Source organism: Tenacibaculum sp. M1.3A, assembly GCF_057732375.1.
The window spans coordinates 1-115,343 of record NZ_JBYJEF010000005.1 but is presented as its reverse complement, the minus strand read 5'-3'; the positions used below and the strand labels follow the sequence as shown (position 1 = coordinate 115,343).

Sequence of the window (115,343 nt, the reverse complement as noted above, 5' to 3'; positions counted from 1 at the left end):
ATATCAATGAGTTATTTTAAAAAAAACAATATCTAAATAATTAAACTCATATTAAACGAGTTGTTACTACTCTAGACAACAAACATAAAAACCACTCTAATAATTAGAATCTAAAGATATCACAAAATACAATTAATTTAAGAGTGTAATTTAAAATTAATAGTCACCTAGCTAAAACCCACAAGCTCAATAAAAAAATCTATTAAACCAAAAAAAACTTACCTAGAGACAATCCAAAAACAACACTTTTACGCAACATAATTAACCTATTAAAAACTCCAAATTTATTACGTAATAACTGCCCAATATATCCTTGATGAGAAGCAAAAATTTAATTTATTTAAACCAATCTTTAGAATAAGTAAAGCCATTTTTTTTTAAAAAACCAATTACAAAACAACACCTAATACTTATATTATTACAACCTTCGTTCATAATAAATATGAACTCATTCCAAAACAGTAAATTCTCTAAACCAACAAGGAAACATAATAAAACCTCATCAATAAAAACCTATGACAAGCTATAAAACAACTTTCCAAATTATAATTACTAAAAAAGTATAAAAAAACAAAACTATAAAAGATATGCATACCAGTTAAACCTCCAAAAATCTAATAAATAAAATATAGATAATATTTTTTTATTATTAACCAATAAATAAATTTAAGATTAACAATTAACGCATAAATTAAAAACCCATCTATTACTTTATTATCACCTCAAAAGGCAACTCATTGTCAAATATTAAGTTTTTTTTATTTTTTTATGTTAAAAAAGTTGTTGATTTAATATAAAATTAAGAATTTAGCCATTAATTAATTCAAATAATTATACAATGAAAACAAAGTTTAATGGAATTTTAACGCTATTGCTAGCGTTGGTCGTGCAAATTTCGTTTGCACAAGACAAAACAATTTCAGGTACAGTTACTGACGAGTCAGGACCTCTTCCTGGGGTTACTATTTTAAAAAAGGGTACCACTCAAGGTGCAGAAACTGATTTTGACGGAAAATACTCTATTAAAGCTAAAGCTGGAGATGTTTTAGTATTTAGTTTTGTGGGTATGAAAACGGAATCAAAAACTGTTGGTGCTTTAAACACAATCAATTTATCAATGTCTAATGATAACATATTAGATGAAGTAGTAGTTACTGCCCTTGGAATTAAAAGAGCGGAAAAAGCTTTAGGTTATTCTACGCAAAGTGTAGATGCTAAAGAGTTAACAACTGTTCGTGATGCGAATATAGTGAACTCTTTAAGTGGTAAAATTGCAGGTGTTAATGTAACCTCTTCTTCTGGTGCTGTTGGTGCTCAATCTAGAATTGTAATTAGAGGTATCTCTACTATTAGTGGTAGTGCTCAACCTTTAATTGTAGTTGATGGTATTGTTATGGACAACGGTTCTTATACTTCAGGTGGAAATGGAGGTGGAAATGGTACTCCTAATGGATTAGCTGATTTAAATCAAGATGACATTGAATCTATAAACGTTCTTAAAGGTGGGGCGGCGACTTCATTATATGGAATGAGAGGTTCTAATGGTGTACTTGTTGTTACTACAAAAAAAGGTAAAAAATCAGATAAATTAGGAATAGAGATATCAAGTAGTATTACTTTTGAAAACCCTTTTATTTTACCTGATTACCAAAACTCATACGGGCAAGGTAACTCTTCTCAATTCTTTGAGTATGTTGACGGTGTTACTGGAGATGGTGGTGTAGATGAAAGTTGGGGACCTGCTTTAGATGCTGGTTTAGAATTTATTCAATGGAATTCTAACGGGCAACCAGCTCCTTGGGTATCTAAACCTAACAACGTAAAAGATTTTTACGAAACAGGTTTAACGACAAACAACAACATTTCTTTTTCTAAAGGTGGTGATGGTTATACTGCTAGATTATCTTTAGGTTTAACAGATCAGGATGGTATTATTTATAATACTGATTTAACAAAATATAACTTTAGTACAAATGCTAACTTTGATTTATCAGACAAATGGACTGCTGGATATAGTGTAAACTATGTAAAAACAGAAAGTGACAACTTACCTTCTGTTGGTTATGGTGATGCAAATAATCAAGTAGCTCAATTGGTATGGTCTGCAAGAAATGTAGATATCAATGCTTTAAAAGATTGGAGAAATATACCAACAGGTTTTGCTTCTGGTGCAGATGTTGCTACTCCTATTAACTGGAATTTAGCATACAACAATAACCCTTTTTGGGCATTAGATACTAACACTAACTCTTTTGATAGAGATAGAATTTTAGGTAATATTACTTTAGGTTATAAGATTAATGATAATTTCAGTATATCAGGTCAAACTGGTATCGATTACTTTTCTTCTTTAGATACTAAACGTCGTGCTTTTGGTACTTATACAAATGTTAGAGGTTTTTACTCAGAAACTCAACGTACTAGATATGAAATCAATACTCAACTTTTATTAAACTATAATACAAGTATTGGTGAAGATTTTGATATTACTGCTAGTATTGGTAATAATATGATGACAAATAACTATCATAGATTGTATTTAGAAGCTCCAGAACTTCAAACTCCTGGTCTTTTTAATATTTCAAATGTTAAAGATGGAGTGAATCCTGTTTTAGCTCAACAGCAAACTAACAGAAAGATTAATAGTGTTTTTGGTTTTATTAACTTAGCTTATAAAGATTACTTATTTTTAGATATTACAGGAAGAAATGACTGGGCATCTGTATTACCTACCGATAATAATAGTTTTTTCTACCCAAGTGTAACAGGTACTGCTATTCTTAGTGATATTTTTGATATAAAAGGTCGTACAGTATCTTATTTAAAATTAAGAGGTGGTTGGTCTAAAGTAGGTAGTGCAGGTCCACTAGCGCCATATTCTATTGAACCTACATTTGCATTTGCTGATAAATGGGGAACTACGCCTGCCGGAATTTACCCAGGTACTTTATGGAACCCAAATATTAAAAATGAAGATACTCAAGAAAAAGAAATTGGTTTAGAGGCTCGTTTATTTAAAAGTAGATTACGTTTAGATTTAACTTATTACGATAAATTAACTTCTGATGTAATTATGCTTAAAGATATTGACCCTGCAAGTGGTAATACTGGGTATTGGGATAACGCAGCTGACATTTCTAACAAAGGAATCGAATTAGCATTATCTGCTGATATTATTAGATCTGAAGATTTTAATTTAGCAATGAACATAAACTTTGCTAAAAATAAAAATGAAGCTAGTAGAATTGATGATGATAACGAAACTAACAACGGACAAGTTGTTCTTGGTGGATTATGGAATGTTGACATTGTAGCTAAAGAAGGTGAAGCTGTTGGTTCTATAGTTGGTCCTGGATTTTTAAGAAATGATGAAGGTTCTATTATTTATAGTAACGGTCTTCCTCAAAGAGATGCTACAGCTAAAGTTTTAGGAAACATTAACCCTGATTGGACAGGAGGATTAGGTTTAAACATGACTTATAAAAACTTTTCATTAAGTACATTATTTGATGTTAAAATGGGAGGTGAAGTTTATTCTCAAACAAATACTTGGGGTAAATTAGCAGGTGTATTAGAAGAAACAATACAAGGTCGTGAGACTGGTGTTGTTGGAGAAGGAGTTATGTCTGATGGAGCTGGTGGTTATGTACCAAACAATGTAGTTACTACGGCACAGAGCTTTTATTCGACTACTTATTCTCAAAACATAGCAGAATCATCTGTATATGATGCTTCATTTGTTAAATGGAGACAATTAGCAATTACTTACTCGCTACCTAGTAAATTACTTTCAAGCACTGGTATAGATCAGGTTTCAATAGGAGCGACTGTTAGAAATTTAGCTATTTTGTATAAAAAAGTACCACACATTGATCCAGAAACAGGATTTAGTAGTGCTACTGGTCAACAAGGTTTAGAATACGCTCAAATTCCTTCTACTAGAAGTTTCGGTTTTAACCTTAATGTTAAATTTTAAAAAATTAAATAATGAAATTAAATAAAATAATATTATCAGTATTAGTTATAGCACAAGTATTTGTTATGACTAGTTGTGATGAGGGGTTTGAAGAACTTAACAAAGACCCTAACAACCCTACTTCACTTCCTGCTGACTTGTTGTTAGCAAGTACATTGTACAATACGGCTAATCAAACCCAAAGTCCTTTTTTAGCTGGTGAAGCTGGTTCTTGTTGGGTACAGCACTTAGGTAAACCTGTATATAACACAAATGAATTATACGTTCCTAGACAAGCTTCTATTGAAACGTTATGGACAATTTTATATTCAAGAGTTTTAAAAGATGCTGATGTAATGCAAAATCTTGCTGCTGTAGAAGGTAATTCAGATCTTCAAGGTGTTGCTTTAGTTATTAAAGCAAATGCTTTTCATATTTTAACTGACGCATATGGAGATATTCCAATGTTAGAAGCCTTAAAAGGTGATCAAGGAAATACAACTCCTGTATATGATGACAGTGAAACTGTAGTATATCCTGAAATAATTAGAATGTTAGATCAAGCCATGTCTTTATTAGATGGTTCAGGAGTAATCAATCCTTCTCAAGATTTAATGTATGCTGGTGATTCTGGTATGTGGAAAAAGTATGCAGCTTCTTTAAAATTTAAAGTTTTAATGCGTGCTTCTGCTTCAGGAACTACCGCTTTAGGTAATATTTCATCTCAGTTACAAGCACTTGTTTCTTCTGGAAACTTATTTGCTAGTAATAGTGAGGAAGCTAAATTAACATACCTTGCAGCTGACCCTAGTGCTAATCCATATTTCGAATCTTTAGTTGATGGAGGTAGAACTACAGAATGGTGTTTAGGAGAAGAATTAGTAACTTATATGACTAATACTGGTGATACTAGATTACCTGTATATGCGCAAGAAGTTGGTGGTGATGGTTCTGGTAACGGTTATGTAGGTAAACCTGCAGGTATTCAAGACATTGGTAACTCTGTATTTGGAGATTCTAACAACGTTTCTTTAATTGGTACTAAGTATTTAGAAGCAACTCAACCAGGTTACTTCTTAACTTATGCTCAACTTAAATTATTAATGGCTGAAGCTTCTGCTAAAGGTTATATTGGTGCTGTATCTGATGCAGGTACTCACTTAAATGAAGCTATTGCTGCATCTTGTCTTAACAACGGTGTTGCTCCATTTACAATTACTTATAGTGGTGGTGCTGCTGGTTTAGATCAAATTGCAGGACAAGTATGGGTATCATTATACATGCAAGGATTTGAAGCATTTGCTGAATGGAACAGAACTAAGTTTCCGAACTTACCTTTAGCTATAGATGCTCAAGAATCATCTATCCCATCAAGATATAATTACCCATTATCTCAACAATCTGTTAATGGTTTAAATTATACAGATGCTGTATCTAATCAAGGTGCAGATAAGTTAACTACATCATTATGGTGGCAGAATTAATTTTTAAAAATAAAAAACACTTAAAATGAAAAAAATAATATATATATTCTTAGCTATGGTTAGTTTTGTAACCATAACATCATGTGATACTGATGCAGATACTGTAGCAGAAGTTAAAGATGAAGCTGGTTTTTTAATTAACTTTTCTGCAACATCTGGTACCTCTATATTAGGTTCTCCTGAAGCAGGGGTTGATTTAGCCGATGCTACTGTTACTATATCTACAGCTTATTTAAACATGACTATTTCTAAAGTATCTGGTAGTACAGAAGGTTTAGAAAAAATAGAAATTGTAAAATCATACAATGGTGGTGAAGAAATTGCAGTAGGTGAATCTACTACACTTCCTTTTAACTTAGTTGTTGATAACTTAACAAAAATTTTAAGTGGTACAGGAGTAACTCCTACCGCTTTAAGAATTGGAGATAAAGTAACTTTTAGAGCTAAAATTACTCAAAAAGATGGTGATGTTTATTATTACAACGCTAGTATGGGTGATTTTAATGTAGTGGTAAATTGTTCAGCAGATTTAACAGGAACGTATTTAGTTACTAACAGTTCTTGCGCACCTTCTTTTACAACTACTATATCAAAAAATGCTGATGGTACTTGGCTTATAGGAAGTGCTGATGGTGGTTGGTTACACCAATGTACTGGTAACTCTACTTTACTAAACTCTGGAAGCATTTCTGTTGTTTGTGGAGATGTATTACCTACAGGTAACTTAGATTTTGGTTCTGATGGTGGTACATACGATATTGGTGATATAACAGGCGGATCATGGGATGCTAATGCAGGTGTACTTACTATGACTCACCTTCAAACACTTTGGTCTACTAGAGATGGTACTTGGACATCTACTTATACAAGACAATAATAAAATTAATAGATAATTAAATAATGGATTTATGTCGAATGATGCAGATGGTTCTCAAGCAATTCTTGCAGAACTTGAAGTTAAAGACGGTTATATGTATACTGTAACTCCTAAATAAATTTATTCTTTTAAATATTTAAAACCACCTCTAACGAGGTGGTTTTTTTATACAATAAATTCTAGTACATTTGCAGCATGGAAGAAAACACTACTATTTTTGGTATTAGAGCAATTATTGAAGCTATTGAAAGTGATGCATCAATTAACAAAGTATATTTACAAAAAGGACTTAGAGGCGAGTTATTTTTTGAATTAGATAAGTTATTAAGAAAAAACAAAGTATCAACTAGTGTTGTTCCTACAGAAAAACTTGATAGATTATCTAAGCACAGTAATCATCAAGGAGCTGTTGCTAAAATTTCTCCTGTAGATTTTCATGATTTAGAAACATTAATTGAAACTACTTTAGAGTCTGATAAAATGCCTTTATTCTTATTGTTAGATCAGGTATCTGATGTACGTAATTTTGGTGCTATTATAAGAACTGCTGAATGTACGGGTGTTAACGGAATTATCATTCAAAAAAGTGGTAGTGCTCCTGTAAATGCAGAAACTATAAAAACATCAGCTGGTGCAGCTTTTAAAATTCCTATTTGTAAAGTAGATCATATTAAAGATGCTATGTTTCAATTACAAGCGGCAGATATAAAAATGGTTGCTGCTAGCGAAAAAACAGAAGATTCTGTTTTTGATGTTGATTTAAATCAACCTATAGCAATTGTAATGGGTTCTGAGCACAAAGGTGTAAGTACTTCTGTTTTAAAAATGGTAGATTACAAAGCCAAATTGCCTTTACTTGGTGAAATTGAATCTTTAAATGTTTCAGTTGCCTGTGGCGTATTTTTGTATGAAACACTAAGACAAAGACAATAATATAAATAAAAAACCTGCTTTAAAGCAGGTTTTTTTTATTCTTCTTCTTTATAAAAATATTTATAATCTATTTCTGGTAGTATAGTTAATTCAACCTCTTCATTAATTTCAGGTGGCATATAATTACCTTCTTCATCAAACATATCGTCAAAATCAGTTTTAGAAAACTGATGTTTTTCTTTTACGACGCCAATCTTTCTATAAAAAACAGCTAAAATAAAGCCAGATATCAACCCAGAAAGGTGTCCTTCCCAAGACATACCTTCTTTAATTGGTAATACATACCAAATCATACTTCCGTAGAGAAAAATTATAATTAACGAAACAGCTACCAATCGATAATGTTTTATTATTATTCCACTAAAAAAAACAAAACTGAATAATAAGTATACAATACCACTCGCGCCAATATGGTAGGAACTAGAGGCTATAATCCAAGTTAAAAAACCTGTTAATAAAGCTCCTAAAGTTAAAACTTTTAGTGCTACCTTATTATAAAAATAAAAAAGGCAAATAGAAAGCACAAATAAAGGAGCCGAATTATTAAAAAGGTGACTCGTATCACTATGTATAAATGGAGACACTAAAACGCCTCTTAAACCATAAACTTTTCTGGGTGCTACACCATATTTATTAAAATTTAATCCAAAAGTAATTTCTACCCAATAAATAAACCATATTAGGAAAACAAAAATAAACGGAATAAGAAAAACGCTGTTCGAAAATTTTAATTGAGTATCTGTTTTCATCAGTATGAAAATAACAAAAATAAATCCAAACAACTATTTCGGAACATCTGTCATAAATCTTTTATATTTTTACATCATGAATGAACCTTTGGCAGAAAGAATACGTCCACAAAAATTATCAGATTATATTAGTCAACAACACTTGGTTGGCGAAAGCGGAATTTTAACAAATCATATTAAACAAGGTATCATTCCTTCTTTAATTCTTTGGGGACCTCCTGGTATCGGAAAAACAACTTTGGCTAATATTATTGCTAATGAATCCGGCCGTCCTTTTTATACTCTAAGTGCAATAAGTTCGGGCGTAAAAGATGTTAGAGAGGTAATAGAGAAAGCAAAGAAAAGCGGTGGATTGTTTACTCATAAAAATCCTATTTTATTTATTGATGAAATTCATCGTTTTAGTAAATCTCAACAAGATTCACTCTTAGCTGCGGTAGAAAAAGGATGGGTTACCCTGGTCGGCGCCACAACTGAAAACCCTAGTTTTGAAGTCATACCTGCCCTACTCTCTCGTTGCCAAGTATATATTTTAAATTCTTTTGATAAAAATGATTTAATAGCTCTTTTAAACAGAGCTATGAAAGAAGACAACCTTGTATCACAAAAAAAGATAACTTTAAAAGAAACTGATGCCTTATTACAAGTATCAGGTGGAGATGCTCGTAAATTATTAAACATTTTTGAATTATTAGTAGCGGCTGATGAGGAGATTGAAATTACTAATGAATTAGTTTTATCTAAAATTCAGAAAAACACCGTTCGTTATGATAAAACTGGCGAGCAACATTACGATATTGTTTCAGCTTTTATAAAATCGATAAGAGGTAGCGATCCTAACGGTGCTGTGTATTGGTTGGCTAGAATGATTGAAGGTGGTGAAGATGTAAAATTTATTGCTCGTAGGCTTCTTATTGCAGCTTCAGAAGATATTGGTAATGCAAACCCTACTGCTTTTATAATGGCTAATAACACGTTTCAGGCTGTGTCAGTAATTGGTTATCCTGAATCGAGAATTATACTTAGTCAATGCGCTATTTACTTAGCTAATTCTGCAAAAAGTAATGCATCTTATATGGCTATTGGCGAAGCTCAGAACTTAGTAAGAACAACAGGAGATTTATCAATTCCGTTGCACTTAAGAAATGCTCCTACAAAACTAATGAAAGATTTAGATTATGGTAAAGATTACCAATACTCACATAATTATGCTGGTAACTTTGTGAATCAAGAATTTTTACCTGACGAAATAAAAAACACAAAGCTATATGAGCCAGGTAATAATGCTCGAGAAAATCAGTTTAGAGAATTATTAAAACAACGCTGGAAGGATAAATATAATTATTAAAAAAGAGCGCTAAAATAGCGCCCTTTTTTAATGTAAATTTAAATAGAAATTAAAACTTAACTTCGTATTTCTCTATAACTTTTATACTTTCTTTATAATATTCTGCAATCCAAATACCATTATTTTTGTATAAAACTCCGTTTTTACCCTTCAGTATATAAACATCTTTAACATTTGTTTTTAATATTTGAAAAATAACTTCTGGTTTTGTATTTACTAATTGAAATCCGCTAGGAATTGATTGTGCATATAAACTTATTGCTTTTGTTTCATTAACATCGTTCTCTACATCTATTTTAGACTCTATAACCTTAATATTATTGATATTAGTATCTACAATAGGTTCGTGAATTTTTACACTTTTAAGAGGAACATAATTATACTTTAAAGTCTGAACTGATTTGAAAGCTTTACGAATTGCTTCATGATAAGCTTTTTTATATTCTTTCTGTTTACTTTTTCCAAGAGAAGAAATAAATACAACATTATTGAAACAATCCTGCAACTCAAGAATTGTTTTGGTTGAAAACATACTTGATTCATCCTTAATAACTACTGTTAAAGCCAAACATCTATCTTTAGCTAAATCTATTGGTAATTTTTCATCTGATAAAACAGCTCTGAAACCATATTTATTAAATAAAAACTTAGTTAATGAACTTGTTTGATATTGATCATCTTTTGTAACAAAATCAAATTTCTTAGGCACAATTATATACTTATAATTGTTAATGTTTTTTTGAGCAAAGATTGATGCTGATAGCATCAAAAAAATAAAAAGTAATTTATTCATGTTTATTGTAATTTATAAATATTGTTTTAATTGTATTAGTGATTGAATACTTATCACTCCAGCCTTTGGCTTTATTTCATTTGTAAAATGAATTGCTAACATACCACAATTTAAAGCACCTAAAATATCTGCTTCATAACTATCACCAATCATTATAGCATCTTCTGCTGTTGCTTTTGCTTTCATTAAAGCAAACTCAAAAACTTTAGGATTTGGCTTTTTAACACCCACACTTTCCGAGGTAATAACTTCTTTAAAATATGTATTTATTCCTGCTTTTTGCATCTTTAAACTTTGAATTTCTTCGAAACCATTCGTTATTATATGCAATTCATATTTTTGTTTTAAATACTCTAAAACCTCAACTGTTCCTTCAAATAAATGATTATAATTAGGTAAGTATTTAATATAGTCTTCAGAAATTGTAGTAATTAAATCGTCTGATATTTTATAGTTTAAAGCATCAAAAGTTTCTTTTAACCGGCCGTATCTTAAAGTTGTTTTCGATACTTTTTCTTCTCTATATAATTTCCAATACTTTAAATTAATCGGTAAGTAGATGTTTAAAAAATCATCTACATTTATTTTAATGCTCTGCTCTTCTATAATTTGTTTAAAGGTTAGTTTTGAGTTTTTATCAAAATCCCAAAGTGTGTGATCTAAATCAAAAAAAATGTGTTTTATATTCATCCTAGTATACTATTCTAAAAGGTTTTAATTAATTTCTAACTATTTTAAGCATCGAACTATATACGCGTCTCCAACCTTTCCATCGTTGATAATTACTTAAGCTTTCATTGTGAAAAATGGTAATAAAAAGTCCGTTTACTGCTTTTACTTCGTTTTTAAGGTCTCTAATTTTACCTAATGATTGTTTCGGCGTCAACTTCAAGTAATCATTTAAAGTTGTATCAATTAAAGCAAACGGAAATACTTTTAAAGGAGTTTGAATTTCAAATTCTAGATCATAAAAATAAAAAGGAGTACAGGTTCCTGCTCTAAAACCGGTATGACTTGCATATCCCATCGAATAATCTTCCTCTATCTCAAAATCGATTAAATTCTGATATGTTTCAGGTAAAGATAATCGTAAATAATGCTGTCGTGAGCGACGTATTGGCATATTAATAATATTTTCTAACCGTTCTTTTTCTTTCTTTAACATATCACTATTATTCATAGTATAATAAGAAGGATGCAAACCTACTCGAGCATAATCTACCGTGTCTTTTATTAAAAGTTTAAATTTTCTTTTTGATGCTGAAACATTGGTATCAAAAGTAGTATAATCGCCTATTAAAAAGAAAAAAATAGTTCGAACTTCATATATGTTTTTTAATTCTATTATTGCTTTAAAAGTATTAAAAGGATCTCTTTTTATATTAAACAAAACCGCGAGGCGATCCCAAATTGTAAATATTTTAAATTGAGATACATCTTTTAAAAAGCCTCCTACAATTCGTACAAAGCTTTTGTACTTATACGCAAAAGCATTGTCTACATCAATAGTTGAAATGTATTGGTATTTTCTGGTTGGATGCTCATAATCGGGGAACTTAATTTTTAAAATTTCTAAAAATTTATATGCCCAAATATCTACTACAGGCTTCTCTAAAAAACCATGTTTAAAAGCAATGCTTTGTTTTGCTGTAAATCGTCCGTGTTCATCTTTTACTTGTGGTAAATACTCTTCATATCTAGACACTAAATAAAAGCTTGCCGCAAAAATATCAAAAGGTATTTCTGATTGCTCATCTGTTGGGAAAAAGCAAGGAATATCATCCCATTTTTTAAAAATTATTTCAAAATCTTTAACTCCTTGTTGAAACAATAATTCGTTACTTTTTACAAAAAATTCTTTTCCTAAAGCTACATTTGTATATGAAAATTTAGGCCCATTGTACGCTACAAACTCTTCTACTTTACCTGTAAAATTAATAGGAATTTGTAATATACGTGTAAAAATATGTTTAAAAACATACCGAACACGAGGCGTAATTTTATGGGTATAAATAAGTATCATAGTCTTAAAAATATGTGCAAACGACTATAGTATACCTTCGTCTGCAAAGCTAAAATACGTTTTTTCAGTAATTATTAAATGGTCTAAGAGTTTTATATCTAAAGTAGCACCTGCTTCTTTAATTTTATTGGTAAGTTCGATATCTGATTTACTAGGACTTAGTTTTCCTGACGGATGATTATGAGACACAATAATACCAACTGCAGATAATTTTAATGCCTTTTGATATAATAACCTTAAATCTACCAAAGTTGCCGTAAAACCTCCTTTACTTAATTGATGTTTTGCCAATACTTTATTTGAATTATTTAAATACAACACCCAAAACTCTTCATGTTCTAAATCGCCTAAAAACGGTTGTAATATAGTAGCGGCATCTAAAGAACTTTTTATTTTTAACACCGTATTACTTTCTTTAAACTGTCTTCTTTTTCCGAACTCTAAGGCTGTTATTATTGAAATTGCCTTTGCCTCCCCTATTCCTTTAAATTCAATTAACTCTTCTATAGACAATTTTGCTAAAGCGTTTAAATCATGATTTACGGAAGCTAATATTTTTTGAGACAACGCAACAGCACTCTCTTCTCTATTACCTGAGCCTATTAAAATAGCAACCAACTCTGCATCCGACAAAACCGACTTGCCTTTTAGCATTAATTTTTCACGAGGCCTATCATCTAAAGCCCAAGATTTAATTGATATCTTTTTCATCTATTACAGTATCAGAATTCTACATAAATATAATCCATTTTTTGCACAACCCAAAGAAGCACAGTATCTTTGCCCCCTATCATTTTTCAAACGTACTTATGAAAATTATAATAGCCGGAGCAGGAAGCGTAGGTTTTCACTTGGCTAAACTCCTTTCTTACGAATCTCAAGATACTTTCGTGATTGATTTTGACGGCGAAAAGCTGAATTATATCAATAACCATTTAGATGTAATTACCAAAAAAGGAGATGCAACTTCTATTAAATTATTAAAAGAAATTGGTATTGATTCTGCCGATTTATTATTGGCCGTTACCGAAAGTCAAAACACCAATTTTGCCATATCTGTTATTGGTAAGGCATTAGGTGTAAAAAAGACAATTGCGAGAATAAACAATCCAGAGTTTTTAAAAAATGACAGTATAAATTTTAAAGATTTCGGAGTAGATTTCATGATTTCTCCCGAAGCTTTAGCTGCTGAAGAAATAAAACTACTTCTAAACCAATCTTCTTTTAACGATACTGTTGCCTTTGAAAATGGTGTTTTTAATATCATGGGAACTGCTCTTGGTTATAAATCAAAAATATTAGATTTAACAGTTAAAGAAGCTAAAGAAAAATTTAGTTTAGTCGATTTTATTACCATAGCAATAAAGCGTGAAGGAATAGCACAAACTATTATTCCTCGTGGTGATACTACTTATAAAATGAACGATCAAGTTTATTTTTCAGTACCAAATTATAGTATCTCAAAACTATATCCTATTATTGGTAAAGAACATATTAATATTAAAAATGTTATGATTCTTGGTGGTAGTAGTATTGGTAGAAAAACGGCGAGAAGTCTTTGTAAAGATAATTTTAAAGTAAAGTTAATAGAGCGTAGAAAAGAAAAGGCTTTAAGTCTTGCTGAAGATTTAATGGATACGTTGGTTGTTCATGGTGATGGTAGAAACATAGAACTTTTAGAAGGTGAAAACATTCGAGAAATGGATGCTTTTGTTGCCGTTACTGGAGATTCTGAAACCAATATTATGTCTTGTTTAGTTGCAAAATCTAAAGGTGTTAAAAAAACGGTCGCTTTAGTTGAGAATATGGATTATATAAACATATCGCAAACTATTGGCATAGATACGCTTATCAACAAAAAATTAATTGCTGCTAGTAGCATTTTTCGTCATATCCGTAAAGGAGATATCTTAGCTTTAGCCAACTTACATAATATTGATGCTGAAGTTTTTGAATTTGAAGTACCTCCTAATGCTAAAGTAACCGAAAAACCAATTAAAGATTTACGCTTCCCTAGAGAAGCAGTTTTTGGAGGTGTAATTAGAGACGGTAAACCTCACATGTCTTTTGGAGATTTTCAATTACAAGGAGGAGATAAAGCTATCGTTTTTTGTTTACCAGAGGCTATATCAGCTGTAGAAGATTTATTTAAATAATGGAGAATCTAAATCTAAAATTAATTTACCGTTTCTTAGGTATAACCGCTATTCTTAACGGTTTATTTATGTGGCTTTCATTACCTTTTAGTTTTTATTATGATGAAACTTCTAAATGGGGTATTTTAAATGCAGGTGTAATTACTATTGCAACAGGTTTAGTCCTCTACTTCTTTAACAAACCCGATAATAAAAAAATTCAAAAAAAAGAAGGGTATCTTATAGTTACCTTTGGATGGCTTACGCTGTCTATTACAGGCATGCTACCTTATTTATTGTCTGGCAGTATTCCTAGTATTACAAATGCTTTTTTTGAAACAATATCTGGCTATTCAACAACTGGTTCATCTATCTTAACAGATATAGAATCTATGCCTAAAGGAATTCTTTTTTGGCGTAGTGCTACACATTGGATTGGTGGTATGGGAATTATTGTACTTACCATTGCAATATTGCCTTTATTAGGTATTGGTGGAATGCAATTATTTATGGCGGAAGCTCCAGGACCTTCGGCAGATAAATTACACCCACGTATTACAGACACTGCTAAGCGATTATGGCAAATATATGTACTACTTACTATTGTTGAACTCTTACTTTTAAAAGTAGCAGGAATGAATTGGTTTGATGCCATTAACCATGCCATGGCAACGGTTAGTACTGGCGGATTCTCAACTAAAAACGCAAGTGTTGCTCACTGGAATGGTTCTCCTTTAATTCAATATATCATTATATTTTTCATGTTTATAGCAGGTACCAATTTTGTACTAACTTATTTTGCTTTAAAAGGAAAATTCAGAAAAGTAATTCAGAGTGAAGAGTTTAAATATTATTTATTTGGTACATTAACCATATCTGCAATTATTGCGGTTATGATTATTTTTTATCAAGACCCAGCTTTACAAACTTCTATCGATCACCCAATGGTTTTCGGAAAAGTAGAAAGTGCTGTTAGACATGCGTTATTTTCTGTAATTTCGGTTGTAACTACAACCGGATTTGTAACTGCCGATTTTACAATGTGGAGCTTTTTTGTAACAGCAATGTTTTTCTCGTTATTCTTCTTAGGTGGATCAGCAGGATCTACTTCTGGTGGTGTAAAAATTGTTCGACATATTGTAATGCTTAAAAATAGCTTTTTAGAATTTAAAAAATCATTACATCCTAATGCTATTATCCCTGTTCGTTATGATGGTAAAGCCGTAAAACAAACCATTGTATTTAACATACTTTCGTTCTTTGTTGTGTACATGCTTATTTTTATATCAGGTACGGTAATATTAGCTTTTTTTGGTTTAGATTTTTATTCTGCCTTAGGTGCATGTGCATCATCTTTAGGTAATATAGGACCTGCAATAGGAAGTGTAAGCCCCGTAGATAATTTTAATCATTTATCTATCGGAGCAAAATGGTTCTGCTCTTTCCTAATGTTAATTGGTCGTTTAGAGCTTTTTACAGTATTAATACTACTAACTCCATTCTTCTGGCGTAAAAGTTAAATTCACATACTAGTATTTTTCTTTTAAAATATTTTCTTCCAAGAAAACATTTCTTTCTATACCTTTTATCTTATTCTTTATGCCTTTAATTTATACGCTTAAAGAACTTCTTACCATTTTCCCTAGCTCTATTCCTAAATTTGAGTATAGAAGACACGTACACTCCATATTCTTTTTTACTTTAAGAATAGAGAAATTTACACCAATGTCTTTATAGAAAACAAATATTAACAAACTAAATTTTACACATTATGAAACTAAAAATTAAATTTCTAGGGCTACTATTTATTTGCTTACTTTCAACTACAACAAGTAATGCACAAGAAGTAATGCTAGGTGAAGTTAAAATATTTGCTGGGAATTTTGCCCCTAGAGGATGGGCTTTTTGTGATGGACAACTGTTATCTATCTCTCAAAATGATGCTTTATTTTCTCTATTAGGAACTACTTATGGTGGTGATGGAAGAACAACTTTTGGTCTACCAGATTTACGTGGTAGAGTTGCTATAGGACCTAGAACAGGACCTGGTCTATCTACTTATAGATGGGGGCAGAAAGGAGGACGAGAAACAACTATTTTAAATACAACTCAGTTACCTTCGCACAATCATCTTGTTATTATTAATAACAATGGTACTGTAAGTATTCCTGTAAATGCTGAAGCTGGAAATGAAGATGAAGCAAATCCTGGTGCAGGGGTATTAGCTAATACAGGCGGAGATAATTTTTCATCTGAAGCAACAGCAGCAGCAAAATATTCTGGAAGCCCAATACCTATTCAAGGTATTACTGCTAGCACAACAAACACGGGAGCTAATCAACCTATAGAAAACAGACAACCCTATTTAGCTATCAATTATATTATTGCTACTCAAGGTATCTATCCTAGTAGAAATTAATAATCAAACTTTATTAAGTTATGAAATTAAAAACTAAATATATCGTACTTTTCTTAATTTGTCTTTTGTTTGCTATTAAAAGTAATGCTCAAGAAGGGTTAACTGGAGAGATTAAATTATTCGCAGGAAATTTTGCTCCTAGAGGATGGGCTTTTTGTGATGGGCAAATAATGTCTATCTCACAAAATACTGCCTTATTTTCAATTATAGGAACCATATACGGTGGAGACGGAAGAACTACTTATGCATTACCTGATTTAAGAGGTAGAGCTCCTATTGGTCCTAGAACAGGATCAGGTTTATCAAACTATAGACAAGGAACAAAAGGAGGAAAAGAATTAAACATTCTAAATTCAATACAACTACCTTCTCACAATCACAATGTTATTATTAATAATAATGGTACCGTAAGTATCCCTGTGAATACTGAGGCAGGAAATGAAGATGAACTAAATCCTGGTGCAGGAGTATTAGCGAATACAGGAAAAGATAATTTTTCATCTGAAGCAACAGCAGTAACGCAATATTCTGGAAGCCCAATAGCTATTCAAGGTATTACCGCTAGTACAACCAATACAGGATCGAATCTCTCTATTGATAATAGCCAACCATATTTAGCTTCAAACTATATTATATGTCTTTTTGGTACCTATCCTAGTAGGCAATAAATTATTTATGCTACAAATTAAATTTCAATAAAGTTCCTAATTATTTTTAGAGAACTTTATTGAAATTACTTATATTTACCTAAAAACCAGACAGATGAGAAAAAAAACTACTCTAACAATAATAAAGATATTTAGTCTTTGTTTATTGTTTTTAACCGTAAATACCATACATGCTCAGCAAGGAGACAATGGTACAATTGATGTTCCTGGCGATATTGCTATAATTGCTTTTAACAAAGTTTCCCCACCAACATCAAAATCAGATTATGCCTTTTTACTATTGGATGATTGTACTAATGGTACTACCATTGTTTTTGATGACGATGAATGGACAGGAAGTGCTTTTGATTCGCCTATAGGAGAGGGTGCTAATACTTGGATAAATGATACGGGTAGTACAATACCAAAAGGAACCGTTATTCAAATAAGTAGTGGAAATGATCTACCAACAGCATCTATAGGTTCTGTTACTGAATCAGATTCAGGTTTTAATTTAGCCGCTGGAGATCAAATATATGCCTATTTTGGCACAAGAGCTGCTCCAACTACATTTTTAGCGTTTTATGGAGAACTAGCACCTACTAATGGAGAAATAGCTGTTTTGGCAGGAACTGGTCTTGTAGCGGGTAGTACTGCTGTATCATCTAGTAATTTAGGCTATTATTCTGGATCTACAGTATGTAACGGAAGTACAGCTGATTGCTTAAACGCAATTAGCAATCCTCCAGCAGGATGGACAACGGGTGAGTTTAATTTCCCAACAGGGGTTCCTTCTACTTTTACAGGTAGTACTTTTGCAGCACCCAATACTGCCCCAGTAATAGCAGGTACTTCAGCAGGTCAAGCAGTAAATGATAATGCTACAGTATCACCTTTTTCTGCAATAACAACTACTGATGCTGATGGAGATAATTTATCTGCAACTATTACTTTAGATGTTAATGCAAAAGGTGTTTTGTCTGGAACAGGTTTAACTGGTGCAGGGCCTTATGCTATTTCTAGTACAACTCCTGCTGATTTACAAGCAAAATTAAGAGCTTTATCTTATAACCCTACAGACAACAGAACGAGTACTTCAGAAACTACAACATTTACTTTAGTTATAGATGACGGTAAAGATACTGATACTGACAATCTAACTACAGTTGTATCTAATGCTGTAGCTCCAACAGTTAGTAATGTAACTGTACCATCTAATGCTACCTACGTAGCTGGACAAAATTTAGATTTCACTGTTAACTTTAACGAAAACATAACTGTAGTTACTACAGGCGGAAATCCTCAAATAACAATTACGGTTGGCGCCATTGTTCGCCAAGCTACTTATATAAGTGGTAGCGGGTCTAGTGCTTTATTATTTAGATATACCGTGCAAAATGGTGATTTAGATACAGATGGGATTACTGTTGGTACTTTAGCTACCAATGGTGGAACTTTAGCTGATTCAGGTAATGCTAATGCTAACACAACCTTAAATAGTATTGGGGCAACTACTAATGTTTTAGTAGATGCTGCTGGACCAACGGTGACAAATGTTTCAATACCTAATTCTCCTGCTAATGTTGACGATGCTATAACGGTAATAATAGTTACAGATGAATCAGGATTAACTTTAAATACAGGACAAGTAAATGGTGTAAATGTAACTGGCTTTACAAATATTGCTGGTAATACATATAGTGCTACATATACCGTAGCTGAAGGAAATACTGATAGAGCTGCTGGTGATAATATACCTGTAAACTTTATACTAACAGATGCTTTAGGCAATAATAGTGCTGCTTTTACAACAGCTATCAGTCAAGCTTCTGATCCTATTGATGCTAATAGTCCTTCAGTAATTAGTACTTCTATTCCTGATACTTCAGCTAAAGTTGGTGACGCTATTACCGTAAGCCTTACCGCTAGTGAAGCTGGATTGAGTTTAAATACTGGTCAAGTAAATGGTGTAAATGTAACTGGATTTTCTGACGATGGTGGTGGTAGTTATTCTGCTACTTATACCGTAGCTGAAGGAAATACTGACAGAGCAGCAGGTGATAATATTCCTGTTAACTTTATATTAAGTGATGCGGCTGGAAATAATAGTGCTTCTTTTACAACAGCTATCAGCCAAGCTTCTGATCCTATTGATGCTAATACACCTACCGTTTCTAGTGTTACTGTACCCGCTAATGCTACTTATATAGCTGGACAAAATTTAGATTTCACAGTTAACTTTAATGAAAACATAACTGTTGTTACTGCGGGAGGAACGCCACAAATTGCTATTACTATTGGTGCTACTGTTCGTCAAGCTAATTATATCGCTGGTAGCGGATCTAGTGCCGTTTTATTTAGATATACAGTGCAAAATGGTGACTTAGACACCGATGGTATTGCTGTTGGTGCTTTAGCTACCAATGGTGGAACTTTAAGAGATAATGCTAACAACAATGCTAACATAACCTTAAATAGTGTTGGTTCCACTGCAAATGTTTTTGTAGGTAATCCTACCCTAACATGGACAGGTATTACAAATAATGATTGGAATACAGCTAGTAACTGGAATACAAATTCTGTTCCTACTAGTACTGCTAATGTAACTATTCCCTCAGGATTAACTAATTACCCGACAATTTCTTCGGCTGTAACTGTAAATTCTATAAATATCGCTTCTGCTGCTTCATTAATTGCTAATGCTACAGTAACAGCACCGGTAACATACAAAAGAAACTTACCTACTACTAATTGGTATTTGGTAGCCGCACCTGTTAATGGTGAAACGCAACAAGACGTTATTGCAAACCATACTTTTGCAACCGGAACAGGAAGTAATATTGGTCTTGGATCATACTTAAACAATGCTGGGCCTAGCTGGATGTATTCTACCAATGCTTCTACTGGAGCTATTCCTTCAGGAGTTGGAATCTCTATGAAGTTAGCAGCACCTGGTGATGTATCTATCACAGGTAGTATAAACACATCTAATGTTAGCTTTCCTGTTAACCAAGGAACTAGAGATAACTTTAACTTATTAGGTAATCCATATACTGCTTATATAAATTCAGCTACTTTTACTAGTACAAATACAGCAACCCTTACTGAAGAAACAATTTGGCTATGGAATGGTACACAATATGTAACATACAATGCAGTAAGCCCAATTAATTTAGCTCCTGGACAAGGTTTTTTTGTAGAAGCAAGTGGTTCTGGAAACGTTACTTATTCAACAGCTAATCAGAGTCATCAAAATAGTGATACTTTTATGAGACAAGCTCCAAAAACTTCTTTTGAGTTATTCGTTGAAAATGATGGAAATAAAAAATCTACTAAAGTATTTTATGTGGCTAACAAAACTACAGGTTTTGACAACGGATATGATTCTAAAATGTTTAGTGGAGTAAAAGAAGATTTTAGTATATATACTGAGTTGTTAGAAAATAACCAAGGAAAAAAACTAGCTATTCAAACCTTACCAAATACTAATTTAGAAACATTGGTAATACCTGTTGGAGTTACTATTGAAGCTGGAAAGGAATTAACATTTTCTGTTAGTTCTAAAAATCTTCCTGATGGAATGGAGGTATATTTAGAAGATAGGAAGGCAAAGACATTTACGAATCTTTCTCATAATACTTATAAAGTAATTATAAAAAACACTACTAAATCAACTGGTCAGTTTTATATTCATATTAGTTCTAAAAAATTAGAAAATATACCTACCAAACAAGAGTTACAAAATGTAAGCATTTATAGATCTACGAATAATACCTTAACTGTTGCTGGTTTACAAACTGATAACGCATCGTTAAACATTTACTCTATTTTGGGTAAAAAAATAATTAGTACACAGTTTAAATCTACAGGAACTCATGTAATTCAATTACCGGAAATATCTAAGGGAGTTTACATTGTAGAATTAAAATCAGATTTAGGTAAAATTAGTAAGAAAATTATTTTAGAATAATATATAGCATCATGAAAAAACAGATTAAAAAAAACAGTGAAGACATCTCTAGAAAAGAGGCTCTAAGAAAAATAGGTGGTTATGGTAAGTATGCAGCTTTAACTGCTTTAGGAACTTATCTTATTTTAAGTCCACAAAAAGCACAAGCGCAAAGCCCTGGATCTCCTGGATCTCCAGGAGATGGCTTTTAATATCTTTTTTATTTTTTTAACAATAAAACCCCGATTGTTTCGGGGTTTTATTATTTTTATAACCTATGATTTTACAACGAACATTAGAGAATAAAACTATCTTATGGCTTCAAAACAGCAACCAATACTTAATAATAGAACCTATTGTTGCTGAAATTATTTCTCTTTTAAACAATCAAGTTACTAAAGAAGAAATCATAACTGTTTTATCTGATGAAAGCAGCACCAAAAACCATAAATTATCTGTTATTATAGATGATATTTCTAAATTATTAACTTCACCGTCAAAAGAAAAACCTAATAATTATTTAGTTAAAAAACCTCAACTATTTCAATATCAATCTTATTATAAAATTAATGACATCGTTATTCATGTTCACTATTCTACCGAGTATGAACGATTTTTAGTACATCCAAAATTTGCCCACTTAGAGACTAGTAAACCTGAAGGTAAAACACATTCATTTCATGTATATAGTAACGACCAACATATTTCTTTTTCTATAAATAACGAAGTTATAGAAACTTGGTTATTAAAAGATGTTCACTTTTTTCAGGGGAAATTCTCAATGAAAATAGTAGAATACATGCATCAAAAAACAGAAGATAAGTGGCTTGGTGTTTTTCATGCATCTGCAATTAGCAACGGTACATCTTCAATGCTTTTTTTAGGCGATTCTGGCAATGGTAAAAGCACTTCTTTAGCACTACTGCAAGCAAACGGCTTTACTTGCTTAGCAGACGATTTTGTTCCTATTGCTGCTAAAAACAACCATATATATAGTTTTCCTTCTGCTATTTCAATTAAAAAAAATAGCTTACAAACACTATTACCAATATACCCTGAATTAAAAAATTCTGCTGAATATCATTTTAAAAGATTAAATAAAATTGTCCGCTACATTTTGCCTAACAACAATGATTATAAGCAAAACTTACCATGCAAGGCTTTGGTTTTTATTAAATATAAAAAAGATAGTGATATAACTATTTCTAAAATTTCTAACCTAAATGCTTTAGAACAATTAGTACCAGATTCATGGCTTTCACCTAAGATAGAAAATGCAAGTATTTTTTTAGATTGGTTTTTAAAAATTCCTTGCTATCAACTTACTTATTCTGATAATACGAAAATGATAAATACAGTTACTAAAATTTTTAATGATGACTTATAAAGAAACATTATTATTTGTTGGTAAATGCCTTACAATTACACATGAAAAACACAATCGTGAATTAGTTGAACAATTACTAAAAATAGGAAATGTAAATTGGGATAATGTGGTAAAATTAAGCACATCTCATTATGTTTTTCCTGCCTTATATTGTAATCTAAAACGGGCTGATTTTCTACATTACTTACCTAATGATTTAGTTGCTTATATGCAGCATATAACAGATTTAAACCGCACTAGAAATTCTGAAATTATAGCGGAAGCCAAAGAAATAAATGAGTTACTTCATAAAACCAATATCACTCCTATATTTTTAAAAGGAACAGGAAACTTACTTGATAACCTATACGAAGATATTGCAGAGCGCATGGTTGGGGATATTGATTTTTTGGTTAAAAAGATGAAGTGTGATATTGCGTTTAAAATTCTTCAAGAAAATGGTTACAATAATAAAGTTTCAGAACTTTTTAATGACCATAGACATTTACCAAGAATAACGCACCCTAAAAAAATTTCAGCTGTTGAAATTCACAAAGAAATGTTGCGCAAAGGAAAATCAGAATTCTTTAATTATAAAACAGTAAAAAAATCGTTAAAAAACATTAATAATATAACTGTTTTATCTTTAAAAAATCAGATTAAATTAACTATTTTTTCTAAACTCATTAATGACAATAGCTATGAGTTAAAGACTATAAATTTAAGAGCTGCTTACGATGTTTTTTTATTAGGAAATAAGTTACAATTAAAAACTAATATTGAAGACACATACTTATCTAAAGAATTAATTGCTGGTTTAGAATTATATAATTATATAATTCCTTTTTCGAAAAACATTAAATTTAAATCAACTATACAAAGTAAATTATATTTAAAAAAATACTTAAAAACCCTAAACAACAGCAGTCAAAATAAGGCTAGAATTACGTTTATTAAACACTATATACTTTATAAAGCTAGAATAGTCATAATCCTTAAAGCTTTATATAAAAAATCTTATTTTACATTTATCTTTTCTAAAATAACAGATTATAACTGGTATAAGAGAAAAATTGGCTTTTAAACCAACCTTTTAACTTCCTCAAAATCTAAGCCTCCATAATTACCAGAACTCATTAGTAATAAGGCGATGTTTTCTAAGTTCTGATTGAATAAAAATTCTTTAAACTCAGCAGGATTCGTATAGATGATTAAATCATCACGTTTAAAAGCATCCGAAATTTGTTGTTTTGTAACTTCTTCTAATTGTTTAATTTTTACTGCGTGTGGTGAATAAAACACCACTGCTTTGTCCGCTTTATCTAAAGCACCTTTATATTCTGCTAAAAACTCAGCATTTAAACTAGAGTATGTATGCAACTCTAAACACGCTAATACTGTTCTTTCTGAATATTGTTTTTTTACAGCTGTAGTTGTTGCCGCTACTTTACTCGGGCTGTGTGCAAAATCTTTAAAAACTACTGATGTTTTACTTTCTGCAATTTTCTCTAATCGCTTACTTGCTCCTTTAAAACTAGCAATTGCTTCATAAAAATCATCCTCATCAATTCCCATGTGTTGGCAAATCCACTTTGCCCCTGCCAAATTTTGTAAATTATGATCTCCAAAAATTTCTAAAGGTAAATCTCCGTCAGGAGTATCTAAATACGTAATTCCGTTATCAATAAAACAAGTAGGTGTTTTGTATGGATATTTTTTTATCGGATGGTTCGAATTCTCTACAACCTCTTTTAAAATAGTATCCTCTTCATTGTATACCATTATTCCGCCATTAGTAAGCGAATCTGTAAATATTTTAAACTGCGCTACATAATTATCAAACGTAGGAAATACATTAATATGATCCCAAGCAATTCCTGTTAACAATGCAATATTTGGCTTGTATAAATGAAACTTCGGACGCATATCTATCGGAGAACTTAAATACTCATCTCCCTCTAAAACAATAAATTCATTTTCTTCAGTTAAATGCACCATGGTATCAAAGCCCTCTAACTGTGCTCCTACCATATAATCAACTTCTCTTTCATGATAATTCAACACATGCAAAATCATTGAAGTAATGGTGGTTTTTCCATGAGAACCACCAATTACTACGCGTGTTTTATCTTTAGATTGCTCGTATAAAAACTCCGGATACGAATATATTTTAACACCTAACTCCTGTGCTTTTAGCAACTCAACATTATCTTTCTTGGCATGCATTCCTAAAATTATAGCATCTAAATCAGTATTGATTTTTTCTGGAAACCAACCAAACTCTTCTGGTAATAATCCGCGTTTTGCTAAACGAGATTTAGAAGGGTCGTGAATTGTATCATCGCTTCCTGTAATTTGGTATCCTTTTTCGTGTAAGGCAATTGCTAAATTGTGCATTGCACTTCCTCCGATCGCTATAAAATGTACTATCATCTAAATCTACTAAATTTTCAGTAAAGATAACGAAGTATAACAGCATAGAAAAAAGACAGATCATCGTTTTTAAAAATTAGTACTTTTTATCTTCCTAATTTGTTGATTTTTATGTTGCTTTGTCTTTTAAAAACAGCTATAAATAATTGCTCTTATGCAAAAGAAGATTTTTTTTTATTTACTTTTACTTTTACTCCCTTTTAACAATCTTTTTTCTCAATGTGCAGGTGCAGATAGTTCTGTTGTTATTTGTAATAAAGAATCTGACGCCAACTATCAAACATATAATCTTTTTAATCAATTAGGAGGTACTCCATCAATAGGAGGAAAATGGTCTGGTAATCCTATTAATAATTTTGCTTTAAATACTACTACTGGTGAAGTAAATTTATGGGCTATTAATCGATTTGGTGAACATCAATTTACATATACCAATACAGCTTGTGGAGAAAGTGCAACTATAACTGTTTTTTTAGGTGGGTATCCTGGAGAAGATAATATAGATGGCGGTGCAAATGCTTGTAGTGATAATCCTAATGTTAATTTATATACCTTTTTAGACAATGATTTAACCAATTTAAATGCAGACATAAATGGAACTTGGCAAGGTCTTTTTGTAACTAATGAATTTTTTAATGCTGAACAAGCAGGGCCAGGAACTTATACTTTTACATATACAATAGACGCAGTAGAAACCTGCACCTCTGAAATTGCAACTGTAGTATTAGAAGTACACAGAGCTGCAGAACCTGGTGATGCTACAGATATTATTATTTGTGAAACAGATGATCTTTCAGATTTTAAAACTATTAATTTATTTGATTATCTTATAGGTGAAGATTCTGATGGTATATGGAGTGATCTTAATGGTACTAATCAAATTACAAGTATTACCGATTCTGTAATCGATATTGAAGATTTATATAAAATGAATGGCCCAGGTAATTATAGTTTTCAATATAATGTTTTTCGTAAGCATGGTGTCTGTAACGATGAAAATTCTATCGTTACTGTTCGTATTCCTAATATTACAGCAGAATTTAATGTGCGAAATATATGTAGAGGAAACCCATTAAATATAACTATTGATTATGTAAGCACAGATGAGATTCCTTTCACTCATAATTTAGAATATGAAATTAGAAATGTAATTACAGATGATTTAGTATATACTGGAAATGTAAATGATATCAATGTAAAACCTACTTCAATGGTAGTTCCTACAAATAAACCTATGTATGCTTTTAATTTTACGATTAATCCAAACCCTATATTAACTCCAGGAGAATATTATATAACAGTTAAAAATATCAGTGATGTAAAAGGTTTAATATGTAATACTCTTAGTATAGCAGATGCTAAATTTGTGATGAATGACATAGCTTATTCAATAAATAAAAAATGTTTTGATGGTTCTGATGCTATTTTAAATATTACTAATTTCTTTGACATTAGTGGAAATTTATCTAATGATACTATAGACATAAACTACACGGTTCAAGATCTTACGAACGGAGGTAGTATTCAAATAGAAAATCAACCTATAACTTTCACGAATGGTGCTGCTGAATTACCTGTTGATATTTCTTCATTTCCTAAAGACACAAAAGATTACAATATTCAAATTACTAGCCCAGAAAATACTGGTTTAGATTGCGCAAATACTAATTTTGAAGCTTCTTTAATTCCAGAAGACATTACACTAGATGTTATTATCGATAATTCATGTGACGCTTCTAAGGTTGAAGCAGTTATTAATGCACCTACTCTTGGTGATGGTAATTACACCATCACTTACCAAGTTAAAAATATTGTTGGCTCAGCTATATTAATTGATAATTCATTTACCACTACAAATATAACCTCTAACTTAAATGTAAATATTTCTACATTAGTTGAAGGTACTTATGAAATAATTTTAAAAAGTATTCAAAACGATACAAGCCCTTGTAGAGCTCAATTTGAATTTGAAGTAAAAAAAATGTTCTCAATAGGTGGCATACCAAACACTCCTGTTTTAAATGCTACTCAAACCTTTTGCTTATCTGATTTTCAACCTAATCAACCTACTTTAGCAGATATTATAGTTACTGAGGGTGATAATTTAACATGGTACGAAGACATAACAACTACTGCCGTTTTGCCTTTAACGACTCCTTTAGTAGATGGTTTAACTTATTTTGTAACTGCTAGCGACCCTATAAATAGTTGTGAAAGTTCAAGTAGAGCTATTGTTACTGTAAGATTAATTGCTACTTCAATTATAACATCTAGTAACACGAATCCTACTTTTTGTAATATTACCCCAATTACTTTAGCTAGTTTTAATGCTACAGTTAATTCAGGAAATTTAGTTTGGTATGATGCTGCAACCGGAGGAAACATACTCCCTTTAACTACATTAATTGAAGATGGAAAAAGTTATTTTGCCGTTGAAAGTATTGAGGGCTGTGAGCATAATATTCGTCTTGAATTTAAAGCAACTATTATTACTCCTCCAAACCTAATTGTAAATCCGAATCAAACTTTTTGTTTATCTGATTTTCAACCTAATCAACCTACCATTGCAGATATTGTAATAGATGAAGGAACAAACTTAACTTGGTACATAGATACAACTTCTACCACTCCTTTAAATACCAATACTGTTTTGGTCGATGGAACAAATTATTATGTAACAACTAACGACCTTACAAATACTTGTGAAAGCATAAGAGCTATCGTTACCACAAAAGTAATAGCAACTTCTATGGTAACCTCAAGTAATACCAATCCTATCTTTTGTAATTTAACCAACCTAACTTTAGTTGATTTTGATGCAACAGTTAGTTCGGGAGATATAGTGTGGTATGATGTTGCTGATTTAGGAACTGTTTTACCTTTAAATACTCCCATTCAAAATGCAACTAGTTATTTCGCTGTAGAAAACATTGAAGGTTGTGAGCATCATATTCGACTTGAATTTAGGGCTACTCTTGTTAATCCTCCAAAGCCAGAATATACTGGTAATACATCATTCTGTAAATTAGATAATTTAACCTTATTTGATTTAGAAACAGACATAACTCTTATCAGTACTTTTGATTTACTATGGTTTGACGCTTTAACAGAAGGAAATGAATTAAGTAATGGAGATTTAATAGAAGAAAACACTACTTATTATGCGGCTTATGTAGATGATACTACAGGCTGCGAAGGAGATAGAACTGCTATTTCTTTCAACCTATCTGAATGTGATCCAAATAATTTCGACTTTTTTATTCCTGATGGTTTCTCTCCTAATAATGACGATACTAATGATCTATATTTCATTCCGAATATAGAATATTTTTATCCTAATTATGAATATGAAATTTTTAATAGATATGGTCAATCTATATTTAGAGGAAATATTAGTAAATCTAAATGGAACGGAAAAAACTCTTCTGGAAGTGAAGCAACTAGCGGTGTCTATTTTTATATTCTTAGATATAATAAAGATGATTTAAAACCTAAACAAGGTAGAATTTATCTAAGTAAATAATTAAAATTCATGAAAAAAGTATTATTCTTAATCTATATAAGTACAGTTTTTACTGTATTAGGGCAACAAGATCCTCAATATACACAATATATGTACAATCAAAATATTGTAAACCCAGCTTATACTACTAACAATTTAGGGATTATAAACTTTGGTGCAATACACAGAACACAATGGTCATCTGCTGTAGGAGCTCCTAAAACTTACAACTTTTTTGTGCACGCTCCTTTAAGTAATAAAATTGAAGTTGGAATTTCGTTAGTTAATGATAATATTGGTGACGGTGTGCTAAAAGAAAATAACATTTATACAGACTTTGCTTATATTTTAAAGTTAGCTGAAGGTCATAAATTGTCTTTAGGTTTAAAGGCAGGTATTACCAACTTTACAACCAATTTTACTAATTTTAGATTTCCTGATGAAGATATTACTACTGGTTTTATACCAAATGATTTAGCTTTTGAAAATCAGAATAAAACATTACCAAATTTTGGTACTGGTTTATTTTATTTTACAGACACTTATTATTTAGGAGTTGCAATACCCAACCTTTTACGTTCTAAACATTTCGAAGAACGAAACGGATTAAATAGTATTGGAGGAGAAGAAATTCATTTATTTGTAAACGGTGGATATGTTTTTAAACTTAATAATTTTATAAAACTAAAGCCTTCATTTATGATGAAAACAGTAAAAGGCTCTCCTATTACCTTAGATACCTCTTTAAATATATTGTTTAATAATCGACTTGAAGGTGGATTATCATATCGTTTTAATGACTCTTTTAGTGCAATGTTTAATGTAAAAGCTTTCGATTCAATAAGAATTGGATATGCGTTTGATTATACAACGTCTAATTTAAGTGACTTTAACTCAGGCACACATGAAGTAATGCTTTTATTTGACTTTGATACCTTAGGTTTAAAAAAGGGATACGATAAATCTCCAAGATTCTTCTAAAAAACGAATTATGAAAAAAGTTACCATCGTATTATTTACACTGTTTACCATTTTTACAATAAAAGCTCAAAATCAACATTTAAAAAGAGCCAATAAATATTTTGAAAGAACCTTTTATGCAGAGGCAATTCCTTTATATGAAAAGGCAATAAATGAAAACAAAGATTTTGAAACGACAAAAAAACTAGCAGACTCCTATTATTATCTAAATAAGATGAAAAAAGCTTCTGTTAACTATAAGTATGTCTTTAAAAATTACAGAAAACTTATAGACGAAACATATTACATAAAATATGCCAACACACTTAAAGCATTAGGAGAATATAATAACGCTAACAATTTACTGCGTAATTACTACGAGAAAAGAAACGGAAAGAAACTATCTAACTTATTAAAAGAAATTCAATATTTAGAAAACATTCAAGCTATTGGACAACGTTTCGTTATTAAAAATTTAGGTATCAATACATCAGAATCAGAATTTGGTGCTATACAAAAAGGCAACACCATTTTTTTTGCTGCTCCTAGAAAGAAAACCTCAGGAAAACATTTTGGTTGGAATGGTCAGAATTATTTAGATATATACAAAACTAATATTAATAAAATATATTTAGGCGATAGCGTAGCTTTACCTTTTTCGACTAAAATTAATTCTAAGCTACATGAATCGAATATTATTTTTACCAAGGACGGAAAAACAGCCTACTTTACGAGAAATAATTTAGTAAAAGGAAAAAGAAAAACTGGTAAAAAGAAAATAACTCATGTTCAATTATATAAAGCCGAATTATTAAATGAAGAATGGCAAAACATTAACGCTCTTCCTTTTAATTCTGATGATTATTCTACAGAACACCCAGCATTAAGTACAGATGAAAAAACATTATATTTTGCTTCTGATATGCCAAACGGATTTGGATCTTTTGATTTATATTCTGTAGCAATTAATAATGATGGTAGTTTTGATACACCAAAAAACTTAGGAGGAACTGTTAATACAGAAAAAAGAGAGCAATTTCCGTTTATAAGTTCAGACAATAAATTATATTTTTCTTCAGATGGTCATCCAAATTTTGGTTCTTTAGATGTTTTTGTATGTAAAATCATGAAAAATAGTTTTTCGAAACCAGATAATATTGGTTTTCCTGTAAACTCTGGTTACGATGATTTTTCTTTCAATATAAACTCCGACACAAAAGAAGGCTTTTTTGCTTCCAATAGAATTGGAGGAAAAGGAAATGATGACATTTATAAAGTCATAGAAGAGAAACCCTTAATTATAGAAAATTGCAAGCAATTTATTTCAGGTATAATTACTGATATTGATACGAAGAAACCCTTATCTAATTCACTAATTTTAATAAAAGCAAGTAATACCGAATTTAAAAAAGCATATACAGATATTAATGGCGCTTTTCGTTTTACTGCTATTTGCGAAACCTCATATACAATTATAGCTTCTAAAAAAGGATATCTAAAAAAAGAAAAAATTGTTATTACAACTAAAGAAAGAAATAAAGACAATGATGCGTCTTTAGCTTTAAAATCAATTACTGAAATTGAAAAGGAAAACAGAATTGCTATTCTAGTAAATGCAAAAAAAGAACAAGAATTAAAAATTGCATCCGACAATAAACTAAAGCTACAAAAAAAAGCTAAAATTGAGCAAATTATTGCTGAAGAAAAAAGCATAGAAAAAGATAACGATAGAATTGTAGTTAAAACCGCAGATATAAACTTTGATTATAATCTTTGGTATTTACGCCGAGATACTAAGGTAATTATTTATAAAGTTATTACTCTGATGAAAAAGTACCCCGATATGATTATAGAGATAGGTACACATTCAGATATAAGAGGTAAAGATAATTACAATTTAAAATTATCACAAAAGCGAGCAACCTCTACAAGAATGTATTTCATGGAAAAAGGTATTGAACCTGATCGTATTTTTGCTATTGGTTACGGAGAAACAAAACCGATTGTAAAATGTAAAACTGAAGACTCATGCACAGAAGAACAGCATGAGTTAAATAGAAGATGTGAATTTATAATCAAAAAAATATATTAATTTAATAAGAACGAGCCAGTTGGCTCGTTCTTTGTTTTATAGACAATCTAAATAATTAAAACAAAACTGTTACATTATTAATTATCTTTATAGCTAAACTCAGTCAAAAAGCAATTTTACCACTTAAAACTAGTTGTTTACTAATTATTGATTGCTTTTAATATTAATTTACGAGTGCTTTGAAGGCATCAAAACATACGTTATGAAAAAAATTACGATACTATTATTAATGATCATACTTTTCTCTACCACATTAAAAGCCCAAGAAAATTATCAAAGTCATTGGGAAGAGGTACATAAATTTGAAAAAGAGAACCTACCAAAATCTGCCTTAAAAATTGTAAATATTATTTACGCTAAAGCGGAATCTGCAAAGAATTCGCCACAAATTATTAAAGCATTATTTTATAAAAGTAAGTTTTCGTTAACTTTAGAAGAAGACGCACAATTAAAAATAATCAATCAATTTAAAGATCAGATTGATAAAAGTAGTTTTCCTACAAAAAACGTATTAGAAAATGTTTTAGCTAATTTATATTGGCAATACTTTAATCAAAACAGATGGAATTTTTATCAACGTACCAAAACATCAGAAAAAATTGATGAAAATGATTTTAGAACTTGGGATTTAGATACACTGTTTGCCGAAATTCACAGCTACTATCAGAAATCATTAACTAACGGATTGTTATTACAACAAACTGATGTTTCTGAATTTAGTGAGATTTTACATATCGCTAAAGGTTCTAAAGAATATCGACCTACATTATTCGATTTCTTAGCACACAATGCACTAAAATTTTATAAAACATCTGAAACAAATATTACAAAACCTGCGTATCAATTTAAAATTGACAATCCTAAATTGATAAATGATGCTCTTAACTTTTCTACTATAAACTTTACTTCAAAAGATACTGTTTCACTTCAACTAAATGCGTTGAAAATTTATCAAGAACTCATAAATTTTCATTTAAAAAGCAACAATTTAAAAGCTTTAGCTACGGTAGATTTAGAACGATTAAATTTTGTGAATCAACATGCTACTTTTAAGGATAAAGAACTGTTGTTTTTACAAACATTAAAATCAACTGAAAACAACTATAAAAAACAAGAAATAGCGGGATTATATAGTTATAAAATTGCTGAAATTTACAAACAACAAGCAAACAATTACAAAGCCACCAAGAAAGAGGCTTTACGCTTTAAAAATAAAGAAGCGCTTGCCATTTGTAATCGTGTAATTACACTGTTTCCTAAAAGTGATGGCGCAAAAAAATGTGAAGCTTTAAAACAGCAAATAAAAACGAAAACACTTTCGCTTTTATCCGAGAAATTCAGCCCTATAAATACTGCTTCTCGTTTATTAATAACCTACAATAATATTGATCATTTATACTTTACAACATACAAAATCAGTAGAAATCAAGTTGAAAAACTAAATAATATTTATAAGGAAGAAGAGCGCATCAATTTTATAAAAAAGCTAACCACAGCAACATCGTGGAATACTAAGTTAAGAAACAAATCTGATTATTTATCGCACTCAACCGAGGTTATCGTTCCAAAACTTACACAAGGAAATTATTTAATTGTTGCCCATGAAAACGAGATTTTAAATACGACTGACTTGTTTGCTACAGCTAATATTCAGGTAAGTAATTTGGCTTTAATTGAAAGTGCAGATAACAATATAAAAACATATCAAGTAGTTGATAGAAATACAGGTAAACCAATTAAAAATGCTCAATTATTATTAAAAAACAAAGAACACAGAAATACGAAAAGTATCAATGAAAAATTAATTACTGATAAAAATGGCTTTGCAACTTATAAAAGTAACCAGACGTTTTACAACGTATATATAACTGTTAGCACCGATAATGACAGTGCGGTTTTTGGCAATTACTATTTATACAAACATCAAAAACCTACTTTAAATACACAGAATGAGAGCATCAAAATAAAACCGTTTATTTTTACTGATAGAAGTATTTATCGACCAGGACAAACAGTTTATTTTAAAACTATTTTCATTCAAAAAAAGAAGGATAAATCTACTCCTTTCACAAATGAATATGTTGAAATTACTTTAAATGATGTAAACGGACAAGAAGTTAAAAAGCTAGATTTAAAATTAAATGAATTCGGATCTGCTTCAGGAGAAATCGTATTACCTAATAACGGTTTAACTGGCGAATATTCTTTTGACATTGATGAAAGTGATAAAAAAGAAAGTACTTTTTACGATACTGTCGATTTCGACTTTGAAAGAGATGATTACATTACTACTATTTCGGTAGAAGAATACAAGCGACCGAAATTTGAAACCGATTTTAAATCAGTTACCGAAACTTTTAAACTGAATGATAGCATTACCGTAAACGGATTTGCCAAAGCTTTTTCTGGAGCAAATATAACCAATGCTAAAGTTGTATATCGTGTTCATAGAAAAGTACAATATCCTAATTGGTGGTATTGGCGCAGACCAAATTCATCGCCCGAAGCACAAGAAATTATACACGGAGAAAGCATTACCAATGCTGCAGGTAATTTTGCTATCAAATTTAAAGCACTTCCTGATGAGAGTATTTCAAAAGAAGGTTTGCCTATTTTTAATTATGAAATTACGGCTGATGTTACCGATATTAATGGTGAAACAAGAAGCGCTACTACAATCGTAAAAGTAGGTTATCATGCATTAACGGCTTCTTTACAAATAAATCCAATTGTTAATAAAGAAGATAAGCAACATCAAATAAAAATTTACACTAAAAACTTAAATAACGAGTTTGTGGCTGCTAACGGAACCGTAAAAATTTACAAGTTGCAAGCTCCTAAAAATCCGTTACGAAAAAGGCCTTGGAGCGCTCCTGATTATCAAGATATTTCAGAACATGAGTTTAGAAAATTATTTCCACATGATGCTTATACCAAGGAAGAACAAAATGAAACTTCTTGGAACAAAGGGAAATTGGTTTTTGAGAAAGAATTTGATACTAAAAAATCGAAAGAACTTATTTTTAAAAACATTAAAAGTTGGACTTCAGGTAAATATATTGCCGTTTTAACTACGCAAGATAAATTTAAACAGCAAGTAACCGACAAAGCTCATTTTACCATTATTAGTACCCGTGATAAAAAAATTGCTGACAATAATTTATTTTTTATAAGCACCGATAAAACTAATTATTCGGTAAACGATATGGTTTGTTTAGAACTTGCTTCTGCATCAAAAGATATTACCGTGATTGTGATGGTTGAAAAAAATCACAAAACTATAGATACACACTTAATTCATTTAAATGATAACGTAAAATCTATCGAAATTCCTGTAAAAAAAGAAGATATTGGCGGCTTTGCTGTTAAATACTACTTTGTAAATTATAATTCTTTTAGTAGTGGAGTTCTTGCTGTTTCGGTTCCTAAAAAAGATGAACTTATTACTATTGAAACCACTACTTTTAGAGATAAGTTACAACCGGGCGTACAAGAAAAATGGAGTTTCACCATTAAAAATGATCAAAAAAACAAAGTAACTGCCGAAGTTTTGGCAAGTATGTACGATGCTTCTTTAGATGAGTTTAAACCGCATAATTGGCAATTTAATCCTATAACAACCTCTAGTTATTATTCGTACGGAAATACCGCTAACGCACAACATAGTTTTGGGTACGAGAATTTTAGAATTTATAACCGAAGTTACTCGAATAACAATTATCAAAATCAACAATATAATCAATTAAATTGGTTTGGGTTTAGTTTTGGTAATAATTATAGACGAACCTTATTTAATAGAAAAAATAAAAACGGAGTTCCACCTCCATCTGCTCCTGAAAGAATAGAAATCGTTGAAGATGAAATGGAAGTTGAAGAAACTGTTATGGCATTTACCGAAGGTGATTCTTTAGAGGAAGTTGTAGTAACTGATTTAGATAATAAAAATCAAATAAAAGAAAAACAAGAAAAAACATCCTTAAAAGGAATTCAAATTCGTAAAAACTTACAAGAAACAGCTTTCTTTTATCCGCATTTAACAACCGATAAAAACGGAGATATTACCTTTAGTTTTACTACTCCCGAAGCGTTAACCAAATGGAAATTACAATTATTAGCACATACTAAAGAAGCACAATCGGCTATAAAAACGCTAACAACGGTAACTCAAAAAGAGTTGATGGTTATACCAAATGCTCCGCGATTTTTAAGAGAAGGCGATAAAATAACATTGAGTGCTAAAATTTCGAATCTGTCAAATAAAAACCTGCAAGGGATATCTCAATTAATTTTAACGGATGCTATTACAGGTAAAGAGATTAATCTATTAGAAAACGTAGCAAAAAATCAATCTTTTAAAGTTGATACAAACGGAAATACAAATGTTTCTTGGAATTTAACCATTCCAGAAACTGTACAAGCCGTTCAATATAAAATTATAGCCAAAGCTGGCGATTTTTCTGACGGAGAACAAAATGTTTTACCGGTTTTATCTAATCGAATGTTAGTTACTGAAACACTGCCAATGTGGGTACATTCTAATCAAACAAAAACATTTACGTTAGCTAAACTAAAAAACAACACTTCAACAAGTTTAAAACATCACAAACTAACGTTAGAAGTTACTTCTAATCCGGCTTGGTATGCTGTACAAGCGTTACCATATTTAATGGAGTATCCGTACGAATGTAGCGAACAAACTTTTGCTCGTTATTACGCAAATATATTGGCGAGTCATATTGCAAATTCAAACCCAAGAATTCAGGAAGTTTTTAAACAATGGAAATCTTCGGATGCTTTAATAAGTAATTTAGAAAAAAATCAGGAATTAAAATCATTGATTATTCAAGAAACTCCTTGGCTGCGAGATGCTCAATCTGAAAGCGAACAAAAAAAACGTATTGCTTTATTATTCGATTTGAATAAGATGAAGAACGAGCAACAAAAAAACATCAATAAGCTTAAAAATATGCAAATGAGCACTGGTGGTTTCCCTTGGTTTAAAGGAAGTGATTACGCCAATGCATATATTACGCAACATATTGTTAGTGGTTTTGGTCATTTAAAAAAATTAGGTGTTAAAAATTTAGATGCTTCAACTACTAAAATGCTTCAGAAAGCTATTCTCTTTTTAGATAAAGAAATAGAAGAACAATACACTAATTTATTAAAGCAAGCCAATAAGATAAAAGAAACAAAAGGCGTTGTTAAATATGAAGAATATCTAAGTAAAAATCATTTAAGTTATTTTACGATTCAGTATTTATACATGCGTAGTTTTTATCCTGAAATTACATTTTCAAACACAACTAAAAGCGCAATTACATATTATAAAAATCAAACTGCTGCTTATTGGAATACTTATAAATTATATGCCAAAGGTCAGATTGCTTTAATTCAATTTAGAGAAGGGAATAAAACTATTTCATCTAAAATTCTTAAATCATTAAAAGAAAATAGTATTACTTCTGATGAATTAGGTATGTACTGGAAAACAAACGTTGCAGGATATTATAATTACGAAGCACCTATTGAAACACAATCTTTATTAATAGAAGCTTTTTCTGAAATTGAAAATGATACTAAAACTATTGATAACTTAAAAATTTGGTTATTAAAAAACAAGCAAACCAATCGTTGGCAAACAACCAAAGCAACCACAGAAGCTGTTTACGCCTTGTTATTACAAGGAAGTGATTGGCTTTCAATTACTGATATGATTGCTATTAAAATCGGAAATCAAAAAATTGACCCTGCTAAACTAGAAAGCGTAAAGATTGAAGCCGGAGCAGGTTATTTTAAAACCTCATGGAATGAAAATGAAATAAAACCAACTATGGCAGAAGTAACCATTTCTAAAAAAGGAAAAGGAATTGCTTGGGGAGGATTGTATTGGCAATATTTTGAAGATTTAGACAAAATTACAAGTACTGAAACTCCACTAAAATTAAAGAAAAAACTATTTAAAAAGATAAATACAGGTACAGGTAAAGAACTTATTGAAATTACTGATAAAACGGTTTTAAAAGTTGGTGATTTAATTACCGTAAGAATTGAGCTTCGCTCTGATAGAGATATGGAGTTTATCCACATGAAAGATATGAGAGCATCTGGTGTAGAACCAATAAATGTGCTTTCGCAATACAAATGGCAAGATGGCTTAGGTTATTATCAAGCAACAAAAGATGCTGCAACAAATTTCTTTTTTGATCGTTTACCTAAAGGGGTTTATATTTTCGAATATGATGTGCGCGTAAATAACACAGGGAACTTTAGTAACGGAATTACAACAATACAAAGTATGTATGCGCCTGAATTTAGTAGCCATTCAAAAGGAAAACGTTTAGTTATTCAGTAACTTTGCCCCCAACTTATAATAAACTACTTTTAACAATAATTAAAACTTAAAATTATGAAAAAAACATTTTTTATTATCGCCTTATTATTTATCGGTGTGTTTTCTGCAAATGCTCAAGACATTTCTAAGAATGCTATTGGTGTTCGTTTTGGAGGAAATAATGGTTTTGGAGGTGAGATTTCTTACCAAAGAGCTCTAGGAAGCAACAATAGATTAGAAATTGATTTAGGTTTAAGAAAAGGTGACGCTTTTAAAGCTACAGGATTATACCAATGGGTATGGGCTTTAGAAAATCAGTTTAATTGGTATGCTGGTTTTGGTGGTGGAATTGCTTCTGCAAATAGTAATAGTGCTATTTTCGGAGCTGGTGTTATTGGTATTGAATATAACTTTGATATTCCTTTAATGATTTCTTTAGATTTTAGACCAGAAGTAGGTTTTAGTGATTATTACGACGGTTTTCAGTCTGATTTCGGATTAGGTATACGTTACCAATTTTAATCAACTTTTTAATACATAAAAAAACCTCCTTAATTGGAGGTTTTTCTGTTTACAATACTATTTTTTAGGCGGATAATTTATTAATATTTTTTCAATGGTTTTTTTATAATGAATTAATCTTTCTTCTGGCGTTGTTCGTTCTTTTATTGCGCCGTTTGATATTCCTTGCCACAACAATTCATCGTTTTCGCTCTTTACAAAATCAATAATTAATTTTTGATTTATTTTTTTGTTTCCAATAGGTATTCCGCCTGAGATTCCAAAACCTACATTTCGTCCACCTCCCATACCAATACCAATGGTACTTCTATCAATTTTTTCACTTTCTTTTGATAAAATATTTATGTACATATCTGGATCTTCGGATAACTTCATCCCTTTTTGCTGTAATCCGCTGGTTAATTCGTTCGTAATTCTCTTAACATCTAATTCATTTAAACCCTCACCAGCATCTTCAAAAAAATTAAATGTTTTATATACTTTAAAATCAGTTTTACTATCATAATCATATACTACATTGGTAGAAGAACATCCAACGATAAAGATTAAAAAAAGATATTTTAATTGTCTCATAATATTACTATTTCAATAATCAGGTTTTTATAAAAATACAAAAAACCTCGAATATTCGAGGTTTTTCTTAGGTAAGTTAGTTGATTTTTTTATTGAACAGCTTTTAAGGCATCAATATTTCCGTATCCGTATTCTGAATGTTTATTTGGATAAAAATCTGCTGATTCTTTCATTTTTTGTAATACTTGTTCACGAGACCAAGATGGATTTTTAGACCATACCAAAGATGCGATTCCTGCTGTTGTTGCTGTCGCAACTGATGAACCACCAATGTAATTAGCTTGTCCGTCATAATAACTTAATACTGGTATTTTATTATCTGTACCGTTAGTTCTTTGCATTTGAATAGTAAAATCGATTTTAGAACCTGTATGGCAAACATCACATTTATCATACTCACCTTCTTTAACTCCGGTAACTGCTACTGTTTCTGACATACTTGCCGGAAAAATAACACCATACCAAGTTGTAAATGACGTTGAAGTACCACCAGCTGCTAAAATCATTTTTCCTTTACTATGTGCATATTTAATTGCATCAGAAACGTTACCTATATTAAAAGGAGACCCTATAGACATTGAAATTACTTTTACATCACTTCTGTTAGCCAAGGCAGTTAAAGCCTCTACAACACCTCTTTTTTCGTGATAATCGTTAATAATAACATTCTCTACAGCTCTATATGTTACTAAATTTGAGTTGTATGCTACACCTACTGGTAAATTATCATTATTTCTTGGTGCTGTTGCTACAGCTGCCATTTTAGTTCCATGCCCACATTTATCGTTAACACCATCATAACTATTAGACCATGCCCACCAAGAATCTACAAATGTTCCATACTTTTGAACTGTTCTCCCTGAAGAATCTCCATCATTAAAATATTGATTCATCCATTTTTGTTGAGGCGACAAACCTGAATCGATAATAGCAACCGTTACTCCTGCACCTGTACTATAATTCCATGCAGCAGGAATATTATGCGCATCAAAAGACCAAGGCACTCTTGCTCCTGGCGATACTGTACGGTAATCATTGGTACTTAATGTTGTACTTCCATATCCACAACCTGAACCGCCTTCTGATCGAGCTTGGTTATCTGAATCTAAGAAATTATATCCACCAGGCTCTACGTAGCGTACTCTACTATCTTTTAATAAAGTTTCGATAGTTTCTTTATTTGTTACTCTAATATCAATAACATTAATAATCTCATCAACATGTAATTCACTAGCTCCTTTTGCAGATGTTTTTTCTAAGCTATGAACAAGTTGAATTAAATCATTTTTAATATTATTTGTTTCTGAGCTTCTTGCAAATTGATTTTTTGAATTCCCATAACCGATGGTTAAAATATTCTCACCATGTTTTACAGCACTCCAAATTGTATGAGCGCTTTGTGTTGTCCAATTAAAATCGCCAGTAGTTTGCAGTGAGGTATTAATAATTGAATTAATTTCTTTTTTTGAAAGCAGTTCATTTTGCTCTTCTTGCATCTCTAATGTTTCGTTGTTAGAACAAGAAAACATTGCTAAAACAATAGCCAAACTTAATATTCTTTTTTTCATCTTAATTTGAAGGGTTTAGATTAAATCGTTGCGAATATAATAAAATTTTAATAATATTTTAACACAAAACACAACTATAAGGGTATTAAATAGGGTTTTTATAATTTTTAGTTTTTCGTAAAATAAGAAAAGAGCCTTTAAAATAGGCTCTTTTCTTATTTTATTTGGTTAAAAATTATTTTTCAAGAACTACTCTTGTAGGGGTATCTTTACCATTTATAATACTTTCTGTTCCTTTTGCTACAGCTTGTATAGTTTGTGTAATTACCGTAATATTTAAAGTTTCTGCTTCATCAGAAACTTTATGATAATCTTTATCTACATCAATTGGTGTGGTAGAAAACGTATGTGAAGGCACTCCTAAACGAGCCAAAGAAGCATTGTCTGATCTAAAAAATAGATTGAATTTCTTGTATGGATCTGGAAATAATTGGTATCCTGTACCTACTAAGTTTTTCTGAATAATCTTACCAAAATCAGAGCGTTCAAAACCTGTTAACCAAGCTGTGTTTGGTCCAAAACTTGGTGTTTTCCCTATCATTTCTAAATTAATTCCTGCTACAAATTTACTCGCATCAATTCCTTTACCAAAATGTGTAGAACCTATTAAACCCATTTCTTCTGCTGTAAAAGCAACAAAAATGATTGTTCTTTCGTTTTGTCCTTTATTTTTAAAATATTTTGCCAAGGCTAAAACTCCTGTTACACCTGATGCATCATCATTTGCTCCATTAAAAATTAAATCTCCCTCTCCTGTTTTTTTTGTTCCTAAATGATCATAATGTGCAGAAACGACCACATATTCATTCTTTTTACTCTTTCCTTCTAAAACTCCAATTACGTTGAACATTTTAATTCCTTTATATTCAAAGCTCTGACGAAAAGTTGGTAGTGAATTGTATTTTTTTAATCCGATTTTTCCGAATTCATTCTCTATATATTTTGCTGCTTTTTCAATACCTTCTGTACCTGGTTTTCTACCTGCCATTTCATCAGAAGCCAATGTATATAAATGCTTTTTAACAAGAGATGAATCAATATTAATTACACTTTTTTCAGTTTTTGATGAAATTACTGATTTAGTATCTGTTGATTTTTTACTATCATTTTGTACTGTTTTACATGATAACATAGATAATGTTACCAATGTAGACATATATATTATTTTTCTCATCTGATTATTTAATTCTATTTGTTATTTAATTTGAAAGGCTAAATATAGCCTATTTAATTTTTGAGCCCTTTCAGGTCTAAAATAAATAATTTATAGGCACAATCTTTGATAAATAAAGTTGTTATAACATTACCTATGAAACAACTTTATTTTCTTTTTCTCTTAACCTTTTCGTCATTATCTGCTCAATATTTCCCTTCTGTTGATGACAAAATAAGAACGTATCCTAAAATAATTACAGCAGATAAATTAGCAAATAAAATTACTGCTGATTTTAATTCTGATCAAGAAAAAGTGAGAGCTATATTTTCGTGGCTAGCATTTAACATTCGGTATGATTTAGAAGAGTTTTATAATCCTAGTCAAAAAAAAATTGGCTTTAGATACAGAACTGAAGATGAAAAACAAGCCAAAATTAAAGCTATAAAAGAAACTATTGTAAATAAAACACTTTCTAGTAGAAGTGCAGTTTGCGAAGGTTATGCGCAAACATTTAGCAAGATTTGTTCTCTTTTAAATATTGAAAATGAAGTTATAAAAGGGCATGTAAGAAACTCCTCTAGCGATATCGGCAAAGTTAACAACCGTACAAATCATGCTTGGAATGCTGTAAAGCTAAATAACAAATGGATCTATATTGATGCTACTTGGGCAGCAGGATCGGTGACTTACGGAAAATGGCAACGCAATTTTAATAATTATTACTACAACATACCGAAAGAAAAATATTTCTTCACTCACTTTCCTGAAGATGTACTATGGCAACTACGTGTAAAACGAATGAGCTTAAAAGAGTATTTTAATCAACCTATATATTCTTCTTACTTTCTTAAAAACGAATATGAAATAGTTACACCAACGTCAGGTATCGTATATCGAAAACCTAATGAACCTGTTAGTTTCACACTTAAAAATGTAAAACTCAATAAATCTATTTATTGCGGTTTTAGAAATTCTAAATACGCTAAAAAGCCTAAAGTTACCTTTAATAAAAACACAGCAACTATTAGTATTATACCTCCAGCTAACAGTAACGAAATTTATTTAATTATTGATAAAGAAGTCGTGTTAGAGTACTTGTTAAAATAATTCACAATAACCTTCTATTATAAGCCTCTAATAAAACACAAACTAATATTTCTTCATTAATATCTTCTACTCGGTAATACCGAAGAGATTTTACTACTTTTCTTTTCTCTGACACTAAAAATTTATTGTGTTTTTTAAGATTTGTTTTAGCATAAAACCCCACATCAACAAATCCTTTTTTAGTTGCATTAAAATAACACAAAGGCTTATTTTTAAAATAATAAAAAGGAAGTTTCCATTTATATAACAACTCTGTTTCAGTGAAATTTACCTCAATTAAAACCTGAAGATGTAATAAAATTGACCGAAATGGTTCTTCTTGTTTTAATATATATTGCTCAGCTGGTTTCATGCTATAAAAATAAATTAAATATTTTACTTGCCAATGAAATATAAAAACCATTACTTTGTATTTCAAAGTTCTTTAGAAATGAATTCACAAGATTATTTAAAAGACATATCAGAAATTAAAAACTTAATGAATAAATCATCTCGGTTTATTTCTTTAAGTGGTCTTTCTGGCATTATGGCTGGTATATACGCACTTATTGGTGCTGCTTTTGCTTATTGGTTGGTAAACAATTATTCGTGTGGTAAATTATTATTAGACGGCTGGGTTTTTAGAGTTGCTTTATTAGATTTACTCTTAGTATTAATTGCAAGTGTTGGAACTGCTGTTTTTTTAACCACCAAAAAGGCAAAAAAAAATAAGGTTAAAATCTGGGATGCAACAACAAAACGTTTATTAGTAAGCTTTGTTATGCCTTTAATTACTGGTGGTATTTATATAATCATTATTTTAAGTCAAGGTCGTTATGGACAAACTGGTGGATTAATGTTGCTTTTTTATGGATTAGCATTGATAAATGCCTCTAAACACACCTACGGAGACATTAAATACTTAGGCTATACAGAAATAATATTAGGATTACTATCATCGTACTTTATTGGCTACGGATTTTGGTTTTGGATTGCTGGTTTTGGACTTATGCATATTGCTTATGGTACTTTAATGTATTTTAAATACGATAAAAAATAATTTTGAAAAATATTATTTTACATATTAACAAAGCTTTTGACCATAGAATACGGCTCGGTATCATGTCTATTCTTATGGTAAACGAATATGCTGAATTTACCACTTTAAAAGAATTATTGGGTGCTACAGATGGTAATTTAGCTAGCCACACCAAAGCTTTAGAAAAAGTTGAATTTATTAGAATAGAAAAACAATTTATTGGACGAAAACCTAATACGCGATATTATGCAACTGATACAGGTAAACAAGAATTTAAGAAACACATAGAAGCTCTAGAAAAGCTCATTAAAAATAAATAATATTTTTTTACATATCAACTTTGAAATTCAAAGTTCTTTTAAATAATAAAAACAAGAGTTATGGAAACATCAAACAAACAAAACGGAAAATTTGGAAAATGGGTTAAAACGTCAATCACTGCCAGAATGCTTATGGTTGGTTTTTTAATATTGATTTTATTAATTCCGCTATCATTCATAGAAAGTTTAATTTATGAACGCATGAATCGCCAACAAGAAGTTGTTCAAGAAATAAATAAAAAATGGGGAAAAGAAGTACTTTTATATGGTCCCATTTTAAAGATTCCTTACAAAACATATCATAAAAAATCGATTGTAAATCAAAAAACAAAAGAAGTACAAACCGAAATGGCTGAAGAGATAAAATATGGATATTTTTTTCCTAAAACATTAGACATCAATTCAACCATAAATCCCGAAGAAAAGAAACGAGGTATTTATAAAACGGCGGTTTACAAAAGCAACATCAATATTACAGGAAGCTTTACACAGCCCGATTTTAGTGAAATGGATATAAAAGAAGAAGCTATTTTATGGGATAAAGCACGACTGATTATAGAAACATCAAACTTAAAAGGAGTTAATAGTTTAGTTGCCATTAAACTACATAAAAACACATATTCTTTTACTTCAAAATATAAAAACAGAAATTCTGACAGAAATTATAATAACACTGTTAATTTACATAAACTTGAAAGTAAATTTATAAAAAAAGAAGATGTTCCATCTATAAATGATGTTGATTTTAGCTTAAATGTAACGGTAAATGGTAGCAAACAAATTCGATTTATCCCTATCGGAAAAGAGACCAATGTGACGATAAACTCTAATTGGAAAACTGCAAATTTCTTAGGCGAATACTTACCTTATAATTCTGATAAAATTTCTGAAGAAGGTTTTGATGCTAAATGGAAGATATTAGATATTAACAGGCCTTTTCCACAACAATCATTTAATGGTATTCCGAATTTAAAAAAGTATGCTTTTGGTGTGAATTTTATGATTCCGGTTGATGAATACCAAAAAAGTGAGCGCTCAACAAAATATGGTTTTTTAGTGATTGGATTAACATTTTTAGTTTTCTTTTTGATTCAAACAATGAGTAAAATTTCAATTCATCCATTTCAATATTTAATGATTGGGGTTGCCTTAACAATGTTTTATGCCTTGCTTATTTCAATATCTGAGCATAGTAGTTTCTTAAAGGCCTATATAATTGCAGGCATTGCTGTTATTGGCTTGATATCACTTTATTCAAAATCTATTTTAAAAGAAATAAAATTTCCGTTTTTTATAGCGCTCTCTTTAACTGCATTATATGCTTTTATCTTTATAATAATTCAATTAGAAAATTATGCTTTATTAGTAGGAAGCGTTGGTTTATTTACAATTTTAGCATCAGTAATGTATGCTTCTAGAAAAATTGATTGGCAAAACGGATAACTCATTTTCTTTAATTTAAAGAGTAAAACTTCTATAAGAAAGAGGTTTTACTCTTTAAAAACTATACCTATGAAATTCAATTTAAAAAGTTTTAAAATCTTTATATTATTATTTTTAACAGAAGTTATTATTGCGCAAACATCAGGTTTTATCCGTCATACTGTTGGCGATTTCCTAGTCGTAATTTTACTTTATTTTTTAGTGAAATCATTTTTTGATATTTCATCTAAAAAGTTGGCGTTATCAATTTTAGTCTTCTCTTTTACGATTGAAATACTGCAAAACTTTAATTTAGTAAAAACACTTGGCTTAGAACATAATAAAATAGCAAGTATTATTATAGGGAATACCTTTAGCTATGGTGATTTGACAGCTTATGCTTTAGGAATAATAACGGTATTAATTATTGAGAAAAAAGTGATAACTAGAAAATTAAAAATTTGCTTTTATCTTTTTAAGAATATCTTCTAAACCGTTTAACTGTAATTCATAAACCAATCCCATCATTTTACCCAACTTACCTTCAGGAAAACCTTTGTTTTTGTACCACACTAAATAATACTCAGGAATATCTACTAAATAAACTCCTTTATACTTACCAAAAGGCATTCGCATTTTTGCAGTATCTATTAAAAATTGTTGATCTGGTATCATTTAATATTATTAAAAATATATTGATGAAAATTTAATTATCAATCTTAAAACCTGGTTTTACATATCCTTTAGGCACGTTTTCTGGCGGAACAGTTAATACGTTTCCATCTCTAACAGCATTGTAATGCGGGGATAATATTTCGATACCTGCTTTGTGTAACTCTTTTTTAATACTTTCATGTAAATAAGAATATATTACAGCTGCTTTTTCTGGGTTTTTGGTATGACAATTAATTTCATAATTGATATAAAAATCATCTAAACTTTTCACTAACACAAAAGGCACAGGCTTCTCTAAAATCATAGAAGTATTTTTTGCTCCTTCAACTAAAGCCTTTATCACCTCTCCACTAGACACATCGTAACCAATAGTTACAGAAGTATGCAAAATAACCCCAACTTCTTCTGTGGCATTTTTACTAAAATTGATGATATGATTCCCTAAAATTGATGAATTAGGAATCGTAACATCAATATTTTTAATTGTTTTAACTCTTGTAACCAGTAAACTTCTTTCGGTAACATCACCAATAGTTGTTCCTATTTCTACACGATCACCAACTTTAAAAGGACGCATATAAGTAATTACAATACCTGCCACGATATTAGATATTGCCGCTGTTGAACCTAGCGAAAATAATACTCCAAAAAAGATAGAAACACCTTTAAATCCGTCAGACTGAGAACCTGGTATGTAAGGCCAACAAATTATTACTGCAAAAGCAATTATAACCACTCTTAATAAATTAAACGTAGGTTTGGCCCAATCAGCATGAAAACCATCTAATGTTACAGCCTCTCGTTCTAATTCACTCGTTAAGTACTTTAAAAACTTTAAAAGATATTTAGTTACATAAAAAATTACAATTATAAAGAACAAGCCTGGTATAAAATCTAAAACTCCTTCTATTATAAAGTAAACAGGCTTTAGTATATATTCAAAAACTTTTTTTGCAGACGCTTCTGTTTCTGGTATAAAACTAAAAACAAGCGGTAAATAAAATATTAAGAACAAAATACTTATTGCATATCTTAAGGTTTTTGTTACAAATTTTAAGATATGTTTTTCTCTTCTTGGCGTTATAAACTTAAAGAAATTAACTAATTCTATTTTTCGAAAAAAGAAATTCCGATCTAGCTTATCTAATTTAGATTGAAACCAATTGAAGAGTTTTTTTAGTAAATAAAAAAATAGAAAAAATCCTAAAATAGACACTCCAAAATATGTATAGCTTAAAATCATGTTATTAAAAATATATTTTAAAATGAAATTATTTTTTTGGTAATGATGTAATTTCAAAAGCAGCAGAACCTACTTCAATTTTCCCGTTAGAGTCTTTTATTGCTGATAATATTTTATCGAATAAAATAGATTTAGTACCTCTTCTAGATTTATAATCGACCACATATCTTAAGGTAAAAGTAATCCAGTTCTCATCAAAAGCCATTGAGACCATAGGCTCTAAACGTGCATTTTCAACATTATAAGTTCCAATCATTTTGTCCCATGAAACTTGTGATGTTTTTGCAAAATCACCTACTTCAGTTTCTAAAATATTTATAAAAACTTCTTTTGCATATTTATAATCTCCTTCGGTTTTTATTGGAATGGTGATTTCATCCCACAAAAAAGGAAAATCACCTGAATAGTTATAAACAGGCTCTTTAAAAACAAAACTATTAGCTACTCTGACCATTTTACCATTGTATAAATCGCCATTTACCCAATCACCTATTTCCATTAAAGTAGTTCTTAACAAACCAATATCTATAACATCTCCTTTTGTACCACCTAATTTTACCCTATCACCTACCTTATAAAAATTACTTGTAAAAACAGTTACATAACCTGCAATACTAACAATTACTTCTTGTAAAGCAAATGCAATACCTGCTCCAGCAACTCCTAATGCAGTTCCTATTCCTGATAGTTTTGCATTAAAAATATAAGAAATACCAAAGACAAATAGAACATAGCCTAAAAAATTAATCATTTTTTTAAACCTATATTTCGAACTATTGTCTTTCGCTATTTTAAACGTAGCTTTCTGTAAAACTTTTACAACAGTATACACGATTATAAAAAGCAAAAATATTGATGCCGTTTTTATGAAAACTGGATTATTAAAGATTTTATTTATTTCCATCTCACTAAATTTATTTATTTTCATGAACAAAAATACATTTTTAAAAAATTGATTTTAGAGTTTTACTAAAAGCTAAAAACTTGATTAAGATTAAATGTTAATTATGAATTTCATCTTACTTATTTTGTATCCTTATTCTTAAAACATTAGACAATTTAACACAACAACTTATAAACTAAAAAACCCCGCCCTTAGCGGGGTTTTTTAGTTATTATTTTCCGTCTACGTAGTCTTGTAAATACGAATACCGCTCTGCTAATTCCCCTTTGCTAGTTGTCATTTGTGCTCTTGCCAAAACACCCTCTTTATCATTATTAAAAAACGACGGAATAACATATTTTAAAAACATCTCACCAAAACCTTCACTGGCATCTTTAGGCAATTCACAAGGTAAATTATCTACCGCCATTACCGTTATAGCATTTTCATCCTTAAAATTCACTTCTGATTCTGTTTGCGGATCATAACCGTAAATAGGATCGGCAATTGTAGATGCTTTTATTGTCGATGCAACTGGCCCATCAACATCACACGAAATATCTGCTACGTATTTTATTTTAAAATCTGTTGATTTAGCATCTTCCCTTGTATATAAATAAGGTGCTTCGTTTCCGTAAAAATGACCAGCAATAAAGAAATCTGTTTCCTTTGCGTATGGCATAAAATTACTTTCATAACCTGTAGGATCTTTATAAAAAGCTGCCTTACTTCCTACTTTACCATCTTTGCGCTTTGCATATTCCATAACATCTGCCATGCAATATACCGGTTCTGTAAATTTTGTTGTTAAATACAAAGCGTCAGAAACTTGCTTTATACCCAAATAATCTAAAATTTCTTTAGCTCCGTATGCAACTTTACCTGTTCCTGTTAGTAATATTTTAAAATTCGGAAGTTTAATTTTATCTAACGCATCTTTTACAGCGTTTAAATCGGCCAATGTTTCTACCTTAGGCAAGGTAAACGTATTTTCTCGTAAACCAATTGCTCTAAATCCGTTATAAGCACCAACTAAACCTGCGTAACGACCAAAACCTATTAAACGCGCTCCGCTTTCTTTAACAATCGTTTCGTGATCATACATTTCAATGTTTTTTGCTAACATTTCTTTTAACAACTTGCGATTGTAAGGTTGTTTTTTGATAGTATGACTAAAATAAAAATACTTTTTATTTGGAATAAGATCCTCTAAAGGAACTTCCTTTACACCTAACAAAACATCACAATCTGAAACATCTTTTACCACTTCAAAACCTGCTTTCTGGTACTCCTCATCAGTAAAAATTCTAATATCAGAACTTTCTACAACTATTTCAGCTTGTGGAAATTGTTGTTTAAATTCTTTTAATTTTTCTGGTGAGAATACCACACGTCTATCTGGTGGATTTTTACGTTCTTTTATGATTGCAAATTTCATACTTATATTTTATTTTTTTGAAGCCCTGCGAATTTACTCTTTTTTATAGGTTTGTACAACCTTGTTTTTATTATCTTTGCCGACCGCGTTAGGGATTGAAGCATTTGTTGAAGCTCCTTGAAAAGAGCGACTGCGAAAAGCCCGCCCGAACGCCCTAATAATTGGTATAGTTTTTGACTAATTATTTGACATAATGGGGACGACTGGTTTTGACAGCGAGGCCAGTGATCATGTAAGCATACCGAGGAGCGAAGAGATACACTCGTTAAACTTTTTTTCAACTTTTTAAACGGCGAGAATAACTACGCTTTAGCTGCTTAATCCGAATCACAGTAGGATTGGCCTAGGCACACAAGGTGTGCAAGCTTTATGTCCACGGATAGCCTTGATTTACGGCGCTTCACTTTTGGATATCGTAAAAGTAAATATAGAAAACTTGCTGCTTCGACAGGTTTTTGAAACTAAAGAAGATAAGCTTTTAACAGATTGTTCTTAATCAGTTATTAGTCGAAAATTAAGAAAGAAATAAGTATGTAGAAAGCATTTGAACTGCTTGTTTGGACCCGGGTTCGATTCCCGGCGTCTCCACAATTACACCCTGTAAGCATTATGTTTACAGGGTTTTTATTTTAAGGTGTCAGTTTTGGTGACAATTTTGATTGTAACTTTACTATTAATTACCTAAACTTTTAAGTACTTCAATATAGGTAAAACATCGAATAAAAATTTGTAATCTTTTAAACAGAACATCCCTTTATAGGCTTAACAAATTATTTTAATAGATCGTAATAACAACATCCATTTGATAAATGTATCTTTTTTTTTCTTAAAAATAATTCTTTTGGAGAAAGAACGAACAGATTTAATTCTTAGCTTCTCTATACTTTCTGAAAGTATTTTTATTTTTGTAATAAGGTAAGACCTTATTTTAAATGAAGTAATCAATTTTACATTAGTAATATTTAATTATCATTACATTTTAACTTTCAATTTGATTTATAAATCTGTTATATAAATAGTTTTTTCTACGACTTAGGTTAAAAAAATATTATTACTAAAAATTATTTTCTCAACAGACTAAAATTACCTTTCTTTCTTATAATATTTCCTTTAGGGTCTGTAAGTTCTGCATAAAACCAGTAATCATTAGTTGGCAACTTTTCCCCATTATAAAAACCGTTCCATCCTGTATCATTTATAGATAATGTTTTTACAACTTTTCCAAAACGGTCATAAATTGTTACTACTCCTGATATATAAAAACTACTTCCTATTCCTAAAATATGCCAAGTATCATTAATACCATCATTGTTGGGAGTGAAAAACTTTGGATAATTAATAATAGAAATCTCAAAAAACTGAATACCACAACCATTTATATCTTTGATAAGTATGTTATATACCCCTCCCTTTAAATTATCAAAAAAGGGTGTTTCTTGATAATCATAAAGAATGTTAGAATCAGCATCTAATAAACTAAATTCATAATTACCTAAACCAATATTTTGTATATTAATACCTATACTATTATTTACTGAATCATCTACAACCTCTATATCTTCAATAGAAACAGAAGATATATTTGATTCTTCTATTTCAATACTTTTTATATCGGATTCACATCCAAATATCGAAATTGCTTTAACAAAATATATTCCTCCTTTAGATATGTTTGCCACAATATCATTACTTATTAAATCTCCATTTTCATCTTTCCATTCATAAAAGTAATTTCCTGAGGGATTTTGAACGGTTATACCTAATGAAGAATTGTTTGTAACACAAATAATAGCTGCTTCTTCTAACTCAAAATCAGGTTTTTCTCTTACTGTAAAGTCAATGGTAGTTTCATCAAAGCAAATAGCATATTGGGGGTTTTCTACTCTTACAGTTATTGTTTGTGAGGCTGCAGTAAAAGGATTTGGTAAAGGACTTGGTAAGGGATTATTATTCTCATCAAAGTACTTTACTTTCATTCCTGTTTGAGTTCCTAAAATCGTATTTTCAATATCTGAAGTATCAAAATCTGCAATTCCATCGAAATCATCATCGCATTGTTCTTGTGGAAAAACGGGATTAGCAATAGGCACAGAATTTACTACAAAATCTATTGTAGTTTCATTATAACATTGTCCTTTTGGATCTTGTGAGATTGCATTTACAATTCTAGCTTTTATAGTTTGAGAACCAGTAATAAAAGGATTTGGTAATGGGCTTGGTAATGGATTATTGTATTCATCAAAGTAACTTACTACTACATCCGTTTGACTTCCAATAATCGTGCTTTGGATATTAGAGGTATCAAAATCAAAAACACCATCTCTATCATTATCACATTCTGGGTTTACAGTTACAGGATTAGCAATAGGTACTTTTTCTACATTTAAAGTGATGTGATGTCCTAGACCTAAGCAATCATTATCCAATTCACTGTCTACACGGATATAAATATCTTGCTGATTTGGATAACCAATATTTTGATAATTTTCAATATCAGTAATTGTATTGAGTTCTGCTAAGGCGTCGGCTTCATTCCTGTAATAGTTAATAATATGCTGTTGATTAGCAGGAAATAAATCTTTTACCTCCTGCGTAACTGAACTAAAGTTAAAAGTTGCAATCCCATCCTTGGTGTCAGTACCATTATCGCATTTATTAAATACTTTTGAAAATGTTCCTGGAATCTGAGTAGTAGACACAATTAAATTAACCTCACTTATTCTAAAACATCCATTACTATTCTCTACTCTTGCCCAAACTTTATCATTACTGACTGTTTGATTAATGTATGCTGTAGGGTTGGGTATTGGATTTGTATTACTTTCTGCGTGATTTTTTTCTTCAAAAAACGTAATTCTAAAATTTTGAGAGTTTAAAACTATTTTATCCTTAGCTTCATATAAATTAATGGAACTAAATCCGTTAATATCTGCGTTATCACATTGTTTTAGAGATACTGAAGCGTTTAGAATAGGCAACTCAAACACTTCTAATAAAAAAGAGGTTTTAGCAAAACAGTTAGCGTTTTGCTTATTTTCTACTTTAATATAAATTCTTTGAGTATCGTTGTTATTTGTATAGTTTGTAGGGTTATTTATTAATTGAGTAAGGTTTTCATCCTCATAATAAGTTATCAAAAAATCGTTTCCTGACTGTCCGTTTAAAATGGCTGTTTCTCTGTCTTTTAAATTGAATAATATTGCCCCATCAGTTTCAGTTCCTACAGAAGTATTATCACAATCAGAAAGATTTGGAATTTCAGTACTTATTTTTGGAGTTGGAGATTCAAAAACATTAATTTTAAAAGAAGTGATTACTTCACAATCTGAGTTTTGTTTATTTCTAACTCTTGCTGTTATTCTTTGCTCTTGATAGGAAGTCGTGTTTTGGTAACTTACGTAATCAGAAATTTTAGTATCATTAGTATAATCTGCCATACTAGCGTAATAGTCTACTTCAAATTCAGTTGTACTTTGTCCGTTTAGGATAAGAGCTGTCTGTGTTGCTAAATTAAAATTGTAAAAGCCATCATTATCATCATCACAAACTACCATGTCTTTAGGTTGTGTAGCTGAAGGTGTTTTGTAAATTGTAACTTCTTGAACTTCTACAGAAACATTTGTTCCAGATGTTACCGATAATGTTACTGTATATATCCCATCTTGATTATACGTATGTGTTGGGTTTTCTTCATTTGACGTATTTCCATCTCCAAAATCCCATAAAATAGTATCATAAGTTTCAGTAATATTTGCAGTAAATTGAGTACTATCTCCATCGCAGAGGTTTTCTACTGAAAAACCTACAAAAAAATATGATTGAATAAATTGAGGAAACCCTTTACCACTTCTACCTCCGTCAAGGTAAAAACCGCCAGTAGGATTATAAATAGAATGATAAGTATTATATCCAGAACCGAAACCTATGTTATTAGGAGTTTCATAATAATCTAATCTAGCACTACCGCTTTTTGCAATATAAATTCTACCATCTGGAGCTAGTTGTAAAGAGAAATAATCATGTACAGTAGTTTCCCTAACCGTATATTTAGAATCAATAATGTCTGATATACTTCCAGCATCTACATTAAATTGATATAAACCATTTTGTTGACCAGAAACGTAAAGGAGCTTTCCATTAGGGGAAAATTCAACACCATAAATATTTTTGTTTTCATCATTATCAATAATAGTATTTGGATTGGATATTTTACCTGTAATAAAATCGAAATCAAAAAGCTGCAAATCATTCATCTTTCCTCCATTAACTATGGCTAATCTTTTTCCATTAGGTGACAATTTAAGTTGACCTTGAGCATTGGTAACATTACCACCAATAAAACTTCCAATAGTATACTCTAAAGGAGAAGTATCAATACCGCTTGAAGTAACTTTATAAACTAAAAATTTATCACTATTCCATTTATGAGCTATAACCCAATACCCATTGAAACTAGCACTCTTTATAGCTGTTATTTTCTCAGTCACTGGTGTTGCTAATAAAATAGATTTATTAACAGTAACATCCCCTAAACCACCATTTAACCGCATATCTACTTCTGAATATCGAAGTCCTTCATTTCCTGCTAAGGAAGTAGTTGTAAAAATATAATATAAGTTGGAATCACCTGGCTTTGGAACTATAATAGCAGGCTGTGTACTTGATTCATCTCCTCCTAAAAACGCACCATTTGGCATCAAAAAATGGTTTTTGTTATAAACAAAATACCCGTTGGTATAAAATAATAATTCTCCCGTTGCTGTTGAAATAGAAGCACTACCACCTCCTACAAAAGTATGATTACTGTCTCTTAAAGCAACGGCTTCACCAGAATTAAAATCTATACCAGCACCTAAACCAAAATACCAAATATTAGCTTCTTTTTGAGAAAACAATAATTGTGCACTCATGAAAAAAACTAATAATATAAGCTTATTAATTTTTATCATTTTTATTTTGAATTCTTATTAATATCAAAAATAATTTTCCTAATTAGTTCTTTATTTTCAATAGTTTTTTTTCGAGTTTTCTTATTTCCTTCTTTTGTAGTTAACCATTTTAAATACTTTGGGTGTTCTTGTTTAAGAAAAGATTCAAAATCTTTTGCATTCTTAAAAAGGTTAAACACCTGCTTTTTTCGATCGTAAATAATTGGCTTTAATCTCCTAGCTGCACTACCACCAATTAGTCCACCAAAAATAGCCGCACTTTTACTAGTAAAGTAATCTTCAAAATATACATACCTTTTTCCTACTTGTATGGCTTTTACACAATAATTACCGTCGTCTTTTAGTTGGCTTCTATCTTCTTTAGGAAAACGTTTTACCATCTGTTTAATATTTACATATAAATTTTCCATTGCATAAAAAGCAAATTCTTTTTTTAAACGCTTATTATCATACAAGCTGTAAAACCGATGTGAAATTACATTTTTACCAGTTCTCTTTCTAAATTTAGTAATAGTATCTGAAGGTATTATATTTTTAAAATCGGTATACTCTTTATAAATACCAATTCTATAATTTTCGTTTTGAGCAAAAGTATGAATACTCATTAATAACATAAATGCTAAAAAGCATACCTTTTTTAAAATAATATTTCTTTTCATTTTATTAAACTTTCTATATAAACCTATTTTACTCAAATGCTGTTTTACTTTTTTAACATTCTTAACTCAAATTATACTTGTACAATCACGAGCAAAATACTCGTGCTAGCAGGGCGGAGGCAAAGTAGGAATCTATTTCTTCTTTTTAAAGAAATTTTTTATTGCTAAATAAAAATCATAAATACTTAACAGAAAATCTAGCATACTTTTACTAACCTTGACCATTTACTAAACGTTTTACCAATTTAACTTTAAAAATTTATCTTCTTTTAAATCTTTAACTTGTAAGGTGTCAACCCAATAGAAAGGCGCAAGGCTAATATCGTTGTAAAAGCGAATGCTATACTCGCCTTTTTCATCTGCTTTAAAACTAATAAAGCCTTTATCGTCTGTTCTTAGAGTATGGAGTAAAACAAAATTTCTCATTGAAAACATAGGGTTTCTCACCTTTAAGACTTCAACTTTTATGTTTTTTCTTGGCTGATTTTTTGTGGTGTCTATTGCTTGAATTTTCACTTCTATCGCTTCTTGTTTTGATACACATGATATAAAAAAGAAACTTAACAAGACAAAAACTAACAATATATTTTTATTTTTCATAATCTAGAAATTGTGAAATGGATTATTTAAACTGTGCCTTATAATATTCAAGTGTGTTACTGTTTTCAATCCAGTATAGTTTACGTTATGAACTCCTCCATTAATAGAGCTTCCCGCATATGGGTTATTCCCCCACCAACCTAGTATTCCACCAGTTCTTGTATTCCTTTGATAAAAATTAAGAGCTTCACCAACTCTATGCTTTAAGTTAAATGTACCACCCCATAAATGATGTGGATCAAAAGTAACTAATTTACTGACATAAATCCCTGCATCTCCCAAACTATTAGCTATGCTAACAGCCGCATTTCCACCTCGACTGTAACCATAAATTTCTATACTTTTACCCTTATGATTATTTTTTATATGATCCAAAGCTTTTCCTTCTTCATAAAACTCAAACATTTCACCTCCTTTATTTTCAACTAGTTTTTTTAATGTACTACCATCACCACTTCCTTCTCCTCCTGCTCCATAAATTCCAACAACTAATCTTTTTGCTTTTTGAACAGCATTTTTAACCATATGCACTACATGATTTAAAGCAGAAGAAATAGCTCCATTTCTAAAACCATCCCAAAACTTACCTCCAGCAATTACACTACCAACTCCACCAGATAATGACCCTGCAGCTACGGTACCTGCTGCTCTCCAAAAATCAGAAGTATTAGCATTAAACGCTTCCCCCATTCCTGAAGCCGCTAGGGAACCTATCGCTCCAGAAGCAAACCCATGAAAATAATTACCACCCATAGCTGCCGACATCATTCCTCCAAGATGACCATGCATAAAAGCTTGCACACCTACTTTTAAGAACCCAGATAGCCCATTTACTACTCCTCCAATTCCTAATGCGGCTACTCCTCCAATCGCTCCTGTAAGAGCAGCTAAACCAGCCCCTTGAAAGAAAGGTCTCCCTTCTATTGAGTTAATTATCCCATTAGTTGTAACGCTTATTAACGCTCCTATTAAAGCTGCTGCTAAAAAACCAAGTTCTCCACTCGGGTCCGTAAATTTAAGTGGATTATTCCAGACATACCCAAAACGGTTAAAGCTCTGAGTACTAAATGGTTCTTGAATATAATTATCTGGTGAAAGGAAACGCCCTAACTTGGCGTCATACATACGTCCATTCATATGTATTAGAGCCACTCCTATAAAATGTTCATGTCCAGTATATCCTCGGCTTAACAGCGTAGAATCATTTTTAAAATCAATCTCGCTATTTAAGCTCTTAAATTTATTAATCTCACCCCAAGCGCCAAACTGGCGCTGCTCTTTCACTGTGCCTGCACTGTCAGTTATCGCTAAAATACTCCCTAAATAATCTCTATGTAAATAATGGTAGCCATTAGCACTACCAGAAGCTGTTTGTTTTATATGAGTAATTGGTGCAGAATATGCATCGCCACCGATATAGGTAATAATTTTAGTATTCCCTTGTTTATCAACTTCTATTTCAACTGGAGTAACTGCAGAATAGTGTTTTTGATATCTACGATCTAGTTTATTATCTTCGTTACCTCCATAATACGCATGGCTTCTACCTTGTAAAACACCATATTCAAAATCAACCTTAGCTTTATCTTTTACAGTTATAGAAACTGGTTTTTTATAAGCATTATATTTTATTTTTTGTAATGGCTGATTTTGATAATATAAATCTCCTTTGGTATTTAAATCAACTTCTTGTAAACGGTATGAATTCGCACTGCCATAATTATACGTTCCTATTTCTGAATTAGAAGTTATACGACCTCTTCCATCGTATTGTTGAGAGCGACTTGTAGAGCCTGTTATATTTGTTAAACGATCTAAATTATCATAGGTAAAAGATTCATTCCATCCTAAATTATTATTTTTTCTACTATTTAAATTTCCTCTTTGGGTATTAAAACTATACTCAAGATTCAAGGCTACTTTAGCAGAGGTACCTGTAGTTTGATCTAAAATTTTTGTTAGAAACCCGAATTGATCATAGGTTCTTTTTTTAATCATTCCATTCCCTAAATGGACTTCTTTGGCTTGACCACGCTCGTTTACTTCTTTAATTTTCCATAAAGAAGTGCCTGCGTTAAAATCTTGTATTTCTGTTAGTATCCCTGAATTTACTTCATAAACGTTTCGAACCTTTACTGTGCTACTAATGTTATTGCCTGAGTTTTTACTAATATAAGTCTCGGCATTTACTCTACCATAAGTATCTCTACTTACTTGATGTTCAAAATAAGCCTTCCCATTTTGTTCTTTTGTAATAGAAGGTCTTTTTTGGCTATCATACAAATAAGTATATGTATAATTTTCATTTGTACGTGCATTATTACCTTGAATAGACGTTAATAATTTTGTAGTTGAATTATACGTATAATTCAAACTCAAATTAGTCTCTTCTCCACTAATTTTTTTGGTTGTTGTTTTTCCATAGGCATCATAGGTATATAAAGTTGCTCCTTTAGGAGTGGTTTCCTCTAATACTTCACCTAAATTGTTATATCGGTAAGTATAAACACCTGCTGAAGGATCTGTTAACTTTGTTTTTCTTCCCCAGCCATCTATTTCAGTACTTACAACATGGCTGCCATAATTGGCTATTTTCATGGTTCCATTACCAAAATAAGTGTAATTTATAACACCTCCTGGGTCTTCCACCTTTACAATATTGCCTCCTCCGTCTTTTGTTGTTTTTACAGTTTTTGTTCCATCATCAACTGTAGCTACTAAACCACTAAAACTCATATTAGCGACTAATCCGTTAAAACTGGTTCGAGCAATTTCTCTACCATAAGTATCGTAAGCAATAGTATTCCATTGATTTGGGTAACTAAAATACGGCTCACTTTCTTTAACTTTTCTACCAGCTACATCATATTCAAAGCTCTTTTGAGTCCATTTATTATTAATTCCAAGCGCTCTTTTTTTAATTACCCAACCTAAAGCATTGTACTCAACTATTTCATCAGCCCCTTGCGGATAATTTGTAGTTTTTCGTAATCCACCACCACTAATATTAGCATACGAAAAAGCAGTTATCTTACCTAAGTAATTCTTTTCTGACAATAAACGGTTCCAACCATCATAAACAAACGTAGTTTTTTGATTGTATGGGTTTGTTGTTGTCAAAGGATTACCAAACGTATCATACGTAAACCTTGTTTTTAACCCTTCAATATCAGTAGATTCAGTTAAAAAACGACCACTAGCATCGTACTTAAAACTTTCTGTTCTTGCACTAACTCCACTAGGTGTTAATGTTTTTCTTGTTACATTACCAAAAGCATCGTAAATAAAGCTCTCAGTATTCCATGCAGTTCCATTACCCTTTACTTTTTGTTGAGTCAATAAATTATTGTTATAACTATATTGCCCTTCTGTTGTAAAAGCGTTACCTCCAATAGTATTTGTTTCTATTTTTTTAGTAATTCTACCGATATGGTAATATTGATTGTTAACAGAAATATTATTACTATAAGTGTATGTGCTATTTTCACTACCTCCGTTATAAACAGTATTTTCTGTTAGAGGGTTTTTATAGGAGTCGTAGGTAATATTCTTTGTGGTAGTAACTCCATTTAAAGCATTATGTTGTACTACTTTCGTTGGAACGTTTGTAAATACTTTATTACTAGCTAAATTTGTACTATAAGTATTGGTGGTTTTAGATATGTAATTACTTCCTTCGTAAGAAGATGTAGAAACCCATTGTTCGGTTGGAGCGCCTTTTTTGGTAACATCATATTTTGAGATACTCCATAAGGTACCTACTCCATCTCCATACCAATTGCTTCGTTTTGTTTTTAAAAAACCTTGAAAACCGATGTTAATGTTAGAAACCGCTCCGTGATACCTAAAATCTTGGTATCGTTTTATCCCTGCACCTTCTTCAGTTAGTTTTTTAACCAATCGAAAAGAAGGTGCTCTATTAATATTTATATAGGGATATATTTGACTATAATCTGAAGTATGGATAACAGGGTCATATTGATTCTCTGGCAACCCCAATCGTTCGTATTCTATCGTTGTTTTCACTCCATTATTGGTAACACTTTTTAAAGTGGCATCTTTTTTATGGTCTTTAGCAAATTCATACATAAATATGTTATTTACACTTAAATACCCATATTCTAAATTACCATTAGTACGATTAGATTCTAAAAATATTGGTGCTCCATACTTACCTACTTTTCCACTAGTATCTGTATAGCCAGTTTCGTACGAAAACCCAGAGGTAATTGAAACACTTTGGTTATTCTTGTAAACACTAATATATTCAACAGATTTATTAAGCTCTGTATAAGAAGCTATTACATTATGCATAATCAAATCTGTTTTCCCATCACCGTTTACATCTTGTGCTATATAGCGGTATTCGTAATATGGATTAACTATACGGACACCGTTCACATTAACACCAAAAGGATATCGCTTTAATTCATCTTTATAATACGCAAAAGGAAGGGTTTTGGTTTCTACTTTAAAATTGATTCCTTTAGAAATAAAATAAATCCAATTTTTAGATTTATTCCCTGTTGGAACTAAAAAATCTGTTTTTCCATCTCCATTATAATCCCCCATCAAAATAGGTTCATATAGTTTTAAGGAAGAATTAGCTACATCAACAAGGGATATTAAATTATTGTTAGAATCTAATGTATAAATATTAATGTTTCCATTTTCCTGAAAATGATAAATATCTTGTTTTCCATCTCCATTATGATCACCAACCTTTATAACATCATTAGCGCCAATTCCATTTTTAAAATATCCTGCTGTTTTTGAAAAATTTGATATCAAGGTTCTTTTTAAATCAATGAAATGAACTTTTGTATTATACTTATTTGTTGAGTAAGAACTACAATCACAACACTCTTCTTCTATAGGCCTAGCTAAAGTTTTTTCTTTACTTTTATCTGATTCTTTTTCTTTTGAAGTTTTAAGTTCCAATAAATCTCTTGGACCACCACCACCACCACCACAATCTCTTGGAAGACAATTTCTTGCTGTATATTGTTTTTCTATTGCAAAAATATCCGTTAAACCATCACCATTAAAATCTCCTGAAATGTATTTTTTAGGGATTGATCTATAGCTTGTACTTCCGCAATAATTATCTGTCCTATACTTAGGTGCATTCCATACTTTATCAAATTGAGTATAAACTCCATAAGGTAATTTTATATAATTTCTAAATCGTACCGAAGAATTTGTAGAACTAGAAGAAGAAGTTTCTTTGACTGTTGTAATAGTTTGTTGGTTTGAAATACCTCCAATATCATTTAAATTAGTACTAGCAAAAACATCTGAAAAACCACCTGTTGTTATTTCTTCTGCTGAACTAATTTGATCATACAACCTATCATGAAGATAAATTTTGTTCTTTTGGGTCTTATCATAAAAAATAAAATCTGTTCTACCGTCTCCATCATAATCTCCAGCTATTAAATTACTGTTCTTATAACTAAACCCTGGGTATAAATCTGCTGATTCGACTCTATCTTTAATCCAAGAAGTTGTATTTTCATAATCAAATGTGATAGGTCTTAATGCTTTATTTAGAGCATTATATTCTTTAACAGAAGATAAACGCTGATAACTTAAAGATGTCGTATTATGAGTAAGTTCGTATTTCCTGTATTGAGAACCACTTGCAGCAACTTGAATGTTTTTTAATAGGTTGGTTCTTTTAAAATTAAACTCTCCTACATATACACTTTCAGGTCTGGTTCTTGAAGCATATGTAAAAGTAATTTTATTCATATGTGATGCTGAATCTGTTTTCCCTCCATAGCTTATAGTTTTTACACTTAGTAAACCGTTATCATTTTGATAGGTGTAATGTACAGGTATACCTTGTGGGTCTTCCCATTTATATATAGCCCATTCTAATCTACTTCGTGAATTACCCGCATTACCATACCAAGCCCTCGTTCCGTTAGGATAGTACACAATAAAATATGAAGGTCCATAAGTGCTACCATACGGCGAAGTCCCATATGCAATTACTTTTACATTAGAGTAATTTTCAGTTTGATACACAGAGCCCGTTGCTCCATAGCTTCCTGACTTAAGTATTAATCGTTGCCCATCAATAGAAAAACGGTCGTCTTTAAAATTAATACCATCGTGCTTATTATCATAATACTTAGTAGCTGGTATTCGACTGATGGTAGACAACCCAGAAACATTCCATCCCCAACCTGCTAAACCATTTGCTCCTTGACTGGTATAACTTATACCTATATTTGGTGCTACATCTTTAATACCAGGAGGTAGCATTATAGGCACAGAATAACTTGCAGCTCCTGTTAAAGAAACAGATAAACTTCCTGCCGTGCTTCCTACTTCTACAGTTGTTGTGCTACCTGAACCACCTCCTCCACCAGGATCTATATCTTCTATACACTTTCCTGTTCTAGGATCTCTAAGAGCACAATCTGGGTCAATAATATCTATAGGTTCTAATGGACGTTGCTCTCTATTTTGATATACATTAGCTTCATTAAGTGTCCTTTTAGTTTTTATTTTAATTTGGTTCGAACTCACTTTAACAGCTCCTTTTCTTAATATGAGATTCGGATCTTGTGCATGAGAAAACTGTAAGCCAACAAATAATAAAAATATTACGAGGGTATATAAATTTCTTTTCATTTTTTCTAGCTTTTTACTTTTTTATAATTTTTTTAGTGATGCCCTTCCCTTTATTTACATGAATATGTATAAAATAGATACCTGTCGGCATTTTAGTAAGATCTAATTGAATATTATTACTATTAGGTTTAATATTTTGAAGTAATACAGAGTTTGTACTATATAAATTTATAGAATGTATATTCTTTAATAGGTTATCTCCTAAAGTTAAAGTAACATAATCAGAAGTTGGGTTTGGATATACATGTAAATGATCGTCTAAAATTTCATTTTCTAAATGTTCTTCCTCTTCTTCAGAACCATCATCTTTAGCTGTATCAGAAACAACAATATCGTCTTCCTCTTCTTTTTCTTCTTTTCTAGCTGCTGGTGGTGAACAATAAGAAGGATCACCACAATAAAAGCTTTGTGTTTGGTTTCCAGCAATATCATAAGATAATATCAATTTAGAGTCGTTATTTATTCTTAACAATTCTTGAATACTTGGTTCATTACCATTTATTTTATCAATTCTAGGTTCATAAAAATACTGTCTATCTAAAACATTAGTGTCATAATATAAGTAAGAACGATGCCTAAGTGAAGTAACTGTACTTTTGAGTTTGTAATCTGTAATTGTTCTAATTTTCTCTCCAGTAGTACCATCATAAATACCTCCTGTATTAGATGTTCCTGTATGACTACTTTTATGAACATACCCAACTAACAGGTACCATCTATTTAATTTTGGTAAATCACCTGCCCAAAAATAGGGATTGCTATAATAGGTATCATTAAGTCCTAATGAGCCACTACTATTAGCATAAAACCCAAAGTATGTAGTCCCGTAATTAGAATTTGTCTTTTTTATCCATACGCTGAAACGGTATGAACTAGAATTTATAGCAGAATGCCACCCACTTTTCCAACCGCCATCTGCATTACTGGAAGCATCTGGTGCTGCTTTCCATAACACAACTTCTTCCCCTATATGATTTCTTCCTAATTCTCTACTATTTTCTGAAGTAGCTCCATTTTGAGAAAACCCAGAAGCGTTTCCTGTTCCAATTGTCCAAGTAGAAGTATCTAGCAAATTAGTAGAGTCACCATTATTTAATCCTAATAATTCTTCAACAGCAGGTTCATTTCCATCTACCAACTCCATTCTTGGTTTACAAAAATATTGCCTATCTGAAGTATTAGTATCGTAATATAAGTAGGTTCTATGTCTTAAAACAGTAGCTGTATTTTTAAGTTTATAATCAGTAATTCCTCTTACTTTTTCTCCTGTAGCACCATCATAAATACCTCCATAACTGATTGTAGAACTATATGTACTACCATGTACATATCCCACTAACATATACCATTTATTTAACTGAGGTAAATCACCTGCCCAAAAATAAGGGTTGTTATTTACTGTGCCGTTAAGAGTTAAACCATTATTAGAATTACTATTAAATCCAAAATAAGAACTCCCGTTATTAGAATTTGTTTTTTTTAACCATATTACAAAACGATAGGTTTTTGTATGGTCGATATTAGAATAGGAAGAATTCCAGCCACCATCTGCATTACTAATTGCATCTGGAGCTGCTTTCCATAATAATTCTGAAGTTCCTTTTGGACCAGAACCATATTCTCGACTATTTTCAGAAGTAACTCCATTTTGCGCATACCCCGCAACAGAACCCGAACTGACAGTCCATGAGTTTGTATTTAATAGATTTTGTCCAACAACATGAATTGTAACCATATAAAATATGGCTACATAAAGTAGTTTTGTTTTCATAGCATTTTACTTTAATTTTTTCAAGTACAATACTACAAAATTTTATACATTTAACAAGTAAGTAATAAATTTATTCACCTAAAGCTCTCAAAAACAAGTTTAACTGCATTAATTTTAGCATCGTTATTTATTTAACGGTACATATTAAAAATTTTAATATACTTATAGCCACTTATACTCATAATCATTTTATCAGCTACACCTTTATTTCTCCTTTTAAAAATCCTGCTGATGGTATTCGTTCAAATACACTCATAAAAATTATTTAGCCCCAACCAATTATTAAACGTAACTTCTTTCATAATTTATTTAATACAATAGTTTTCTTTTTGATTAGACAAAAAGGGAAACTGATAGTTATATTTTTCTGTTAATTGAGAGTTTTTTATAATTATAAAGATTTTCTTATATAATTAATTGCATTTTTCATAAAATGAAATTAATTCAAACCATAACAAGACAGTTAAATTTACATTACTTTATTTTTGCGTTAATTACGCAAAACGCAACGCAAAAACGCAAATCATACTAAAAACCTGATTAAAAAAAATCACTTTGTAATGAAAGTCACCCAGACTTACGGCAATTAGAACCTGTAGTAGCTGGGTGACTTTTTTTATTCAATTTGCGTAACTAACGCAAAACGCAATTAACACAAAGCACAACACCAATAAACTCAATCCACTAAAAAAAAGCGAATTACCCATACCTATATTATACTTTGCGTTAAAAATGAAAAACGCAATACAGTCTCGATATATAAAAAACATTATCAATGTATAATAGAGTCACTCAGACTTACAACTATTAAGACATATAATAACTAAATCACTTATTCTTTCAAATTATATAACTAAACACTTCCTATTAAAAATACAATAATTAATTTTACGTTGCTTTGTTGAATAACAAGGTTAATAAATTAACAAACAACAAATTAAACCATCAACAAAGAATCAACAATCTCTCAACAGTAAAATCTAAATAAAATTTGTTGACAAACTGTTGAACTACTGTTACCAACAAAAACCTTTTATATATTAGCTTAATGCTATTACCTGTCAACATTCAACGACATTTCCATAAAATCACTTTTTAAAAACTCATAATACCTTCCCTTTTTAGTTTCAGAATCTACTATTGTTTTTTGTGATGTATTTAAAGAAACAAAATATCTTTGATAACTTCCGTTTAAAGGCTCTAACTTATAATCATCCTTTAGACTTTTAGTAATTTTGAAACGAGTTGTCTTTAAACCTTTACTTAATTTATCAAGTAAATCTGTTGCTGTGTATTTTAAAACATCAACTTCAAAAGCGATGAAATCATCTATCAAGACCTCTTTAATTTCCTGACTTAAATACGTTTTATTTCCTTTTACAACTTTATCTAAAGCAGGAGTATAAATTTGTTGCTTTGTAAACCACATTCTTGTTTTTCTTTCTGATATAATTTTTCGATTATTTAGAAAATATAAAAAATGCGGAATTTCATTACCCAATTTTTTTAGCATATCGACATCCTCTTCCTTAAAAGAATTTACCTTGATTACCCAATAGCGAATCTCTTTATCATCTATCTGAATAAAATTTTCTTCATTATTAGAACATAATATAAACTTACCGAAAAAATTAGTTTCAACTTTGTCTTTTCCTTTAGATTCTGTTTTATACGAACCCGCAGTAGAAAGATTTTTAATACGTTCGCTATCCTCTCTCCTATCTAAAAGAACCTCATCTACAGAAATAATTAATTTAGATGCCCAATCACTATTAAAACGGCTTCTAAAGTCTTCGTTTTTATTAATAGTCATATTTCCTTGAAATAACAATTTTAACCAATTTAAAAAAGATGTTTTCCCTGTATTTCGAGAATCGCTCACCAAACATAAAATTGGTAAAATTTGAGTTGGTTTTTGCCACAATATGGTAAGATAGTCTAAACCTAACTCATACTGTTCTTTAAAAATATGTCTTAAAAAAGCTTCTGTTATATCAAACTTACCTTTTACCCTTTTATATTCTATCCTTTCATATTGATTGTAAAAAGAATTTATTTCTTGTCTATAATTTTGATGATCTGGAATAGTGATAAACCCATCATACTTTTTTATAGATTTTAAAAAATCTTGCCCCTTATCTGTAATTATTTCTCCTTTAGTCCATTTAATTAAAGTTTTTGCAGTGTCCCCACTTAAAAGGGGAACACTACAAATCTTATAATAATCTGTACCTATTCTAACGTAGTTCATAATTATTTAGATTTTAAAGTTTAAAAAAGTTCTATTATGCACTACGCAGTCTTTCCAATCTAAAAAAATATTTACTCCTGTTAAAGAATTATCTTTTTTAAAAAGTAAATCAATCTCTTGTTGAATAAATTGCCATTTGAACCTTGGACTTTGAGCTATCATAATTTTTACCCTATCAATCTCTTTTTCATAAAAATCTAAGTGCTTTATTAGAAAAGAGTCTGATATTCTATCGATTTTTAATTTATACATTTCAGACTGTATGTTATCTACTATAGCAATCAAGTTATTTAACACTACTTTACTTTCTTCGTTTAAACCTTCCATCTTACCTACGATATTTTAAAGATTTAACATCCTGCAAGGTATTCTCTAGCCCTTCTAAATTAATTACAATCCTTCTTCCTATTTTAGATGCATCAATAAGACCTTTCTTTATATAGTTTCGTATAGTAAGCTCTGTAACGTTTAATCTTTTTGCTGCTTCTTTAACCGTTACGTTTTTCTTTTGCGGATTTAACTTACTATTAATTAGTTCTTGTAATGGATTGATTCTTTTTGACATTGCTGAATCAATCATACCAAAAAGTTCTTCTGGTGTAGTTATTATTATTCCTTTCATAATATGTTTATATAAATTAATATTTAAAAACACATCATATTCAGTAATTACTAATATCCATGGATTGAATATTTATGTTTTATTACTGCAAAGATTGGTTGTTTAATGATAAGATTAAAGTGCATGGAGTAAGCTCGGAAGAGGCTTAGAGTAAACACAAACACTGATTTACAGCTAGTTGAGAAGTATTTAATTATTCAATTTAGAAGTTTTTGGAGTAATAAATTATATTTTAAACAATTCATGAGTTAAATACTCAGAAAATCTATTTAGCTCAAATATTCTACATTTTTCTATTAATTTATTTAATTTATCTCTTTTTTCTTTCTTCGAACCACTATAGTAATCATACCCTTTATAATATTTTTCATAAGGAGTATCTCTAATTTTAATGAGTTCTTTATTTGTAAATGCTTCACAAGAAATTTTTAAAATTAGAGTCACTTCATAAACAGATAGTTTTTTTTCTTGTGTCCTTTCATGTTCAAATAAGTAATGTATCAAAATAAATTTTTCATCTTCGGTAAAAGGGTTATCGTAATTTTCTTTTTTTAAGTTAATATCAGTAACCTTTATTTCATCTTTTTTAACAGCTCTTTCTGAAGGAATACTATTTTCACTTTCTGAAACTTCTTTACTTAATATCAATACATTTAAATCATTCTTAACGTATTTTACATTAAAAAAATCTTTAACCTTTTCTTTATCTATAAATGAACAAAAGAGCCTTAAGTTTTCACTTAAAAATCGACTATAGTTAAGAAGTACTAAGTACTTTGAATAACTCTCCAAAAAGTGATTAAAATCTTTATATTGAGAATGCTGTTCATGATCCAAAAAGTAGCTATAAATATCTCTATTTACTATATTTTCTATTCTATTGAATTTATACTGCCTATTCATGTAACCCAATGAAATACCAGTCATGGACGTCTCTTTTCTCCCTCTATTATCATTCTTCTCAATTTCATTCATCTCGCCACGCATTTCGTTTACATACCTAGAATATAAATCATTTGCAATTTCTGGAGAGCCGTACCCCTCCTCTATTCTTCTTATAATTATTTTTTTAAACGCTGAAAGTTTTTTATTATATAGCTTTATAAATTCTTTTCCGTAATTCATTTTTAATAATTTAATCTTTTTTTGGTATTTCTAAATCAAAGGTTTCATTAACAGCATCTTTTACATCCTCATTTGTAACTTGGTAATACTGATTAAGTGTTTTCATATCATTATGACCAGAAATTTCCGCAATTAACTTATCACTTTTACCTTTTCTTTTCATCATGGTAATAAATGTTCTCCTAGCCGTGTGAGAACTTATCCTTCTATAAAAAGGTATTTCTTCTCTAATTACTTCTTTACCTCTAGTAGATGTTTTTTCTACATTATGTGTATAACCAGCATCCTTAAAAACCTCTTTTATATAATCATTATGTTTTTGGTTAGCTATTAAAGGCAAACTATAATCATACTTATTTAAAATATGTAATGCTATACCACTCAAAGGTATTTCTCTACTCTTTTTCCCTGAACCTTTTTCTTCTTTTAACAATAATGCTTTACCGTCTATATTGTTTCGGGAAACAAACTTCAATTCCCCAAATCTCATACCTGTAACGCAAGAAAAAACAAACACATCTCTAACACGCTCTAATTTATTTGAAGTCATTTCAATTTTTAATAATGTCTCTAAATCTTTTTTTCTAAGAGCGATCTGGTTTGTAATTACTTTAGGTTTCTTTTTGAAATTTATAAAATCTGCTTTATATGTATGCCCATTTTTTAATGCCCAAAAAAGAAAAGTTTTAACCAAACCTACATTTCTTGAAAATGTATTATTAATATGCCCTCTACCTACCATACAAAAATCAGTGAATTCTGTATAAAACTTTTGATTAATAGTATCAAATGTGATTTTGTATTTTTTAGTTTTCTCAAAATCCTTTAGCATGTTTTTTATATTATCATACCTCTTAATAGTTGCATCAGACCATTCTTGATTTTTTTGCTTAAAAGACATAAACTCATCATAAGCATCATAAAATTTATTTTTACCAACAGAAACCCTTTTAAATTCTTTATCAAATTCTTGCCTAACTTTTTCTATGGTTAACTCCTGATTTGTATTCTTATAGATTTCTGTAACTAAAGTAAACAGATTAGAGTATCTATCTAGCTGCCTTTTAACAGTTCTATGGGTTTCTGCTTTCGCAGTTCTTCCCGTTAAATTATTTGGTTGCCTGTTTTCAAAATCCCATTCTTTCGGATGAATAGATTCTCCTGTAGAGTAAACAAATCTTCTTCCTTCTTTTTTAAAATAGGCTTTTAAATAAATTAAAGTTGATCCGTCTTTATTTTTATCTTTTAAATTAAATGCACTTGTCATTGTTTAATAGGTGTCAATTTAGGTGACAGTAAAGGTAACATTCAATAGATAATTGACCATAAAATAAATAATAAAAATTTTACAAAACCAACGTTAACAGCACATACAGCAACAAGTAAGACATAACAAGGTAAAACAAGGTCAATACCCGGCGTCTCCACAATTAACCCTTACAAACCTAGTGTTTGTAAGGGTTTTTACTTTTTAAAGCAACTAAAAATACTACCTGAATATTTTTTTTAAAAAAAATAAAAAAAAGTTTGTTGTTTTAAAAAATAGTTTACATTTACCGCATCTTATTAGATAGGTTTAATGTATAGTTCTACTTATTTCGTAAACAACTTTTATAAGAAGATAAAAAGCTGTTTGGTGTTTTGGAAACACAGCGAAAAAATTAAGGTTTCTTCTTTTTCAAATAACTACTCTTTACCACTGAATTTCGACAATCAGTGCGGTGACTGTTTGGCTCTAAGAGTCTGATATATTCATATACATTTTAGTTTTTAACAAATCAGCTATAAAATATAGCCTATAATTTGTTACGCATTATTTTAAAAAAGATATACGATTTCGATGTATCTATTTTTTAAACAACTTCTCTGTACAAAACATTTACAGGGTTACATTATAAAACAAAATGAATACTAAATATAAAGATTTAATAGCACAAACTTTCGATTTTCCACAAGCGGAATTTCGTACAGAAAAAAACAATTTATTTTTTCATGATATAGATATGATGGAACTGGTTAAACAATACGGTGCGCCGTTAAAGTTCACCTATTTACCTAAAATATCAGAAAACATTAACAATGCCAAAAACTGGTTTGCAAAAGCAATAAAAAAACACCAATATAATGGTAGTTACAACTATAGCTACTGCACCAAAAGCTCACACTTTAAATATGTGTTAGATGAGGCTCTGAAGAATGATATTCACATTGAAACATCATCTGCTTTTGATATTGATATTGTAAAAGCACTTAAAAAATCTGGCAAACTAAGTAATGATGCTTATGTACTTTGTAATGGTTTTAAACGTGATAAATATATTGAGAACATTGTTAGTTTAATTGATGGTGGACACAAAAACTGCATTCCGATTATAGACAATTATGAGGAACTAGACCTTTTATTAAACGAAACTAAAAGTAAGTTTAAAGTAGGTATTAGAATTGCTTCTGAAGAAGAACCTAAATTCGAGTTTTATACCAGCCGTTTAGGTATTGGTTACAAAAATATTGTTTCTTTTTACGAGCGTGAAATTGCTAAAAACCCACAAGTAGAGCTAAAAATGCTTCACTTTTTTATCAATACAGGTATAAGAGACAACGCTTATTATTGGAACGAGTTGCTAAAATGTTTAACGGTATATATCAAATTAAAAAAGGTATGCCCTACTTTAAATAGCTTAAATATTGGTGGTGGTTTTCCTATTAAAAACTCACTAGCATTTGATTATGACTATGAATATATGGTTGATGAAATTATCAATCAAATTAAAGCTGCTTGTGATGAAGCTGAAGTAGATGTTCCTAATATTTTTACTGAATTTGGTAGTTTCACTGTAGGTGAAGCTGGTGGTGCTGTGTACGAAGTATTGTATCAAAAAAAGCAAAACGATCGTGAAAAGTGGAATATGATTAACTCGTCTTTCATTACAACATTACCAGATTCTTGGGCTATTAACAAACGCTTTATTATGCTTCCTGTTAATAAATGGAACCATAGATATGAACGTGTTTTATTAGGTGGATTAACTTGTGATAGTGATGATTATTACAACTCAGAGCAACATGTTAATGGTATATATTTACCGGTATACGAAAAAGAGAACCCACTGTATGTTGGTTTCTTTAACACCGGAGCTTACCAAGAAACAATTGGTGGTTTTGGCGGCTTACAACACTGCTTAATACCAGCACCAAAACATATTCTGATATCAAAAGACGAAGAAGGAAACATTGTTACCAAATTATTTAAAGACCAACAAAAAAGCGAAGAATTCTTATCAATTCTTGGTTACTAACAATATAGTATAATGAAAAATAAAAATTACGCAGGAATTCCAGATCAATACGCAAAACTAGAAAATGCACAAATCGTATTAATTCCGGTTCCTTATGACGGAACTAGTACTTGGCAAAAAGGAGCTGATAAAGGTCCTGATGCATTTTTAGAAGCTTCAGAAAACATGGAGCTTTATGATATTGAAACAAATACTGAAGTTTATAAACAAGGTATTTATTTGGCAGATGCTGTAACAGAAAAGTCATCGCCAGAGGCAATGGTAGAAGCAGTTCATGCAGCAACTAAAAAGTTTATCAATAAGAAAAAATTTGTAACCCTTTTTGGTGGCGAACATTCTATATCTATCGGAACGATAAGAGCTTTTGATGAATGCTTTAACAACTTAACTGTTTTACATATTGATGCGCATGCCGATTTAAGAAAAGAATACGAAGGCTCTTCTTGTAACCACGCTTGTGCAGTTTATGAAGCAAATCAGAATACTAATTTAGTTCAGGTTGGTATTAGAAGCATGGATGTTTCTGAGCGAAAGGAAATGAATGAAGATAAAGTGTTTTTTGCACACGATATGGCTGTAAATGAATATTGGATGGACGATGTTGTTGATCAATTAACAGATAACGTTTTTATAACATTCGATTTAGATGCTCTTGACCCTTCTTTATTACCATCAACCGGAACACCAGAACCGGGTGGTTTATTTTACTATGAAACGTTAGAGTTTTTAAAGAAAGTTTTTACAACCAAAAATGTTGTTGGTTTTGATATTGTTGAGTTATGCCCTAATCCGTCTGAAAAATCATCAGACTTTTTAGCAGCTAAACTTTACTATAAAATGTTAAGCTATAAGTTTTCTAACGATACAGATGATGAGGAAACTCTCGATACTAAAAAAGAGAATCGTGCTACTGTTTCTAAATTTAAAGATAATGATAATGACGATTTTTAATTCGATAAAATGATAAAAAACATTGAAAACATTGAGCTTCATTATTTAACATTAACTGATTATAAACAGTTAAAAGAAGCTATGATTCAGGCTTATTCAAGTATGCCGGATTCTTATTGGAAAGAAAATCAAATTAAATCTTTAATTGACAAATTCCCTGAAGGGCAAGTTGTTATAAAGATAAATGGAGATTTAGCTGGTTGTGCACTTTCTATTAAATTAGATTATGATAGTTTCGATGACCAACATACCTACGAAGATATTACAGGTAATTATACATTTGACACTCATAATGAAGATGGTGATGTGTTATACGGAATAGACGTTTTTATAAAATCGGAGTACAGAGGTTTACGTTTAGGCAGAAGATTGTATGATTACAGAAAAGAATTAGCTGAAAAACAAAATTTAAGAGGAATTGCGTTTGGAGGTAGAATTCCGAATTATCATAAATATGCGTCAACTTTATCACCAAAAGAATATATAGAAAGCGTAAAACGTAAAGAAATTCAAGACCCTGTTTTAAACTTTCAAATTTCAAATGATTTTCATCCATCAAAAATTTTAAAAGGATATTTAGAAGGTGATAAAAATTCTGGTGAATTTGCTGTTTTATTAGAATGGGATAATATTTACTACGAAAAAAAAACTAAGAAGGCAGCTACAAAGAAAAAAGTGGTGCGTTTAGGATTAATTCAGTGGCAAATGCGTTTGTATAAAGATTTGGAAGAATTAATGCAGCAAGCTGAATACTTTGTAGATGCAGTTTCTGCTTACAGATCTGATTTCGCATTATTTCCCGAGTTTTTTAATGCTCCTTTAATGGCAGACAATAATCACTTGCCAGAATCGGAAGCTATTAGAGAATTAGCAAAATATACCCCGCAAATTGTTCAGAAATTCTCTGAATTGGCAATTACGTATAACATTAATATTATTACTGGTAGTATGCCAGAAATTAAAGATGAACTGTTATACAATGCTGGTTATATATGCAAAAGAGATGGCTCTACAGATCGCTATGAAAAATTACATGTTACACCAGATGAAGCTAAAGTTTGGGGAATGCAAGGCGGAAATGAGCTGAAAACTTTTGATACAGATTGTGGTAAAATTGGTGTTTTAATTTGTTATGATTCTGAGTTTCCTGAATTAAGTAGAATTTTAGCAGAAGAAGGAATGGATATTTTGTTTGTTCCGTTTTTAACAGATACTCAAAACGGATATTCAAGAGTACGCCATTGCGCGCAAGCCAGAGCAATAGAAAACGAATGTTATGTTGCCATTGCTGGTAGTGTTGGTAATTTACCAAAAGTAAACAATATGGATATTCAGTACGCACAATCTATGGTTTTTACACCTTGTGATTTTTCTTTTCCTGCAAACGGAATAAAAGCAGAAGCAACCACAAATACTGAAATGATTTTAATTGCTGATGTAGATTTAGATTTACTAAAGGATTTAAACCAATTTGGTAGCGTACGAAATTTAAAAGATAGAAGAACAGATATTTTTGAAGTAAGAAAAATAGCCAAATAATAATTTAAAATATAAAAAACATCTCGATACAAAATTTCTGAAAAAGAAATTTCACTCGATGTGACAGTGAAAAAATAATTATTAAAAACGACTGCTGTCAGTTCGAGTGGTTTTTCTTTTTTGAAAAATCGTATCGAGAACAAATAAATAAAAATGAGTAAACCAATATCAAATTTTATAGAAAAATACTTTTTACACTTTAACGCAGCATCTTTAGTAGATGCTGCCAAAGGGTACGAAACACAATTAGAAAAAGGTTCTAAAATGTTAGTTTCCCTGGCAGGTGCAATGAGTACGGCTGAATTAGGTAAAATTTTTGCAGAAATGATTCGTCAAGATAAAGTACATATTATTTCATGTACAGGTGCTAACTTAGAAGAAGATGTAATGAATTTAGTGGCACATTCTCATTACAAACGCATACCTAACTACCGCGATTTAACACCCCAAGACGAGTGGGATTTACTAGAAAAAGGTTTAAACCGTGTTACAGATACTTGTATCCCTGAAGAAGAAGCTTTTAGAAGAATTCAAGAGCATATTGTAAAAATTTGGAAAGATGCAGAAGCAAAAGGTGAACGTTATTTGCCACATGAGTATATGTACAAATTATTGTTATCTGGCGTTTTAGAAGAATACTACGAGATAGATATTAAAGATTCTTGGATGTATGCTGCTGCAGAAAAAAACTTACCAATTATTTGTCCTGGCTGGGAAGATTCTACCATGGGGAACATTTTTGCTTCTTATGTTTTAAAAGGAGAGTTAAAAGCAAATACGGTAAAATCGGGTATAGAATACATGACTTTCCTTGCCGATTGGTATACAAATAATTCTGAAAACGGAATTGGCTTTTTCCAAATAGGTGGTGGTATTGCAGGAGATTTCCCTATCTGTGTTGTGCCAATGCTATACCAAGATATGGAAAAACCGGAAACGCCATTTTGGAGCTATTTCTGTCAGATTTCAGATTCTACAACTAGTTATGGTTCATATTCTGGAGCAGTACCAAATGAGAAAATTACTTGGGGTAAATTAGATATTGATACGCCAAAGTTTATTATAGAAAGTGATGCTACTATTGTTGCTCCGTTAATTTTCGCCTATCTATTAAAAATGTAAAAGAATGAAAAGAGTCATTGTAAACTACGAAAAACTAACAGCTAGTATTTTAGATTTGTTAATTAAAGAATATCCTAACGGATACGATCATAGTGATATTATTTCGTTTAAAAATTCCAAAAACGAAACTATTAAAGCTGTAGAGGTTAAAACAGATGACACTTTATATTTAGTGAAAATCAGTTCTAAACTAGAGCAAACAATGGAAGACTATGCTGATGATGAAGACTCTTTTGATGAGATTAATTTCAATGAAGAATTTGATTAGCTCTTATTAAATATCTTTTTTTACAATATAAAAAAAGCAACCAAATTTGGTTGCTTTTTTTGTATTGTAAATTCTAAAAAACTACATTTTTAAAATGATAAATTCAGACCTTCTATTTAGTTGATGTTCAATAGAACTACATTTCACACCGTTTAAACATTTATTAAGTAACTGAGACTCTCCATATCCCTTAGCGCTGTCAATTCTAGTTGATTCAATACCACTCTTAATTAAATATTCTTTTGTTGATTTAGCTCTTCTGTCCGACAAACTTAAGTTGTATGAGTCTGTGTTTCGCGAATCGGTATGCGACTCTACTTTTATCACCATTTTTGGATATTGCATCATTAAAATAACAATTTTATTAAGTTCAATAGCTGCATCACCTCTAATATCAGATTCATTAAGATCAAAATAAATAATTCCAATTTTAATTTTTAACAATCCACCTTCTTCAACTATAAGTTTATTTAATGTTTCTAAACCTAACGGAACAAAAGTTTCTCCGCTCTTCTCTCCTGTTAATAATTTTTTATCTTTTTGTTTATATCCTGTTTTCGAAGCTACAACCTTATATTTTGTTTTACAATTTATGGTTTTATTAAATGCATAAGTTCCGTTTACATTTGTAATCGTTGTCTCTAAAACCTCTTTTTCTTCATCATACAGTATTACTTTTACATTTGCGATATGTTCGCCTGTAATACTATTAGATACTATTCCTTTTACGAATTGATTACATACTGGTGCTGATTCAATAGGTGTTCTAATAAATGAATAAATATCATCATCTCCTTTTCCTAGTTTTCTGTTAGATGACACAAAACCTGTATTTTGATCTTCTTTAATAATAAAAGAAAAATCATCTAACTCACTATTTAAAGGTGCCCCTAAGTTTAAAGGATTTGTAAAATCATCATCTTTAATAGTACTCTGAAAAACATCTAAACCACCTAAACCTAAATGTCCGTCTGAAGCAAAGTACAATCTATTATCAGTTATATAAGGAAACATTTCACGTCCTGCTGTATTTATCTTTTCTCCTAAATTTCTAGGTCTAGAATAACCAACGTATACCGAATCACTTTTATTATTTACTTTACCTTCTAATATATCAACTACAAAAATATCTGTTGCACCTATAGAGCCGGGCATATCAGAAACAAAGTATAATAACTTTCCATCATTACTAACTGCTGGATGACCTACCGAATATTTTTCACTATTAAAAGGTAATTCTTTTACATTATTCCATTCAGAAATACTATCGTTGCCTTTTCTTATTAAATCTGCACTGTATAATTTTAAATGGTTTGTACCTTCATCGTCTCTACCTAACTCACCATCATAATTGTTTCTAGTAAAATAAACTCTTTTCTCATTAGGTGAAAAAGCTAATGTTGCTTCATGATATCTCGTATTTAAATTTTCAGAAAAATCTCCCTCTTTTTTAACATCTGCACTTGTTTCATTTATTGTAGCCAAGTACATGTTTAAAAAAGGTTGTTGATTCCACTGATAAATCCTGGTATGATAATTTGATGAATCTACAGCTGATGAATAAATTAATTTATCTTTATAATACATTGGTCCAAAATCTGAATATTTTGTATTTGTAGATAGATTATTTAAAATAAACTGAGGTTCTATATTTAATACATCTTCTATTGTTTGATTTTCTTGATTGTATTTTTTGGATCTATCATCTGTTTTCTCTGTTCTCTTAGAGAACTTTTTCATCCAGTATTTTGCCTCTTTATATTTACCAATACCTTCTAAAGTATGTGCATATTTAAATAAATATTCTGAATTTATTTTTGATGAATAATTTGAGATCAATTCTTTGTAAATACGGTTTGCATTTTTCATATCTGTATTAAAAAAGTAAGAATCTCCTGCTTTTTTTAATACACTTAAATAATCTGCTTCTTTACTCTCTTTTTTGCTTAAACTTTTTAACTCTTTTTCATAAAGTGTTGCAGCTTCTTTATACCACATCCTTTTAAAGAGCTTATCTGCTTTTGGCGTTAAGCTGTTTATTTTTTGGTCGTACGTTTTGCTACTTTGTGCAAAAGATAAATTATTCACACACAAGACTAATAATATTATAATTACTTTTTTCATTTTTATAAAATTTAAAAGAAACGAGGTGATTTTAATTGTTTTTCTTTGGTTATTAATTCATAACGTAGCATTATTTCATGTGTACCCGAATTAAAGTCTCCTAACCTTGTCGTTGTTAAATCATAAGAGTATCCTAATAATATTCTTGGACTTATTTGAAAACCTAACAACCCACTAACAGAATCATCCCAACGATAAGCTACTCCTAATCTTACAGTATCATCTATTAAAAAATTGGCAGATAAATCAACAATTGCAGGAGCTCCTGCTACAAACTTACCTAAAAAAGCAGGTTTAAACTTTACACTTGAACTAAGGTCAAATACCTTACCTGCTATTAAAAAATAATGTAATCGTTCTGCACTAACTTTATAATTATTACTACTAAAATCATCTCTATCAAAATGATTTTTAGTTAAAAAATTAGGTACTGATAATCCGACATATGATTTTTCATTACGCCAGTAAACACCCGCTCCAATTGTTGGCAAAAATTTATTATTAATAGATGCTACATCTGTTTGATTTTGAAAACCATCAAATAAATCAACATTTAATAATCTAGCCCCTCCCTTCATTCCAAAAGAAAGTTGACTATCATTATTTAAACGTAAAGTATATGAAACACTTGCGTCTATATACGTTTCTTTTGACGGCCCCAAACGGTCATTTACAAACGATAATCCTACTCCTACATTTTTACCTACTGGAGACTCTATACTTAACGTTTGTGTTTGCGGAGCACCATCAATACCAACCCACTGTGTTCTATGCAGTGCTGTTACCGATAAATGCCCTCTAGAACCAGCATAAGCTGAATTTACAGTCATTGTATTAAACATGTAGTTCGTATACTGAGGATCTTGTTGTGCACTACTACTTATGGTAGTAAAAATTAGAAACAAGATTATTGAAATTTTAAATTTTAAATTCATTTTCGTTTTTTTTCTAAAAGATTTTTTTCTTATTCTAATTTTTATCTAACAATATATAACCAACCTACTTTCGATTTAGTTCCGTCTCCTAAATCTAACACATAATAATAAGTCCCTACTGGTAGTTGCTCATCTTTTGTAATAACAGCTCTTCCGTTTGAAGTACCATTAAATGTATTATCATATCCATCCTTAGAGTACACTATATTACCCCATCTATTATAAACTTCCAATCTATTATCTGGGTAGTTCTGAATACAATCAATATAAAAAACATCATTAGCTCCATTTCCGTTAGGTGAGAATTTGTTATGAATAGTAAGACAAATAGGTGTTATTCCTATACTTGAACTATCATTATTAGTATCAGAGTCTATTTGATCTAAAGATTGTAATGATGCAGTATTTATATAATCATTAACATCTAAAACCCTTACTTCAATTTCTAACATTTGAACATCTCCTACATCTACAAGTGGTAAACTCCATACACCTAAGTTTTCATCATAAATGCCTGATGTTGCTATTGATGATATGTATTCATAACCTAGCGGTAACGCTTCTGCAATAATAACAGTTGTTGCAGGTATTGTTCCTTCGTTTGTTACTGATATTGTAAATGTTATAACATCTCCTATCGATGGCTCTGTTAAATCTACAGTTTTTACAACTGCAATATCTGCTGTTGGCGTATTGATAGAAGCATTAGAACTGTTATTACTAAGATCTGGATCAAATTGATCACTTGTTATAATATTAACTGTATTTAAATATTCATCACCTTGTAATGTTGGGTTATTTACTGTTGCTTCATAAGTAATTGTTAAGCCTGTTAATGGCACATTTAAATTAGACCAACTTATAATATTTGCACTTAAAATACCTCCATCGCTTATATTATTTATATTACTATAACCTATAGGCATAATATCTTCCATAGCTACTCCTGTTGCTGCATCAGGCCCTAAATTATTTAATTGTAATGTAAATGTAATTACATCTCCTACGTTTGCATTTTCATTACTTACAGATTTAACTAATTCTAAATCTGAAATAGCTACTTGTACTACAAAATTAGCTTCATCATCATCAGATATTCCATCATTTAGATCATCAGATGAAACATCACTGTTAACATCACTATCCGGATCTATTTGATCTGATGCTGTTATTTCTGTAAAATTAATAAACTCATTTGCTGTACCTGTTGGCGAATTAACAATAACATCTATAAATAATGTTTGAGATCCGTTAGCAGAAACATTATCTACAATCCACAATCCAGTTAATGGGTCATAAACTCCTGATGTTGCACTAAACTGTTGGTATGTAAATCCTATTGGAAGTATATCTAACACTGCTACATTTGTTGCGTTATTAGGACCTGCATTATTTACATTAATTTGAAAACGTAATGCATCACCTGGTTGCGCTGTTGTTATACCACCTACTGTTGTTTTACTTATAGAAAGGTCTGCAATTGACTGAATTGGAGTTGTATTTGCTTCTGCATAATCGTCTTCAGTGGTTACTCCATTTCCTGGTGTAGAATCACTATCTAGAATATTTGACCCTGTTATTTCAGCTGTATTTAAGTAAACACCTGTTGGTTTTACAGTTACATCTATTAATAACGTTTCTACTGCTCCGTTTACTAAATTACCTATAGTCCATTCTCCTGTAATTTCATTATAGTTTCCTGTTGAAGAACTAAATGTTTGAAAATCGTAACCTGTCGGTAATAAATCTGTTACAATTATTCCACTTGCATCTTCAGGTCCGTCATTAGTTACGGTTAATTTAAATGTAATTTCATCACCTACCAACGGTGTTACATCACCATCAATAACTTCTTTTGTTAAAGATAAATCAGCTAAAGGTGTTATCGGTGTAACTATCGCGTTATCCATATCATCTTCTGATAATATTCCGTTACCATGTACTGAATCCGAATCATTACCGTTAGAAGACATTACCTCTGCAATATTTGTATAGTTACCTGTTGATAAAACTATTGCTGTTACTGTTAATGTTTGAGATGTTCCATTTGGCATATCATCCAATCCGTCCCATACCCCAGTAGTTGGTGTATAAAAACCTGATGACACCGTATGACTTACATAACTATAACCTGAAGGTAATAAATCTAACACATCTATTCCTGTTGCTGTATTAGGACCATCATTAGTTACTATAATATCAAATGTAACTTCATTTCCTATGATTGGAGAATAATTACCATCTGTTACCACTTTCGTTAATGAAAGATCTGAATTTGATAATATAGGTATTACTACTGTGTCATCCATATCGTCTTCTAACAATATTCCATTACCATGTACCGAATCGAAATCGAATTCATTTGCAAACATAACTTCTGCAATATTGTTATAATTACCTGTTGATAATACTACTGCTGTTAATGTTAAAGTTTGAGATGTACCATTTGGCATATCATCTAGTCCATCCCATAACCCCGATGCTGGTGTATAGAAACCTGATGATATAGTATGATTTACATAACTATATCCTGAAGGTAATAAATCTAATACATTCACCCCTGTTGCCGAACTTGGTCCGTCATTAGTTACCACAATATCAAATGTAATCTCATTACCTATAATTGGTGTGTAATTACCATCTGTTACTACTTTAGTTAATGATAAATCTGCTTGCTCAACTACTGGAGTTACACTTGTTTCATCATCATCCGCTATTCCATCTGCTAAATCATCTACTAATGAATCACTCGTTACATCACTATCTGGATCAAACTGATTACTTGCCGTTATCGATGCTGTATTTGTATAACTTATTCCTGCGCCTGGTGCTAATACCGTCGCTTGGTAACTTACACTGATACTTCCATTGTTTGATGGTACACTTAATCCTGTCCAATCTATTGTAGTTCCTGTTGCTACTCCTCCATTATTTATCGCTCCAATTGTATAACCGTTTGGTACAATATCTTCAAGTGAAACTCCTGTGGCTACATCTGGGCCTGCATTGCTTACTGTTAAAGTAAATGTTACTACATCTCCTACATTTGGCGACATATCACTCGATACTTTTACAATACTTAAATCTGATTGTTGAATCGTTACCCCTACTGAGCTCTCATCGTCATCAGCAATTCCATCATTATTATCATCTACTGTAGCATCACTGGTTACATCACTATCTGGATCAAATTGATCACTTGCCGTAATTGCTGCTCTATTTAAATACTCATTTACTGCTCCTGTTGGTGCATCTACTGTTGCATCAAAAGTTAAACTTATTGATCCGCCATTTGAAACGGTTAAACCTGACCAACTTACAGTGTCTGTTGTTCCGCCTAAACTTCCTGCTCCACTGATACTCGCTATCGCACTATATCCTGATGGCACTACATCTACTACACTTACTCCTGTGGCATCATTGTTTCCGCCATTGCTTACCAATAATGTAAAGGTTACTACATCGCCTACATTTGGATTTGCATTACTTACACTTTTTAATAAACTTAAATCTGCTGTTTGCGGTGTAATAGCTGAGGCTACTTCATCATCTTCACTCTGATCGCCATCATCATTATCTGGTGTACTGTTTGGATCAAATTGATCACTTGCCGTTATCTCTGCGATATTAACATGACTGATTCCTGATCCTGGCGCTAATACTCTTGCGGTATAACTTAAATCTAACGTATTACTTCCTGCCGTTGCTGATACATTCAATCCATTCCAACTTAATACATTTCCTGTTTGAGTGGCTGTTCCTGAACTTACTATCGCTAAACCATTCGGTACTGTATCTACAACACTTACTCCTGTTGCATCACTCGTTCCGTCGTTCGTAACTGTAACAGTATACGTAATAACTTCGCCTACATTTGGACTCGATACACTCGGTACTTTAGCTAAGGATAAATCTGCTTGACTTGGTGTTGCTGTCTCATTATCTTGATCGTCTTCTGCTAAAACATCATTTCCTGGTGTACTGTTATTATCAAATTGATCACTCGCCATTATTTGAGCTACATTAGTATATTCTGATGCAACTCCCGTTGGTGCATTTACTTCTACTTGATACGTAACACTTAATCCTGTTAAAGGAATCGTTAAGTTAGACCAGTTTATTGTTGTTGCTCCGACATTGTAAACTCCCGAATTATCTATACTTCCTGATACTAAACCAAATCCTACTGGTAAAATATCTTCAATACTCACTCCGCTTGCTACATTTGGTCCTGCATTACTCAAGGCAACCGTAAAGGTTAAAACATCACCTACTTCTACATTCGATCCATTTACATCTACAAAACTTTTTACTAAACTTAAGTTTGATTGTTGGGGTACTATTGTAAAATCAGTATCATCATCTTCATTCGTGGTACTCTGTGGTACACTTGGATCACTGTTTGGATCAAATTGATCACTGGCTGTAATCTGTGCTACATTTTTATACTCATCTAAGGCTCCAGTCGGTGCATTTACCGTTGCTTGATACGTTAAGGTTAATAACCCACTATTTGGTATTACTAAATTATTCCATGTTGCCGTATTTCCTAAAGAGGTTCCGCCGTTATTAATTGTTCCTAATGTATAACCTGCTGGTAAAATATCTACTACACTTACGCCAGTAGCATTACTTGTTCCTGCATTACTTACTATCAATTCAAACGTTAATACATCGCCTACATTTGGGGTAGCACTTCCGCTTGATAAGCCTTTAGTAATACTTAAATCTGCTTGCTCAACTACTGGAGTTACACTTGTTTCATCATCATCCGCTATTCCATCTGCTAAATCATCTACTAATGAATCACTCGTTACATCACTATCTGGATCAAACTGATTACTTGCCGTTATCGATGCTGTATTTGTATAACTTATTCCTGCGCCTGGTGCTAATACCGTCGCTTGGTAACTTACACTGATACTTCCATTGTTTGATGGTACACTTAATCCTGTCCAATCTATTGTAGTTCCTGTTGCTACTCCTCCATTATTTATCGCTCCAATTGTATAACCGTTTGGTACAATATCCTGAAGTGATACTCCTGTAGCTACATCTGGGCCTGCATTGCTTACTGTTAAAGTAAATGTTACTACATCTCCTACATTTGGCGACATATCACTCGATACTTTTACAATACTTAAATCTGATTGTTGAATCGTTACCCCTACTGAGCTCTCATCGTCATCAGCAATCCCATCATTATTATCATCTACTGTAGCATCACTGGTTACATCACTATCTGGATCAAATTGATCACTTGCCGTAATTGCTGCTCTATTTAAATACTCATTTACTGCTCCTGTTGGTGCATCTACTGTTGCATCAAAAGTTAAACTTATTGATCCGCCATTTGAAACGGTTAAACCTGACCAACTTACAGTGTCTGTTGTTCCGCCTAAACTTCCTGCTCCACTGATACTCGCTATCGCACTATATCCTGATGGCACTACATCTACTACACTTACTCCTGTGGCATCATTGTTTCCGCCATTGCTTACCAATAATGTAAAGGTTACTACATCGCCTACATTTGGATTTGCATTACTTACACTTTTTAATAAACTTAAATCTGCTGTTTGCGGTGTAATGATAGAAGCTACTTCATCATCTTCACTCTGATCGCCATCATCATTATCTGGTGTACTGTTTGGATCAAATTGATCACTTGCCGTTATCTCTGCGATATTAACATGACTGATTCCTGATCCTGGCGCTAATACTCTTGCGGTATAACTTAAATCTAACGTATTACTTCCTGCCGTTGCTGATACATTCAATCCACTCCAACTTAATACATTTCCTGTTTGAGTGGCTGTTCCTGAACTTACTATTTGTAAACCATTCGGTACTGTATCTACAACACTTACTCCTGTTGCATCACTCGTTCCGTCGTTCGTAACTGTAACAGTATATGTAATAACATCACCTATATTTGGACTCGATACACTCGGTACTTTAGCTAAGGATAGGTTAGCGCTTTGTGGAATTACTGTAAATGTAATTTCGTCATCGTCATTGATTCCATCCCCTTTGTCATCAACTGTATTATCTGTTGATGGATCACTATCTGGGTCAAATTGATCACTTTCAGTTATACTTGCTGAGTTTCTATATTCGTTTGCAGCACCAGTTGGTGCATTTACCGTTGCAGTATAACGAACCTTAATATTATCATTTATTGGTATATTTAAATTTGACCAAGTAATTGTATTTGGTGTACTACCTATTGACCCTCCATTTAAAATGACTCCTAATGTATATCCACTTGGTAATATATCCTCTACTGTTACTCCTGTTGCAGAACTACTACTTGCTGGCGCTGCTGCATTACTTACTGTTAATTCAAAAGTTAATACATCTCCAACATTAGGAGTTACGCTTGAACCAGCCATTAAAGCTTTTGTTATACTTAAATCTGCTGATTGTAATGTAATCACCTGATTATCTTCATCATCTTCACTTTGATCACCATCATCATTATTAGGATCACTATTAGAGTCCTCACCATCTGCTGCTGTTATTTGTGCTATATTTTTATATTCATCTACAGCTCCTGTTGATGCATTAATGGTTGCCTGGTATGTTAATTGAATTCCATTAGAATTACCTACCTGAACGGTTAAACCACTCCATGTAATAGTATTTCCTGTTAACGTTCCTGCATTACTAATGTTAGCAATATTACTATACCCTACAGGTAAAACATCTGCAACACTTACATTTGTACCTATACTTGGACCTGAATTTGTTAAAGTTATTTTAAAGGTTACTATACTTCCAACATTTGGAGTTGAATTATCTACACTTTTAACTAAACTTAAATTAGCACATTGCTCTATTATAACTGTAACCGCTACTTTTGCACTTTCACATATTCCGTTTGAATTACTAACGTAATATGTTTTACTACCAATTGTTGATGTATTGGGTATAGGTGCTGATGACAACATCGTTGTTGCATTAGAATCATACCAAACAATTGTGCCTGAACCTGTAGCTGTTAATTGAGGTGCTGGACTATATTGACAATAAGTAATATTGCTTATTGTTGTTGGTAATTCTGGTACAGAAATTTCCTCTACCTCAAATTCCGTAGAAGTTGTATTTCCACAATTTTCTGCATCAGTTACTATAACTTTATAAAACCCAGGTTGTAATCCAGTATAACTTCCATCTAAATCACCATCGGATTGAGAGGTATTAACAAAAGTACCTCCAGAGCTAGTTGCATATACTAAATCATATACTAAAGGAGCTACGCCCCCTGAAGCTGAAGCTGTAACTGAACCATTACTATAGTCTTGACAACTATCTGTTCCATTGATTGACGCTATTATAGCTGTAGTTGGACCTACTATTGTTATTGTTACATTATCTGTTGCGGGAGTACATGTTGGACCATTAGAAACCGTCCAAGTTAAAATAGCTGTTTCTCCTGGTGCTGCCCCAGTTAATGTTAATGATGTGGTTGGACTACTAGGACTATCGAAAGCCACAGTGAAATCTGGAGAAGAATTAACACTCCATGTACCAACACCTACCGAAGGTGCTACGGCAATTAATTGTGGGTTTACAGTACACACATTCATAGCAGCTGGTCCAGCATCAGCAGTTGGTTGTTCATAAACTATAATAGCCATGTCATCAGTTTTTCTACATGATGATCCTGCTACTCCATTACTTGTTGTCCATCTAAAATAATAAACTCCTGGTGCTGTTAAACCACTTACTGGTGATATAGGATCAGAAGCTGTAAAGGTTGGTGTTGGAACACCTGAAGTACTAAGTGAGGGTAAAAAAGACCAAGTACCACCTGTTGCAGCTGTAGCATCCATAGTGGCTGTACCAGGTGCAGTTCCACAAATATTAATATCTGGTCCAGCAACCGCAGCTGGTGGTTCTTGATTTGTTACATTCATTGAATCTGACAATGATGCTGGCGAACAACCACCTCCTGGAGCGTTTAATGTATATGTAAATTCATAATCTTGACCTGGTGTAATAGTAGCTGTAGCAACATTATTACTAACAGCTGTAATTGTAGCTGATGCACCGCCTGAAGATGTATCTGTCCATGTTCCTTCTGAACCTGCTGTACCCTCTAAAACTACTTCAGTAACACCACATAAATTTTGATCTGATCCAGCATCAGCTGGAGCTATTACTGTTACCGTTACATCATCAGATGTCGTTAAGGCAGTATTACATGCTGAATCTCTACTTGGTTCTTCTGGCGATGTTACCCATCTAAATACATAATCACCAGTAACTAAACCACTAATTCCTGTACTAGGGTTATTCGCATCTGCAATTGATGGAGAATTTGGTCCAGAAATAAATTGCCAAGAACCTTTACCTACTTGTGGAGAAAATAATGCATTTAAATTACCACTATTACTATCACATGTTGTAAAATCTGCCCCTGCATTTGCTGCTGTAGGTTGATTTGCTATGGTAAAAACTACTCTATCGTTTGTAGCACAACTTGCGGTAAAAATTCTCCATTCAAACTCGTATAAACCATCAGTTAAATTAGAAAATGTTGCTGTTGGGCTATTAATATTATCAACAGTCCAACCACCACCACCGTAAGTTTGTACCCAAGTACCTTGACTTAATGGAGTAGCCGCTGCCATAGTTATAGAACCTGAACCACAAACATCTTGATCTGCCCCTGCTGAATAAGATGATGCAGGTGTAACGGAAACTGTTACTTCATCTGAAGTTGTATTGTTAGGACATTGCGCCCCCCCTGAAGCCGTCCATTTAAATACATAATTTCCTTCTTGTAAACTTGTTATTGTCGTATTAGGATCACTTGGCGATGTAATATCACCACCAGTAGGACCACTTTCTTTTGTCCATACACCATTACCATTTGTTATACTAGCTCCATTTAATGAAGTAGAATTACCGTTTAAACATATATCATCACCTGCATTTGCAATACTAGGCCCTGTATTATTATTTACAGTGATAAGAACATCATCTGTTACTGTACCACATTGATTTGTTATTGTATATGTAAATGTGTATACTGTATTTAATTGTAATCCTGACACTAATGTTTTAGGATTGTTTAGTGATACTATTGATGGACCTGATGGAGAAACACTCCAAGTGGCCAATTCATTTTCAAAAACATTAGTTCCATCTAGTTGATAGTTTCCAGAGCAAACTGTAGCATCTGCTCCTGCAAAGTTCCCTGAGTATGATGGATTACTTGTTGAAACAGCTACTTTAACTTCATCTGAATTACTTTCATTTAAAACTCCATTAGGCCCTGATGAAATGGCCCATCTGAAGTAATAAACTCCCCCTACCAAACCTGTCACAGGAGTTGATGGATCGTTTTCATCTGTAATTATTGCCGTATTTGGGCCACTTACTTGCGACCAAGTTCCTACTCCTTGAGAAGGAGTATTACCCGTTAATGTTATCTGAGTTGTTGGTGCACATACATAAATATCCGTTCCTGCATTTGCATTTACAGCTAAACCTGATATTTTAACTATAATATCATCTGAAGCCACAGTACAGCCTATATCTGTATTTCCACTTGGTTCTCTTGTTGCCCTTATAACATAAGTACCTATTTGAGTGAATGTTCTTGTAAAGTTATTAGCATTACCTATGTTGATTACCCCGGTAGTAGTTGGACCACTTATTACTTGATAACGTGTAGGTGTATTTATAGTTGGACCTGTTTCTTTGGTTACTCCAAATAGAATATCTGCTTCACCCGAACCATTTAATGTTGCAAAAATACATTCTGAAGGAGAACCATTATCTGTTAACGTTACTGATAAAGGGTTTTTAATAAATTTAATTTGAACATCACTAGAACTTGTACATGCTGTGCTTGTACCACTTGTTACAGTATATCGTAACCTATATAAAGCATTATCTCCCCCTGCATTAGCGTCTAAACCATACACTGTAGGCGTTACAACTCCTAACACAATATCTTGTTGGGTAACACCATCACTATTAAAAGTAGCGGTATTACCTGGGTTATTAATTATTTCCCACATAACTGTTTCTCCTGGTTTTTCTGGAGGGTTTGTAGCTAATGTGTATTGTGTTGTTGGGCTAGAAGGGTTATTACATATACGTATGTTACGGTCACTTATTAGAGAACCTGCATTTGTTACACTACCTGCTGGAGATGGAACTATAATTTCAATTGTATCTGTACCTGAAACACAAGCCCCATTTACTGTCCATCTAAAAACATAAGTACCGGTAACCAAAGGGCTAACATTAGTATTATTATTGGTAGAGCTACTAAAATTAGGGTTACTAGGACCACTAACTAATTCCCAAATACCTGCTGGTTGACCAGAAGCAGTATTACCTGCAAAAGAACCTTGTAGATTATAACTTGTATTAACATCGTAACATGCACTAAGTGTATCATCTGAACCTGCATTTACAGGAGATAAACCGCCTAAATTTGTTACATTAATTCTTGAAACACCATCACAAGTCGCTGGGTTTCCGTCGGTAAGTCTCCACTCTATAATAGAAGTACCTGCTGAACCTGTTGGAAATGTAATACCTGATGTATTTGACGTGGTGTCAGCAAAAGACACCCCCGCACCATTACCGCCTAAAACCGACCACTCACCTGTAAAGCCAGCTGGTGGTGCTGTACCAGATAAAAAGTATCCTCCTGGACAACCTGTTATATCAGAACCCGCATTAGTAGTTGGTGCATTTGTAACTGTTATGGTAACATCTTGTGAGGTTGGCAAACCATTACTACATAAAACCATTAGCCTAAACACATATGAATTACCACCTGTTGCCCCTGTTATTATGGGCTTATAAATTGATGGATTACTTATACCAACGGTTGGCCCAGAAACCTGAGACCATGATATTGTTGATATATTTACATTTGCATCTCCTGAACCATCTAACTGTAATTCAACTCCTTCACAAAAAGAAGCACTTGCCCCTGCATTAACTCCACAGTTAGGATTGGTTGCTTGTGCATAAATTTTAAATTGAAAAATAAATAGAAAAAGTATTAAACTAAATTTAAAGTATTTTTGTTTCATATACGTTAATTTACAATAAGGTAAAGATGATTTTGAATTAAATATTTTCATTAAGTAACAATTTTTAAACAATATACGTTTATGAACAACGTTCTATTTTAAGTACAAAACTTGGATAGTTTGATTTCATTTTTTCTTTTTTGTTAAAAATATAAAAAAATTTTAACATTTTTAACATTAAAAAATTCATATTAATAAATAAGACACTTATTTATTAATAATGTCACATAAAATAATTATGTATTTATATCTACAACTACTAAACCTATAATTTGCATGTATTTAAAAACAAAAAAAGCAACCAATTTGGTTGCTTTTTTTATTCTTTATAGTATTAAACAGAAAATGCTTAAATAGATTCTCCTAACTCTTTTAGTTTAGAGGTATTTTCTGCCATCATTAACTCATCAATAATTTTTTGGATATCACCATTTATAATATTCGACAAGTCATATAATGTTAATCCGATTCTGTGGTCTGTCATACGACCTTGCGGAAAGTTATAAGTTCTAATCTTAGCAGATCTATCTCCAGAAGTAACCATGGTACCTCTTTTTAAAGCATCTTCGGCATTTTTCTTAGCCAATTCCATTTCGTATAAACGAGAACGTAATACTTTAAAGGCCTTTTCTTTATTTTTATGCTGCGATTTCTGATCTTGACATTGCGCTACTAAACCAGTAGGAATGTGCGTTAATCGTACTGCCGAATAAGTTGTGTTTACCGATTGACCACCTGGACCTGAAGAACAGAAAAAATCGATTCTTACATCCTTTGGGTTTATCTCTACATCAAACTCTTCTGCTTCTGGAAAAACCATACAAGTAGCTGCCGATGTATGTACACGACCTTGTGTTTCTGTTTGCGGCACACGTTGCACACGGTGTACACCTGCCTCAAACTTTAAAGTCCCGTAAACATCATCTCCAGAAACTTCAAACTGAATTTCTTTAAATCCACCATTGGTTCCTTCAGAATAATCTACTGTACTCACTTTCCAACCTCTACCTTCACAGTATTTAGTATACATTCTAAATAACTCTCCTGCAAAAATACTTGCTTCATCACCACCTGCACCAGCTCTAAGTTCTACAACGGCATTTTTAGCATCTTCTGGATCTTTAGGTATTAACATGAATTTAATTTCATCTTCTAAAACCGGAATACGCTTTTTAGCCTCATCCATTTCTATTTTAGCCATCTCAGTCATTTCTGCATCACTTCCGTCTGCAATAATTTCCTTAGCCTCTTCAATTGAATCAGTTAGACTTTTATATTCATTACCTTTTTCTACAACCTTACCTAAATCTTTATATTCTTTACTTAATTTAGCGTAACGTTTTTGATCCATTATAATATCTGGCTGGATAATTAAATCCGAAACCTCATCGTAACGTTGCTTTATAATTCTAATTTTATCTAACATCTTCTAACTTTTCTGGTTTGCGAATTTACGTTTTTTATCGGAACTATTTTTAAAATTCAATTAACTATATTTGATTTAAAACCGATTCATTAATAATGAAAAAATTGCAGCTTTATTTTCTTTTTTATAAAACTAAGTTTTTCCTTCCCTTAGCACTTACTCTTTTTGTGGTACTTAAATACAAAATGATGCCATTGGCTGTACTTGCCTTACTTACAGCTTCTTTATTAGTTTGGTTTTATCAAAATTTTATTAATGACTCTAAAAAAGAAAAAATATATTTTTATTACAATATGGGCATTACAGAACTTAAACTATATGCTTTCGTTTTTTTCATAAACCTTATTATTACCATAACGCTAAACATTTGTATTAAATGGATTGTTTAGAAATTGACAATATCGAATTAAATTTTGGCGCCGCCGAAATTTTAAAAGCCATTTACTTTAAAGCCGAAAAAGGAAAAATTACAGGTATTTTAGGAAGCAACGGATCTGGTAAAACATCTTTATTAAGAATTATTTTTGGAGAACTGCAACCTAAAAGCAAGCTGCTTAGAATAGATAATAAACCTATTTTAACGCCACTTTACAAAAAAGGGATTGTTAAATATTTACCGCAGTTTCATATCATACCTAACACTATTTCTTTGCTAGAAGGTTTTAACTTTTTCAATGCTTCTTTTGCTGATTTCTTAATTGATTTCCCTCATTTTAAATCTCAGAAACAGCATCGTTTCTCGGATTTTTCTGGAGGTGAAAAAAGATTGATAGAAACGTACATCATTCTAAAATCTGATGCAAAAATTATATTATTTGATGAACCTTTTTCTCATTTAGCGCCGCTTTATATTAAAAAATTAAAAGAATTACTAGAGATTGAAAAACAGCATAAAATAATCATTATTACCGATCATTTATATAAAGATATTTTAGATATTTCCGACACTCTGTATTTACTAAAAGATGGTTGGAGTAGATTATTAAAGTCTCTCGAAGAATTAATTCGACACAACTATATAAACGCCTTATAAAACCTAAAATTATGAAAAACTACTTCCTTTTACTCTTTGCTTTTGTATTATTTTCTTGTAAAACAGCACAAAAAACGCAACCAAATTGGCTCGTTGGTAAATGGGAACGTATAAATGAAAAACCAGGTAAAAACACTTTCGATTTCTGGAATAAAGATTTAACAGCTATTGGCTTTACTTTAAAAGAATCGGACACTATTTTTAAAGAAATAATGAGTATCGTAACTATTAAAGATACTTTGCATTTAAAAGTTGAAGGTGTAAACGAAAAACCTACTTTGTTTAAGTTTACCCAACAAACAGACACTTCTTTTGTATGCGAAAACCAAAAAAATGAGTTCCCTAAAAAGATTCATTATTTTTTAGACAAACAGCAATTAAAATGTGAAATTTCTAATGAGGAATTTTCAGTGGATTTTATTTTTGAGAAACAATAACAGAATAGCTACCTTTAAATAAAATTTACCTTTTAAAATCTCTTTTTTAATAGTAAAACATATTAAAAGAACTTTTAAAAACACTATATAAACAAAGCTATATTTACAAATGATAGAAGATATCAAATACTATAATAATTTAAAAAAATCCGAAGATACTCTTGTTAATCTTTTAACTGATGAATCGTGTTTTTCTGATATACCAAAAACCTGGTACGTGGTAGTAGTTGATATTGAAAACTCTACAAAAGCTGTTAACGAAGGAAAGCATCATCAGGTAAACTTAACAGCAACCGGAGCAATTATCTCTGTTTTAAACACCATTAGAAAAGAGAAAAAAAATATTGAAATTCCTTATTTTTTTGGCGGTGACGGAGCTACTTTTATTATACCAACAGTTATTTTAAACCGTATTATAGTAGTTCTAGAAAATTACAGCCTTCATATAAAAAAAAACACCAACTTAACACTTAGAGTTGGTCAAGTTTCTGTTGCTAAGCTAGCTTCTAAAAAATATAAATTAAAGATTGCAAAGCATCAACTAACAGCACAACTAACAATTCCTGTCGTACTAGGAAATAGTTTAAAAAAAGCTGAAGAATTTATTAAAAAAACTTTCGAAGAAAAAAATAATACCAATTTTAAGAAAACCCTTTTAAATTTAGAGGGTATGGAGTGTAGATGGAAACAAATAAAACCGAATCAAAACAAACAAAAGGTTATCTGTTTACTACTAGATTCTACAACTGAAATTAATCAAAGAGAAGTTTACAGAAACGTGCTTGCTAAAATGGATTTAAGTTTTGGTTCTTTTAAAGACAGACAACCTATAGTGGCGACTAATTTAAAGTTAAACTTTAACATTTCTAAAATATGGAAAGAAATGAAAATTAGTTTAGCTGATAAAAGCTTAGCCTATTTATTAAAAAAATGGACTTCTACTCTTATAGGTAAATTTTACTTAAACCTTTCTGATGATGGAAAACAATATTTAAAGCAAATTGGTCAATTATCACATACTTTTATGTTAGATGGTATGATAAATACTATTTTTATTGCTGATGAAGATAAAATTAAACCTTTTTTAGAGTACTTAGACGAACTAGAAAGCGATAAAAAAATTATATATGGTATTCATATAACCCACGCCTCTGTAATGTCGTGCTATGTATTAGATAGAAAAACAAAACACTCTCATTTTGTAGATGGTACCGAAGGTGGCTATACCTCTGCTGCGAAAATGCTTAAAATAAAACTAAAAAATCTCCAGCTTATAACCAACACCGTGCACGTTAGTTAATTTAATAGAACTGTCTTCCTTTAGTTTTTTTCGTAATTTAGAAATATACGTATCTAAGCTTCTACCCACAAAAACACCGTTATCTTCCCATACTTTTTTAGTAAGATCTTCTCGTTTTATAATTTGATTTGGGCTTGCCACAAAGATTGCAAGAATTTCACATTCTTTTTTAGAAAGGCTTATTTCTGTTGCTTTTTTTACTAATTTATTTTGTGTTGGATAAAACTGAAAACTTCCTATTTTAGCATACTCTTCAATATTTTCTTTTACACTAACAACTTTATTGTTTTTAGAAAATAGCGAATGAATTATAAAAACGATTACCAAAAGAAGTAATCCTATTAAAAAAAAATTACTTCGCCAAAAAGAAATTTCTTGTGCAATGAATACAACCTGAATAATATAACATTCTTTAGGTAAAACACGTTCTCTGCACGGTATTATTGTATTCGTTTTTAAAGTGCTGTTTTGATAACTATAACTTACTTCACCATCTAAACATCGCAATACTTCTACCCTATAATCAGTTGGTAATTTTACTTTACTAAAACTAGTATTTATAAAAGCAACTAAATTGTCTGGCTCAAAAGAAAACTCCTTTTGAAAAGACAATTCATATTTCCTTTTTTCTAATTCGATGACTGGTAAAACCAATGATATTGAATCTTTATCAGAAAGCAATAATTGGCTACCTACATCTCGTAAAGAAACCTTTACTCTTTCTGTAAAATCTTCTCTTTTATTATCAGTCGCAAAAAAAAACCATCCTAAAAAAAGAAAAAAAGCGAAACCACTATATATGTAAATTTTGTTCCTGTTCATAATCTTGGTAAATAACATACATTTTTATGACTTTTTACAACTGTTCACACTTCTTTTACATTTTTTTGACATAGTTTAAAGCACCTAGTCTTAATTTTATCAAACTAAACGAATTTAATAATAAATTGATTCTTTTAGGCTTATTACGAATAATTCTCGATACAAATTTTATTCATTTCAATCGTAAAATTCACTCGAACTGACAGAATCTTATCAAAATGCATAACGGGTAAAACTAATTAAAATCTCAAAAAAATGAAAAACGTATTACTAAGCTTCTTTTTAATTTTTATCATCAGCTGTAAAAAAGAAACTCAAAAAAATGAAATCTTAATAGCAAGTAATGCTATTAAATATCAAAACTATCAAAGCCCTTTAAATTATTTTGATAGCATCAAAACAAGCTCATCAAAACCTTATAAGCTAAAACTCAATTTAGAAAGTCAAAAAAATAACAACTATGATTTATCTATAAAGATGGAATTAAATAATGGCGCTCATTTTGTTTCGCCAAACGCTAAAAGAGATTTTAAAGGTAAATTTAAAATTTATTTTGATAAAACATCTCATTTTAAACAAATAGGAAAACTCATTGAAACTCCTCTTTCTACAGAAGAATATGATGAACATCCTTTTGTAAATGGAACTGTTAATTGCGTACGAGAAAATACGGTGTATCATCAAAAAATAAAACGAACTAATAACGAGAGTTTTCTAGTAAAAGGATACATTCAATTTACAATTGAACCTAGATGCACTTTAGAAAAAATTCCTTTTATTATAAAATATGAAAATAATGAAATGAAAATAGAATTACTTGGCTGTTAATCAAAAACACTTATTACTTTTAATAAAAATAGAACACAATGAAAAATAAAATTACCGTAGTTATTGGCTTATTGCTAATTTGCGCTGTAAACAGTTTCTCGCAAAAAAATGAATTTAATTTAATAGCCCTTGATTCTACTTGGGGACAAGAAGTTATTCGTTTTCCTGCAAGAAGTATGGACTATGTTGGCGTAGGCGATATTAGATTTCCTCCTAAGGGTTGGATAAATCCTGAACATACGTTTTTTTGGTCGTACACATATGCTTGGAATATTAATGTAAATAGAAAAATTACAGAAGAAGAACTTGAACTCGATTTAGTAAAATATTTTAATAGCTTAAATAAAATTGATATGAACGCTACAGCGGATGAAAAATATTCATCAGCTATAATATCAAAAACTAAAAAAGAAAAATCAGTTACTTATTATAAAGGGTCTGTAAAAATATTTGATCGTTTTGCCACTAATAAACGAATTACCTTAAATGTTTTAATAGAAAGTAATTACTCTAAGAAAGCAAAAAAAACGATCATCTTGTTTAAATTCTCACCCAAAGAATTTAAACATAAAGTATGGAAAACCTTGAATGAAATAAAATTACAGAATTTCGTTTTAAATTAAAAAGCAAAAAACCTCAGCATAACAACTGAGGTTTTTATATATAAAAATATTTTTTATTTTAATATTCAAAAGTTCCAAATTCACTATTTATAGTCAGTTTTTTAGTATCAGAAGCGGCTACTCTACCTACAATCTGAGCATTTACATTATAGCTTTTAGAAATAGTCATAATATCTTCAGCAATTTCAGGCGATACATAAAGCTCCATTCTATGTCCGCAATTAAATACCTGATACATTTCTTTCCAATCTGTTTTAGATTGCTCTTGTATCAATTTAAATAAAGGCGGAATCGGAAACATATTGTCTTTTACAATATGTAATTCATCAACAAAATGCAAAATTTTAGTTTGCGCTCCACCAGAACAATGAATCATTCCGTGAACAGTATCTGAATTAAACTTCGATAAGATTTCTTTAATAATCGGCGCATACGTTCTTGTTGGCGACAATACTAATTTACCTGCATCGATAGGCGAATCCTCTACTGCATCCGTTAATTTTGCCTTACCAGAATACACTAAATCAGCAGGAACTGCGGCATCATAACTCTCAGGATATTTAGTTGCTAAATAGTTATCAAAAACATCATGCCGGGCAGATGTTAATCCGTTAGATCCCATTCCTCCATTATACTCAGTTTCGTAAGTTGCTTGTCCGAAAGATTCTAAACCAACAATTACATCGCCGGCTTTAATATTTGCATTATCAATAACATCGGTACGTTTCATACGTGCTGTTACGGTAGAATCTACAATAATTGTACGAACCAAATCACCAACATCTGCAGTTTCACCACCGGTTGAATGAATCGTTACTCCGAAACCTTTTAGATCTTCAATTAATTCTTCTGTACCGTTAATAATTGCTGATAAAACTTCTCCAGGAATTTTACTTTTATTACGTCCAATAGTTGATGATAACATAATATTATCTGTAGCACCTACACATAATAAATCATCAATATTCATAATTAGTGCATCTTGTGCAATTCCTTTCCAAACAGAAACATCTCCTGTTTCTTTCCAATACATATATGCCAAAGACGATTTTGTTCCTGCACCATCTGCATGCATGATTAAACAATAATCATTATCATTTGTTAAATAATCTGGAACAATTTTACAGAAAGCTTTCGGAAACAAGCCTTTGTCAATATTCTTAATTGCATTGTGCACATCTTCTTTAGATGCTGATACTCCGCGCTGTGCGTAGCGTTTAGATACTTCGTTACTCATGTGTTGTGTTGTTGTTATTGCAAATTTAGTTTATCTAAATTTTAAATCAATAAAAAAGCGAACGTTTTTTAACATTCGCTTTTTTATTGATTTACTTGTGTCTTACTCCCAATCTGGCATGGTTGCATTTGCAAATAAGGTTACCCTTTCAATTGAGCCAGACAAATTTGTTTTTGTAATGTTTTTTTGAGAAACTCCATCATTAGAGGTGTTTACAAAAATAACTTCTGCTTCGTTAGGTGAAAACCTAGGATCTAAATCATTTATACCTGTATCTTTATTGTTATCTGAGATATCGGTAAAACTCATGTCGGTAAAATCATAAATAAACATTCTAGTATCTAATTGTCTATAATTTGTTGCTTGATGATCAGATATATCTCTAGAGAATAGTAATTTATTACCAGATGCTGATAAATTTAAACCTCCTAAAGCACCTTGAACTCCAGTTATTACAGTACTTAAAATAGTTCCGTTTAAATCGATCATTAAAATTGACCCGTTATAACCACTAGCGTTATTAGTTTTTAAAGCTATTTTTAATCCATCACTACTCCAATCACATTCTGATATTAAGCTACCATCTGTTGTCTCATATATTTTTTGTAATCCGCTACCATCTTTATTTATTGAATACAATTTATTAAAATAAGTGTATAATAACTTGCTTCCATCTGGTGACCAAGAAAAATCGAGTTCATTTAAATTAAACCCAGCTAGAGGAATTGTAGATGTTACTTTTTTAACATCATCTCCGTTTGTTTTCATGGTATACAAATGAGCCTCATTATTATCTATCCTTATAAAAGCTATTAAATTAGTTACATTGTTTTTTCTAGGCCTCCATGAATTTAAGCTTAAACTCGTAAGCTCCACTTCATTTAAAACTTCATTATTAACATCGTTATAACTTGCTGAATAAATTACATTATTACTTGCCACATTTTTAACGTAAAAATATCTATTTGCAGGATCTTCTTTAATAGTAAACGATCTAATACTACTTATAACTTCCGCATTTATATCATCTGTTACCTCAATACTCCAAAAATATTTTGCGCCGTATTTTAAGTCAGAAAGCGTATAGCTTTTATCTTTTATGTCGGTTATTTTGGTTACATCATTATTAAAATCATTTCTAATTTCAATTGTAAATGTTAATTCATCTTCATCTATATCGGTTGAGTCCCATAACAACGTTACACTATTAAGTAAATCTACTGCACCATCTTCGGGTGTTATTAATACGGGCTTAGTTGGCGGTTTATTTAAAGCTGTTGAAATTTGCATTTCTAAAACAACATTAACAGCTCCTTCTTCTGTTACTGTAACGCCTTCAAACTCGTCTAAATACCCTTCTTTTGCTGCCTGAACTGAATATTCTTGCGTCTCTATATTTTCGAACTTAAAGTTACCTTCAGCATCAGTAAACACAGTATTATTGGTTGGTGAAATGGTTATTTTAACATTCTCCAAAGGTGCAAAACCTTCTTTTTCAACAACTTTACCAGTTAAATCTCCGTATTCTACCAAACCAATCGTACCATCTTCACCACAACTAATAAAAAGAAGTGTTATTAATAGTATACTTATTATTTTTATTACTTTTTTCATTTGAATTTTGTTTAAAAATATACATTAATACCAGCTCCAAAACGCCAAATTAAATCATCCTTTTCTCCTACAACTTGCCTATCTAAGTTATCACTTAACAGCATATTGTATTCACCATTCACAAAAAAACCTATCTTGTTTGTAATTAAATACTCAATTCCCAAACCTCCTTGAAGTTTAAAAAAAGTGTCTTCTAAATTTTTTCTAGATATAGAGCCTACTCCTCCATAAATATAAGGTGTGAGTTTTTCGTATGGTAAAACTGTGTATTCTATATTAAGACCAGATGTTATAAATGCTTCATTAAAAATATCTTTATTACCTAACTCAAACCGCCCAATTGTTGCCCAAAAATTAAACTTAGGATCATCAAACATGTATTTTAATTTAAAATCGAAACCAAATTGATATGTTGAGTTTGCATAATCTCCTTTTATTTGAGAAACTCCCATACTTGCTCCTGCCGAGAATTTCCCTCTTCTTTCTTCTTGTTTTCTGTTATATAATTTTAAATTATCTGTTTCTAATTTCTCTTTTCTATATTCTTCTTTTATATAATCTATTGCCGGCTTCCCTCCTTTTGGCTGCCATACTCCATCTACTATACCTTCTACAATTAACAAGTCTACCGCTTTATCTATAGCTTCTTTTACTGCCAATTGTGCTGGTTCGTTCTTAGTAACCCCTGTTTCAACTTCTAACAATCTTCTTAAAGCGACATAACGATATAAATTTGCAGATATACCTTGTGACAAAATAGTTTTTGAAACGTATACGTTCTTTAAAATTTCTCCTGTAGATGTTGATACAATTCTTAAATACACCGTAATTCTGTCTTGACGATATTGATTTGAAGCTCCTACACCAAAGTATCGTAAACCAGAGCCTCCTGTTATAATATTAGAATCATAAGAAACAACACCTCCTTCAATAATAGTTCCTGCAAAAAGTAAAGGCGGCATTGTTACCTTTTTTCCGTTTGCATATTCTTGACGTGTATTTCTAATTATCTGTCGTTCATTTAAAAGATTCCCAATATTCTCTCTTTCGATAGGCCTAAACCACCCAGATTCTTCTAGCGATTTTAATAAAATTGTAGTTCCTCCTTGTGTTACCGCTGTACTAAATGTAGAGCCATTTTGTACTGGCTTGTATTGCCCTGTTTGATCTCTGAATTTATAAACACCAACCACAATTTTATCCGAAGGAAGAAAACTTTTTGCTAAAAATTCTGGCGATGTATTTTCGCCTATTCTTGCTTTTGTTTGTGTAAATGGTTGATTAAAATAGGCTCCGCAGCTCGTTAACAAACTAAGTGTTAGCAAGTAAATTATACTTGTAGTTTTTTTCATAGTAATCTTAATTACCGTTAGGGATTGTTATTTGAGTTTGCTCTCCGTTTGTAACATTAAGTATACTTACATTTAAGCCATTTGTTCCTGGAGTTATCTCAACTACTAAATCGCCAAAAGTATACGTACCAACTGTTAAATTGGTATCACCTAATTGCTGTTGAAACAAACTTTGCGACAATGAACTAAGCAATCTGTTATTTAAACTATTCGTAAAGTTTTCTAGAGCCGTTGGCGTCTCTCTCTGAGTATCGGTCTCTTCTGTAAAGTCATTCTGTGCTGTTGCCGATGCAAGAATTTGCTGGTAATTAAAAGCATCTCCTCCAAAAAACGGACTTATTGGTTTATACACCAAATCTTGTGAATACACAAAACTAGAAATTATAAGTAAAATAAATAGTAATTTTTGTTTCATAACAAATAAGGTTATTTAGTTTCTATATTCTTTTTTGGAAAGTAGTTTTCCTCTGTTGATTATACACTCTTAATTTCTCCATCGCCTTTGCCACATTGTATTTTAAATAATCTTCTTCTGGCCTAGCAAAAAACTCATGTATTTTCTTTCTATCAACCTCTATCGACAACATACTACTACGACCCATTGCTGGTTTTTCTACTATTTTTATAATAAACGGGTAATTTTTACCTGTTACTATATATTCTTTGTAAAAAAAATCATGATATTCTTTACCTATCTTTGTTTTAGCCTCATCTATAACAATTCCTCTAATTAAAAACTGCTCTTCATTTACCTCTCTTTTAGCTATTTTTTTTTCTTTTGGCAAAAATAATAACGTATCTCTATTTATTAATTTTCCTTTATATTTTATAAATAAATACACCTTTAACTCTTCGTTCTTTTTGATATTTATTTTAATTGTAGATAATTGTTTTTCTTCTTTAGGTTTTAATGAAAAATCACTCGATTGGTTATTTTTTGAAAGATTGCCAGAGCTTCCTTTTTTTAACACTACAAAATTGTAGTTAAGCTCATTTATAAAAAATTCTTCTTCACTTACTACTTGTGCTCTTAATGTTAAAAAATCATCTGTTCTTGCTAAATTAATAACTCCTTTAACTTTATAAACATCAAACTCTTGTGCAAATGAAAAAACTGTAAAAAAAACAGTTAAAATTAAAATCAACGCTTTGCTTTTCATATTACAATCTCTAACTAGTAATTAATAATACTCATTTTAGCTCCTCCGAACTGATTTATAGTAAGGTTTTTAAACAATGAGTTTGTTCCTTTTATTTTTAATGAATTTGAATTTCCTTTTTGTTGTACTCCTAAATTAATTGATTGATTATTGCTATAATTTAAGAATTGATAATTATTATTATTTCCTAATTGAGATACCTTATGTTCACCATAAGACACTTTATCATCTATACTAGCCACATTCTCGTTACCAATTTGTTTCAATGATATTATACTCGTTACTTCTTGTGATCTGTTTTGAAAATCACTAACCATATTTGTTTCTAATTGCAGCGTATTTAATTGTACTTGGTTTGAAAAATAGCTTGGCACTTTTTCATCTTGCCCATGTACTAAAACTGAAAACAAGAAAACAAAAACAAGAAAAATTTTTCTAATTGATTTCATCACTTTATGTTTATAAATAAAAAAGTGGAGAGAGAATAAACATCCTCACTCCACTTTTAAACTGTTAAATACTACCTGGACCAGTTTGAATAACTTGAGCCGTATTCATGTTACCTCTTTGCAATACACATGAAGCATTGTTACCACCTGCATAAGCATCTTGGTTAACTTTAGATTGATTATCGTTACCAATTTGATTAACCAAACTACAATTATTCCCCATGTCTGAATATTGATCAACACATGATTCGTTGTCATTTCCTACTTGATTAACTGTAGATATGTTACAAATAGCTGGATCATCTGTAGTTGTTACCTGAGTTTCGCTAGAACTGTTTCCATTACCAGTTTGATAAACAGATGCATAATTATGGCTCCCTGTTTGATCTTGTTCTACAGCATTATTATCTCCTACTTGGTTCGCAAAAGCTTCACTACCACTAGACTGATTTGGTCCGCTAGATTGCTTCTGAACAACAGAATTATCATTACCATATTGGTATGCAGATGCTTGGTTATTATCATAACGCTGTCTCTGGTTCGATTTATTACCATTACCTCTTTGATACGAATATGTTTCATTGCCTTCTGCTTGCATTGCCCCATCAGCTCCCACATCTTGTTTCGCATAGTTATCATCTCCTAATTGGCGAATACGAGCTCTGTTATCATTACCAAATTGTTTGATATCTGCACCGTTTCCATATCCATCTTGTTTAGTCGATGCTAAATTACCTGAACCTCCTGGGATAAAATTAGAGTTATCTTGTCTTATTAATGACATATTACTGTTTCCATTCTGCTCACCTTTTGCCTCATTACTATCTCCAACTTGCTGAATATCTACTTTATTTTTACCTTCTGTAATAAAACCATCAGGCATTCGTGCCTGTTCGACTTCACAATCTGCGCATGCGGGTCTATTGCTGTTTACCCAAGTCTCTGCATGAGTAGTTGAAAATACTGTTTTTCCGATAGCATCGCTATTACCAGTGCTTGTTTGAACATTTTGCGTTTGAGAAAACGCGATTCCTGTAGCTAAAAAAGCTGCTACTATTAGTAATTTTTTCATAATAAAATAATTTTAAAATACGTTTAATTAATTTTTAGCACAACACAGTTATATTTATACTTTTTATGAAGTACAAAACTGGGGATGCTACTAAAATTCAGGGTAAAATAAAATTACTAGGGTAAAATGTAATGACTAAGGAGTGCCATTTTTCATTTTCATCAACCTTATAAAAAGGCAGTCGTAAAAAACTATATAGTTTGCGTGTTTAAACACAGCTAATATACAAACTATTCATTTCTATTACAAAGAGTAAACAACTAACGGAAAGTGTTATATTTATAAATAAAAGTAAAAAAACAAGTAAAACAAAGGGCGGAGTTTTCTTTTTTATTTTTAATAAAACTAAAAAAAGGGTGAAAACACCTTTATCATATAAAGGAATTCCTTTTATAAAAAAAAGAGTTTTTCTTACCGCGTAAACAACAATTCTCTATACTTTGTTAAAGGCCATAAATTATCATCAACCATAAGCTCTAGCTTATCGCAATGATAACGGATCTCTGCAAAAAAAGGTTTTACTTTATAACAATAACTGTCTGCATTTTCTTGACCAATGAGTTTGTTTGATTTTTTGCGTTCTTCGGTCATTTTCTCAATTTTCGAGTTAATTTCCGCTATATGAATCGATATTGTTTTAATTAAATCAATCTGTTCTTTAGCATATTGCTCAAACCCTTTTCCGAAAATCTCCTTTAATCCTTTTACATTTTCTATCAATGTATTTTGATATTGGATTGCCGTGGGAATCACATGATTTCTTGCAACATCTCCTAAAACCCTACTTTCTATCTGAATCCGTTTAGAATATTCTTCTAATTCAATTTCATGACGTGCTGCTACCTCTACTGTATTCATCACATTCATTTCTGTAAAAAGTGAAATAGCTTTTTTAGAAATTTTAGCTTTCAATGCTTCGGGAGTTGTTTTATTATTACTTAACCCTCGCTTTAAAGCTTCTTTTTCCCATGCTTCGCCATAACCGTCACCTTCAAATCTAATTTTCTTTGATGCTTTAATATACTCTCGTAGCACATTAAAAACCGCCTCATCTTTTTTCAGCTTTTTAGCATCTATCAATTCGTCTACCTCTATTTTAAACTCTTTTAATTGCTTTGCTATAATCGTGTTTAAAACTGTCATAGGTCCTGCACAATTAGACCAAGAACCAACAGCACGTAGCTCGAATTTATTTCCTGTAAAGGCAAAAGGAGATGTTCTATTTCTATCTGTATTATCTAATAAGATTTCAGGAATTTTACCTACAATATTCAACTTTAAATCTGTTTTCTCTTGCGGTGATAATTTTCCTTTTGTTACATTTTCTAACTCATCTAATACAGCAGATAATTGCGAACCTATAAATACAGATATAATTGCTGGCGGAGCTTCATTAGCTCCTAAACGATGATCGTTACTTGCACTCGCTATTGAAGCCCTAATTAACTCTTCATAATCATGAACTGCTTTTATAGTGTTTACAAAAAAGGTTAAAAACTGTAAATTTTTCATTGGTGTTTTACCCGGACTCAATAAATTAATTCCGGTATTCGTTGCTAATGACCAATTATTATGCTTTCCAGAACCATTAATTCCTTTAAATGGTTTTTCGTGAAATAACACTTTAAATTGATGACGTTGCGACACTTTTTCCATCACATCCATTAATAACGAATTATGATCTACCGCTAAATTTGCTTCTTCAAAAATTGGCGCCAATTCAAACTGGTTCGGAGCAACTTCATTATGACGTGTTTTCACAGGGATTCCCAGCAACATGCATTCCTGCTCCAAATCACGCATAAAACTCATCACTCTATCAGGAATCGATCCAAAATAATGGTCATCTAATTGTTGGCCTTTTGCTGGTGAATGCCCCAACAAAGTTCGTCCTGTCATCATTAAATCAGGGCGTGCAGACATTAAAGCCGTATCTATTAAAAAATATTCTTGCTCCCAACCTAATGTAGCGTTCACTTTCGAAACATTTTTATCGAAATACTTACAAACCGCTGTTGCAGCTGTATCCACAGCCTGTAAAGCTCTAAGCAAAGGCGCTTTATTATCTAAAGCTTCCCCTGTATACGCTACAAAAACAGTTGGTATACATAAGGTTGTACCGTATATAAATGCTGGCGATGTTGGATCCCAAGCTGTATAACCACGAGCTTCAAAAGTATTTCTAATTCCACCATGCGGAAAACTAGAGGCATCTGGTTCTTGCTGCACTAACTGTTCTCCATCAAAACGCTCCATTGCACCACCTCCTTCAATAGTATCAAAAAAAGCATCATGCTTTTCAGCTGTTGCTCCTGTTAAAGGCTGAAACCAGTGTGTATAATGTGTAGCTCCTTTAGACAGCGCCCAATCTTTCATGCTTACCGCTATTTGATCGGCAACTCTTCTATCTATTTTACTTCCAAATTCAACTGCATCCTTAACACTCTGATAAGCATCTCTAGTCATATACTGACGCATTGCTTGCTCATTAAAAACATTTTTTCCGAACAATTCAGAACGACGTCCTTTTTCTTCTATAAAAACAGGTTTTCTATGTAAAGTTTCTTTTAAAGCGCTAAATCTTAAAGTTGACATTGTATATGGTGTAAAATTCAATATCAAAAATACAAAATATAATCTATTTTATATAACACCCCATAAAAAATAGGGGCAAGATTAAATTAAAGTTAATTTTTAAAGTTTTACCCCTATAAATTTTAATATTAAATATAAAATATTCATTTTTGTATTGAATTTCATTATTAACTCATTCTGATATCATCATGGCAAAAATTAAGCTAGAGTACATTTGGTTAGATGGCTACAAACCAACACAAAACCTAAGAAGTAAAACAAAGGTTGAAGAACACGATAATTTTCAAGGAACAATTGAAGAGATAGGTAATTGGTCTTTTGATGGATCTTCTACAAAACAAGCTTCTGGTGGAGCTTCAGACTGCTTGCTTGTTCCTGTTGCAATTTATCCAGATCCTGCAAGAGATAACGGTTATTTAGTTATGACAGAGGTTATGAATGCTGATGGTACACCGCACGAAAGTAACGGTAGAGCTACTATTGATGATAATGATAATGATTTTTGGTTTGGTTTTGAGCAAGAGTATTTTATTATGGATACAGCAACTCAACTACCTCTAGGATTTCCCATAGGTGGTTACCCAGGACCACAAGGAATGTATTATTGTTCTGTAGGCGGAAGAAATACACATGGTAGAGATTTCGTTGAAGAACATGCTGATTTATGTATTGAAGCAGGTTTAAATTTTGAAGGAATTAACCAAGAGGTTGCCTCAGGACAATGGGAATACCAATTATTTGCACAAGGAGCAAAAAAAGCGGGTGACGAAATTTGGATCTCGAGATACTTATTAGATAGATTAACAGAAAAGTTTGGTTATTATATTGAGTATCACCCTAAACCTGTAAAAGGAGATTGGAATGGTTCTGGAATGCATGCCAATTTTTCTAATGAAGTTTTAAGAACCTGTGGTTCTCAAGAAATATATGAAACTATTTGTGAAGCATTTAGACCTGTAACTAAAGAACACATTGCTGTTTACGGAGCTTACAATGACGAACGTTTAACAGGTTTACACGAAACAGCTTCTATAACAGACTTTAGTTTTGGTGTTTCAGACAGAGGAGCATCAATACGTATACCAATAATTACTGTAGAAAAAGGCTGGAAAGGATGGCTAGAAGACAGAAGACCTGCTTCTAACGGTGATCCTTATAAAATTGCAGCGAGAATTATTAAAACAGTAAAACCAGTGAGCGAACAATTCAAATAAATTATTTCCATAACAACACACACTAACAACAACTAAAAAGCCTTTAAATTAATTTAAAGGCTTTTCTGTTTTATATAATCAGAACTGTATCTGTTGTATGTTTTAATTCGAATGATTTCTGATAAAGAATAACATCGAAAACTACTCTAAAAGGTTAAGTAATATAAATTTTATTTAAAAGCTAAATAGATAAAAGAAACATACCCTATTAGCAACACAAAACCTTTGATTCTACCTATTTCATTTTTCTTATAAAAATAAGCCATCGGCAATAAAACAAAAGCAAAACCCAACATCCAAAATATATCTTTACTTAATATTTGTGGCTCGGTTACTTTTATAGTTGTTATCATAGAAGTTAAACCTAATACAGAAGCTATATTAAAAATATTAGACCCTAACAAGTTTCCTAAAGATATTGCCTTTTCACCTCTTATTGCCGCTATTACTGAAGCTGCTAATTCCGGAACACTAGTTCCGATAGCAATCATCGTTACAGATATCACTCCTTCACTAATTCCTTGATTTCTTGCCAATGTTTTTGCGCCGTCTACCAATAATTCAGAGCCGAAATACAATGCTAATCCGCCGATTAACAACCAAACGATTATTTTAAAATAACTTACCACCGCCAGTGCATCATCTACCTCTTCACTGCTTTGATCTGATTTTGCATTTTTTATTAAATAAACTAAAAACAACGCTAAACCAATCAATAAAACACCACCTTCAATAGCATTTAAATCATTGTTATAACTCAACATTCCCCAAAGAGCTAGAGAAAACAACATCATCACTGGCCAATTTATTTTATAAAAATCTTTACTTATTGCAATAGGACCAATTAACGCTGTTATACCTAAAACCATTCCGATATTAGCAATATTAGATCCAATAACATTGTTTATGGCAATTGCCGGAGAACCATCTAAAGCAGCCTGTAAACTAACTAACAGCTCTGGTGCTGATGTTGCAAAAGAAACCACCGTCATACCAATTACCATTTTAGAGATATTCAACTTAAAAGATAATCCCACAGAAGCACGAACTAAAAACTCACCTCCAAAAACCAACAAAATCAATCCTATTATTATATATACAACACTCATGTAATATTATTATTTTTTGCGAAGATACTGCTTTGAATTCAAAAATTACAACCTTCAAATACATCAAAAAAACACCATTATCTAATTTTTAAAACAATACTTTTTTTTGCGCTATCAATAATCAAACAACTAAAAAAAGCTGCTATTTAAACACTTTTTTCTTTAGTTTTAAGTATTCATTTAAAAACACCCTTTATTTTATTACATTTCGAAACACTAAAGCAACCTACATGTTAATAATCAAAACAATTAATAAGTAAATTATGTTTCACATTAAAACAGAATACACTTTTTTACATTAAAACCTAAATACAAACTAATTAAATTATCCTCTATTTTTTGGAAGTATGATTCTCTTTGATATATATTGATAAAACAATTCCGGAATCAACTAATATCAACCTATTAAAAACACTAAAAACTATGATCGCTATTACTCTTAAATTAATTACTATTGCAGTAAAAATTGCAACTATACTAACACTTATATATTAATCAACTTTTAAAATAAAACTATATATTATGCTAACATTTATCGGAGTATTATTAATTATTACAGGGTTAATTACCATTGTATTAAATTCAATTTTTAAAAACAGTAAAATACTAAACTGGTTCACCTTACAAAGAAGCATTCAACTAACCATACTTGGTGCTCTTATGAGTATTATAACAGGAATGTTTTTTTATGCTGATGCAGGTACAGCTTATGCCGTACAATTTGTTTCTGGTGGAGACAAAATGATTACCACACAAGGTTTAAAACTTAAATGGTGGGGTAGAATTATTCCGCTTTCATACGAAACATCAATAAAAGATATTATTGTTGACGACGAAAGTGAACTTCCAAAAAGCGATAGAGGTATTTATAACCGAAAAGCTCAGAAGTGGGAATTCAGTGACGCAATTAAAGCAGAAATAAGTACCTCTGTAATTGTTGGAGTTAACATCAACGACGAGGAAGTTTTCTTGAATATGGCAGACAGAAACAGAAGTGAATCTAAACTGATATATGGAAGAGTTTTACCCAATATTGATGCTGCTATTAAAAACACTTGCAAACTAATGGATGCACAAGACTATATTTCTGGTCAAGCATCTGATTTCGACAGGTATTTTAGAGATCAATTAGAAAACGGAATGTATCAAGTAGAGCAATATTATGAAGCAGAAAACATGAACGAAATTGTAGGTGACACTACCACTATTCGAAAAATAAAGGTTGGGAAATCTAGTAAACAGAAAAAGTTTAGGATAAAAAGAAGTGACGATGGTACAATTATTAGAGATAATTCTAATACTTTAAAACAATATGGTTTAAAAATTTACCAAGCTCAAGTAACAGGTATCGATTGGGAAGCTTCTTTTGATGAACGTTTAGATTTACAAAAAAATGAAGTTGCACAAACACAACTTGAAAAACAACAAGCAGAACGCGAATATTATAGAGCAAAAAAAGAAGTCGCAAAAGGAGAATCTGAAAAAGCTAAGGAAAGAGCTCGTTTAGAAAAAATTCAAATTCAACAGACTATAGAAGCTGAAACCGAAGCAAAAGTTGCTGGTTTTAACTTAATCAAAGAAAAAAAACAATACGAAGTTGAACAATACAAAGCAAAAAGCAAAAAAGTTGCTGCTGATGCCATGTATTACGAAAACTCTAAATTAGTTAGTGCAGGTTTAACTCCGCAAGAAAAAGCAGAATGGGAATACAAAACTGCTGTTGGAGTAGCGGGCCAAATAAAAGATTTACAACTACCATCTACATATATTGAAGGTAGTAAGAGCGGAAATGGCGGAAACTTGTTACAATCACTAATTGGAGCTGATCTTGCCAAAAAAATGATGGACAGCAAAAAGTAAAACCTTTTTATTGAGCTGAGTGGAGTAATCCTTATTACTTCACTCAGTTTAACAAATTATTTTTCAGTATTTTTGATACAGAATTATAACCTATAATGAAAAAACCACTTTTTAAATTTTTAGCAAAATTAAATAAAACGATACTCCCTTCTTTTACGCAAAAAGAATTAGATATTTCTAAAGCTACAAAATTTCAATTAGCAATTATTGGATGGCGTGCTTTTGTAACCATAAATTCATTAGACTAAAAACCTATAATTATGAAAGAACATATAAAAGTATATACAGGAACCACTATTTTAACAAACAGATTAGCTTATTTACTTGACGAAGCTAAAATAGCAACTTTAATTAAAGACGGTAAAGAATCTGGTAGATTAGCAGGATTTGGAACAACACACAATTCTTGCGAGTTATTTATATATAAATCTGATTCTGAGGCTGCTCAGAAAATAATAGATAATTTTAAGCTAGAGGTTAATTAATTTTAAAAAATAAAAAGTAAAAAAAATGTTTTTTTGCTTTTTTAATTAAAAAACATCTGTATATTTGCACCCGCAAAACGGCCTCGTGGCGCAACTGAATAGCGCACTTGATTACGGCTCAAGAGGTTGCTGGTTTGAATCCAGCCGAGGTCACAAAAAAAAACCACATATTAATTTATGTGGTTTTTTTATTTTAATAAATACTGTAGATTATATACTTATAATAAAACATCAACTAGTTACTTTTAGTTTTTTAACTTTATTTAAAAAGCAAAAACACGAACGTCTATTCTGTTGATATTCCTGTTTACTATATTCATTTTGATTTGAATCATCTCAATTATTTAATAATTGACTTTCTCCAAAACCTAAGGCACTTTTAATTCTGTTTGATACAATACCTATAGAAACTATAGAACCTCTTGTAAAAATAGTTTCATCACCAAATAAACGCTTATTATATTGCTTAGTTCCTCTACAATCACAGTATGTGGTTCTGTTTTTATTATCATTTAAGGGTAAATTTTCATCACTCAAACAATATGCTTTAATTTATATTCTGCAACTTCTATGATACTAGATCAAATCGATATCAAAAAAATTAATAATTCTTTGGTATTCGATAGTTAAACAACCAAATTTGTTTAGAAAACAAGAGCGTAAAAAAACCTCAAAGTAATTACTTTGAGGTTTTTTTATGATTATGCTAAAGAAATATTAATTAGTTGCTTTTACATTTTTTACTTCATTTAAAATGTAAAAATAAGAGCGTCTATTTTTTTGATGTTCCTCTTTACTACATTTACTTTGATTTGCATCATCACAATTATTTAATAACTGACTTTCTCCAAAACCTAAGGCACTTTTAATTCTGTTTGATGATATACCTCTAGAAATAATATAATCTCTTGTAGAAACGGCTCTATTGCTCGATAAACGTTTATTATACTGCTTTGTTCCTCTACTATCAGTATGTGACTCTATTTTTATCTGCATCTCTGGGTGATTTTTCATCACCGATACAATATGCTCTAACTCATATTCTGCATCCTCTCTAATATTAGACAGATCGAAATCAAAGTAAATAGGATTAATAACTATTTGATCTTCTATAATAAGAGATTCTAGCGTTAAATTTGCTTTAATCAACTTATTATTTACGTCTATTGTTTTTACTTCTTTTTGCCCATCTTTAAAATCTTCTTTTGAAGCTACTACTGTAAAATTGTTTTCACAATCTATTTTAGTAAAGACATAACTACCATCTTCTTTTGTTACTTGTTTTGAAATAGGATTACCTTCTGAATCAATCAATCTAACCTCTACATTTAACATCGGATTACCTGTACGTGAATTTGTTACAACACCTTCAATATTTTCCTTACAGTCAAAAATCAAAAAACTATAAATATCATCATCTCCTTTACCTCCTTTTCTGTTTGAAGAGAAAAAACCTTTACTTCTTTCTTTATTTATTACAAAAGAAAAGTCATCTAACGGACCATTTACAGGTGACCCTAAGTTTACTGGATCTGAAAATTCTTCATTTTTAATTTTTGACTCAAAAATATCTAATGCTCCTAACCCTATATGCCCGTCTGATGCAAAGTAAAGCGTATTATCAATACCTACAAAAGGAAACATTTCTCTACTTTCTGTATTAATTTGCTTACCTAAATTTACAGGCTTACCATATTTACCTTCTTCTAATATAGCTACTTTATAAATATCTGTTTCTCCAAACCCATCAGGCATATCTGAAACAAAATACAATGTTTTTTCATCAGGGCTTAAAGCTGGATGACCATAAGAATAATCATCTGTATTAAAAGGTAATTCTTTTACATTAATCCATTTACTATCTTTTTTACTTGCTTTATATATTTTTAAATGAGTTGTTCGTTGCTCATCTCCCTTTAATTCTTCTCCATCAAAGTTATCTCTTGTAAAATACATTGTATTACCATCATTAGTAATTACAATGTTTGATTCATGATACTTTGTTGTTAAATCTTTTAATCTTTCAGATACAGAAATATCTAAAACTTTATCATCCCCTATTTGTTTTAGCTCTGAACTATATATATTTAAAAAAGGTTGATTATTCCATTCATATAATTTATCCTCTTTTTTTAGACCTAAAGGTTTTGTTGAAGCATAGTATAGTTTGTTTTCATATATAAACCCTCCAAAGTCCGAATACTTTGTATTTGTAGCAACATTGTGTACGTTAAAATAAATCTTCTCTCTATTTGTATATTCTACAAAATAATCTTGATTTTCATCTAAGGCTATCACACGACTATCTGTTGCCTCTATCCCTTTTATTTTTTGCAACCATTTATCGGACTCTGATACTTTACCATTACTTTTTAATGCCTGTGCATATCTAAAAAAATGCTTTGTAGTTTCTTCTTTTTCAAAATTTTTCATTAATTTTTCATACCAAGCCTCTGCTTTTAGAAATTCTGCGTTATAATAATATGAGTCTGCTAACCTACTTACAACTACTTGTGATGTATCTCCTTTCTGATACAAAACTTCGTAAAGTTCCGCTGATTTTTTATAAGCAAACTCTTTAAAATATCTGTCTGCTGCATATTTTCGTTGCCCAAAACTAACAACGCTGGTAATTAAGAATACGAATAGTATTATTTTTTTCATCTGGTATTATCTTTAGAAGAATCTTGGCGATTTCATTGTTTGTTGCTTAAAAATCTCGTAACGAAGCATTAATTCATATGTTCCTGAATTATAATTACTATAATTTGATGTTGTTAAATCATATGCAAAACCAATATACAGTTCTCTACTTGCCTGAAAACCTAATAAAGCACTTAATGAATCATCCCATCTCCACGCTAATCCTGCTGTAAATTTTTCTTTAAATAAGAAGTTTGCAGACACATCTATAGACAAAGGCGCTCCTGTTACTACTTTTGCTAAAGCTGCTGGTTTAAATTTTAAATCTTCATTTATATCAAAAACATAACCTGCTATTAAAAAGAAATGCAACCTTTCTTCTGCTACATCACCTCCGTTTGCAGTATCATCATAATGATCTGTTCTTAATAAATTAGGAACAGCTAAACCAACATACCATTTTGGTTTATAAAAATAAACACCTGCCCCAATAGTTGGTAAAAACTCACTAATATTATTAGATAAATCAGCATCTGGATTTTGTGATATCCCTTTACTCCAATCAACACTTAAGTGCCTTCCTCCTAGCTTTAATCCGAAGGCTAAATTCCCATCATTACTCGTACGGACAGTGTAAGAAACGTTCGCGTCTAGATAAATTTCATTTGATGGTCCTATTCTATCATTAGTCAAATTAACACCTAATCCAACGCCGCTATATCCTAAAGGAGTATCATAACTTAATGTTTGGGTATCAGGTGCTCCGTCTAAACCAACCCATTGAGTTCTTCCTAATAATGTTATTGTTGTATGACCTCTAGAACCTACATATGCAGGGTTTACACTCATTGTATTATACATATATTGAGTATACTGTGGGTCTTGTTGTGAGTAAACAACACCTGACAAACTTAACAACAGTAACATTGTTATTTTTATATGAAAATTAATTTTACTCATACCTAAAGTATTTCATTTTATAATTTATATTTATTTTATCTATTTATATACAACCATCCTGATGTAGGTTCTGAACCATCTCCTAAATCTAACACATAGAAATAGGTTCCTACAGGTAACTTACCTTCTTCATTAACCGTTACTCTACCATTTGATATTCCTACAAACGATACATCTTTATTATTATAACCAGAAGCTTTATAAACTGTATTACCCCATCTATTGTATATTTCTAAAGTATTGTTAGGAAAATTCTCTATACAATCAATCACAAAAATATCATTGTTTCCGTCACCATTAGGTGTAAATTCATTAAATATTTTTATGCATGATATTTCATCTCCGAAAACAGTATCATCTCCATCTACACTATCTGCAATTCCATCGCCATCTGCATCAGTTCCACTATCGCCTACTGTTCCGTTTCCACCATCCGTTGGGTCAGTTGGATCCGTATCGTTTACATCTGTGTTACCTGCATCACCAAAGTTTCCGTCGTCTTCATCTACTTCATCTAAAATTCCGTCTTCATCACTATCAGCTCCGTCAACAATCCCATCATCATTAGCATCTGACTCTTCGTTTCCGCCTTCTACAACATCGTTGATTCCGTCGTCATCACTATCTAAATCTTGATAGTCTGGTACCCCATCGCCATCGCTGTCAGTATTATCTGGCTCTCCGCCGTTTCCTTCTCCGAAGTTAGCATCGTCTGCATCCACGCTGTCTACAATTCCATCGCCATCAGCATCTAATCCGTCTGCAATTCCGTCGTTATTAGCATCAATATTATCATCTTCTATAACATCGTTGATTCCGTCGTTATCGCTATCTAAATCTTTATAATCTGGTACCCCATCGCCATCTGTATCTGGCTCTTCATCTGCATCTACTGATGCGTCTGCTTGACCATCGCCATTTGTATCAGCTCCTGATGCCCCATCATTAGCGTCAATAACTCCGTCGTTATTAGTATCTAAATCACCATTTCCGCCTTCATCTACATCTAAGATTCCGTCATTATCACTGTCTAAATCTAAACTATCGATAACTCCATCACCGTCTGTATCTCCGTTTCCTTCTAATGCATCTGGTATACCGTCGTTATCATCATCTATATCATCTGCATCATCTATTCCATCGCCATCAGTGTCGATTCCAGGTGCAGGGTCTACCTCTATTACAATTACATCTACTGTTGTTGTATCACAGTTACTTGGTACTGCTATTTCACAAATGGTATACGTTAATGTGTAATTTCCTGAAGCTGTTCC

The 115,343-nt window shown here is 31.2% G+C and carries 79 protein-coding genes, 1 tRNA gene and 1 other RNA gene; 39 read left to right on the top strand and 42 right to left on the bottom strand.

Annotated features, from left to right (window positions below):
• Nucleotides 1–838: 838 nt before the first annotated feature.
• The 4 genes from AC28QF_RS09235 to rlmB all read left to right on the top strand — a co-directional run bounded on the left by AC28QF_RS09235 (nt 839) and on the right by rlmB (nt 7,249).
• Entirely contained in the window at nt 839–3,976 is a 3,138-nt protein-coding gene (locus AC28QF_RS09235; protein ID WP_488201607.1) for a SusC/RagA family TonB-linked outer membrane protein, read from the top strand.
• Between the two features lie 11 nt (nt 3,977–3,987).
• Nucleotides 3,988–5,439 (top strand): SusD/RagB family nutrient-binding outer membrane lipoprotein, encoded by a 1,452-nt coding sequence (locus AC28QF_RS09230; RefSeq protein WP_488201608.1) that lies wholly within the window; start codon nt 3,988–3,990, stop codon nt 5,437–5,439.
• A gap of 25 nt (nt 5,440–5,464) precedes the next feature.
• Nucleotides 5,465–6,316 (top strand): hypothetical protein, encoded by an 852-nt coding sequence (locus tag AC28QF_RS09225; RefSeq protein WP_488201609.1) that lies wholly within the window; start codon nt 5,465–5,467, stop codon nt 6,314–6,316.
• Between the two features lie 195 nt (nt 6,317–6,511).
• Entirely contained in the window at nt 6,512–7,249 is a 738-nt protein-coding gene (gene rlmB / locus AC28QF_RS09220) for a 23S rRNA (guanosine(2251)-2'-O)-methyltransferase RlmB (RefSeq protein WP_488201610.1), read from the top strand.
• 35 nt (nt 7,250–7,284) lie between these two features.
• On the opposite strand, the gene AC28QF_RS09215 is transcribed toward rlmB, so the two are convergent.
• Nucleotides 7,285–7,998: a rhomboid family intramembrane serine protease gene (locus AC28QF_RS09215; protein WP_488201611.1), complete on the bottom strand. Its 714-nt coding sequence runs from the start codon at nt 7,996–7,998 to the stop codon at nt 7,285–7,287.
• Nucleotides 7,999–8,074: 76 nt separating this feature from the next.
• Between AC28QF_RS09215 and AC28QF_RS09210 the strand changes: the two genes are divergently transcribed.
• Nucleotides 8,075–9,346 carry a replication-associated recombination protein A gene (locus AC28QF_RS09210; protein WP_488201686.1) on the top strand — a complete coding sequence of 424 codons (1,272 nt, stop codon included), beginning with the start codon at nt 8,075–8,077 and terminating at the stop codon, nt 9,344–9,346.
• 49 nt (nt 9,347–9,395) lie between these two features.
• Here AC28QF_RS09210 and AC28QF_RS09205 read toward each other — a convergent pair whose 3' ends face one another.
• From AC28QF_RS09205 to radC, 4 genes are read right to left on the bottom strand one after another with little or no spacing between them, the layout of a single operon-like run.
• On the bottom strand, nt 9,396–10,139 hold the full coding sequence (locus AC28QF_RS09205; RefSeq protein ID WP_488201612.1) for a hypothetical protein: 744 nt from the start codon (nt 10,137–10,139) through the stop codon (nt 9,396–9,398).
• Between the two features lie 12 nt (nt 10,140–10,151).
• Nucleotides 10,152–10,829: a YjjG family noncanonical pyrimidine nucleotidase gene (locus tag AC28QF_RS09200; protein WP_488201613.1), complete on the bottom strand. Its 678-nt coding sequence runs from the start codon at nt 10,827–10,829 to the stop codon at nt 10,152–10,154.
• Between the two features lie 28 nt (nt 10,830–10,857).
• Nucleotides 10,858–12,162: a polysaccharide deacetylase family protein gene (locus tag AC28QF_RS09195; RefSeq protein ID WP_488201614.1), complete on the bottom strand. Its 1,305-nt coding sequence runs from the start codon at nt 12,160–12,162 to the stop codon at nt 10,858–10,860.
• Between the two features lie 24 nt (nt 12,163–12,186).
• The gene (radC, locus tag AC28QF_RS09190) at nt 12,187–12,873 is read right to left on the bottom strand and encodes a RadC family protein (protein ID WP_488201615.1); all 687 of its coding nucleotides are present in this window, start codon (nt 12,871–12,873) and stop codon (nt 12,187–12,189) included.
• Between the two features lie 98 nt (nt 12,874–12,971).
• Here radC and trkA point away from each other — a divergent pair, with 98 nt between their 5' ends.
• From trkA to AC28QF_RS09150, 8 genes are all read left to right on the top strand, one after another.
• Nucleotides 12,972–14,318: a Trk system potassium transporter TrkA gene (gene trkA, locus AC28QF_RS09185; RefSeq protein ID WP_488201616.1), complete on the top strand. Its 1,347-nt coding sequence runs from the start codon at nt 12,972–12,974 to the stop codon at nt 14,316–14,318.
• Nucleotides 14,318–15,817 carry a TrkH family potassium uptake protein gene (locus AC28QF_RS09180; protein WP_488201617.1) on the top strand — a complete coding sequence of 500 codons (1,500 nt, stop codon included), beginning with the start codon at nt 14,318–14,320 and terminating at the stop codon, nt 15,815–15,817. The genes trkA and AC28QF_RS09180 overlap by 1 nt, the downstream gene beginning before the upstream one ends.
• 251 nt (nt 15,818–16,068) lie before the next feature.
• A complete protein-coding gene (locus AC28QF_RS09175) occupies nt 16,069–16,716 on the top strand; it encodes a phage tail protein (protein WP_488201618.1) in 648 nt (215 codons plus the stop codon).
• Nucleotides 16,717–16,736: 20 nt separating this feature from the next.
• Nucleotides 16,737–17,384, top strand: a complete 648-nt coding sequence (locus tag AC28QF_RS09170; RefSeq protein ID WP_488201619.1) for a phage tail protein — start codon at nt 16,737–16,739, stop codon at nt 17,382–17,384.
• A gap of 94 nt (nt 17,385–17,478) precedes the next feature.
• Entirely contained in the window at nt 17,479–21,333 is a 3,855-nt protein-coding gene (locus AC28QF_RS09165) for a T9SS type A sorting domain-containing protein (RefSeq protein WP_488201620.1), read from the top strand.
• A gap of 11 nt (nt 21,334–21,344) precedes the next feature.
• Entirely contained in the window at nt 21,345–21,524 is a 180-nt protein-coding gene (locus tag AC28QF_RS09160) for a hypothetical protein (protein ID WP_488201621.1), read from the top strand.
• Between the two features lie 65 nt (nt 21,525–21,589).
• A complete protein-coding gene (locus tag AC28QF_RS09155; RefSeq protein ID WP_488201622.1) occupies nt 21,590–22,699 on the top strand; it encodes a hypothetical protein in 1,110 nt (369 codons plus the stop codon).
• Entirely contained in the window at nt 22,689–23,762 is a 1,074-nt protein-coding gene (locus AC28QF_RS09150) for a nucleotidyltransferase family protein (protein WP_488201623.1), read from the top strand. The genes AC28QF_RS09155 and AC28QF_RS09150 overlap by 11 nt, the downstream gene beginning before the upstream one ends.
• Here AC28QF_RS09150 and AC28QF_RS09145 read toward each other — a convergent pair.
• Complete coding sequence (locus tag AC28QF_RS09145) at nt 23,759–25,111, bottom strand: UDP-N-acetylmuramate--L-alanine ligase (RefSeq protein ID WP_488201624.1); 1,353 nt, start codon at nt 25,109–25,111, stop codon at nt 23,759–23,761. The two genes, AC28QF_RS09150 and AC28QF_RS09145, sit on opposite strands and share 4 nt — an antisense overlap.
• 154 nt (nt 25,112–25,265) lie before the next feature.
• Here AC28QF_RS09145 and AC28QF_RS09140 point away from each other — a divergent pair, with 154 nt between their 5' ends.
• The 5 genes from AC28QF_RS09140 to AC28QF_RS09120 all read left to right on the top strand — a co-directional run bounded on the left by AC28QF_RS09140 (nt 25,266) and on the right by AC28QF_RS09120 (nt 38,521).
• On the top strand, nt 25,266–28,634 hold the full coding sequence (locus AC28QF_RS09140) for a T9SS type B sorting domain-containing protein (RefSeq protein ID WP_488201625.1): 3,369 nt from the start codon (nt 25,266–25,268) through the stop codon (nt 28,632–28,634).
• A 9-nt stretch (nt 28,635–28,643) separates the two neighbouring features.
• Complete coding sequence (locus tag AC28QF_RS09135; protein ID WP_488201626.1) at nt 28,644–29,594, top strand: PorP/SprF family type IX secretion system membrane protein; 951 nt, start codon at nt 28,644–28,646, stop codon at nt 29,592–29,594.
• Nucleotides 29,595–29,604: 10 nt separating this feature from the next.
• Nucleotides 29,605–31,665: an OmpA family protein gene (locus AC28QF_RS09130; RefSeq protein WP_488201627.1), complete on the top strand. Its 2,061-nt coding sequence runs from the start codon at nt 29,605–29,607 to the stop codon at nt 31,663–31,665.
• Between the two features lie 202 nt (nt 31,666–31,867).
• Complete coding sequence (locus AC28QF_RS09125) at nt 31,868–38,020, top strand: alpha-2-macroglobulin family protein (protein WP_488201628.1); 6,153 nt, start codon at nt 31,868–31,870, stop codon at nt 38,018–38,020.
• Nucleotides 38,021–38,074: 54 nt separating this feature from the next.
• Nucleotides 38,075–38,521, top strand: coding sequence for a hypothetical protein (locus AC28QF_RS09120; RefSeq protein ID WP_488201629.1), 447 nt, complete (start codon nt 38,075–38,077; stop codon nt 38,519–38,521).
• 57 nt (nt 38,522–38,578) lie between these two features.
• Here the strand turns inward: AC28QF_RS09120 and AC28QF_RS09115 are convergent, their stop codons facing one another.
• The 3 genes from AC28QF_RS09115 to AC28QF_RS09105 form a co-directional block, all read right to left on the bottom strand.
• Nucleotides 38,579–39,094 carry a DUF4136 domain-containing protein gene (locus tag AC28QF_RS09115; RefSeq protein WP_488201630.1) on the bottom strand — a complete coding sequence of 172 codons (516 nt, stop codon included), beginning with the start codon at nt 39,092–39,094 and terminating at the stop codon, nt 38,579–38,581.
• Nucleotides 39,095–39,183: 89 nt separating this feature from the next.
• Nucleotides 39,184–40,662 carry a S8 family peptidase gene (locus tag AC28QF_RS09110; protein WP_488201631.1) on the bottom strand — a complete coding sequence of 493 codons (1,479 nt, stop codon included), beginning with the start codon at nt 40,660–40,662 and terminating at the stop codon, nt 39,184–39,186.
• Nucleotides 40,663–40,837: 175 nt separating this feature from the next.
• Complete coding sequence (locus AC28QF_RS09105) at nt 40,838–41,836, bottom strand: M20/M25/M40 family metallo-hydrolase (protein ID WP_488201632.1); 999 nt, start codon at nt 41,834–41,836, stop codon at nt 40,838–40,840.
• Between the two features lie 135 nt (nt 41,837–41,971).
• Here AC28QF_RS09105 and AC28QF_RS09100 point away from each other — a divergent pair, with 135 nt between their 5' ends.
• Complete coding sequence (locus AC28QF_RS09100) at nt 41,972–42,925, top strand: transglutaminase domain-containing protein (protein ID WP_488201633.1); 954 nt, start codon at nt 41,972–41,974, stop codon at nt 42,923–42,925.
• Between the two features lies 1 nt (nt 42,926).
• Here AC28QF_RS09100 and AC28QF_RS09095 read toward each other — a convergent pair whose 3' ends face one another.
• Complete coding sequence (locus AC28QF_RS09095) at nt 42,927–43,277, bottom strand: DUF1801 domain-containing protein (RefSeq protein ID WP_488202420.1); 351 nt, start codon at nt 43,275–43,277, stop codon at nt 42,927–42,929.
• A gap of 78 nt (nt 43,278–43,355) precedes the next feature.
• Between AC28QF_RS09095 and AC28QF_RS09090 the strand changes: the two genes are divergently transcribed.
• The 4 genes from AC28QF_RS09090 (at nt 43,356) to AC28QF_RS09075 (ending at nt 46,177) form a co-directional block, all read left to right on the top strand.
• Nucleotides 43,356–43,964, top strand: a complete 609-nt coding sequence (locus AC28QF_RS09090; RefSeq protein WP_488201635.1) for a hypothetical protein — start codon at nt 43,356–43,358, stop codon at nt 43,962–43,964.
• Between the two features lie 2 nt (nt 43,965–43,966).
• Nucleotides 43,967–44,263, top strand: a complete 297-nt coding sequence (locus AC28QF_RS09085) for a winged helix-turn-helix domain-containing protein (RefSeq protein WP_260584750.1) — start codon at nt 43,967–43,969, stop codon at nt 44,261–44,263.
• A 60-nt stretch (nt 44,264–44,323) separates the two neighbouring features.
• Entirely contained in the window at nt 44,324–45,706 is a 1,383-nt protein-coding gene (gene creD, locus AC28QF_RS09080; RefSeq protein WP_488201636.1) for a cell envelope integrity protein CreD, read from the top strand.
• A gap of 69 nt (nt 45,707–45,775) precedes the next feature.
• Nucleotides 45,776–46,177 (top strand): ribosomal maturation YjgA family protein, encoded by a 402-nt coding sequence (locus AC28QF_RS09075; RefSeq protein ID WP_488201637.1) that lies wholly within the window; start codon nt 45,776–45,778, stop codon nt 46,175–46,177.
• Here the strand turns inward: AC28QF_RS09075 and AC28QF_RS09070 are convergent.
• The 4 genes from AC28QF_RS09070 to AC28QF_RS09055 form a co-directional block, all read right to left on the bottom strand.
• On the bottom strand, nt 46,139–46,360 hold the full coding sequence (locus tag AC28QF_RS09070; protein WP_488201638.1) for a DUF3820 family protein: 222 nt from the start codon (nt 46,358–46,360) through the stop codon (nt 46,139–46,141). The genes AC28QF_RS09075 and AC28QF_RS09070 overlap by 39 nt on opposite strands.
• A gap of 31 nt (nt 46,361–46,391) precedes the next feature.
• A complete protein-coding gene (locus tag AC28QF_RS09065) occupies nt 46,392–47,375 on the bottom strand; it encodes a mechanosensitive ion channel family protein (RefSeq protein WP_488201639.1) in 984 nt (327 codons plus the stop codon).
• Between the two features lie 256 nt (nt 47,376–47,631).
• Entirely contained in the window at nt 47,632–48,354 is a 723-nt protein-coding gene (locus AC28QF_RS09060; protein WP_488201640.1) for a mechanosensitive ion channel domain-containing protein, read from the bottom strand.
• A gap of 364 nt (nt 48,355–48,718) precedes the next feature.
• Nucleotides 48,719–49,924 carry an NAD(P)-dependent oxidoreductase gene (locus tag AC28QF_RS09055; protein WP_488201641.1) on the bottom strand — a complete coding sequence of 402 codons (1,206 nt, stop codon included), beginning with the start codon at nt 49,922–49,924 and terminating at the stop codon, nt 48,719–48,721.
• Nucleotides 49,925–50,119: 195 nt separating this feature from the next.
• Between AC28QF_RS09055 and ssrA the strand changes: the two genes are divergently transcribed.
• Nucleotides 50,120–50,515: a transfer-messenger RNA gene (ssrA, locus tag AC28QF_RS09050) on the top strand.
• Nucleotides 50,516–50,985: 470 nt separating this feature from the next.
• On the opposite strand, the gene AC28QF_RS09045 is transcribed toward ssrA, so the two are convergent.
• The 10 genes from AC28QF_RS09045 to AC28QF_RS09000 form a co-directional block, all read right to left on the bottom strand.
• The gene (locus tag AC28QF_RS09045; protein ID WP_488201642.1) at nt 50,986–54,834 is read right to left on the bottom strand and encodes a T9SS type B sorting domain-containing protein; all 3,849 of its coding nucleotides are present in this window, start codon (nt 54,832–54,834) and stop codon (nt 50,986–50,988) included.
• 41 nt (nt 54,835–54,875) lie between these two features.
• Entirely contained in the window at nt 54,876–55,532 is a 657-nt protein-coding gene (locus AC28QF_RS09040) for a hypothetical protein (RefSeq protein ID WP_488201643.1), read from the bottom strand.
• Nucleotides 55,533–55,769: 237 nt separating this feature from the next.
• Complete coding sequence (locus tag AC28QF_RS09035; RefSeq protein WP_488201644.1) at nt 55,770–56,132, bottom strand: hypothetical protein; 363 nt, start codon at nt 56,130–56,132, stop codon at nt 55,770–55,772.
• 3 nt (nt 56,133–56,135) lie between these two features.
• Nucleotides 56,136–62,777: an FG-GAP-like repeat-containing protein gene (locus tag AC28QF_RS09030; protein ID WP_488201645.1), complete on the bottom strand. Its 6,642-nt coding sequence runs from the start codon at nt 62,775–62,777 to the stop codon at nt 56,136–56,138.
• 13 nt (nt 62,778–62,790) lie between these two features.
• Nucleotides 62,791–64,548 carry a T9SS type A sorting domain-containing protein gene (locus tag AC28QF_RS09025; RefSeq protein ID WP_488201646.1) on the bottom strand — a complete coding sequence of 586 codons (1,758 nt, stop codon included), beginning with the start codon at nt 64,546–64,548 and terminating at the stop codon, nt 62,791–62,793.
• A gap of 1,054 nt (nt 64,549–65,602) precedes the next feature.
• The gene (locus AC28QF_RS09020; RefSeq protein ID WP_488201647.1) at nt 65,603–66,799 is read right to left on the bottom strand and encodes a primase-helicase family protein; all 1,197 of its coding nucleotides are present in this window, start codon (nt 66,797–66,799) and stop codon (nt 65,603–65,605) included.
• Nucleotides 66,800–66,805: 6 nt separating this feature from the next.
• A complete protein-coding gene (locus AC28QF_RS09015; RefSeq protein WP_488201648.1) occupies nt 66,806–67,126 on the bottom strand; it encodes a hypothetical protein in 321 nt (106 codons plus the stop codon).
• Nucleotide 67,127: 1 nt separating this feature from the next.
• Nucleotides 67,128–67,421: a helix-turn-helix domain-containing protein gene (locus AC28QF_RS09010; protein ID WP_488201649.1), complete on the bottom strand. Its 294-nt coding sequence runs from the start codon at nt 67,419–67,421 to the stop codon at nt 67,128–67,130.
• 225 nt (nt 67,422–67,646) lie between these two features.
• Nucleotides 67,647–68,546, bottom strand: a complete 900-nt coding sequence (locus AC28QF_RS09005) for a hypothetical protein (protein ID WP_488201650.1) — start codon at nt 68,544–68,546, stop codon at nt 67,647–67,649.
• A 10-nt stretch (nt 68,547–68,556) separates the two neighbouring features.
• Complete coding sequence (locus AC28QF_RS09000) at nt 68,557–69,813, bottom strand: tyrosine-type recombinase/integrase (protein WP_488201651.1); 1,257 nt, start codon at nt 69,811–69,813, stop codon at nt 68,557–68,559.
• 637 nt (nt 69,814–70,450) lie between these two features.
• Here AC28QF_RS09000 and AC28QF_RS08995 point away from each other — a divergent pair.
• The 5 genes from AC28QF_RS08995 (at nt 70,451) to AC28QF_RS08975 (ending at nt 75,722) form a co-directional block, all read left to right on the top strand.
• Nucleotides 70,451–71,842 carry an arginine decarboxylase gene (locus tag AC28QF_RS08995; RefSeq protein WP_488201652.1) on the top strand — a complete coding sequence of 464 codons (1,392 nt, stop codon included), beginning with the start codon at nt 70,451–70,453 and terminating at the stop codon, nt 71,840–71,842.
• 12 nt (nt 71,843–71,854) lie between these two features.
• Nucleotides 71,855–72,793 carry an agmatinase gene (gene speB, locus AC28QF_RS08990; protein ID WP_488201653.1) on the top strand — a complete coding sequence of 313 codons (939 nt, stop codon included), beginning with the start codon at nt 71,855–71,857 and terminating at the stop codon, nt 72,791–72,793.
• 9 nt (nt 72,794–72,802) lie between these two features.
• Nucleotides 72,803–74,332: a carbon-nitrogen hydrolase family protein gene (locus AC28QF_RS08985; protein ID WP_488201654.1), complete on the top strand. Its 1,530-nt coding sequence runs from the start codon at nt 72,803–72,805 to the stop codon at nt 74,330–74,332.
• Between the two features lie 153 nt (nt 74,333–74,485).
• On the top strand, nt 74,486–75,454 hold the full coding sequence (locus AC28QF_RS08980; protein WP_488201655.1) for a deoxyhypusine synthase family protein: 969 nt from the start codon (nt 74,486–74,488) through the stop codon (nt 75,452–75,454).
• 4 nt (nt 75,455–75,458) lie between these two features.
• Nucleotides 75,459–75,722, top strand: a complete 264-nt coding sequence (locus AC28QF_RS08975) for a hypothetical protein (RefSeq protein WP_488201656.1) — start codon at nt 75,459–75,461, stop codon at nt 75,720–75,722.
• Nucleotides 75,723–75,803: 81 nt separating this feature from the next.
• Here AC28QF_RS08975 and AC28QF_RS08970 read toward each other — a convergent pair whose 3' ends face one another.
• The 4 genes from AC28QF_RS08970 to prfA form a co-directional block, all read right to left on the bottom strand.
• Nucleotides 75,804–77,846 (bottom strand): OmpA family protein, encoded by a 2,043-nt coding sequence (locus tag AC28QF_RS08970; RefSeq protein ID WP_488201657.1) that lies wholly within the window; start codon nt 77,844–77,846, stop codon nt 75,804–75,806.
• Nucleotides 77,847–77,857: 11 nt separating this feature from the next.
• On the bottom strand, nt 77,858–78,781 hold the full coding sequence (locus AC28QF_RS08965) for a PorP/SprF family type IX secretion system membrane protein (protein WP_488201658.1): 924 nt from the start codon (nt 78,779–78,781) through the stop codon (nt 77,858–77,860).
• A gap of 41 nt (nt 78,782–78,822) precedes the next feature.
• Nucleotides 78,823–89,901, bottom strand: coding sequence for a PKD domain-containing protein (locus tag AC28QF_RS08960; protein WP_488202419.1), 11,079 nt, complete (start codon nt 89,899–89,901; stop codon nt 78,823–78,825).
• Nucleotides 89,902–90,199: 298 nt separating this feature from the next.
• Nucleotides 90,200–91,276: a peptide chain release factor 1 gene (prfA, locus tag AC28QF_RS08955; protein ID WP_488201660.1), complete on the bottom strand. Its 1,077-nt coding sequence runs from the start codon at nt 91,274–91,276 to the stop codon at nt 90,200–90,202.
• A 376-nt stretch (nt 91,277–91,652) separates the two neighbouring features.
• Here prfA and AC28QF_RS08950 point away from each other — a divergent pair, with 376 nt between their 5' ends.
• The 3 genes from AC28QF_RS08950 (at nt 91,653) to AC28QF_RS08940 (ending at nt 94,046) form a co-directional block, all read left to right on the top strand.
• Nucleotides 91,653–92,309: an ATP-binding cassette domain-containing protein gene (locus AC28QF_RS08950; RefSeq protein WP_488201661.1), complete on the top strand. Its 657-nt coding sequence runs from the start codon at nt 91,653–91,655 to the stop codon at nt 92,307–92,309.
• An 11-nt stretch (nt 92,310–92,320) separates the two neighbouring features.
• A complete protein-coding gene (locus AC28QF_RS08945; RefSeq protein WP_488201662.1) occupies nt 92,321–92,746 on the top strand; it encodes a DUF6265 family protein in 426 nt (141 codons plus the stop codon).
• Between the two features lie 109 nt (nt 92,747–92,855).
• Nucleotides 92,856–94,046, top strand: coding sequence for a DUF3095 family protein (locus AC28QF_RS08940; protein WP_488201663.1), 1,191 nt, complete (start codon nt 92,856–92,858; stop codon nt 94,044–94,046).
• Here the strand turns inward: AC28QF_RS08940 and AC28QF_RS08935 are convergent.
• Nucleotides 94,002–94,868 (bottom strand): winged helix-turn-helix domain-containing protein, encoded by an 867-nt coding sequence (locus tag AC28QF_RS08935; protein WP_488201664.1) that lies wholly within the window; start codon nt 94,866–94,868, stop codon nt 94,002–94,004. The two genes, AC28QF_RS08940 and AC28QF_RS08935, sit on opposite strands and share 45 nt — an antisense overlap.
• 255 nt (nt 94,869–95,123) lie before the next feature.
• Here AC28QF_RS08935 and AC28QF_RS08930 point away from each other — a divergent pair, with 255 nt between their 5' ends.
• Together AC28QF_RS08930 and AC28QF_RS08925 are read left to right on the top strand one after the other, a co-directional pair.
• Nucleotides 95,124–95,696 carry a hypothetical protein gene (locus AC28QF_RS08930; protein ID WP_488201665.1) on the top strand — a complete coding sequence of 191 codons (573 nt, stop codon included), beginning with the start codon at nt 95,124–95,126 and terminating at the stop codon, nt 95,694–95,696.
• A gap of 38 nt (nt 95,697–95,734) precedes the next feature.
• Nucleotides 95,735–96,319, top strand: coding sequence for a hypothetical protein (locus tag AC28QF_RS08925; RefSeq protein ID WP_488201666.1), 585 nt, complete (start codon nt 95,735–95,737; stop codon nt 96,317–96,319).
• A 58-nt stretch (nt 96,320–96,377) separates the two neighbouring features.
• On the opposite strand, the gene AC28QF_RS08920 is transcribed toward AC28QF_RS08925, so the two are convergent.
• From AC28QF_RS08920 to AC28QF_RS08885, 8 genes are all read right to left on the bottom strand, one after another.
• A complete protein-coding gene (locus tag AC28QF_RS08920) occupies nt 96,378–97,556 on the bottom strand; it encodes an AIR synthase related protein (RefSeq protein ID WP_488201667.1) in 1,179 nt (392 codons plus the stop codon).
• Nucleotides 97,557–97,658: 102 nt separating this feature from the next.
• The gene (locus tag AC28QF_RS08915; RefSeq protein WP_488201668.1) at nt 97,659–99,170 is read right to left on the bottom strand and encodes a carboxypeptidase regulatory-like domain-containing protein; all 1,512 of its coding nucleotides are present in this window, start codon (nt 99,168–99,170) and stop codon (nt 97,659–97,661) included.
• 11 nt (nt 99,171–99,181) lie between these two features.
• Nucleotides 99,182–100,522, bottom strand: a complete 1,341-nt coding sequence (locus AC28QF_RS08910; RefSeq protein WP_488201669.1) for a CsgG/HfaB family protein — start codon at nt 100,520–100,522, stop codon at nt 99,182–99,184.
• Between the two features lie 7 nt (nt 100,523–100,529).
• Complete coding sequence (locus tag AC28QF_RS08905) at nt 100,530–100,937, bottom strand: curli assembly protein CsgF (RefSeq protein ID WP_488201670.1); 408 nt, start codon at nt 100,935–100,937, stop codon at nt 100,530–100,532.
• Between the two features lie 22 nt (nt 100,938–100,959).
• Nucleotides 100,960–101,682, bottom strand: a complete 723-nt coding sequence (gene csgH / locus AC28QF_RS08900) for a curli-like amyloid fiber formation chaperone CsgH (RefSeq protein ID WP_488201671.1) — start codon at nt 101,680–101,682, stop codon at nt 100,960–100,962.
• A gap of 14 nt (nt 101,683–101,696) precedes the next feature.
• On the bottom strand, nt 101,697–102,131 hold the full coding sequence (locus AC28QF_RS08895; protein ID WP_488201672.1) for a hypothetical protein: 435 nt from the start codon (nt 102,129–102,131) through the stop codon (nt 101,697–101,699).
• 64 nt (nt 102,132–102,195) lie between these two features.
• A complete protein-coding gene (locus AC28QF_RS08890; protein ID WP_488201673.1) occupies nt 102,196–103,203 on the bottom strand; it encodes a hypothetical protein in 1,008 nt (335 codons plus the stop codon).
• A 411-nt stretch (nt 103,204–103,614) separates the two neighbouring features.
• The gene (locus AC28QF_RS08885; protein ID WP_488201674.1) at nt 103,615–105,798 is read right to left on the bottom strand and encodes a glutamine synthetase III family protein; all 2,184 of its coding nucleotides are present in this window, start codon (nt 105,796–105,798) and stop codon (nt 103,615–103,617) included.
• A gap of 188 nt (nt 105,799–105,986) precedes the next feature.
• Here AC28QF_RS08885 and AC28QF_RS08880 point away from each other — a divergent pair, with 188 nt between their 5' ends.
• Entirely contained in the window at nt 105,987–107,012 is a 1,026-nt protein-coding gene (locus AC28QF_RS08880; RefSeq protein ID WP_488201675.1) for a glutamine synthetase beta-grasp domain-containing protein, read from the top strand.
• Between the two features lie 170 nt (nt 107,013–107,182).
• On the opposite strand, the gene AC28QF_RS08875 is transcribed toward AC28QF_RS08880, so the two are convergent.
• A complete protein-coding gene (locus tag AC28QF_RS08875) occupies nt 107,183–108,121 on the bottom strand; it encodes a calcium/sodium antiporter (RefSeq protein WP_488201676.1) in 939 nt (312 codons plus the stop codon).
• Nucleotides 108,122–108,643: 522 nt separating this feature from the next.
• Between AC28QF_RS08875 and AC28QF_RS08870 the strand changes: the two genes are divergently transcribed.
• The 4 genes from AC28QF_RS08870 (at nt 108,644) to AC28QF_RS08855 (ending at nt 110,619) form a co-directional block, all read left to right on the top strand.
• Nucleotides 108,644–109,981, top strand: a complete 1,338-nt coding sequence (locus tag AC28QF_RS08870; protein ID WP_488201677.1) for an SPFH domain-containing protein — start codon at nt 108,644–108,646, stop codon at nt 109,979–109,981.
• 95 nt (nt 109,982–110,076) lie between these two features.
• Nucleotides 110,077–110,229, top strand: coding sequence for an SsrA-binding protein (locus tag AC28QF_RS08865; RefSeq protein ID WP_488201678.1), 153 nt, complete (start codon nt 110,077–110,079; stop codon nt 110,227–110,229).
• 12 nt (nt 110,230–110,241) lie between these two features.
• Nucleotides 110,242–110,466, top strand: a complete 225-nt coding sequence (locus tag AC28QF_RS08860; RefSeq protein ID WP_488201679.1) for a putative signal transducing protein — start codon at nt 110,242–110,244, stop codon at nt 110,464–110,466.
• A 79-nt stretch (nt 110,467–110,545) separates the two neighbouring features.
• Nucleotides 110,546–110,619, top strand: a tRNA-Arg gene (locus tag AC28QF_RS08855).
• Nucleotides 110,620–110,802: 183 nt separating this feature from the next.
• On the opposite strand, the gene AC28QF_RS08850 is transcribed toward AC28QF_RS08855, so the two are convergent.
• The 4 genes from AC28QF_RS08850 to AC28QF_RS08835 all read right to left on the bottom strand — a co-directional run.
• Nucleotides 110,803–111,003, bottom strand: coding sequence for a hypothetical protein (locus AC28QF_RS08850; protein WP_488201680.1), 201 nt, complete (start codon nt 111,001–111,003; stop codon nt 110,803–110,805).
• Nucleotides 111,004–111,183: 180 nt separating this feature from the next.
• Nucleotides 111,184–113,130 carry an OmpA family protein gene (locus AC28QF_RS08845; RefSeq protein ID WP_488201681.1) on the bottom strand — a complete coding sequence of 649 codons (1,947 nt, stop codon included), beginning with the start codon at nt 113,128–113,130 and terminating at the stop codon, nt 111,184–111,186.
• A gap of 12 nt (nt 113,131–113,142) precedes the next feature.
• Nucleotides 113,143–114,069: a PorP/SprF family type IX secretion system membrane protein gene (locus AC28QF_RS08840; RefSeq protein WP_488201682.1), complete on the bottom strand. Its 927-nt coding sequence runs from the start codon at nt 114,067–114,069 to the stop codon at nt 113,143–113,145.
• 35 nt (nt 114,070–114,104) lie between these two features.
• A partial coding sequence (locus tag AC28QF_RS08835; protein ID WP_488201683.1) for a T9SS type B sorting domain-containing protein occupies nt 114,105–115,343 on the bottom strand: 1,239 nt, incomplete at its 5' end.

Coding starts and splice junctions, on each gene's coding strand:
- AC28QF_RS09235 (WP_488201607.1), top strand. CDS start 839: ATGAAAACAAAGTTTAATGGAATTTTAACGCTATTGCTAGCGTTGGTC.
- AC28QF_RS09230 (WP_488201608.1), top strand. CDS start 3,988: ATGAAATTAAATAAAATAATATTATCAGTATTAGTTATAGCACAAGTA.
- AC28QF_RS09225 (WP_488201609.1), top strand. CDS start 5,465: ATGAAAAAAATAATATATATATTCTTAGCTATGGTTAGTTTTGTAACC.
- rlmB (WP_488201610.1), top strand. CDS start 6,512: ATGGAAGAAAACACTACTATTTTTGGTATTAGAGCAATTATTGAAGCT.
- AC28QF_RS09215 (WP_488201611.1), bottom strand. CDS start 7,998: ATGAAAACAGATACTCAATTAAAATTTTCGAACAGCGTTTTTCTTATT.
- AC28QF_RS09210 (WP_488201686.1), top strand. CDS start 8,075: ATGAATGAACCTTTGGCAGAAAGAATACGTCCACAAAAATTATCAGAT.
- AC28QF_RS09205 (WP_488201612.1), bottom strand. CDS start 10,139: ATGAATAAATTACTTTTTATTTTTTTGATGCTATCAGCATCAATCTTT.
- AC28QF_RS09200 (WP_488201613.1), bottom strand. CDS start 10,829: ATGAATATAAAACACATTTTTTTTGATTTAGATCACACACTTTGGGAT.
- AC28QF_RS09195 (WP_488201614.1), bottom strand. CDS start 12,162: ATGATACTTATTTATACCCATAAAATTACGCCTCGTGTTCGGTATGTT.
- radC (WP_488201615.1), bottom strand. CDS start 12,873: ATGAAAAAGATATCAATTAAATCTTGGGCTTTAGATGATAGGCCTCGT.
- trkA (WP_488201616.1), top strand. CDS start 12,972: ATGAAAATTATAATAGCCGGAGCAGGAAGCGTAGGTTTTCACTTGGCT.
- AC28QF_RS09180 (WP_488201617.1), top strand. CDS start 14,318: ATGGAGAATCTAAATCTAAAATTAATTTACCGTTTCTTAGGTATAACC.
- AC28QF_RS09175 (WP_488201618.1), top strand. CDS start 16,069: ATGAAACTAAAAATTAAATTTCTAGGGCTACTATTTATTTGCTTACTT.
- AC28QF_RS09170 (WP_488201619.1), top strand. CDS start 16,737: ATGAAATTAAAAACTAAATATATCGTACTTTTCTTAATTTGTCTTTTG.
- AC28QF_RS09165 (WP_488201620.1), top strand. CDS start 17,479: ATGAGAAAAAAAACTACTCTAACAATAATAAAGATATTTAGTCTTTGT.
- AC28QF_RS09160 (WP_488201621.1), top strand. CDS start 21,345: ATGAAAAAACAGATTAAAAAAAACAGTGAAGACATCTCTAGAAAAGAG.
- AC28QF_RS09155 (WP_488201622.1), top strand. CDS start 21,590: ATGATTTTACAACGAACATTAGAGAATAAAACTATCTTATGGCTTCAA.
- AC28QF_RS09150 (WP_488201623.1), top strand. CDS start 22,689: ATGACTTATAAAGAAACATTATTATTTGTTGGTAAATGCCTTACAATT.
- AC28QF_RS09145 (WP_488201624.1), bottom strand. CDS start 25,111: ATGATAGTACATTTTATAGCGATCGGAGGAAGTGCAATGCACAATTTA.
- AC28QF_RS09140 (WP_488201625.1), top strand. CDS start 25,266: ATGCAAAAGAAGATTTTTTTTTATTTACTTTTACTTTTACTCCCTTTT.
- AC28QF_RS09135 (WP_488201626.1), top strand. CDS start 28,644: ATGAAAAAAGTATTATTCTTAATCTATATAAGTACAGTTTTTACTGTA.
- AC28QF_RS09130 (WP_488201627.1), top strand. CDS start 29,605: ATGAAAAAAGTTACCATCGTATTATTTACACTGTTTACCATTTTTACA.
- AC28QF_RS09125 (WP_488201628.1), top strand. CDS start 31,868: ATGAAAAAAATTACGATACTATTATTAATGATCATACTTTTCTCTACC.
- AC28QF_RS09120 (WP_488201629.1), top strand. CDS start 38,075: ATGAAAAAAACATTTTTTATTATCGCCTTATTATTTATCGGTGTGTTT.
- AC28QF_RS09115 (WP_488201630.1), bottom strand. CDS start 39,094: ATGAGACAATTAAAATATCTTTTTTTAATCTTTATCGTTGGATGTTCT.
- AC28QF_RS09110 (WP_488201631.1), bottom strand. CDS start 40,662: ATGAAAAAAAGAATATTAAGTTTGGCTATTGTTTTAGCAATGTTTTCT.
- AC28QF_RS09105 (WP_488201632.1), bottom strand. CDS start 41,836: ATGAGAAAAATAATATATATGTCTACATTGGTAACATTATCTATGTTA.
- AC28QF_RS09100 (WP_488201633.1), top strand. CDS start 41,972: ATGAAACAACTTTATTTTCTTTTTCTCTTAACCTTTTCGTCATTATCT.
- AC28QF_RS09095 (WP_488202420.1), bottom strand. CDS start 43,277: ATGAAACCAGCTGAGCAATATATATTAAAACAAGAAGAACCATTTCGG.
- AC28QF_RS09090 (WP_488201635.1), top strand. CDS start 43,356: ATGAATTCACAAGATTATTTAAAAGACATATCAGAAATTAAAAACTTA.
- creD (WP_488201636.1), top strand. CDS start 44,324: ATGGAAACATCAAACAAACAAAACGGAAAATTTGGAAAATGGGTTAAA.
- AC28QF_RS09075 (WP_488201637.1), top strand. CDS start 45,776: ATGAAATTCAATTTAAAAAGTTTTAAAATCTTTATATTATTATTTTTA.
- AC28QF_RS09070 (WP_488201638.1), bottom strand. CDS start 46,360: ATGATACCAGATCAACAATTTTTAATAGATACTGCAAAAATGCGAATG.
- AC28QF_RS09060 (WP_488201640.1), bottom strand. CDS start 48,354: ATGATTAATTTTTTAGGCTATGTTCTATTTGTCTTTGGTATTTCTTAT.
- AC28QF_RS09055 (WP_488201641.1), bottom strand. CDS start 49,924: ATGAAATTTGCAATCATAAAAGAACGTAAAAATCCACCAGATAGACGT.
- AC28QF_RS09045 (WP_488201642.1), bottom strand. CDS start 54,834: ATGAGTGCACAATTATTGTTTTCTCAAAAAGAAGCTAATATTTGGTAT.
- AC28QF_RS09040 (WP_488201643.1), bottom strand. CDS start 55,532: ATGAAAAGAAATATTATTTTAAAAAAGGTATGCTTTTTAGCATTTATG.
- AC28QF_RS09035 (WP_488201644.1), bottom strand. CDS start 56,132: ATGAAAAATAAAAATATATTGTTAGTTTTTGTCTTGTTAAGTTTCTTT.
- AC28QF_RS09030 (WP_488201645.1), bottom strand. CDS start 62,777: ATGAAAAGAAATTTATATACCCTCGTAATATTTTTATTATTTGTTGGC.
- AC28QF_RS09025 (WP_488201646.1), bottom strand. CDS start 64,548: ATGAAAACAAAACTACTTTATGTAGCCATATTTTATATGGTTACAATT.
- AC28QF_RS09020 (WP_488201647.1), bottom strand. CDS start 66,799: ATGAACTACGTTAGAATAGGTACAGATTATTATAAGATTTGTAGTGTT.
- AC28QF_RS09015 (WP_488201648.1), bottom strand. CDS start 67,126: ATGGAAGGTTTAAACGAAGAAAGTAAAGTAGTGTTAAATAACTTGATT.
- AC28QF_RS09010 (WP_488201649.1), bottom strand. CDS start 67,421: ATGAAAGGAATAATAATAACTACACCAGAAGAACTTTTTGGTATGATT.
- AC28QF_RS09005 (WP_488201650.1), bottom strand. CDS start 68,546: ATGAATTACGGAAAAGAATTTATAAAGCTATATAATAAAAAACTTTCA.
- AC28QF_RS09000 (WP_488201651.1), bottom strand. CDS start 69,813: ATGACAAGTGCATTTAATTTAAAAGATAAAAATAAAGACGGATCAACT.
- AC28QF_RS08995 (WP_488201652.1), top strand. CDS start 70,451: ATGAATACTAAATATAAAGATTTAATAGCACAAACTTTCGATTTTCCA.
- speB (WP_488201653.1), top strand. CDS start 71,855: ATGAAAAATAAAAATTACGCAGGAATTCCAGATCAATACGCAAAACTA.
- AC28QF_RS08985 (WP_488201654.1), top strand. CDS start 72,803: ATGATAAAAAACATTGAAAACATTGAGCTTCATTATTTAACATTAACT.
- AC28QF_RS08980 (WP_488201655.1), top strand. CDS start 74,486: ATGAGTAAACCAATATCAAATTTTATAGAAAAATACTTTTTACACTTT.
- AC28QF_RS08975 (WP_488201656.1), top strand. CDS start 75,459: ATGAAAAGAGTCATTGTAAACTACGAAAAACTAACAGCTAGTATTTTA.
- AC28QF_RS08970 (WP_488201657.1), bottom strand. CDS start 77,846: ATGAAAAAAGTAATTATAATATTATTAGTCTTGTGTGTGAATAATTTA.
- AC28QF_RS08965 (WP_488201658.1), bottom strand. CDS start 78,781: ATGAATTTAAAATTTAAAATTTCAATAATCTTGTTTCTAATTTTTACT.
- AC28QF_RS08960 (WP_488202419.1), bottom strand. CDS start 89,901: ATGAAAATATTTAATTCAAAATCATCTTTACCTTATTGTAAATTAACG.
- prfA (WP_488201660.1), bottom strand. CDS start 91,276: ATGTTAGATAAAATTAGAATTATAAAGCAACGTTACGATGAGGTTTCG.
- AC28QF_RS08950 (WP_488201661.1), top strand. CDS start 91,653: ATGGATTGTTTAGAAATTGACAATATCGAATTAAATTTTGGCGCCGCC.
- AC28QF_RS08945 (WP_488201662.1), top strand. CDS start 92,321: ATGAAAAACTACTTCCTTTTACTCTTTGCTTTTGTATTATTTTCTTGT.
- AC28QF_RS08940 (WP_488201663.1), top strand. CDS start 92,856: ATGATAGAAGATATCAAATACTATAATAATTTAAAAAAATCCGAAGAT.
- AC28QF_RS08935 (WP_488201664.1), bottom strand. CDS start 94,868: ATGAACAGGAACAAAATTTACATATATAGTGGTTTCGCTTTTTTTCTT.
- AC28QF_RS08930 (WP_488201665.1), top strand. CDS start 95,124: ATGAAAAACGTATTACTAAGCTTCTTTTTAATTTTTATCATCAGCTGT.
- AC28QF_RS08925 (WP_488201666.1), top strand. CDS start 95,735: ATGAAAAATAAAATTACCGTAGTTATTGGCTTATTGCTAATTTGCGCT.
- AC28QF_RS08920 (WP_488201667.1), bottom strand. CDS start 97,556: ATGAGTAACGAAGTATCTAAACGCTACGCACAGCGCGGAGTATCAGCA.
- AC28QF_RS08915 (WP_488201668.1), bottom strand. CDS start 99,170: ATGAAAAAAGTAATAAAAATAATAAGTATACTATTAATAACACTTCTT.
- AC28QF_RS08910 (WP_488201669.1), bottom strand. CDS start 100,522: ATGAAAAAAACTACAAGTATAATTTACTTGCTAACACTTAGTTTGTTA.
- AC28QF_RS08905 (WP_488201670.1), bottom strand. CDS start 100,937: ATGAAACAAAAATTACTATTTATTTTACTTATAATTTCTAGTTTTGTG.
- csgH (WP_488201671.1), bottom strand. CDS start 101,682: ATGAAAAGCAAAGCGTTGATTTTAATTTTAACTGTTTTTTTTACAGTT.
- AC28QF_RS08895 (WP_488201672.1), bottom strand. CDS start 102,131: ATGAAATCAATTAGAAAAATTTTTCTTGTTTTTGTTTTCTTGTTTTCA.
- AC28QF_RS08890 (WP_488201673.1), bottom strand. CDS start 103,203: ATGAAAAAATTACTAATAGTAGCAGCTTTTTTAGCTACAGGAATCGCG.
- AC28QF_RS08885 (WP_488201674.1), bottom strand. CDS start 105,798: ATGTCAACTTTAAGATTTAGCGCTTTAAAAGAAACTTTACATAGAAAA.
- AC28QF_RS08880 (WP_488201675.1), top strand. CDS start 105,987: ATGGCAAAAATTAAGCTAGAGTACATTTGGTTAGATGGCTACAAACCA.
- AC28QF_RS08875 (WP_488201676.1), bottom strand. CDS start 108,121: ATGAGTGTTGTATATATAATAATAGGATTGATTTTGTTGGTTTTTGGA.
- AC28QF_RS08870 (WP_488201677.1), top strand. CDS start 108,644: ATGCTAACATTTATCGGAGTATTATTAATTATTACAGGGTTAATTACC.
- AC28QF_RS08865 (WP_488201678.1), top strand. CDS start 110,077: ATGAAAAAACCACTTTTTAAATTTTTAGCAAAATTAAATAAAACGATA.
- AC28QF_RS08860 (WP_488201679.1), top strand. CDS start 110,242: ATGAAAGAACATATAAAAGTATATACAGGAACCACTATTTTAACAAAC.
- AC28QF_RS08845 (WP_488201681.1), bottom strand. CDS start 113,130: ATGAAAAAAATAATACTATTCGTATTCTTAATTACCAGCGTTGTTAGT.
- AC28QF_RS08840 (WP_488201682.1), bottom strand. CDS start 114,069: ATGAGTAAAATTAATTTTCATATAAAAATAACAATGTTACTGTTGTTA.